Raw genomic sequence first — 113,115 nt, forward strand, 5'->3', positions numbered from 1 at the left:
TTGAGGCGTGTGAGCGCTGCCAGTTGGCGATGGACTCGCGTGCCTATGCCGAGGGCGGGGTGTTCGTGCCCAGCGAGCACCACATCGCTGTCTTCCACGAGTGGGTCAAACACCAACTCGGCGAGCACAATTCCTGACCCTCGATGAGCCGTTGGTGTCGCCGCCCCTCGGTGCTCCCGTGGGGCGGCGACGCACTCGAACGACGGGCTGCTGGTCTGCTGCGGTGTCCTTCGCCTGGCCCCGGCAGCCCGGCGTTCAGAGCCTCGGCATCACACCATCGTGGGCGGTGTCGTCGTCCAGGGCGCGGTCGAGTTGATCGGTGCGGAATCCACTATGGACAGACCACCGGTAGCTGACCATTGCGATCACGACGAGGGCGCACAGGTCGTAGGGATCTGGCAGCAGCGGTGCGGCCAGCGGGCCGAACTCGCCGTAGTAGGAGAGCGTCAGGACTGCGAGGAGTGTGGTGATCAGCCAGATCCCGGCGTCGAGGTGCTTGCGGCCCTCGACGGTGCTGAACGCTCTCAGCGCGATCAGGTAGAGCGCCAGGGTCACCGCGATGGCTGCGACGTACCAGGGGAAGTCCCAGCTTCCGGGGCGCTGGGTCTCGGTGATGTTCATGAACCAGCCGCCGCGGGCGTTGATGAAGATCCATGCGGCGAGGAAGGCCGCGGAGAGCGCCCAGCCGACGCTGCCGCGGATCCAGCCGGTGCGGACCGCGGTGTAGGCGCCGTAGATGACGAGGCCGGCGAAGGTGATGACGAGCAGCTGGACCAGCGAGCTGAATCCCGTGGCGTAGATGATGAAAAGCCCGGCGAGGTACCCGACGGGAGCCCAGAAGCCCACGGCCGGTAGGCGCCAGGTACGAGGTGCGTGCGGTGCTGTGCGGCGCAGGACGTGTGCGATGGGGCTGCCCATCAGGTAGCTCAGGACCAATGCCGCCGAGACCACGGAAACCAGCTGGTACCAGCTCGGGAACGGCAGCATGAACAGCGCGCTGACGACCAGGGCGAGCAGCAGGGACACCCAGGGCGTGCCGAACCTGTTCACCTTGGCCAGTGCGCTGGGGGCGTAGCCGTCGACGCCGAGGCCGAACGAGGATCGAGCGGCGCCGCCAAAGGTGACCCACCCGTTGCCTGCGGGGGAGACTGCGGCGTCGATGAGCAGGACGGTGGCAAAAGCCCCGAACCCTGCTGCGCCCAGCGCCTGGAACAACGGGGCCGATGCCCAGTTGCTGCTGGTCAGCGCGGACCAGTCACCAGGAGCCACGCCGGCGCTGTCCCAGTCGAGCGCGCCAAGAAAGCCGAACTGCAGACCCAGGTACACGACCATCGGGATGAGGCACGAGCCGATGATGGCCAGCGGGATGGTGCGCTCCGGGTTGCGCGCTTCGCCGGCGTAGTCGAGCACCTGGCGGGAGCCGACGTAGGCGAAAGCGATGCCGCCGATGACCAGAGCGTGCACGATGCCGCTCGACCCGGTCGGGAAGAATCCACTCCGGATGGTGAGGTTGCTGGCGCGGAAGCTGAAGAACAGCAGCACGAACGTGATCGTCGGCACGACGATCTTCCAGATTGTGACCCAGGTGTTGACCTTGGCGAGCAGCTTCACACCGAAGAGGTTCACCACGAAGAACACCGCGAGGATGGCGATGCCGGTGAGGATCCCGTTCGGCCAGGCCAGGACGGTCGTGCCGCTCTCCATGCGTACCAGACCGAGTTCGGGGAAGCTGCCGCCGAGGTAGGTCAGCGTGGCCTGGGCTTCGACCGCGGGCAGGCAGGCGGTGCCGATCCAGTACCCCCAACCCGTGATCCAGCCGGTGAGCACCCCGTGGGAGAGCGCTGGATAGCGGACGATGCCGCCGGAACGGGGAAACAGGGTGCCGAGCTCGATCCAGGGCAGCGAGACGATCAGGATCATGATCGCGCCGATGATCCACGACAGGATCGCGGCCGGGCCCGCCACGGCGGCCGAGGAGAGAACGGCGAACAGCCAGCCGGACCCGATCTGCGTGCTGACTCCGAGCAGGGTGAGTTGCCAGAGACCGAGGTTGCGCTTGAGCTTCGTATCGGGGTTCCCCGATGCGGAGGATGGTTCGGATATGGTGTTCACGAATCTTCCTGTGGGGATTCAGCGGTCCGGTCTCATGGGCGTGAGGACTTCTCCGGACCGTGGACCGAGGTGTCCAGGGGCGGTCTCCCGGCCAGGAGACCGCCCCACGCGTCAGTGGGTTCGTGCTGGCTGTTCAGCGACTGGTGAAGACCAGGTTGTGCCAGGACTTTCGCTGGTCGCCGGTGATGTCGGACATGACATGCTTGATGTTGGTGTACTCGTCGAAGGAGTACGTGGACATGTCCTTGCCGAAGCCCGATGCCTTGTAGCCCCCGTGGGGCATTTCGCTGATGATCGGGATGTGGTCGTTGATCCACACGCATCCCGCCTGGATCTCCCTGCTGGCGCGCTGGGCCCGGAAGACGTTGCTGGTCCAGGCCGAGGCGGCCAGCCCGTAGGGAGTGTCGTTGGCCAGCCGGATGGCTTCGTCGTCGGTGTCGAACGGAAGGCAGACCAGCACCGGGCCGAAGATCTCCTGCTGGACGATCTCCGAGTCCTGCGGTGCGTCGATGATCAGCGTCGGGGCGTAGTAGGCGCCCCGGGCCAGTGGACCGTCGGGGAGGTACCCGCCGCAGACGACCTTCGCACCACCGGCTCGCGCACGCTCGACCATGCCCGCGACGTGCTCTCGTTGCCGGAAGGAGATCAGCGAGCCCATATCGGTGTCCGGATCGTCGACCGGGCCGAGCCGCACATCGGTCATCAGCTCGGCGACTCGGTGGACGAATGCCTCGTAGTGCGGTCGCTGCACGTAGGCGCGGGTGGCGGCGGTGCAGTCCTGACCGCTGTTGATGAGGGCACCGGCGACGGCACCGCGGGCAGCCGCTTCCAGGTCGGCGTCGTCGAAGACCACGAAGGGGGCTTTGCCGCCGAGCTCGAGGTGTACGCGCTTGACCTGCCCGGCTGCCGTTTTCGCGACCTCGCGTCCTACGGCGGTCGAACCGGTGAAGGACACCATGGCGATGTTCGGGTGGCTGATCAGCGCATGACCGGCTCCCCGGCCGCTGCCGGTGACGATGTTGATGACGCCGTCGGGGATTCCGGCCTCCTGCGCGGCCTCGGCAAACATCACCGACGTCAGCGGTGTCAGCTCCGCCGGTTTGAGCACGATGGTGTTGCCCGCGGCCACCGCGGGCAGGATCTTCCACGCCGCCATCTGCAGCGGATAGTTCCAGGGGGCGATGGAGCCCACCACGCCGAGCGGTTCACGCCGGATGGTGGAGGTGTGCTCCGGTGAGTACTCGCCGGAGGATTTGCCTTCCAGGTTGCGTGCGGCTCCGGCGAAGAAGCGCACGTTGTCGATGACGCCGGGAACGTCGAAGCCCCGAGCCAGCTTGATGGGCTTGCCGCCGTTGCTGCTTTCGGTCGCGGCCAGTTCGTCGCTGCGCTGCTGGAGGAGATCGGCCCAGCGCAGCATCGCGTCGCAGCGTTCGGCTGGAGGTGTGCGTGACCACGTGGTGAATGCCTTGCGTGCGGCCTGTACCGCTTCGTCGACGTCGTCGGCGGAGGCACGCGTGTCGACTGCCAGAACCTCCCCGGTTGCGGGGTTGGTGACGGAGAAGCGCTCCTCGGAGCTGCCGCTGCGGCGCTTTCCGTTGATGAAGTGCTGTCCGGTGCTGGTCATCAGCGCTCCAGTGTGGTGGGTTCGAGCGGGGCATCGTCGTGCGGTTGTGGCCCCCACAGGTCGCCGAGCACGTAGCCCTGGGGGAACGGGTCGGTGTCGTGGAGGACGAACTGGGAGAACCCGGTGATCCAGCCACGCCCGCTGATCGAGGGCAGCACCGCTTCGTGGTCGCCGATCCTCGTGGTGTCCCGCAGCGTGCCGGTGAAGGTCGTGCCGAGAATGCCTTCGTGGACGAACGGTGTGTTCAGCGCCAGCTCGCCGCGGGCGTGTAGGGCGGCCATCCGGCCGGATGTTCCGGTCCCGCAGGGGGATCGGTCCAGTGAGCCGGTCCAGGTGGCCGGGTCGGCGAGGTCGACCTCGCCGTTGGGCAGCACGACCGCGTTGCGGCCCGACGTACCGGGTGTCGGTGAGGGGCCGTGGATCATTGTCAGTGCCACCTGGTTGATGTCGGGGTTGTCCGGATGGCTGACCGGGAACTGCTGCTGAGCAGCGGCGCGCAGCACCGCGCCGGCGCGGGTGAGCTGCTTGGCGGCCAACGCGTCGAGCTCGATGCCCAGGTCCGCCGCCCGCGCCTGGACGAAGAACTGCCCGCCGAAGACGATGTCGACCGGAACCCGGCCGTATTCGGGCAGCTCCAGCACGTGGTCGAGGGCCACCGCGAAGGCGGGCACGTTGTCGAACGTGACGCGGATGGCTTTGCCCCCGGACACCTCGACACGCACCGGGACCAGGCCGACCGCGGTGTCCACGACGAGCTCGGTGACCGGTTCGCGCACCGGCAGCGACTGGGTTTCCACCAGCGCCGTGACCGCGCAGATGAGGTTGCTGCCCGACATCGGCCGGAAACCGCCCTGTTCCAGCACGACCAGTCCGAAGTCGGCGCGCGGATCGGCCGGGGGCAGGACGAGAACGCCGCACAGCCCCGGATAGCCGCGCGGTTCCTGCAGCAGCAGGCGGCGCAGCGGGTCGAGGTGTTCGCGGCAGTACCGCAGCCGCTCCGCCATCGTCGCGCCCTTGACGTGCAGGTGACTGCCGATGAGCACCCGTCCGGGCTCACCCTCGGCGTGCACGTCGATGGTGTGGATCGTGCTGGTCATGCTGCCACGCCGTCCTCAGCCACGGAGACGCCCGCCGCGATGAGCAGGTTGCGGAGCTCCTCGCGGTACTGCGGTGCCAGCGGGAGGACCGGGAGCCGGGCCGGTCCGGCGCTGTTGCCGACCAGGTCGAGCCCGGTCTTGATGGCGCAGGCGTAGTTGTGCGATTCCAGGAACTGGCAGATCGGGAAGATCCTGCTCCACAGCTCCCGCCCGGCGGCGAGGTCGTTGCGGACCGCGAGCGCGTCGTAGAGTTCGGCGCACAGCTGCGGGATCAGGCTCGCGGTGCCCCACACACCCGCCTTGGCGCCGCCGGCGAGTGCGGCGAAGGTCAGGGTGTCCCAGCCGTTGAGCGCGGTGATGTCGGCGGCGTACTGCTGCTGGACAGCGGTGAATCGCGGGAAGTCCCCGCCGGTGTCCTTGTAGGACGCAATTCCGGCTTCCCGTGCGAGCTGGGCGAGTTGTTCCGCCCTGAGGTCGACACCGGTTGCTGTGGGGATGTTGTAGTACATCACGGGGATGCTGATCGCGTCCGACACCGCGCGGTAGTGGCCCACCAGTTCCTCGAAGGTCGGGGCTTCGTAGAACGGCGGCACCACCATGACAGCAGCGGCGCCCGCCTGTTCGGCGTGCACGCTCAACTCCACGGTCTCGGCGGTGCTCAATGCCCCGGTGCCGGCGACGACCGGGACACGTCCGGCGGCGGCCTCGACGTAGAGTTCGGTGACGCGCTTGCGCTCCTGCGTGGTCAAGGTCGTGAACTCGCCGGTGCTGCCGCCGGGGACCAGCCCGTGGATACCGCCGGAGATGATGTGCTCGGCCTGGCGTTTCACACCATCGGCGTCCACTTCGGACCCGTCGGCGGTCAGCGGCGTGACGACGGCGGCGAGGATGCCGGTGAACTGGGGGTCGCTCATCAGTTCTCTTCCTTGTTCTCGGTTTCGTGCATGAGCTCTTCGGCGTGACGCGACGCGGTCGACATCGGAGAGGACTCCATGCCGAGCACTCACCAGCGCGTGAAGCGGCGAGGACTGACGTCCTCGGTGATGGCCGGGAAGCGCTGGCGGAGGATCGCGTCGGTGACGAGTTCGGCGGTGGCGGGGGCGAGGGTGAGGCCCAGCATTCCGTGGCCGGAGGCGACGAACACGTTGGTCAGGGGGTGCAGGCGGCCGATGATGGGCAGCCCGTCCGGGGTCATGGGCCGCAGTCCGGCCCAGGGGCTGGCTTCCCCGGCGGGGTTGCCCCAGCCCGGGAAGGCTTCGGTGGCGGCGCGTTTGATCGCGGCGACCCGGCGCGGGCTGATCTTCTCGTCCAGGCCACCGAATTCCATGGTTCCGGCCAGGCGGAGCATGCCGTCCAGCGGGGTCACCGCGACGCGCGCGTCCTCCAGCGTCAGCGAGGTGCGCAGCTGGATCGGCGCGGGGGAGTAGTCGATGCTGTAGCCCTTGCCTGGCCGGATGGGCAACGGCACACCCAGTTGCCGTGAGAGGTTCCCGGTCCACACCCCGGCGGCCAGCACGAGCGTGTCGCCGCGGAACTCGCCGCGGTCGGTGACGACAGCGGTCACGGCGTCGCCGCGCCGGACGAAGCGGCGGACCGGGGTGTGCTCGTGGATCCGCACGCCCAGCTCCTGGCAGCGCTTGAGCAGACCGCGGGTGAGCGAGTCGGGCTCCACCTGCCGGTCATCCGGGAAGAACAGCCCGTGCCGGATCCGCTCCGACAGCGCGGGCTCGAACGCCTGCACCTCCGCCCCGTGCAGCCGCTGGGGGACCATGCCGAAGCGCTCGAAGATGTCGAGCGACCCGAGCTGCTCGTCGTAGCGCTCCCGCGTCTCGAAGGCCAGGAGCACACCCGCCTTGTGCATTTCGAAGGCGATGCCGTCGGCGGCCCACTCGTCGAGCAGGTCCATGGTGCCCTCGGCCAACCGCAGGTGGGTCTGCAGGCCGCGCCGGAAGTCGCGGGCGGTGCAGTGCCGGGCCATGCCGAGCATGAACCGGACGAAGCTCGGGTTGAGCGAGGGCCGGACGTAGAGCGGGCTGTCCGGCTTCAGCATCCACCGCAGGGACTGCAGGATGACGCCGGGCGCGGGGACCGGGCCGCTTTCGGCGAGGGCGATCTTGGCGGCGTTGCCGTGCGAGGCCGCCGCTCCGGCACTGCGCGCGTCCACGAGCTCGACCTCGCAGCCGCTCCTGGCCAGCCGGTACGCGCTGGCCAGGCCCACGACACCGGCTCCGACGACGATGATTCGCATGGCAGCGGTGAACCTCCTGACAGCGCTTCGCTGCGCCGGTGATGGGGGATCTTGAGTGCAGATTGTCTTACAATCTGCAGGTGTGCTGGAACACTACGGCCGGGTGTGTGAAGCCGTCAAGAAGCAGCCGTGAAGTCGCTGGAATCCGCTCCTGAACGCGCCAGGGGCCCGCCGTGACACGCGACGGGCCCCTGAACTGCGCGAAAACGATCAGCCGAGGGAGTAGATCTGGCCGGTCTGGGCGCCTTCGATCGAACGCACGTAGGCCAGGGCGACCTGGGCGACGTCGACCGGCTGGATGCCGGGGAAGAAGTCCCCGTACTTCGCGATGCTCTCGGTGAAGACCGTCGGGCTCACGGCGTTGATGCGCTGCGGGGCGATCTCGATCGCCGCCGCACGCACGAATGCCTCCACCGCCCCGTTGGCCATCGATGCCGCACTACCGGTGGGGATGGGATCGCGGCCCAGCACCCCGGTGATGACGGTGAACGAACCGCGCTCGGCGATGCGCGAGGTGCCCTGGCGTACCAACTCGATCTGGCTGAGCACCTTCCCGCGAAACGCGGCCTCGTAGTCCTCCGGCTTCAGCTCCGTGACGCGTCCGTAGGGCACGTCGCCGGCGGCGCTGGCCACCGCGTCCACCGCGCCGACCTCGTCGTACAGCGCGGTGACCTGAGCGGGATCGGCGACGTCGTACCTGAGATCGCCAGCGGAGCGCCCGACGGTGAGCACCTGGTGCCCCCGGCCGGTCAACGCCTCGTTGACCGCCGTGCCGAGCCTGCCCGTGGCACCGATCAAGAGAATCCTCATGCCTGCGACGCTATGGGCCGCTCCCGCGCAACGGAAATGCCCAGTGTGGTGCATCTATGATCGGCGGTCATGAATGTGGAGCTGCGGCACCTGCGTGCCCTGGCCGCGATCGGGCGCGAGGGCACCATCACCGGCGCGGCGGCGGCTCTGCACATCTCCCAGCCCGCGCTGTCGCGCACCCTCGACCAGCTCGAGGGCAGGCTCGGCACCCGGCTCGTCGAACGCACCACCCGCCGCCTGGAGCTTACGGAGGCCGGGCAGCGCCTGTGGGAGCACGCGTGTCGCCTGCTCAACCAACTCGACGACGCGCTCGCCGAAGTCAAGGCCGGGCCTCGCCCGCTGCGGGTCGGGTTCGCCTGGGCGACGTTGGGTGCCCTCACGGTGCCGCTGCTCCAGCAATGGCGCGAGGAGCACCCCGACTCTCCCGTGCGCATCTACCGCCGCGACGACCCCGAAGCCGCGTTGCGCCGAGCCGAGATCGACATCGCCTTCCTGCGCACGCAGCCCCCGCCGGGGTTCAACGCGGTCGCGCTGCTGCACGAGCGTCGCATGGCGGCCGTGGCCGACACCGATCCGCTGGCCCATGCGGACGCGGTACGGCTGGCCGACCTCGCCGACCGGCAGGTGGTCCTCTGCGCGACAGCTGCCACCACCACAGCCTCCCTGTGGCCGCCGGAGCGGCGGCCCCGCACGGTCGAGGTCGCCAACGTCGACGAATGGCTCACCGTGATCGCCACCGGTGACGCCGTCGGCGTCACCGCGGAAGGAACCCGGCACAGCCACCCCTACCCGGGGGTCCGGTACGTGCCGGTGCTTGATGTCGATCCCGTCACCGTGCACCTGGTCTGGCCACGCAATCCCGCGCATCCGGACACCGAAGCATTCCGCGAGCACGTGCGGCGCGCGGTTGGTGCCGTGCGGTCCGCGCGGGAGCGCGTGGGTCTTTCGTAACGGTTCACCGCGCGGCGAGGGCGGCACGCTGTTGTGCGGGTCCGTGCGGCCCAGGCGTGCCGGCGGCGCCGTGCAACGTCTCCTGAACGGTTCAGCCTTGACGTCTGTGAGGCAAGACACCACGCTATGTCGCACACAACTGAAGATTGTCAAACAATCTTCAGTTTTCTGGCGCACTGTGGCGTCTGCCGACCCGCGGAGGAGCGGATGAAAAAGTCAACCAAGCAGTCGTTGGGTGTGCTCGCCCTCGTCATCGTGGCGGTGCTGGGCGGGTGGGTCGGTTCCGGATTCCGGGGTGGTGGCGCAGCCGACGGGATCGAGGCCAACCAGTGGATGAACAAGATCAGGCAGCGCGGTGAGCTGCGCGTGGGAGTCGCCATCGCGCCGCCGATGACCGACGAGAGAAACGGGGTGCTCGGCGGTCCCAATCTGATTCCGCTGCAGGACCTGGCCGAACAGCTCGGCGTGCGGCTCACGCCCGTTCCGGCGGACTGGAGCAACATCGTGGCCGGGCTGCAGGCGGACCGCTACGACGTGGCGGCCAATCTTGACCAGACTCTGCAGCGCGCCGTGTCGATCCAGTTCACCGACCCGGTCTACGAGTACCAGGGGGTGTTCGTCGTTGCGTCCTCGTCCCCGCTGAACAGCTCGGCTGCGATCCTGGCCGCGGGACAACCGGTCGCGACGGCACAGGGCAGCGCGACCGGAGCAGCGGTGCGGGCGGCCGGTGCGCAGCTTGTGGAGTTGGCCGAGTACACCGACGCGCTGCAGGCGGTGCAGGCGGGCCGGGCAATCGCCGAGTTCACCGATCTGCCGACTGCCGTGTCGCAGGTGCAGGCCAACCCGGCCTTCAAGATCGTCGTCCCGGATCCTCCGATCTACTCCGCGTACTCCGCCTACGGGGTCCCGCGAGACATCGACCCGCAGTCGATGCGCACGCTCAACATCGCGATCAACAACGCCCGGGCGAACGGATCGCTGGACCGTGCCTACGCCGAGGTGAACTACCGCACGATCGACAAGCTCGGCGACCTCCAGAAGAAGTGAGCCACGAATGTCCTCCTACGATGTCGACTGGAACTTCGTCTTCTCCTCGATCCCAACGCTGCTCGGCGGACTCGTCACGACACTGCAGATCGCGGCGCTGACCATCGCACTGAGCATGGTCCTCGCGGTCCCCGTGGCGATGGCGCGGATGGCGGAGTTCGACCTTGTGCGGTGGATCGCGCAGGGCTACATCGAGATCTTCCGCTGCACCCCGATGCTCGTGCAGCTGTTCTGGATCTACTTCGCGCTGCCCGCGCTCACCGGTGTCACCATTCCCGGTTTCGCGTCCGCGGTCATCGCGCTGACGGCGAATCTGACCGCGTTCATGGCCGAGGCATACCGCAGCGGCTTCCAGGCGGTGCCCGTGGAGCAGATCGAGGCCGGGAAGATGCTGCGTCTGAACACGATCCAACGGCTGCGCTACATCATCCTGCCGCAGGCCGTGCGCCAGCAGCTCCCGGTGATCCTGTCGCTGAACATCTCGATGTTCAAGGACACCGCTCTGGTGTCGACGATCGCGGTGGCCGATCTGATGTTCAAGGCCAACACCCTGGCCACCCAGTCCTACAAGGCGCTGGAGGTGCTGAGCCTGGCGGCGGCCATGTACTTCGTGATCGCCTTCCCCGTCTCGCTGCTGACCAGCTACCTCGAACGGCGGTCGCAGACCGCGGCCGCCCGGCGCAGTGCACCGAAGAAGAAGTCCCGCACCGAATCCGACGCCGCGACCCCGATCGGAGCGACCAGGTGATGACGGAGCAACGCAACACCACAGGCACGGCCACGGCCAACAGCCCCGACGGCACCGCGGCCGAGCGCTCGCAGGGGGAGCTCGTCGCCGCCCGCGGGCTCCGCAGAACCTTTAACGATTCCCCGGTTCTCGACGGGGTCGACTTCAGCATGCAGGCCGGCCAGATCACCGTGATCATCGGGCGCAGCGGGTCGGGGAAATCCACGTTGCTGAGGGTCCTCGCCGGACTCACCGAGCCCGAGGACGGCGACCTCACCATCGCCGGGCACCTCGTCCGGAAGGGCGGCGTCCGGACGGACGACTACGCCAAGGGCGAAGCGCTGGTGGGCATGGTGTTCCAGAGCTACACCCTGTGGCCGCACATGAACGTGCTGGACAACCTCACCCTCGCGCCGCGCAAGGTGCTGGGGATGAGCCGCAGCGAGGCGGAGGACCGGGCCGCCACAGCATTGGGCGAGGTCGGCATGGCCCACCACATCCGGTCCAGGTCGACCGGCCTGTCCGGCGGGGAGCGGCAACGGGTGGCCATCGCGCGAGCGCTGATGATGCGCCCCCGGCTGCTGCTCTGCGACGAGATCACCTCCGCGCTCGACCCGCCGGTGGCCGCTGAGGTGCTCAGCGTGCTGGCCCGGCTGAAGAACGAGGAGGGGATCGCGGTGGCTCTGGTAACCCACGACATGGCCTTCGCCTCCAAAGCCGCCGACCGGCTCGTGTTCTTCTCGCAGGGCCGGATCGCCGTCGACGCGACACCGGAGCAGGTTTTCCGCGGGTGCGAGAACGCCGAACTCCGTTCGTTCGTCGAAGCGGTCACGCTGAGCTGAGGCTGCCGCCGGTCCGTGCGCGTCCGGTGGTGGACCTACCGGGACGCGTGCGGGCCGGCTCCCGCCTGCGGTTTTGTCTGTCAATCTGACAGGCTGCAGTTCTGGATGCAACAATAAGGGCCGGGTGTGCTGCGCAGGGGCCCAGCGGAGCGGGAGATTCGGATGAGCGTTGACGAAGCGGCGGTGACCATCAGTGGAGGTGCGGTGACGCTGCGCACCCGCCGGGAGGAGGTCGTCAAGCGCATTCGGCACGCCCTGCTGACGGGGGAGCTCAAACCCGGCCAGCGGATCAAGGAAGCCCGACTGGCGGAGTCGCTGGGGGTCAGTCGCCCGACGCTGCGCGAGTCGCTCCAGCAGCTGGTGCACGAGGGCTCCCTCGTGCAGATCCCGCACAAGGGCGTCCACGTGGCGGCGCCGACGCCGGAAGAGTTGCTCGACGTCGCTGAAGTGCGCGTGTCGTTGGAGACGATGGCAGCGCTGCGGCTGGCCAAGGATCCGCAGGGCGAGGCGATGGACGAGGTCCGTGCCGCACTGGACCGGCACCTCGCGGCGATCGACTCCGGCGACGAGGTCCAGACCGACGTCACCCACTTCGAGCTGCACCGCACGATCTGGGAGATGTCGGGAAGCGTCACCCTGCGCAAGATCTGGCCCCTGGTGGGCAGCCAGGTCCAACGTGCGCTGAGCGTCGACCAGGCGACGATGCGCAACCCCGAGCGCGATGCCGAACTGCATCGCAGGCTCATCCGGGTGATCGAGGAGGGCGATGAGGAGACGATCGTCGCCGAGGTGCGCGCCCACATCCAGGCCAGCGTCGCCGAGGTGGTCCGCCGGCTCGCGTAGGCCCGGCCGGCTGCTGGTGATCGGTCCGCGAACGACGAACCCGGCTTCGAGTCGTCGGTGACCGCGTTCTGGTCGACGACCGACGTGCGGCGGCGGCACCCCATCGCGTCGAGGACCGGCTGCTTCGCAAGCGCGCCCGTTTGGTTCCGGCCGTCTGCGACGCCGGCCGACCTCGCGGCTCGTTGGCGCGTGGCCGGTCTGGTGCGGTGCAGGCGGAGACCCCGTTGACAGTCGCTGGTGCCACTGCAACTCTGCAACAAGTGCAGATTGTCTTACAACTTCTGTGGTCATGGCGGTGTGTCGCCTGAGTCCCACAAGCAATCCTGTCGCACGAACAAAGAGGTAGAGGAGCTCTGCAGTGAGTACCCCCGTGTCAGGTCGGCGTTTCGCCGACCGGGTCGCCATCGTCACCGGCGCCGCAGGCGGAATCGGCAGTGCGACCGCGGAACGTCTCGCGCAGGAAGGCGCGACCGTCGTCCTGGTGGACCTGTCCGAGAACGTCAGGCACACCGCCGACGCCATCAGGCAGGCTGGCGGAAACGCCGAGCCCGCGGTCGTCGATCTCACCGACCCGGCCGCGTGTTCCGCGCTGGCCGAGGACGTCATCGCTCAACACCGCCAGATCGACGTGCTGGTGAACAACGCGGGCATCAACCGACGCGGTGCCCTGCTCGATCTCGACCTCGATGCCTGGAAGACCTCGTTCGAGGTCAACCTGGACGCGTTGTTCCATCTCTGCCGGGCCGTGCTGCCGGCGATGATCGAGCGCAGGCGCGGAGCCATCGTCAACACCGCCTCGCAGTGGGGGCTGCACCCGGCCCCGGGGCACATCGCCTACAACGTCACCAAGGCCGGCGTCGTCTCCTTCACCCACTCGCTGGCACGCGACTACGCACCCCATGGGATCAGGGTCAACGCGGTCTGTCCGGGGGAGGTCAGGACGCCGATGCTCGAAGCCGGGCTTGCCAGAAGCGGTCGCACCATTGACGACCTCAACGCCCTGGTGCCCTTCGGGCGAATCGGTGAGCCGAGCGAGGTCGCGGCCCTGATCGCGTTCCTCGCCTCGGACGAAGCCCCGTACCTGTGCGGGTCCGCAGTCGAGATCACCGGCGCGCAGGCGGTGTCGTGATGAGCCACGCGACCACCCCCGACTCGGATCGTCTGCTGCCGCTGCACGGCCGCACCGTCCTGGTGACCGGCGGCTCGCGGGGAATCGGCGCGGCCGCTGCCCGCACCCTGCACCGCGACGGCGCCACCGTTGTCATCAGCTACGGATCCCACAGGCAAGCCGCCCACGAGGTCGCCGAGTCGCTCGACGGCAGAGTGCACCTGGTGCACGGCGATCTCGCGGTCACCGGGGCAGCCGACCGCCTGTGGGACGACGTCATCGATGCGGTGGGCTCGATCGACGTGCTGGTCAACAACGCGGGCGCGTGGCTCGCCTCGCCACTCGACGACGCCGAGTCCTGGCGAACGGGATGGGAACGCAACCTGACGCTCAACCTCCAGGCGTGCGCGGATCTGTCCCGCCGGGCCATCCAGCATTTCCGGGAACGAGGCGGTGGCATCATCGTCAACGTGACCAGCCGCTCGGCGCATCGCGGTGACGACGCCGAGCACCTCGCCTACGGCGCGGCCAAAGGCGGACTTCTCGCCCTCACCAAGGGAATCGCCCGCGGATTCGGCCGTGACGGGGTGCTCGCCTACGCCGTCGCGCCCGGGTGGGTCGGAACCGATCTGGCCGCAGATCATCTAGCCACCGCGGACACTTCGATGCTCCCGCTGGGAGAACCGACCCCGCCGCAGGACGTGGCCGAAGTGATCGCATTCCTGGCCACCGGCCGCTCCCGGCACACCACCGGCGCCACCATCGACATCACGGGTGCCGACTACGTCCGTTGACGCGACAACGCTGCGTCGGCGCCTCTGTCAGATGGGGAGTGGACCCCCGACCCCTTCCCCCGAGGCTTGACGGTCGCCGACACCTGGATACGCCAGATCGACAACCTTCCACCGATCAGGACCGCGGCCGAACAGCACGCCGTTCATGTCCGTGGGGCGCTTCCGCCTTCCTGGCCTACGTGGCGGTGCTGTGTCGCGGGCTGGGGGTGGAGTGGACGTTGCGTGGGTCGCCCGGGCGTGGGTCGGGTTTGCCGGCGATGGTGACCCAGAGGTTGGGGTCGAAGTGGTCTCGGGGGAGTTGGGCGACCATGTAGCGGACACTGCGTTCCACCTTCACGCGCCAGCGGCGGGCCGCCTCGGTGCCGTCGCCGTTGCGGATCGCCTCGTAGATACCGATGTCCTCGCGGGCGATGAGGTCCACGGCTTCGGCCCAGTCCAGTCGCAGGATCGCGTTGAACATGCGCAGCCGGATGGTGAGGCGGTCGAAGATCCGGCCTGCTTCGGGCAGTTGCGCTGTTCGTGCGATGGCGTCCTGGAAGCGGAGGTCGGCTTCGCCGATGCGGGTGTGGTCGCCGTGCCCGGCGACCACGCGTACCTCGGCCAAGGCGGTGCTGACCGAGCGCAGGGCGGAGCGGGGGAGCATGGCGACGCGGCGCATCAGCAGGCCGCCCAAGCAGGCGCGCACGGCATACAGGTCAAGGATGTTGGTAGCGGTGACGTGCGGAACGGCGACTCCGCGGTTGGGTAGCAGTTCGAGCATCCCTTCTTCGGCGAGCACCCGCAGCGCCTCGCGCACGGGTCCGCGGGAGACGCCGAGCCGGGTCGCCAGCGGTGCTTCCTTGACGCGTTCGCCGGGCCCGAACTGGCCGTTGGCGAGCGCTTCGCGGACGAGCTGGGCCACCCGGTCGGCGATGCGGGGCGTGCCCGATGCGACGTCGTCGGGCGACGTGTGCTCATCGGCACCGGCCCGTTCGGCGTGGGAGTCACCAGCCGACTTCGAGTCGTTGACAAGCCCGTGATACTCGCGGTCTCCGCTCCAGAGAGCTCGCGGGCTCTTGGTCCACGAGAACGGCCGGGATGGCGCGGTCCAGGTGGTGCACCAGGCACGAACGTCGTCGCGGAGGCGTGCCAGCGAGGCCGCGAAGCCGAGCACGTCCTCGTGGCTGGGCAGCGGGTTGTGCGCCAGGAGGACGTCGACCTCGTCGATCCACGAACCGTCTGGCGCAACGGCGTGCTGGTGGAACCGCGGGTGCCCTGCCAACCAGGTGTCCAGCGTGTCGTGAGCATCGGGGCTCAGGCCGTCGACGAGCAGGTGGACGGCCATCCTTGCGGGCACGGCACGGTCGAGATGTTCCAGGAAGGCCCGCAGCGGCGTGCTGTCGGCAGGCCCGTCGTGGGTGTTCGCGCTGCCTCTGACCAGTGCGAACGCGTTCGCCACAGCGAACAGTTCCCGCGCCTGCGCGGACCGGGTGGTCGGCGTCGTGACCGCGTGGTCAGGCACCGCGTGGTCGTCGGCCGCGACGGCCAGTACCCGCGCGGGAGGGTCGAGGAAGAGTCCGACCACGTCGCGGATCTTGAGCGGGAGCAGAGTGCGCGCCGCGCCCGGGCACAGCGCCGAGTGCCCCGGCCTCGGCCGGATTCGGTAGGTGCGCCAGATACGGCTCACCGTCGACTGGCTGAGCCCGACCGCTTCGGCCATGGAGCGCGTCGACCAACGACGCCCGATGGGCGGTGGGGACAGGGTGCGCACGAGGACCTGCGCGATGGTGTCGTCGCTGATGGCCGAGGGGCGACCGGGACGCGGCCGTTCGGCGAGACCGTTCAGGCGTTCGGCGACGAACCGGGACCGCCAGGTGCGGACGGTGTCCACGGAGACGCCGAGCCGTTCGGCCACGGCCGTGTTGGTGACCTCCTGCTCGCACGCCAGCACGATCCGCGCCCGCAGCACCAGCGCTTGCGAGCAGCTGCGGCTGCGCGTCCAGCTCACCAGCGTGGAACGTTCGCTGTCGGTGAGGACCACCGCGTCGCGGGGGCGCCGAGCCATGCGGGAATCCTAGGAGGACTTCTGACTCAGAACAACCCTGGATGCTGGTGGAGCTGCACGGGCGTTGTCGACGAACGAACCAGTTCGCATACTTCGTCGCTATCCGGTGGCCACGCCGCCGTCGCCGACACGGCACCGCGAGCTCGTAACAACCCAGTGCAGCCCCCCTCGCCCGACAACTCAAGCGGCAGCGCACCCCTCGATCCGCAGGGCCCGGCGGGTCCCCACGGTGGCCTGATCGGTGTGACGGCTGAGTCCTGGTGAGACAGCGATCGCAGGAGCTCATCGTGGAGCATTCCATTATCGACAACCAGCCCTACGGGCGGTTCCACCGCAAACTGTTCTTCCTCTCCTCTGGTGGCCCGTTCCTCGACGGTTACATCCTCAGTGTCATCGGCGTGGCCATCACCGGGGCGACGCGCGAGCTGGAACTGACGTCCTTCCTGGAAGGTGTGGTCGGTGCCGCCGCGTTGGTCGGTGTGCTGGTGGGTGGCTTCGTCTTCGGCTGGGTCACCGACCGCGTCGGGCGCCAGGTCATGTACACGATCGATCTGATCGCGCTGGTGCTCGCCTCGGCGCTGTCGTTGTTCGTCACGGAGGCGTGGCAGCTGATCGTGCTGCGTTTCGTCGCCGGGATCGCGGTCGGGGCCGACTATCCGATCGCCACGTCGTTGCTGGCGGAATGGCTGCCGGCGAACCGGCGCGGTCGAACGATGGGTGCTCTGGTCGCAGCGTGGTTCGTCGGTGCGTCGGCCTCCTACGCCGTGGGTTACCTGGTGGCCGTCGTCGGCGGGGACGGGCTGTGGCGGTGGGTGCTGGCTAGTGCAACCGTGCCGGGAGTGATCATCCTGCTGGCGCGGATCGGCACACCCGAGTCGCCTCGCTGGCTGTTGCGGCACAACCGGCCCGATGCCGCACGTGAGGCGATCCGCACCGCGTTCGGTCGCTGTCCGACCGAACAGGAGCTCGCGCACTTGGCGGAGCACGAACCCCCGAAGAAGTCGCGGCTGTCGGAGGTGTTCCGCGGCGGCTACCTGGGACGCACCCTGTTCGTCGGGGGCTTCTGGATGTGCCAGGTCGCGCCTGCTTTCGCGATCTGGACCTTCTATCCGGTGATCCTCGGTGCTTACGGCTTCGAGGAGGGCAACACCGCACTGCTGTGGTCGATGGTGGTCAGCCTGGTGACGCTTGCCGGGTGCTTCCCCTGCATCTTCTGGGTCGAGAGCATCGGACGCAGGCCGGTCATCATCTGGACCTTCGTCGGCGTGACGGTCTCGATGGCGGCCCTGGGCCTGTTCCCCGGCATGGTCGCCACGCTGGCGATCCTGATGTTCGTCGTCAACGCACTCGCGCTGGGCGGGGGCAACATCCTGCAGTGGATCTACCCGACGGAGCTGTTCCCCACCGACATCCGTGCCTCGGCGGTGGGGGTGGCCAGTGCGATCAGCCGGATCGGCGCGGCCGCGGGGACCTACCTGCTTCCCGTCGGGCTCGACACCATCGGGCTCGGGCCGACGATGCTCGTCGGCGCCGGGATCGCCGCCGTCGGCACCGCGATGTGCCTGGCCTGGGCACCCGAGACGAAGGGGAAGGCCCTGCACGAATCCGCCACCGTCGTCCAGAGGTCAGCGGCGCCAGCCACGACCAGGTAGCCGGCCCTCGCACGCTGCGACAGACGCTGACCTGCCGCAGCGAACGGGTGTTCCTGGCCGGCGACCACCTGGGCATGTTCGACACCGAAACGGAAATCCACACAGGACTTTTCGCCGCGCAGGAGGTCCGGAGCCTGCTGGCCACCGAACGGCAGAGCCCGCGGATCACGTCCCAGGTCCGGTCTGATGTTCGATCGGCTGCGGTCGGGGATTGGTGACGTAATGCCCTGGGAGCCGGGTCGGCCCGTGTGGAGCGTGGAGTGGTGTTGAGACCGCCGGACGGGCGCGGGAAGAGCTGTGTTCGCGCTGGCAGCTCTTCCGCGTCGTCCCACACACGGTGAAGGAAGGTGTCGGATGGGCGTCATCACCACCTCCGACGGCACGGAGATCTACTACAAGGACTGGGGCTCGGGGCAGCCGATCGTATTCAGCCATGGCTGGCCGCTTTCGGCTGACGACTGGGACGCCCAGATGTTGTTCTTCCTGCAACACGGGTATCGGGTCATCGCCCATGACCGGCGTGGCCACGGGCGATCCAGCCAGCCAGGCCACGGCCACGACATGGACCACTATGCCGACGACCTCGCGGCCTTGACAGCGCATCTGGATCTGGCGGACGCCATTCACGTGGGCCATTCGACCGGCGGTGGCGAAGTGGTCCGCTACCTGGCCCGACATGGCGAAAGCCGAGTGGCCAAGGCCGCGATCATCAGCGCGGTACCACCACTGATGGTCAGGACCGAGACCAATCCCGGCGGGCTGCCCAAAGACGTTTTCGACGGGTTCCAGGAGCGACTCGCCGCCAACCGCTCGGAGTTCTATCGCGACCTGCCGGCCGGGCCCTTCTACGGTTTCAACCGCCCGGGCGTGGAATCCTCGGAGGCCATCATCCAGAACTGGTGGCGTCAGGGAATGATGGGCGGCGCGAAGGCGCACCACGACGGCGTCGTCGCCTTCTCGCAAACCGATTTCACCGAAGACCTGACGAAGATCACCGTGCCGGTCCTCGTGATGCACAGCGACGACGACCAGATCGTGCCCTACGCGAACTCCGCGCCCCTGTCGGCGAAGCTTCTCCAGAACGCGACGTTGAGAACCTACGAAGGGCTCCCGCACGGCATGCCCACCACCCATGCGGAGACGATCAACGCCGATCTACTGGCATTCCTCAGAGGATGACCGTTATGTCGGACATCGAGTCGACGACCGGTGGGCACAAGCCTCGATCGAACGCGTGGCAGTCGGCGATCACCGTGGTACAGGAGGCGGAGCCTCCCTTCATTCCATCGGGTGCGCATGCGATGACCATCGTCGTCGAGTTCCCCCCGGGTGATCCCGGCACTCCTCCGCACCGGCATCCCGGACCGGCCTTCGGCTATGTGCTGGACGGCGAGATGGTGTTCGAGCTCGAGGGTGAGCCGGTGCGTGTCCTGCAGGCCGGTGAGGCGTTCTGGGAGCCGGGTGGCGACGTCATCCACTACCAGGACGGCAACAACCGCGACGACATCCCGGTGCGTTTCACCGTCACCATGCTCTGCGAACCGGGCAAACCGATGCTCACCCTCGTGGACGAGGACGAGCTCGTCCGACGCAGGAACCGCCGGGCCCCGCGCACCGACTGACCGCGAGCTCAGCCGCACCGCTGCCGTGGCACGCCACAACTTCCAAGAAAAGGAAAGTCAACGAACATGAAGATCGCTGTCATCGGTGGGACCGGGCTCATCGGATCGCGGGTGGTCACGATTCTGAACGGGAGCGGGCACGAGGCGGTGCCGCACTCGCCGTCCACCGGTCTGGACCTGCTCAGCGGGCAAGGACTGCCCGGGGCACTGGACGGGGCCGACGTCGTCGTCAACCTGACGAACTCGCCGACCTTCGATGACGCCTCGCTGGAGTTCTTCCGCAGGACCATGGACAATCTGCTGACGGCCGCCAAGGCCGCCGGCGTGGGCCACGCGGTCATCCTCTCGATCGTGGGCGCCGACCAGGTTCCGGGCCTGGTCTACTTTCGCGCGAAGGTGCTGCAGGAGGATATGCTCAAGGCCGGCCCCGTACCGTACTCGATCGTTCGCGCCACGCAGTTCTTCGAGTTCATCGACGCGGTGCTGTCCTGGACCGCCGACGAGCACGCCGTCCGCCTGCCCACCACGCGCATCCAGCCGATCGCCGCGGCTGACGTCGCCCAGGCCGTGGCCGACGTCGCCGTGGGCACTCCGCTGCAGGGCACCCGCAACGTCGCCGGCCCGGAGGTCTTCGCGCTCGACGAGCTGGGCAGGACCACCCTCACCGTCCGCGGTGACCACCGCACCGTCATCACCGACAACAGCGCCGGCCTGTTCGCCGCCGCCTCGGGCGACGTCCTCATCGCCAAGGACGACGCCGTGATCGCCAGGACCGCCTACCGGGACTGGGTCGCACGCTGACTCGGCTCGGTGGCGGCACCGATGCCGCGCACGCTCGCCGGGACCGTCCAGGACGCGAACTGTCGCGCCGGCAGCCGAACGGTGGTGTCCACGTCGGCCGGTCAATCCCCGATCACCTGCACCCGTACCTGATCCGCAACAGCCCCACGCTCCCTGATCACGGACCTGATCCTCGTCACGCGGTCGGCGGATGGTTGCCGTCCACATCGAGGTGGTTGTATCGGGTGCCGTGGGGGACGTCCACAACGAGTTCGCGGGCAACGCGACCTATATGGTGCAGGCCGGAGACATCAGCGGGGACATCGTGTTCTCCGCGGTCACCGATGCACCTCTGGACAGGGCGGCGAGAGATCTGGCCGCGATGGTGCACGCGCAGTGGCGGGATGAGGCGGTGGCGCGAGGACTGGCGGGCGCGGGAAAGCTACCGGTGCAGTGGGTGGCGGACTGGTCGGTGGCCGACCACCGGGACAATGTGGGAGCGGCTCCGGCTGGCGGGCTGGGTGACCTGGTGGAGGCGTTGCGCGCGATGCCCGAGCAGCGGCTGGCGATCATCGGTGGCCCCGGCTCGGGCAAGACGTCGCTGGCGATCCTGCTGACTCTGGAGCTGCTGCGCGGCCACGCGAGGGCACAGCCGGTACCGGTGATCGTGCTGGCGTCGTCGTGGAATCCGGTCAAGGAGCACTTCGACGACTGGTTGGCGCGCCGAATCGGGGAGGAGTATCTGGGGCAGGGCAAGGATCTCACGCGCGACCGGATCCGTCAGCTGGTCCGCGACCGCCGAATCCTTCCTATTCTGGACGGTCTCGACGAGATGCCGGACCTGCTGCTCGAGGAAGCGCTGGCCAAGCTGAACAGGATGCTGGGCGACGGCTCACCGGTGATCCTCACCTGCCGGGCCGCCGAGTACACCGCCGCGATCACCAACAGGAGCGTGCTCGCCGGCGCGACCGTGGTCCGTGCCCAACCAGTGGGAACCCACACGGCAGCGGACTACCTGCGCCGGACCGCACAGCCGCTACGCCTGCCGCGGTGGGAGCCGGTGCTGTCCGAGCTCATCACCAATCCGGGCGGGCCGATCGCGACAGCGTTCCAGTCACCGCTGATGCTGTGGCTGGCGCGCACGGTCTACCACAGCGGCCCGCACGATCCGGCCGAACTGCTCGACGCGGCACGCTTTCCCGATGCGTTGGCGATCGACCGGCACCTTCTCGACGCCCTGGTGCCCGCCGTGTTTCCGGCCGGCCCGCGCTCGCCCGACCAGCCCAAGCCCATCAGGGATTGGGGACCGTCGCGGGCCCAGCGGTGGCTGGCGTTCCTCGCCGCGCACCTGACGCACTCGCACAGCAGGGAAATCGCATGGTGGCGGCTGAGCCGGGCGTACCCCGTCCCGCTGTTCGAGGTGCCCGCCCTGGTTGCCCTCTACTTCGTCCTGGTGGAGGTGATGAATCTCTTCGTCGACTGGTATCCCAGCCCCGACGCGTTCCAGTCGTTCGAGATCGCCCTCGGCTCGGACATCGCCTTCAAGCTCGCGCTGCTTGGCGGCGTGGTGGTGGGGTTGCTGCGCCTGTGGAAGAGCGACCTGCCGCGGCGGCCAAGGGTACGAGGGCGGCTGACCGGCATCATCATGGCCATCGCGGTCCTGACCGTGCTCGCCTCGTTCCTGGAAAGGGGCGCGTCCATCGTCGTGTACGCCGTCGGCGTCAGCACGGTTCTGGTCGTGGGGCTCGGCGTGCCGATGCCGTCTGCCCAGGTCCTGGGACCCCGTGCGTTGCTGCGTGGTGAACGGGCGAGCACCGCACTGACAGCATCGCTGGCCGGTCCGGTGGTCGGCGCGGCGGTGGCCTGGCTGCTGCCGACGTCGGGGTGGGCGGCGGTGTCCGGGATCTGGCTGATCGGCGGGCTGGCCGCCGCTGTCGTCGTGGTCGCGCTGAGCCCGTGGAGCCAGTGGCTGCTGGCGAAAGCGGTGTTGGCGGGGATGGGCCGGTTGCCCTGGTCCGTGCTGACCTTCCTCGAAGACGCTCGCCGCGCCGGGGTGTTGCGCCAGGTCGGCGGCGTGTACCAGTTCCGCCACGCCCACCTGCAGGCGCGGCTCGCCTCGGCGTGGACCGGGCGACAGGACGTCGTGCCGGCTCCTGACCGTGACGACGCCAATGAGCTGCGCATACACACCCGCAGCCGAAGCCCGCTCAGGCCACAGGTGATCGCGGTGCTGCTGCCGGTCCTGACGGTGGTCTTCATGGTCCAGTCCGAGAACAGCCTGACCGACGCCCAGGCGTGGCTGGGCACCGGCACGCTCGTGGCCGTGCCCGTGCTTGTCGGCTGGCTCCTGACACGCCTGGTGAGCCGGAAGGTCGAGCTGCACCTGACCAGTGAGCTTATCGAGGCGACCGTGGGACGCCGGACGCTCACGTTCGGGTGGGATGATGTCGCGGAAGTCGCCGTGCGGCCGTTCGGCAGGAGCGAGGACGTCATGCTGCACGTGCGTCCGGTGTCCGAGGTGGAGCTCGCCCCGTGGGTACGGGTCGACTCTGCCGGATGGATCGCGATGTACCCGTTGGGTACCGACGGGACCGTACCCCCTCAGCTCGAACAGGCGCTCGCCCGCTTCGCGGGAGAGCGTTGGAAGCCCCTCGACTGAGCCTGAGCAGCCGCGCGCGAACGGGCCGTGCGACCAGCACACGGCCCGTTCGGCGAAGCCCGTTTCGAGCGGTCAGCGGTTCCCCTGCGCGGGTTCGGCAGACTCGCCGCCGATGTCGAGCAGGGACCTAGTGATGCACGTTGCCTCCGCCGTTGCCGCCGATTCCGCCGCCGCCGCAGCCGTCACCGCCGAAGCCAGGACCACCGTGGCCGCCGTGACCACCGTGGCCGGCGAGGGTGCCGAGGCCGTTGGCGTCGCCACCACCTCCGCCGTCGCCGCCGTCACCACCACCCTGGCCACCGCCGGTGCCACCGCCGTCGCCGCCGTCGCCGCCGCCGATCACGAACGGCCCCCAGCCACCGTGGAACGGCCACGTCGTCAGGACAGTGCGCCCCGGTAGGACATCCACCCGTTGGTCGTCAAGCTCCGCGGAGCTCAACGGTCGAACTGCGTCGAACACTCGGTTTCCCCCTCGGCATCGCGGGCGCGGATCGCGAACGAAGATGGATGCCGCAACACGGTGCACGCCCCCAGATCCGCTTACCGACGCCCCAGTTCGTCGGACCTGATGGAGGATAGGGGCATCTGCGGTTCCGCGCAGTCCGCGAAACAGGTTCCGCCTACGCAGATGCCGGTACCTCCTCCGGTGTGACCGCTGCGTGCCGGGAGACCGTCGAGCTGCCGACCACCGGGAGGTCGAACTGGACTCGGTCCGCGCGCGTGTAGACGTTCATCGACGTGCCTCGCAGGAAGCCGACGAGCGTCAGCCCGCGGTCCTCGGCGAGCTCCACGGCAAGTGACGAGGGTGCGGAGACCGCAGCCAGCATCGGGATACCGGCCATCACGGCCTTCTGCACCAACTCGAAGGACGCCCTGCCGCTGACCAGGAGTATCGTGCCGCGCAGCGGCAGCCATCCGGAGCGCAGGCTGTGCCCGATGACCTTGTCCACGGCATTGTGCCGCCCCACGTCCTCCCGCAGGCACAGGAGCTCGCCGTCCGCGGTGAACAGTCCGGCCGCGTGCAGGCCGCCGGTGCGCGCGAACACCCGCTGGGCCGTCCGCAGTCGGTCTGGCAGGGCCGTCAGTGTCTCCGGCTCGACGTGCAGGGGATCCTCGGCGACCGTCCACGGCGCGGTCGTGCGCACCGCGTCGAGGCTCGCCTTCCCGCACAACCCACACGACGACGTGGTGTAGAAGTTCCGCTCAAGCGACTGGTCGGGAACGGCGACACCTGGGGCCAGCGCGACGTCCACGACGTTGTAGGTGTTGCCGCCGTCGCCCGTGGCGCCGGCGCAGTACCGGATCGCGGCGATGTCGGCGGACTGTCGCACCACTCCCTCGCTGAGGAGAAAGCCCGCGGCCAGGTCGAAATCGCTCCCCGGGGTGCGCATGGTGACAGTCAACGGGCGGCCATCCAGGCGGATCTCCATCGGCTCCTCTGCCGCGAGTGTGTCCGGCCGCTGCGATGCCGCGCCATCCCGAATGCGCAACACCCGTCGCCGTGCGGTTACTCGGCTCATTGGACGTGTTCCTGTTCGGTTGGGGTGGTGCTGGGTTCGAGGCGGATGATGACGCCCTTGGAGGTGGGGGTGTTACTGATGCGGGCGGTGCTGTCGAGGGGGACGAGGTTGTTGGTTTCGGGGTAGTAGGAGGCGGCTGAGCCCGGTGTGGTGGGGTAGGCGATGACACGGAAGTTGCGCGCGCGGCGTTCGATTCCGTCGCGCCACACCGTCACCAGGTCGACCTCGCTGCGGTCGGGGATGCCGAGTGCGTCCAGGTCGGATTGGTTGACGAGTACCACCCGGCGGCTGCCGTGGATGCCGCGGTAGCGGTCGTTGGTGGTGTAGGGAATGGTGTTCCACTGGTCGTGGGAGCGCAGGGTTTGCAGGACGAGGTGTCCTTCGGGGGGTTGGATCATTTCGAACGGGTTGTGGCTGAACAGGGCTTTGCCGGTGGCAGTGGGGAACCGCCGGTCGTTGACCGGGTTCGGTAGCCGGAACCCGCCGGGTTGGGTGACACGGGCGTTGAAGTCGTCGAAGTCGGGGATGACGCGGGCGATGCGGTCGCGGATGGTGTTGTAGTCGGCTTCGAATTCCTCCCAGGGGATGGCGGGTTCGTTGCCCAGTGTTCGTCGGGCCAGGCGGCAGAGGATGGCGACCTCGCTGAGGAGGTGGGGGGAAGCGGGTTCGAGTCGTCCGCGGGAGGCGTGCACCATGCTCATGGAGTCCTCGACCGTGACGAATTGTTCTCCGCTGGCCTGGATGTCACGGTCGCTGCGGCCCAGGGTGGGCAGGATCAGCGCGGTTTCGCCGCAGACGGTGTGTGAGCGGTTCAGTTTGGTCGAGATGTGCACGGTGAGTCGGCACTGGCGCAGGGCCTGCTCGGTGAGTTCGCTGTCAGGTGCGGCGCGGACGAAGTTGCCGGCCACGCCGACGAAGACTTTCGCGCGGTGTTCGAGCATGGCGCGGATGGCGTTGACCGAGTCGTAGCCGTGGTGGGTGGGTGGGGTGAAACCGAACTCGTGGCCCAGTGCGTCGAGGAACTCCTGCGGCATCTGTTCCCAGACACCCATGGTGCGGTCGCCCTGCACGTTGCTGTGGCCGCGGACCGGGCAAACGCCCGTGCCGGGGCGGCCGATGTTGCCGCGCAGCAGCAGGAAGTTGATGATTTCGCGGATGATGGGCACGCCGTGTTTCTGCTGGGTGATGCCCATCGCCCAGCAGACGATGATCCGTTTGCTGGCCAGGACCCGGTCGCGGACCTGCTCGATCTCGGCGCGGGTGAGACCGGTGGCGGTGCGTACCTGGTCCCAGTCGAGCTTGCGTGCCTGTTCGGCGAACTCGGCGAACCCGCTGGTGTGCGCGGCGATGAACTCGTGGTCCAGCACCGTGCCGGGGTTGGCGTCCTCGGCCTGCAGGAGCAGGAGGTTGAGTGCCTTGAACAGGGCGAGGTCGCCACCGGGGCGGATCTGCAGGAACTGGTCGGCGATGGGCGTGCCCCGGCCGAGCAGGCCGCGTACTGTCTGCGGGTGCTTGAAGCGCAGCAGCCCGGCCTCGGGCAGCGGGTTGACCGCGATGACCTGGCCGCCGTTGCGCTTGGTGCGTTCCAGCGCGGACAGCATGCGCGGGTGGTTGGTGCCGGGGTTCTGGCCCACCACGAACACCAGATCCGCCTGGTAGAGGTCCTCCAAACTCACGTTGCCCTTGCCGATACCCAGTGTTTCGCGCATCGCGGCGCCGCTGGACTCGTGGCACATGTTGCTGCAGTCGGGCAGGTTGTTGGTGCCGTAGGCACGGGCGAACAGCTGCAGCAGGAACGCGGCCTCGTTGCTGACCCGGCCCGAGGTGTAGAAGATCGCTTCGTCGGGGCTGTCGAGCCGGCGCAGCTCGCCGGCGATGAGATCCAGCGCCGCATCCCAGTCGATCGGTTCGTAGTGATCCGCACCCGGCCGCTTGACCATGGGCTCGGTGAGCCGCCCCTGCTGGTTCAGCCACAGATCCGACTGCCGGTCGAGCTCGGAAACAGGATGCTCGCGGAAGAACTCAGCGGTGACCCGCCGGGTGGTGGCCTCGTCATTGATGTGCTTGGCACCGTTCTCGCAGTACTCGTTCAGGTGCCGATCCTTCGGGCCCGGTTCCGGCCAGGCACACCCCGGACAGTCGATGCCCGCGGCCTGATTGATGTTCAACAGCGTCAACGCCGTGCGCCGCACCGAGGTCTGCTGCAACGAATACTGCAGGGCGTGCGCCACAGCGGGCAGTCCCGTCGCCCACTCCTTGGGCTTGGTAACGGACACACCATCACCCGGTTCCCGGTTCACGCTCGTCTCCTTCGATCCCCGTCGGGCGGCGGCACCGCCCGGACCCGCATCGCAGCATCCGCCACCGCGGTGCGAAAAAGCAAAGAGAAGTTCCGGATCGCGCGATAACCGCCGTCTATCGCGGATCGCGGGGAGGTGATCTGGTTCAGCAGATGTGCGCATGGTCACGTTGTCCACTGTGGTCGTCACGTTCTGGTGTGGCCGCCGGCGCCCGCGTCACCGGCCGTGGCGGCGACCACCGTTGAGCCGAACCGGATGGCAAACTTTATTGCCCATCTGGCAAAGGCGCCGGGCGGGTTGCCCGATTCCCGGGACCCGGGTCGGCAGTGCTGGATAGGGTGCCCGGTGATCGACGGCTGCGGCGGGGGCTCCGCCTGCGCACTGTTGCGGGAGGAAAATGTGCGGTTCAACGACAGCGGCGGGCCGCAGACCGCTGCTGAGCAGCGGCTCGACGACCTGCTCACGGGGCGCCTGGCGCAGACCGACGGACAGGTCGAGCGCGCCGCCGCCGGGGCGGCACAGGAGCGGGAGATCCGCGGGGAGTTCCTGGCCCGCCGGTTGATCGACTCGCTGGAGGAGGACGGCTGGCGGCCGTTCGCCCGGCGCAGTGTGCAGCCGCTGGTGATCCGCGTCGCGGACGCGCTGATCACCGGGGCGTTCGAGGTGCGCAACGCCGACCTGCCCTACCTGGTGGAGTTCGTGGACTGCCGGTTCGAGACCGCGCCGGACCTGCGCCAGGCGCGGTTGGCCGGGCTGGTGCTGTCGCGCTGCCGGTTCCCCGGGCTGCTGGCCCGCAACCTCACCGTCAGCACCGACGCGGTGCTGGTGGACTGCGCGAGCATCGGAGGTGTCGTCGACCTGGCGGATGCGGAGCTGGGCGGTTCGCTGCTGCTCACCGGCAGCGAGCTGCGCAACCCGGGCCAGCGGTGCGTCTACGCCGACCGGCTGTCGGTCACCGGCGCGCTGCTGGGCGTCCGGCTGCGCACCAGCGGCGAGATCCGCATCCCGGGTGCGCAGATCGGTGGGAACCTGACGCTGTCCGGTGCGGCCCTGCGCAACAGGAGCCGCACCGCACTCAACGCCACCGGCGTCCGCATCGGCGGTTCGCTGCGCCTCGACGTCGACCGGGCGACCGGTACCGCGTTCACCGCGGCGGGCCGATTGGTGCTGCCGAGCGCGCGCATCGCCGGTGACCTGCGGCTGCGGGGCGCTGTGCTGGAACCGGGCGTGCCGCCGCCGCGACGCAGCGACTCGCAGTACCACGACCCGGCCGCCACCGTCGTCGCCGACCGCTGCGAGGTTCGCGGCGACGTCCAGTTCGACGGGGACTTCCGCAGCGGCGGCACGATCCGGCTGGTCAGCGCCGTCATCGGCGGAAACCTGCGGATGCCCGGGGCGCGGATCGACGTCGGGTGGCTGCGCTCGCCGGCGGAGTCGGTGGAGCAGCCGCTGCGCGCGGTGCACCTGGACGGCACGCAGATCCGCGGGAACCTCGACGCCAGCGCGGCGCAGGTGCGCGGTCAGGTCCGGATCACCGACGTCCAGGTCAGCGGCAGCGTGCAGCTCACCAACGCGCGGCTGGTGGGCCCGCGCACCGATGTGCTGCGGGCGAGCCGGATCAGCGTGGGCAGCAACCTGGAGTGCCGGGATGCGGAGATCGTCGGATCGCTGCAGCTGCCCGGCGCGCGGGTCGGTGCGAACGTCGACCTGCGGTCCACGCAGCTCACCAAACCCGCCTGGCACGGGCACCGCAACACCTACAAGGCGTCGCTGGACCTGCGGGCCGCCCGCATCGAACGCGACCTGATCTGCGCCGAGGGCAGCAGGCCGTTCCGCGCCGAGGGGGCGGTGGAGCTGCGGTGGGCGCAGATCGGCCGCCACCTCAACTTCTCGGGCTGCGAACTGGGCGACGGCACGTCCAGAACGGCGCTCAACGCCTTCGGCGTGGTGGCCCAGGATCTGACGCTCCTGCCGAACGAGGCACCGCACGGGCGGATCGCGCTGGGTCAGGCGCAGTGCGAGCTGTTCGCCGACAACGCTGCGGTCTGGCGGGCCACCGGCGGTGTCGACTTCGACGACTTCAGCTACACGAACTTCGCCGACTCCTTCGAACACCACGACCGGGACCGGGTTCGGCAGCGCCTCGACTGGCTGCGCGCCACCTCCGGCGGCGCCTACCAGCCGGGCCCCTACGACCAGCTGGCCGAGGTGTTCCGGGCCAACGGCCTGGAGGAGCACGCGGTCGCGGTGCTGATCGAGAAGCAGCGCCACCGCTACGCCGCGATCGCGGCCACGGCCCGTCCGGGCCTGCGGTGGCCGGTGCGGATGTGGAGCCTCCTGCAGCGGCTCACCGTCGGCTACGGCTACCGGCCGCTGCGCGCGCTGGCCTGGCTGCTGCTGTTCGCTGCGGCGGGCACCGCGTGGTTTGACGCCCACCCGCTGGTCCCGATCAACGAGCAGGACCACCCGGTCTGGAGCCCGCTGCTGTACACAGTGGACCAGATGCTGCCGGTGGTCACCCTGGGCCACGACGACATGTGGCAGGCCCGGGGAGTCTCCCAGTGGGTCAGCGTGGTTCTCGTGGCGGTGGGCTGGATCCTGGCCACCACCATCGCAGCGGGCATCAGCCGAGGACTGAACCGCGACCGCTGACGCAGCCGGTCCAGGAACCCAAAAGCTACGGACAGCGGCCGTCCGGTGTTCGCGCGAGGGCGGAACCGCCAAGCGCTGCGGCCAGCAGCAGTGCGGCGCCGAAGAGGTAAACGGTCGCGATGCCGAGCCCATCGGCGAGGAGACCGCCCAGTAGGAGGCCGACCAGTCGGCCGGTCTGGAACAACGCGTCGAACCCGGCGAACACGCGGCCCCGCACGGCCTCCTCGGTGCGGACCTGGACGAGGCTGGTGAACGTGATGGTGCCGGTCGAGGCGCCCGCCCCGTGGAGCACCAGCGCTCCGGCGGCCACCGGCGCCCGCGTCGTCAACGCCAGCAGGAGGTCCACCAGACCACGCAGCCCGAAGGAACCGAAGACGACGCCCGGACGCGCTGCGTCGCGCACTAGGCGGTTCAGCAGCGCGGGACCGGCGAGGGCGCCGACCGCGGTGGCGGCCAGCAACCAACCGAACCCCTGCGGGCCCAGGCCGAGGCGCTGGCGGGCGAGCACCACGAGCAGCGCGCCGGTCGCCCCGGAGGCCAGGGCGGCGAGCAGGTGCGCGGCAGCCAGCGCGCGCAGCAGCCGGTCGGTGACGAGCAGGCGCGCGCCGTCAAGCGCATCGCGCAGCCAGCCGCGCGAGGACGCTACGACCCGGCCACCGGGTACCGCCAGGCCGGTGAGCAGCGCGGCGCTGATCGCGAAGGACGCGGCGTTGATCCAGAACGCGGCGGCGAACCCGGCCGCGGCGACGAGCACCCCCGCCAGCGGCGCCAGCGCGATCTGCGCGACCACCGCGGTGGTCCACACACCGGAGTTGGCGGCGACGAGCTCGCGTTCGCCGACCATCGCGGGCAGCAGGCTGTTGGCCGCGGGGCTGAAGAACACTGTGGCCGTGGACAGCGCGAACGCGATGGCGTAGATCGCGGACACGTGCGCATCGACCAGGGGCAGCGCCGCGGCGAGTGCGGCGCGGACCAGATCGGCCGTGATCATGACCTGGCGCCTGGGCAGGCGGTCGACCACGACACCGGCCAGGGGAGCGAACAGCAGGGGCAGGGCGTCGGCGACCACCACGCCCGCCACGCCCAGGCCCGAACCGGTGCGGTCCAGCACCAGCAGGAGCAGGGCCACCCCGGACAGGAGGTCCCCGGCGCGCGAGATCACCGAAGCCGCCCACCACCGCCGGTAGGTGGGGCGCGCGAGCAACGCGCGCACCGTGGTCCGGCCCGGTTCCGCCGTCACGGTTGCCCTCCCGCCCCGCGACGGGCCTCACCGGGCGTCGCGCGGATGCGGGCGCGGGGTGAGCACGTCGGAAACGGGCCTGGTGTCCGCGTTGGCGGCCCGCACCGCCTCGGCCACGATCTCGTGGTCCGGGGACAGGACGCAGACCGGGTCGGTGCGGGCGGCGTCACCGGTGAGCAGGAACGCCTGGCAGCGGCAGCCGCCGAAGTCGATGTCGCGCCGGAAGCAGGTGCGGCACGGTTCGGGCATCCAGTCGGTGCCGCGGAAGCGCTGGAACAGCGGCGACTCCGCCCAGATCCACGCCAGCGAATGCTCGCGCACGCTCGCGCGCGGCAGCGGCAGTACCTGCGCGGCCGGGCAGGGCAGCACGTCCCCGCTGGGCGTCACGGTGAGCTGGCGCCGTCCCCACCCGGCCATGCAGGGCTTGGGGTAGTCGTCGTAGTAGTCCGGCAGGACGTAGATGATCTCCATCCGACCCGCCAGGCGCCGCCGCGCGGCCCGCACCACCGCCTCCGCCCGCTCCACCTGTTGCCTGCTGGGCAGCAGCGCGGCGCGGTTGCGCAGGGCCCAGCCGTAGTACTGGGTGTTGGCCAGTTCGAGGCGGTCGGCGTCGAGCTGCTCGGCCAGGGCGAGCACGTCGGCGATGCGATCGAGGTTGAGCCGGTGCAGGACCACGTTCACCGTCAGCGGCCAGCCGAGCTTCTTCACCAGCCGGGCCGCGGCCACCTTGCGCTCGAAGGAGGGCAGGCCCGCGATGCGGTCGGACATGGCCGCTTCGTGCGCCTGGATGCTGATCTGCACGTGGTCGAGACCGGCGTCGCGCAGCTGCTCGGCGCGGCGCGCCGACAGCCCCAGCGCACTGGTGATGAGGTTGGTGTACAGGCCCAGCTCGCTGGCGGTGCGCGCGATGTCCACCACGTCCCGGCGCTGCAGCGGCTCGCCGCCCGACAGGTGCAGCTGCAGGACACCAAGATCGCGGGCTTCGGCCAGCACCCGCCGCCACTGCGCCGTGGTGAGCTCGTCGCGGTAGTCGCCCAGGTTGACCGGGTTGGAGCAGTACGGGCAGTGCAGCGGGCACTCGTAGGTGAGCTCGGCGAGCATCCCGAGCGGTCTAGTCATCACCGACCTCCACGTACCGCTTGACGACGAGCCGGGCGAGGAACGCTGTCACCTCGTCGTCGACCACCCGGTCGTAGCGGCCGCGCAGGTTCGCCACGATGTCGGCCACCGTTCGGCTTCCGTCGCACAGGTCGAGGATCGACGCGCCCGGCCGGTTCAGAACCGACACGGACTCCGGCCCCAGCAGAACGTGGCGCCCGCGCGACCGGTCGAAGGCCAGCCGCACGTGCGCCGCCAGCCTCGGGCGGCTGGACCGGGTCACGTCGGTGCTCATCGCCCTCCTCGCGGACGACCCCGCGCGGGCGCTACTCCTCCATCCGCGCCACATACATCGTGATCTCGGACGCGCACACGAGTTCCTCGAACTCCGGGGCCTCCCACTCGACGTCCTCGAACTCGGGGATCTCCCACCCGAGAACGGACCGCGGGGCATCGGATTCCATGACCGGCACCTCCCTCCTGTGCTCCGAGCGCGGAGGCCGAGAGAGCGTCCCGACGGCGGAAGTCGCCGGAGGCAACGGGCAATTCCGCCGGGGCGTCCTGGCAGCCGGGTGCCCGCGGTACCACGGTTGCGGGAGTGACCGCGAGCGTGCGTCGCGTGGGAAACAGCGGAGAACCAGCGGTCGTTCGGCAAATGTTCCCGGGCCATCCGACACCACCCCCGATGTGTGGATGGAACCCCTACCCCGGCAGGATAGCCCCGACCCGGCGCGGCCGTAAGGCGCATCGGCCCCCGCCGCACGTGCGGTTCAGCGCGCACGAACACGCGCTTCGGCGCGTGCCAGCCGGGCTCGGTGCAGCAGCGTGTCGAGCGCGAACGGCCCGGCCCCGAGGACGGCGATCAGCAGGAAGATCCAGGAGTACATCGCCGCCAGTTCCCCGGCGTTCTGGATCGGTAGGTGCGCGCGAGGCTGGTGCACGCTGAAGTAGGCGAACGCCATGGTGCCCGAGCTCACCACCGCGGCCGGTCTGGTGAACAGCCCGAGCAGCACCAGGCCACCGAACACGAACTGGATCAGCCCCGCCCACCAACTCGGCCACTGACCCACCGGAGTGGGCACTGGGGCGCCCAGCACGCCGAAGAGCGTCGCGGCCCCGTGCAGCACGAACATGAACGACACGACGATCCGAGTCAGGGACAACACGACACCGCCCAGTCGAAGTTCCACAGCCTGCGTCACGACGCACCCCCAACCGTTCCGCTCCCTCTCGGCTATCCGCGTCGTGGCACCGCCAACCCGGATGCCCGGTAATACCCGGACCGGCCGTTCATCAGCGGGCGCACCCCCAGTTCGGCGTCCACTGCTGAACGGCCGGTCACGTGCTGCGCAGCGCGACGCAGCACTCGGCGGGGCGCGGCTCGAGGACGGCTTCCACGGACCGTGCCTGCAAACCGGCGAGGAAGCCACGCAGGAAGGCGTGGTTGATGCCGCACACCAGCTCGGGCGACCGTGCGGTGAGCGGGTGGAACGGGCAGTTGCGCAGCCGCAGGCACGTCGGAGTCTCCCTTTCGGGTTCGAAGCCGTAGCTGACCAGCACCTGCCCGGTGCTGGTCAGCGCCCGTTCGGCACCGAGGCGTCCCGGGCGGCTGCGCGCGCGTTCCTCGGCGCCGAGCCGCTGCCCGCGCTCCTGTGCCACGCGCAGCGCCGCCTGCACGGCGTTCTCCTGCGCGCCCTCGGTGAGCACCGCGTCGAGCAGGATGTCGGCCAGCAGGTCGTGCCGACGTGGCGGGATGCTCACCCGGACGTCGACGCCGGTGGGTTCGTACACCTTGGGAACGCGGCCGACCTTGCGGATGCCGCCGACGGGCTCGAAGCGCGCGCACAGCAGACCGGCCTCGACGAGCTTGTCGAGGTGGAAGGCGGCGAGCTTACGGGAGATGCCGACCGCCGCGGCCGCCTCGTCGCGGGCGACCGGCCGTCGGGCGTGCCGGATGAACTCATACATCCCGCAGCGCAGTTCGTCGTCCAGGGCGGCCACCGCCGCGACAGCGGAAGCGGCCCGGGCCTTCCTGCGGGCCATGCCTCATCCTACCGCCGTTTTGCGCGAATCACGGTGTCCCGAAACCGGCAGCGGCAGCCTCGTGCCAGCCGGGACAGCGGGATAAGCCCACCGCGGTTGGTGAAAAACGGCCGCTGGGGAGGTTACCCAGCGGTAGGGCGCCGGCTCAGCCCGGGTCGATGTTGCGGAGCACGAAGCGGTCGAGGGGGTGTGCTCGGGCGTCCGAGGGGGCGACGACGAGGCCCGTCCGCGGTTCGGGCGCAGGTGGGGGACGATCGCTGAACCGGCGCATGCGGCGGCCGCACTCCCGGTAGTAGTGCAGTTGCCGCTGGCGGCCGAACAGCGCCCAGCCCAGCCGCAGGGCGGGGCCGAGGGTGGGGGCGCGCTGGGAGTAGGCGTCGATGACGAACTCCACCTCGCCGGTGTTCTCGTCCTTGACGACCTCGTAGCTGATCCTGCCGCGTTCCAGGTGCCCGTGCAGGGTTTCGTAGCTCCAGCCCCACACCCGCCGACCGGCGTCCTGGCGGTCGACGACCCCGGTCACCCGCACACCGACGTAGAACCGCATGCCGGAGAACCGGCCTTCCAGCAGCATGGTCCGGCCCAGCAAGGGTTCGTCGGCGTCGTACGCCGCGCGCACGATGTCCGGGGCCGAGAACTCGTAGTGCCGGACCAGCCGGCACGCGGTCTCCCACGCCCGCCCCGGTTCCGGGGGGCCCGGGGACTCCGCGGGGAGCCGGGTGCTCCACCGGTCGAAGCGCCACGCGGGTCCGCCGACCTCGTCGGCGGTGTAGTTCACCTCGCGGCCGCGCAGTTGCGCCAGCCTCCGCGCCACGTCCACCCCGGCGAAGCCGGTGGCCGGACCGCTCATTCGCACAGCCGCAGGGCATCGCCGATCAGCCACAGCATCGGCGGCCACAGACCGACGAACAGCGCCCGCCGTTCGGCGTTGCCGCGCTCGGTCTGGTCCACGGTCTTGGCCCGGATCCACAGGCCGATGCACAACCCCACCGCCCCCAACGACATCAGGTGCAGGTGGGAACTGCGCAGTCCCACCCGGTGCAACAGCCCCACGACCATATCCGCTCCCGCTGGTGTCGTCCTGTTTCCCGGCGGGTACCCGCTGCGCAGTTCCGTATTCGGACCGCGAGGAGAGCGATGACCAGCTGGCGACGGCGGGCCGCGACCATCGTGCTCCGCTGGTTCCTGGGTGTGGCGCTGGTGTCGTGGCGGTACATGTGGCAGACAACCCCGCTGTACCGCACCGAGCACGTGGGCGAACTGCCGGAGGAACCGCCACCGATCCCACCGGAACTGGTCGACGACGACCTGCAACTCGACCGCGACGGCGTCGGCTCGCTGTACCACCGCCAGTTCCGGGTGGATATCGCCGACGCCCGGGTCGATGCCGAACAGCTGGTGGGCGCGGTGATCCGCGACTTCGAGAGGTTCGTGCCGTCGGAGGTCGTGGGCATCCGCGGCAGCAGGTCCGACCTGCGCGTGGGCGACGAGTTCGTCGTGGAGATGCCCGGACCGTGGAACGGTCCGGTGCGGGTGGTGCACGCCGACGGCACGTGCCTGCGGCTGGCCACGCTGTGCGGCCACCTGGAGGCCGGGCAGATCCAGTTCCGCGCCCGACCCTGCGGTGAACTCCTCCAGTTCCGCATCGACGCGTGGGCCCGCCCGAGCACCCGGCTGGTGAACCTGCTCTACGCGCACCTGCGCCTGGCCAAGGAGATCCAGCTGAACATGTGGGTGCGGTTCTGCCGCGCGGCGGCCGACGCGGCCGGTGGCCGGCCCGCCGACGGCATCCACATCCGCACCCACGCCATCCCCGCGGCGACCGGACCGTGACTCAGCGAAGCAGCAGACCCGGCAGTTCGGCGATGGAGTCCAGCACGTGGTCCGGTTCGCCGGACGCGGCGTCGAGGGCCTGCGGGGTGAACTTGCCGGTGCGCACCAGGACTCCGGTGATGCCCAGACGTTGCGCGGCCAGCACGTCGGATTCGACGTCGTCGCCGACCATCGCGGTGCTGCCGGGTTCGGCGTCGATCTCGCGCAGCGCGGAGCGGAAGAACTCCGCCGAGGGCTTGCCGACCACGGTCGCCTCGCGGTGGGTGGCCCGCTCGATGCCCAGCAGGAAGGCGCCGGTGTCCAGCTGCAGCCCCTGGTCGGTGCGCCAGTACAGGCTGCGGTGCATCGCCACCAGCGGTGCGCCGCGCTGGACGTGGGCGAACACCCGGTTGAGCGTGCCGTAGTCGAACTCCGGTCCGGCACCGCCGAGGACGACCACGTCGGGGTCCTCGGCGACCAGCTCCACACCGGTCAGGTCCGCGCTGATGTCACCGCTGTTGACCAGCAGGCAGCGCGCCCCGGGGTGGTGGCGCCGGAGATAGGCGGCGGTGGCGGCGGGGGCGGTGCTGATCTCGTCGGCGGTGACGTCGAACCCGGCTTCGGTCAGGGTCGTCGCGATCGCCGCCCGCGTCCGGGTCGTGGTGTTGGTGACCAGCAGGACGTTGATGCCGCCCGCGCGCAGTTCGCACAGCGCGTCGGCCGCGCCGGGCAGCGGCCGCCAGGAGACGGTCAGCACCCCGTCGATGTCGATCAGCGCGGCCCGCGTGTTCGCCATCCCCGCAGGGTAGGGCGCGGGTCCGGAACCCCGAAACCGGTCAGGGCGTCGCGGCGGTGACGTCCGGCCACACCTGGTCGCGCAGCGACAGGAACAACGTCCGGGAACCACACCGGCGCCAGGTGGACCGTCAGCGCGGCACCGCGATCATGACCTCGACCTCCACCAGAATCTCCGGCCTGGCCAGCGCGGACACCACGATCAGTGACTGGGCGGGCCAGTCGCCGCCGGGGAACCAGCGGGTGAACGCCTCCCGCACGCCGGCGCGGAAGCCCGCCAGGTTCTCGGCGCCCGCGACCATGCTGAACACCTTCACCAGCTGGTCCGGTCCCGCTCCCGCGGCCCGGAACGCCCGCTCGATGTTGGCGAACACGGCCCGGGTCTGCGACTCCGCGTCCTCGCCCGCCAGGCTGCCGTCCGGCAGGACGCCGACCTGCCCGGAGACGACCACGAGCTCGTGGTCGGCGGGCACGTGGCTCAGATGGCTGTACAACCCGATCGGGGCCGCCAGGGTCTCCGGGTTCCAGCGCCGGATCATCGGTTCTCCTTGTTCATCCACAATGGATAATTGTGGGGTGGTCAGGGCGTTCCGTGGCACGCGGGTGGTCCGTGCTGGCAGATGATACTGGTGCTGGAGACGGTGGAAACGTTCAGGTGTCAGCGGCATTCCGGGAAACGCTTTCCAAGATGAGTACGAAGCGTGTCACTCAATCTACAAAGGACATTCGTCTGCGGCGGCAGCATGCGGGGAGCGGCCGGGGCTGCTCGACAGGATCCTCGGCGCCACCGGCCGCTCCCCGGCTTCGGCGCTGACCGCCCAGGCTCGTCAGGGCCTTGGTTCGGCCGGAACCGGTGTGGGAGCACCGGCGTCGGTATCCTCGGTGACGTCGCCGGGGGAGCCGTTCCGCGCCGGTCCGGCAATCCCGCCGGTTCGGTCCGTGGCGAAGGTGCTCAGCACCGGTTCGGCGGCCAGATCCTTCCAGAGCGACACCGCGACCCCGACGACGACGAGCAGGAACGGTGCCGAGCTGACGATCACCATCTGCTGCAGCGCATCCAGGCCACCGGCGGCCAGCAGGGCCATCGCCGCGGCGCCGGTCACCGCGCCCCACAGCGCCAGGATCCACCGGGGTGGCTGCTCGGTGCCGTGGCTGGTCAGCATCCCGAGCACGAAGGTGTTGGCGTCGGCACCCGAGACGAAGAACAGCACGACGAGCACGATCGTCACCACCGAGGTGATCGTCGGCAGCGGCAGCGACTGCAGCGTGGCGAAGAACGCCGCGTTCGCGTCGGCGGCGGCCGCCACCGCGATGCGGGTGGTGCCGGCCAGGTCGCTGTGGATCGCGGTGCCGCCGAAGACGGTGAACCAGACCGAGAAGACCACGCTCGGCACGAGCAGGACGCCCACGATGAACTCCCGCACCGTGCGCCCGCGTGAGATCCGCGCGAGGAACACGCCCACGAAGGCGGCCCAGGACAGCCACCAGGCGAGCATGAAGTAGGTCCAGGTCTGCATGAAGTCCAGGTCGCCGTCGGCCGGGGTGATCAGGCTCGTCGACACCAGCTCGCCGAGGTAGCGGCCGACCGACTGCACGTAGAGGTCGGCCAGGTAGGTGGTGGGGCCGACGACGAGGACGAAGACGAACAGCAGCGCACCCAGGCCCATGCTGGTCTCCGACAGGTAGCGGATGCCGCGAGCGACGCCGGTCAGCGCGGACGCGGTGAACAACAGGGTGATGACCCCGATGATCACGAACTGCACCGGTCGGGAGGTGGGGATGCCGAACAGCGCGGTGAACCCCCCGTTGATCTGCATCGCGCCGAGCCCGAGCGAGGTCGTGGTACCGAACAGCGTCGCGACGATCGCGAACACGTCGATGGCCCCGCCGACCGGCCCGCCGGTGCGCGCGCCGAGCAGGGGCCGGAACAGCGCGCTGACCAGGCCGGGGCGGCCGCGGCGGAACATCGACCAGGCCATCGCGAGCCCGACCACCGCGAAGATGCCCCAGGCGTGCAGACCCCAGTCGAAGAACGAGAACTGCATCGCGGTGATCGCCGCACCCGGAGTCATCGGTGCGGCCAGCCCGTGCGGCGGGTTGGCGAGGTGGGAGATCGGCTCGGCGACACCGTAGGAGATCAGCCCGATGCCCATCACGGCCGACAGGATCATCGCGTACCAGGTGAGCCGTGGGAACCTCGGTCGCTCGTCGGCGCGGCCCAGGCGCAGCCGGCCGTACCGGCTGCACGCCAGGAAGACGAGGAACACCAGGAATCCGAACGACACCAGCAGGTATGCCCAGCCGAACCCGCGGGTGATCGCGTCGAGGGCCGCGGAACCCGCCTGGGACAGCGAGTCCCCGGCGGCGGCACCCCACACCACGATCGCGAGGGTCAGGGCCAGTGAGGTGTACAGGGCGGGGCCGGGACGCCGGCGATCCGGCGGTGCGGTGGGGGAATCGGACATCGTTGTCTCCGTGAGCTGGTTCGACGAACGGTGCAGTGCGTCCTGCCCGCAGGGGCAGCCGGTGTGATTCAGGCACTGTTGCATGCAAGAAGTCGGCGGTCAATACCGAATTTCACCGCCCCCGTGGCGACCTCGTGGGCGGTGTTCAGCTAATTGATCAGGGCTTTATCGGTCCTGTTGTACGGGCGGGATGGATCTATTGACGTTCGCAGAAGCGGTCATCTAGCTTCTGTTGCATGCAAGAAGACGGGGTGCGGGTCGCCCGGCGTGGCGCCCAGGAACGGGTCGTCGCCGGGGTCCGGCGCGGCATCATCGAAGGTCGCCACCTGCCGGGCCAACCGCTGTCGGAACAGGCCCTGGCCGCCGAGTACGACGTGTCCCGGACTCCGGTCCGGGAAGCGCTCAAACAGCTGCAGATCGAGGGTCTGGTCGAAATCCGGCCGCGGGTCGGCACGTTCGTCCGATCCCCGAGCCGACGCGAGATCGTGGAGCTGTTCGAGCTCAAGGAGATGCTCGAGGGCATGGCCGCGCGGCTGCTCGCAGCCCGCGGCGCGGTCCCGGTCCTGGACGAACTCGAGGAGAATATCGAGCGTTCCGGCCACGCCGTGGCCCGCGGCGACGCCGAGGGCTACGCGACCCTGGTCCACGAGTTCCACGAACTGATCGTGCGCGGCGCGGACAACACCCAGCTGCAGTCGCACTACCGGACCCTGATGAACCAGCTCGCCTACCACCGGCTGGTCTCGGCGTCGCTGACCCGCCCGGGACGGCTCGGCGCCTCGCTCGCCGAGCACCGGCACGTGCTGGAACTGATCCGCGAGAAGGACGGTTTCGGCGCCGAGTTCGCCATGCGTGACCACGTCCGCTCCAGCGAGCGGGCGACCCTGACCGCCGACGACCCGCTCACCGGCGGTCGACCCCTTCGGAAGGAGCTCTGACATGCGGTTCTCGATCTTCCACAACGTCGGCGCACCAGGCCGGCTCGACGACGTCGCCAGCGTGCTCGACGAGATCCGCGAGATCGCGACCTTCGCCGACACCGCCGGCTTCCACTCCATCTGGTACACCGAGCACCACTTCGGCCACGAAGGCTACGAACTGGTGCCGAACCCGGTCCTCATGTGCGCCGACATCGCCGCCCGGACCTCGCGGATCCGGATCGGGCAGGCCGCGAACATCGTGACCTTCTGGAACCCGTTGCGCCTCGCCGAGGACATCGCACTGCTCGACCAGCTCTCCGGCGGCCGCGTCGAGGTCGGCATCGGCCGCGGGCTCTACGGTCGCGAGGCAATGAACCTCAACCCGGTCGCCGACCCCCGCGACCAGGAGCAGAACCGGGCCCTGTTCGAGGAGACCGTCGAGATCCTGCGCAAGGCGTGGAGCGGGGAGTTCTTCACCCACCACGGCCGCTTCTACCAGTACCCCGCCCCGGGCGTCACGTGGAACCACCCGCTGTCCCCGCCGTCGCCGGAGTTCGTCGGCGAGGACGGCACGATCTCGGCGCTGCAGGTCGTGCCGCGTCCCTTCCAGCGCCCACACCCCCCGCTGTCGCAGGTCATCGACACCCCGCGGTCGATCCAGGGCGCCGCCCGCGCCGGGAGGAAGGGCATCTTCTGGATGCCGCCGATCTCCGAGCTCAAGGGCAGGTTCGCGCTCTACCGCGACACCCTGGCCGAGGCCACCGGTGTCGAGCAGGAGCTGGGCACCGGCCTGTCGCTGGTCCGCGACGTCTACGTGGCCGACACCATGGAGCAGGCCCGGGCCGACTTCGAGGAGGCGCTGCTGACCTCCTACCGCTGGATCTGCCACTGGCGGGGGCTGAACAACCTGCGCGAGGTCGGCGAGGACATCACCGGTCGCGAGCTTGACTTCGACTTCCTCGCCGAGCGCAACCTCCTCGTCGGCACCCCGGATTACGTCGCCGAGAAGGTGCACGAACTGCAGCAGGAGCTGAACCTGCAGGACCTGATGCTGTGGACCACCCACCCGGGCCTGGAGCACCGCAAGGCCATGCGCAGCTTCGAGCTCTTCGCCGAGAAGGTCATGCCGCAGTTCTCCGGGGCGGCGTCGTGAGCGCCGGCATCCGCCGGATCGTCACCGTCGTCGAGGAGACGCTGCGCGAGGTCGGCGAACCGGTGCGGACCCCGGTGCGTCGCGCGGCCGCCGTCGCGGTGGTGGCCAACCCGTGGCTGGGCCGCGGAATCCAGGACGACCTGTCCGCCGAGGTCGCCGCGCTGGCCCCGGAGATCGCGCACGCGCTGTCGGACCGGCTGCTCGACGTGTTCGGCGGCGCCGAGCACGTCGAGGCATTCGGCAAGGCCGCCATCGTGGGCTTGGACGGCGAGATCGAGCACGCGGGCGCGCTGATCCACACCCCGTACTTCGGCGATGTGCTGCGCCACCGAACCGACGGCGAGTCGATCATCGTGTTCTCGGACCAGCGTGCCGCCGCGGGCACGACGTTGTCGGTGCCGATCTGGCACAAGACCCGCGCGTCGACCCGCTCGCACTACCAGACCGTGCCGGTCCGGGTGCCGGACGCTCCGCGTCCCGGTGAGATCGCGGTGATCGCGGCGGCCTCCGACGGACCCCGCCCGAACGCCCGCATCGGGGACCGGCGCACCGACACCGCGCTCGCCGACCACGTCCTGAACCGAACCCGATCCGAACAGGAGCTCGTTCCGTGAGCGTCACCATTCGCAGCATCCACACCACGATCGACGAGATCCACAGTGAAGGTGGGCGCCCCGTCCAGCCCGCGGCGCGCGTCGCCGTCGTGCTGGCCGTCATCGAAAACCCGTGGGCGGGACAAGGTTTCGTCCAGGACCTCGGACCGACGATCGACGCGGTCGCGCCGGAGCTGGGCAAGCTGCTCAGCGCCCGGGTGGTCAGCGCGCTGGGCGCGCCGGTCGAAGCCTACGGCAAGGCCGCGATCGTCGGTCTCGACGGCGAGATCGAGCACGGCTCCGGGCTCATCCACACGCTGAAGTTCGGCGACCACTTCCGTCACGCCGCCGCCGCGACCACGCTGCTGCCGGCCGTGGAGAAGCGGGCCCCGGCCGGCACCGTGTTCGACATCCCGCTCAAGCACGTCACCGATGCCACGATCCGGTCGCACCACCAAACCGTCGAGGCCCGGGTGCCGGACGCCCCGCGGGCGGACGAGATCATCATCGGTCTCGCCGCCGCCGCCCAAGGCCGTCCGCACGCCCGGCTGGCACCGCTGGCGAGCGAGCAGTGAACACCTCGGCGGCTGACGTGGTCCTGCTGCACGGTGTCGGCCTCGACCACACGATGTGGCACCGCGTCGCACCGGAGCTCGTGGCCGCGGGCCACCGCGTCCACGCACCGGACCTGCTCGGTCACGGGACGGCGCCCGACGCGGCGCCGGGCACGGCACTGGCCGACCTGGCCGCCCCGGTGGCGGGACTCATCGCGGAAGCGGACACCCCGGTACACCTGGTGGGCTTCTCGCTCGGTGCCCTGGTGGCGAGCCGGGTGGCCCTCGACCACCCCGCGCGGGTCGCGTCGCTGACACTGGTCAGCGGCGTGGCCAACCGGTCGGAAACCGAGCGACGAGCGGTCGCGGCCCGGCTCGAGGCAGCGCACCGCGACCTGGCGGGCGCGTTCGACGCGGCGGTGGACCGGTGGTTCTCGCCGCGCTGGAGGAACGCCGAACCCGACCTCGCCGCCGCGATCCACGACGTCCTGCGGGCCAATCGGCCTACGTCGTACCTCGCCTGCTACACCGTGTTCACGGCGGCCGATGCCGAGCTCTGGCCGGAACTGCCCCGCATGGTCCCGCCGGTGCTCGCCATCACCGGCGAGGACGATCCCGGATCCACCCCGCGGATGGCGGCGGCGGTCGCCGATCGCGTCCCACGCGGAAGGTGGGCCACCGTCCCGGGGGCCCGCCACCTGCTGCCGCTGGAGCGTCCGGACGCGGTCGTCGCCGCGGTCCTGGCCCAGATCCGCGGCCTCCCACTCGATCTTCCAGGAGCGATGGTTCCATGAGCACCGCAGCCCGAACCGGCCCTTCCACCACTGTGGACGCCGAACGCCTGCCCCGCTGGGAACACCACATCGGCGGCGAGCCGGTGCCCCCCGCGGAGGGCCGCTACTTCACCAGCGACAACCCGACCACCGGACGCCCGTGGTACGAGGCCGCCCGCGGCAGCGCGGCGGACGTCGAGCGAGCGGTGACCGCGGCGACCCGGGCGTTTCAGTCGCCGAGCTGGCGGCGGCTTTCGCAGACCCGCCGGGGCGCGTTGTTGCGCCGGGTCGGTGAGCTGATCGGCGAGCGCGCCGAGGAGCTGGCCCGCATCGAGACGACCGACAACGGCAAGCTGCTGCGGGAGATGACCGCGCAGCTGGCCGGGTTGCCGGAGTACTTCTTCTACTACGCCGGGCTGGCCGACAAGATCCACGGTGAGACGATCCCGGCCAGCAGCGTCGACGTCCTCAACTACACGCTGCGCGAGCCGGTCGGCGTGGTCGGGGCGATCACGCCGTGGAACTCGCCGCTGACCCTCACCGCCGCCAAGCTGGCTCCCTTGCTGGCCTGCGGCAACACCGCGGTCGTCAAGCCCTCGGAGTACACCAGCGCCTCGATGCTCGCCCTGGCGCCGCTGTTTGAGGAGGCGGGTTTCCCGCCCGGGGTGGTCAACGTCGTCACCGGGCTGGGCACCGAGGCCGGAGCCCCGCTGGTCGACCACCCCGGGGTGGCCAAGCTGTCGTTCACCGGCAGCACCGCGACCGGGGCGTGGATCGCCGAGCGGGCCGGTCGGCGACTGGTCCGGGCCGGGCTGGAGCTGGGCGGCAAGTCGCCGCAGCTGGTCTTCGCCGACGCCGATGTCGCCGCCGCGGCCAACGGCGTGGTCGCCGGGATCTTCGCGGCCGCCGGCCAGACCTGCATCGCGGGCAGCCGGGTGCTCGCCCACCGCTCGATCTACGACGAGCTGGTCGAGCGGGTGGTCGCCCGGGCCGCCACGATCCGGATCGGCGACCCGATGGCCGCCGACACCGAGCTCGGGCCGCTGGCCATGCCGGCCCAGCTGGCCAAGGTCGAGGAGTACGTGGCGGCCGGCCGGGCGGACGGCGGCACCGTCGCCTACGGCGGTGGCCGCCCGGATGTCGGGCTCGGCGGCTGGTTCCACGAGCCGACCGTGTTCACCGGCCTGACGAACGACGCCCGCATGTGCCGGGAGGAGATCTTCGGCCCGGTCGTGGCGATCATCCCGTTCGACGACGATGACGAGGCCCTGCGGATCGCCAACGACACCAACTACGGCCTGGCCGCCGGCGTCTGGACCAGGGACCTGGCGCGTGCGCACCGCGCGGCGGCCGCGCTCGACGCGGGCACGGTCTGGGTGAACATGTACCGCGCGATGTCGCCCATGTCGCCACGGTCGGGGTTCAAGAGCTCCGGGCTCGGCGTCGAGCACGGCACCGAGGTGGTCCGCGAGTACACCCGGCTCAAGAGCGTCTGGATCAACACCAGTGACGAGCCCACCGGCGACCCGTTCGTCCTGAGGTCCTGAGCGGAGGCACCATGACAACGCTGCATCCCACCACCGCCGCAGACGGCACCGTGGACACCGCGGGACTGCGGGAAGCGTTCGGTCGTTTCCCCAGCGGGGTGACCGCGGTGTGCGCGCTCGGGGAGAACGGCGAGCCGATCGGGATCGCCGCCAGCTCGTTCGTCGGTGTGTCGCTGGACCCGCCGCTGGTCGGGCTCTGCGTGCAGTACACCTCGACCACGTGGCCGCTGCTGCGCGAGCGCCCCCGGGTGGGACTCTCGGTCCTCGGCGCCGCCCAGGACCGGGCCTGCCGCCAACTCGCCTCCAAGACCGGCGACCGGTTCGCCGGTCTCGACTGGCACACCACTGCCGAGGGCGCCCTGCTGTTGCACGGCGCGACGGCGTGGCTGGACTGCTCGGTGGAGCGCACCGTTCCGGCCGGTGACCACGAATTCGTGCTGTTCCGGGTGCAGCGCCAGTGCACGCACCCGCACCTGGGGCCGCTGGTGTTCCACGCGAGCACCTTCCACACGCTGGCCGGGTTGGAACGGGCGTCGTGACCGCCCAGCTGGACCCGCAGCTCGCCCCAGCGGTTCCGCACGCCGATCCGACGGCCCGGGTCGGCCCGGCTCTGGCGGCGTTGCGTGCCGGACGGCCGGTGCTGGTGGTCGACGACGCCGGCCGGGAGGACGAGGGCGACGTCGTCCTCCCGGCGGCGCTCGCCGATCCCACGTGGGTGGCGTGGACGGTCCGGCACACTTCCGGCCTGCTCTGCGCGCCGCTGGAAGGTGATCGCGCCGACGAGCTGGACCTGCCGCCGATGGTGCGGCACAACGCCGACCCACACGGCACCGCCTACACCGTCTCGGTGGACGCGGCGGAGGGCATCGGGACCGGGATCAGCGCCGCCGACCGGGCGCGCACCGCCAGGGTGCTGGCCGACCCGCGGTCCGTGGCCGACGACCTGCGCCGCCCCGGGCACGTGCTGCCGTTGCGGGCCCGCCCCGGTGGTGTCGTCGAGCGCGCGGGGCACACCGAGGCCGCCGTCGACCTGTGCCGGCTGGCCGGCCTGCCCCCGGTCGGGGTGATCGCCGAGCTGGTCACCGGGCCGGACGAGCCCGGCGCGGGTGCCACGGCGTGCCGTGCCGAGGTCGCCGAGCTGGGCCGGCGTTACGACCTTCCGCTGCTGGACGTCGCCGACCTGATCCGGTACCGGCTGTTCTTCGGCGACGGGCTGCGCGGGCGGGTCACCCGTGGGGCCCGGGCGGCGTTGCCGACCGCGCACGGTGGGTTCGACGCCATCGGGTTCCGTGACGAGGTCACCGGTGCGGAGCACGTCGCGCTGCTGGGCCCGTCATCGACTGGGCGGCCGCTGGTCGCGGTGCACGTCGAGTGCACGGTCGGTGGCGTGTTCGGCAGCCGGGCGTGCGACTGCCGCCGGGAACTGGAGGCGTCGCTGGCCGCCGTGGCAGGCACCGGCGGGGCAGTGGTCTACCTGCGCCCGGGCTCGGTCGCGGCGCCGATTCCGCTCGGCTGCGTCGGAAACACCCGCTGCGAATCGCACGCGGCTGCGGCCGCGGCCATCCTCGTCGACCTCGGGCTCGTCGAGGTCCGGCTCCGGGCGAGCGGAAGCGTCGAGGCGTCCGCGCTCGCGACCGGCGGTATCCACGTCGTCGCCTGACCACCGACCGCACGACGCTCCCGAGACGCCCGCCGGGGCGGACGATGGCGGCCCACCGTGGCCGGCGTGGGCACGCGTGCGGGCGAGAACTGCGGGCACTGCCCGCGAAGTGGTGCGCCCCGCACCTGCGGTTGCGGGTGCGGGGCGCGGTGCGGCTGCGTCGTCACGCGGACTTCCAGGCCGGGGGCACCGGGCGGCCGTCGGCGCGCAGGAGCTCGGCCAGGGATGCGGTCAGGTCGGGCCAACGCTCGCGCAGCCACTCCAGGTGCGGGGTGGTGCCGCGCTTGACGACATCGGTGTTGTTCGTCGTGTGGATCAGGACATGCGAAGGCACCCTGACTACTCCTCCGGTGAGGGTCGTTGACGGGAATTCACCGAAGTGATCAACGGACCCGGGCTGTTCGTTACACCTCGTCGACGCCTGGTCGCAAGGCCCGTCGCACTGCCCGGACACGCTGGCCACCGCGCTCCGCTGGCGCGGCCGCGTAGCAGTGGGCGAGGTCTGCTCGAGGCGTCGAGACGCCGAACAACAAGCGCCTGCCTAGGCGGGACCGGGCGGCAGGTGGACCGTCATGATCAGGTGGCAGGTCCCGATACCCGAGCCGCGGTAGGTGTGCGGCGCGTCGGCGTCGAACGTGGCGGTCTGCCCGGCTTCGACGGTGTGCTCGGTACCGTCGACGACCAGGGTCATCCGGCCGGCGGTGACGCTGACGGTTTCCACGACTCCGGCCTGGTGGGGGTGGCTGGGGTATTCCTCGTCCGGTTCCAGCCGCCAGCGCCAGACCTCGACGGGGGCCGGGCCGGAGGTCGTCAGCATGAGCCGGGCCTCGCCACCCCGTTCGCCGGTCCACAGTGGTGCGACGGAGTCGGCGGCCACGACCCGGACACGGCCTTCGGATGGTCCCTGCATCAGGGCGGACACCGACATGCCCAGGGTGTCGGCCAGGCGGACCAGGGTGGCCAGGTTGGGGTTGCCCTGGGCCTTCTCCAGCCCCACCAGGGCACCCTTGCTGACCTGGGCGCGTCGGCTGAGTTCCTCCAGGGACAGACCCGCGCGGATGCGGGCCGCCCGGACGTTGTGCGCGACCGTCCACAGCGCTGCGGCTGTCTCGGCCATCTGATCACCATCCTCGCGGGTTGACCATTTGATTGTACCGCTCGGTCAATCCAGTTGACGAAACCCGGTCTTTCTGTTGTATGGTTCGGTCGATCCAGTGAGCGGCAAGGGAGGTGTTGTGCTCGCTCTGGTGCTGGCCATCGGCAGTTCGCTCGCGTACGGATGCGCCGATTTCCTCGGCGGTCTCGGCGCCCGCAGAGCACACGTGCTGCGCACCGTGACGATCGCCGCCCCGGCCAGTCTCGTTGTCGAGCTGCTGCTGTGGCCGGTGCTCGGCGCCTCGTTCAGCGCTGCGGCCCTCGGCTGGGGTGCCGCATCGGGGGCTGCCTCGGCCGCCGCGTTCGCCCTGCTCTACCGCACCCTGGCGCTCGGTCCGATGAACGTGCTGTCGCCCGTGACCGCCCTGGTGTCCGCCGCACTGCCGGTCGGTGTGGGCATGCTGCAGGGCGAGCGTCTGACCGCCGCCGGACTGGTGGGTCTGCCGCTCGCGTTGGTGGCGGTGGTGCTGGTCAGCGCCGGGCACGGCGCGGGCTCGGCGCGCCCCTCGCGTGCTGCGCTGCTGCTGGCGTTCGGCGCGGGCACCGCGATCGCCCTTCAGCTGGTGTTCCTGCACCAGGCGCCGTCGGACAGCGGGGTGGCTCCGCTGATCGTGGGCCGGGCGGTGTCCTCGACCGTCACCCTGGCCGCGGCGGGGGTGATGCGCCGCAAGCTGGGGCCCGAGCGGCCCGCGTACGCGATCTCGGCCGCCGCGGGGGCGCTGGACTCGGTGGCCAACCTGCTGTTCCTGCTCGCCGCCCGCAGCGGGGACCTCGCTGTCGTCGCCGTGATCGTCGCCCTCTACCCGGCCGGCACGGTCCTGCTCGCCCGCGGTGTGCTCGCCGAACGGATCCAGCAAGGCCAGCTCGTCGGCCTGGGCACCGCCGCCGTCGCCGTCAGCCTCCTCGCCCTGACCTGAGGGGCTTGCAATCCCGCACCGAACCGAAGGGAATACGCCAGCAGCGCCGCCGCCTGGACCGCATCGGTTGCTGGAAGTCCTGATTTTCCCCGCACGAACGGAGCCCTCCCATGACCGCCTTCCGCCTCGCCCCCGCCGTCGCGGACGCCTTTCCCGGCACCCGCATCGCCGTGGTCACCGCCACCGGTCTGCGCGGCCGCGAACCCTGGCCCCGCACCGCCGCCGCCCTGGCCGAACTGGAGCAGCAGCTCGCTGACGGCACCTGGCACCCCGCCGACGAGACCGACCCCCGCATCCAGGCGTGGCACACCGCCTACCGCTCCTTCGGCACCAACCCCCGCCGCGTCCGGCCCAGCGTCGACGCGCTCGGCCGCCGCCTCGCCAAGAGGGGAACCCTGCCGCGCATCAACCCGGCCGTCGACACCTACAACGCCGTCTCCGTCCGCCACGGCCTGCCCGCCGGCGCCTTCGATCTGGACCACGTCACCGGCGACGTCGTCATCCGCCACGCCGAGGGCACCGAGTCCTTCACCCCGCTCGGCGAACCCGACACCGTCGAGAACCCCAAACCCGGCGAGATCATCTACGCCGACACCGCAGGCGTGCTGACGCGTCACTGGAACCACCGCGACGCCCACCGCACCCGCGTCACCGAGGACTCCGCACGCGTCGCCTTCGTCCTCGAAACCCTCCACGCCGACCGCGACGGCCACCTGCTCGAGGACGCGGCGAACGAACTGCGGAGCCTGCTCGCCCCGCACACCGAACAGGTCGCCGTGCACTACCTCAGCCCGGCACAACCCCAGACCACGACCTGAGCACGGCGGCAGCTGAACCGCCCTCGTACGCCGAGTCCGGCCGAGGTCGGCGGTTCGCGTGGTGTCGGCGTTGTGCGCGCGACTCACATTGCCTGAGCCGCCAGCGGGTACGCCAGCAGGGCGGAGGTCCCGCCGGAAGCGGAGCGACGTCCCAGGAGGGCTGATCATGACAGCGACGAAAGCCTCGGTCTTCGACCACGCACTGCACACCGCCAACGCGTGGTTGCACGACGTGGCCAAGGAGTTCGGCACCGACGACCGGCAGTTCGTCCACCGGGTGCTGCGCGCCTGGTTGCACACCCTGCGCGACCGGCTCACGGTCGAGGCCACCGCGCATTTCGCCGCGCAGCTTCCCGAACTGCTGCGGGGCATCTACTACGAGGGGTGGGACCCCAGCGCGGTACCGCAGCGCTACGACGCCGCCGAGTATGCGTCCCGCTTCGCCCGGGACGCCAACATCTCCCTGCAGGACGTGCACCGGGTGGCGCCGACGGTGACAGCTGTCGTCCAGAGCCACGTGTCGCCCGGGCACCTTGGCAAGGTCCTCGACCAACTGCCGAAGGACATGCGGGCGCTGCTGCGAGCACAGGCGTAACCGGTCGCCGTCGCGCCGAGAAAGTCCCGCTGACGCCCCGAATCCGATGTGGCAGGATCGCGCGGGTGAGCAGCAACTCCGCCGCAGCGCAGCGCCTGCGCGACCTCGCGCGGCTGCGCCGCGTCCGCGACCGGATCGACCGCGAGTACGCCCAGCCGCTGGACGTCGAGGCGTTGGCCCGCGGCGTCAACATGTCGGCCGGGCACCTCAGCCGCCAGTTCCGGCTCGCCTACGGCGAGTCGCCGTACAGCTACCTAATGACGCGCCGCATCGAGCGCGCGATGGCGTTGCTGCGCCGTGGTGATCTCAGCGTCACCGAGGTCTGCTTCGCGGTCGGCTGCTCGTCGCTGGGCACCTTCAGCACCCGCTTCACCGAACTGGTCGGCATGCCGCCCAGCGCGTACCGGCGCCACGCGGCGCGCGCGACGGCGGGAATGCCGTCGTGCGTCGCGAAGCAGGTGACCAGACCGATCAGGAATCGAGAAGCACCGGTCGCGACCCGCGGCTAGCGTGACCGCCATGGACATCACCATCCACGAGACATTTCTCCCGCACGACGACCCCGACACCGCCCTGGCGTTCTACCGCGACGCCCTCGGTTTCGAGGTCCGCAACGACGTCGAGTACGCCGGGATGCACTGGATCACGGTCGGCCCGGCCGGCCAACCCGGCACGTCCATCGTGCTGTACCCACCGGCCGCCACCCCCGGCCTCACCGACGACGAGCGCCGCACCATCGCGGGGATGATGGCCAAAGGCACCTACGGCATGATCAACCTGGCCACCAGGGACCTCGACGGCACCTTCGAGCGGCTGCAGGCCCGCGACGCCGAGATCGTCCAGGAGCCGACCGAGCAGCCGTACGGGCGACGCGACTGCGCCGTCCGCGATCCCGCGGGCAACCTGATCCGCATCAACGAGCTGCGCTGACGATCCGGCCCCGGCCCGCGTACGAGGGAGACATGATGAGCATGGCCACGAGCACGGACGCGCAGTCACCCGCGCCACACGCCGCCGACAGCCACGACGTGATCCGCGTGCACGGCGCGCGCGAGAACAACCTGAAGGACCTCAGCGTCGAGATCCCGAAGCGGCGGCTGACGGTGTTCACCGGTGTGTCCGGCTCGGGCAAGACCTCGCTGGTGTTCGACACGATCGCCGCGGAGTCGCAGCGGTTGATCAACGAGACCTACAGCGCGTTCGTGCAGGGCTTCATGCCGGCGCTGGCGCGGCCCGAGGTCGACGTGCTCGAAGGCCTGACGACCGCGATCATCGTCGACCAGGAGCGGATGGGGGGCGACCCCCGCTCCACGGTCGGCACCGCCACCGACGCCAACGCGATGCTGCGCATCCTCTTCAGCCGGCTTGGCAGGCCGCACATCGGCTCGCCGCAGGCGTTCTCCTTCAACGTCGCCTCGATCAGCGGGGCGGGCGCGGTCACCATGGAGCGCGGCGGCCGGACCGTGAAGGAGCGCCGCAGCTTCCGCATCACCGGCGGCATGTGCCCGCGCTGCGAAGGCCGCGGCTCGGTCTCCGACTTCGACCTGACCCAGCTGTACGACGACAGCAAGTCGATCAACGAGGGTCCGTTCCGGATTCCCGGTTACAGCGCGGACGGCTGGTACGGCCGCATCTACGGCGGCTGCGGCTTCTTCGACCCGGACAAGCCGATTCGGGAGTTCACCGAGACCGAGCTGCACGACCTGCTCTACAAGGAGCCGACCAAGATCAAGGTCGACGGCATCAACCTGACGTACGAGGGCCTGATCCCGAAGCTGCAGAAGTCGATGCTGTCCAAGGACCGCGAGGCGATGCAGCCGCACGTCCGGGCGTTCGTGGACCGGGCGATCACCTTCACCTCCTGCCCCGAATGCGGCGGCACCCGGCTCAACGAGGCGGCCCGGTCGTCGAAGATCAAGGGGATCAGCATCGCCGACGCCTGCGCGATGCAGATCAGCGACCTGGCCGAGTGGGTGCGGGGGCTGGACGAACCGTCCGTCGCGCCGCTGCTGACCGCGTTGCGGCACACCCTCGACTCGTTCGTCGAGATCGGGCTGGGCTACCTCAGCCTCGACCGCCCGGCGGGCACGCTCTCCGGCGGTGAGGCGCAGCGCACCAAGATGATCCGCCACCTCGGGTCGTCGCTCACCGACGTCACCTACGTCTTCGACGAGCCGACGATCGGGCTGCACCCGCACGACGTCCAGCGAATGAACAACCTGCTGCGCAAGCTGCGGGACAAGGGCAACACCGTGCTGGTCGTGGAGCACAAGCCGGAGGCGATCGCGATCGCCGACCACGTCGTCGACCTCGGCCCGGGCGCCGGCACCGAGGGCGGCCAGGTGGTGTTCGAGGGCACCGTCGAGGGGCTGCGGGCCAGCGGCACACTCACCGGGCGGCACCTGGACGACCGCGCCTGCCTCAAGCCGTCGGTGCGCACGCCCTGGGGGACGCTGGCGGTGCGCGGCGCCAGCACCCACAACCTGCGGGACGTCGACGTCGACATCCCGCTCGGCGTGCTGGTGGTGGTCACGGGCGTGGCCGGGTCGGGGAAGAGCTCCCTGATTCACGGCTCGGTGTCGGGCCGGGACGGCGTGGTGACGGTCGACCAGACGGCGATCAGGGGCTCACGGCGGAGCAACCCGGCGACCTACACCGGGCTGCTCGACCCGATCCGCAAGGCGTTCGCGAAGGCCAACGGTGTGAAGCCGGCGCTGTTCAGCAGCAACTCCGAGGGCGCCTGCCCGGGCTGCAACGGCGCCGGCGTCATCTACACCGACCTGGCGATGATGGCCGGTGTCGCCACCACCTGCGAGGAGTGCGAGGGGAGACGGTTCCAGGACTCGGTGCTGCACCACCGACTCGGCGGAAAAGACATCAGCGAGGTGCTCGCGATGTCGGTGACCGAGGCCGAGGCGTTCTTCGGCGCGGGCGAGGCGCGGACGCCGGCGGCGCACAAGATCCTGCGGCGGATGGCCGACGTCGGGCTCGGCTACCTCACCCTCGGCCAGCCGCTCACCACGCTGTCCGGCGGCGAGCGGCAGCGGCTCAAGCTGGCCACCCGCATGGCCGAGGAGGGCGGCGTCTACATCCTCGACGAGCCGACCAGCGGCCTGCACCTCGCCGACGTCGAGCAGCTGCTCGGCCTGCTCGACCGGCTCGTGGACGCCGGCAAGTCGGTCATCGTCATCGAGCATCACCTGGCGGTCATGGCGCACGCCGACTGGATCATCGACCTCGGCCCCGGCGCCGGCCACGACGGCGGCCGCATCGTGTTCGAGGGCACCCCCGCCGACCTCGTCGCCACCCGCTCCACCCTCACCGGCGAGCACCTCGCGGCCTACGTCGACGCCTGACCGGCGCCCTCACGGACACCGGGGAGACCCGCTCCCGCTCTACTGCCCCCGTGCCTGCCGGGACGCGCGGGCGTACCGGGCTGGCCAGGAGGATCTTCCCTCCAAGGGAGGTTCTCCGGGCGCGTGCCGTGCCGGGCGGGAACGCCGACCTTACGGTGGTTTTCGCCGAGTCGACGGGGCGGTGTCCGCACCGCTGACCGCCCCGACACCGACATCGCCGAGCCCCGGTGGGGGCAGCGTCGGCGGTGAGGAAACCGGCCCCTGCGGGCCGCACGGGAGGTGCCATGTTCTTCCACGTCCAGCGACTGATCAACGAGATCGTGCCCGACGAGCCCGATCCCGCCGCAGCCAACGTCCTCCAGGAAGGGCTGGGGGGCCAGTTCGGTGAAATGCGCACGATGATGCAGTACCTGTTCCAGAGCTTCAACTTCCGCGGTGCGGACGCCCGGCCGTACCGGGACCTGCTCTACGGCATCGGTACGGAGGAGATCAGCCACGTGGAGCTGATCGCCACCACCATCGCCCGACTCACCGATGGCTCGCCCCGCTACAACGGTGCCAAGGACGACCCGCTGGACCAGCCCGGCGCGCGCGGCATGACTCCGCTGTCGAACGCGTTGTCGCAGGGCAACGTGCACCACTTCCTCGTCGGCGCGCAGGGCGCGCTGCCGGTGGACGCGGTGGGCAATCCGTGGTCGGGTTCGTACGTGTACAACAGCGGCAACCTCGTGCTGGACCTGCTGTACAACCTGATGCTGGAGTCGACCGGTCGGTTGCAGAAGTGCCGCATCTACGAGATGAGTGCGAACAAGACGCTGCGTTCGACGGTGGCCTACCTGATCGTGCGCGACCAGGCGCACGAGAACGCCTACGCCAAGGCGCTGGAGACCCTCGGGGTGAACTGGGGCAAGACCCTGCCGATTCCCAAGACCAACGCCGAGCGCTTCCCCGAGGTGGCCACGCTGCTGGAGAAGGGACTGCACACCAAGCAGTACACCTTCAGCCTCGACCACCTGTCCCAAGCCGGGAAGGTGTTCCGCGGCACGGCACCCGGGCAGGACGGTCAGGTGCTCCGTACCGCGCAGGCACCCGAAGGTTTCCCCATGGACATCGCCCCCGAGCGCCCCGAGGAGTTCAGCCCGGGCCTGGACCCGGCACTGCTCGAACTCATCCAGGCCACAGCGGAGATGGAGGCCGCCGAGGCCGACGAGCCCATCCGCTACAGCCGAGCCTAGAGTTCCCGGCAGCTCGTGCGCCGATCGCCCGCCGCCGTGGTGAGTCGTCAGGGAACGGACTCGCCACGAGCGGGCGAGGCGGTGAGCCGGTGCGCGTCGCGGACCGGCGTCCGGCGTTGCTCGGGGATCGGCGTTTCGTCGATCTCGTAGTGCAGCGATGCCGCGCAGCGCTGGAACTTGTCGATGAGTTCGGCTTCGTCGGCTGCGCCGATGTAGATGTTGGCGAGGTTGTAGCTGTAACTGTCCTGGTCGTAGAGCTCCGAGAGCCGGTCGTGCTCGTGCGCGATGAGATCGATGCTCGTGCCCGGAACAGCTCGTTGCACCGCCGCGGTCTCCTCGGGGGTCGGGTGGCGCACCACGACGCCGTCGGTGAAGTGGCGCAGGAACCACTTGGCCGCGACCTGGTAGCGGCCGCGGCGATGCGGCATCCGCGGGCGGCGTCCGAACGCGAGCTGCAGCATGCAGTGGTGGTTGGTGACGCCGTCGACGTGCTGGAACAGCGCCGCGTGCGACTGGGAGTGCCGGGGGTTGACCTCCAGCAGGCCGATCTCGTCGGTGTCGTGGTCCCAGAAGAACTCGACGTTGAAGGCGGAGTTCACCAGGCCGAGGTGGCGGACCACCCGCTCGGCTGCCGAAATCATGCGGTCGCCGACCGCGCCCGGCAGCGTCGAGGGGTACTGGTAGCGGAGGAAGCTCGGCGTGTCGCCGGAGGTTACGGAGTCCACGATCCCGTAGACGTCCGGTTGACCGCGGTAGCAGTAGCCCTCCACGGTCACCTGCCGGCCGCGCAGCGCTTCCTCGACGATGCACATCTGCCCGCCGATACCGGCGACTTCCGGGGGCAGGTCGACGTGGCTGAGCACCGCCTCGAACGCGTCGCCGACCCGGTGGATCCGGCGGCGAACGGCCTCCAGCGCCGCGCTGAACTCGGCCTGGTCACCGCAGCGGTAGGCGAGCATCCCGGAGAACGACTTCACCGGCTTGAGCCACAGCGGAAAGCGCACCCCGGCCGGGGGTGCGGTGTCGCGTTCCGGGTCGACCAGACCGAAGCGCGGCCACTCGTCGATGACCTTGCGCTGTTCGAGCCGGCACCAGTACTTGTGTTCGCACTTGACGACGGCCGCCAGCGGCGCGTGGTTCGTCAGCCCCATCCGCCGGCACAGGATGGGAACCATCGAGGTGACCGGGAAGTCCCAGTAGCCGACGATCGCATCGGCCGGCCAGCCGGAGGACTGGATGACGCGTTGCGCCTCGTCGAGCAGCCGCATCACCGGAATGTTCTCCCGTAGCTGGAGTTCGTGGATGCCCAGCACGGGGTGGAACCGGTACTGGTGTACGTCCGGTAGTCCCAGCAAAAGCCGCCGGTTGTGGTCGTCGAGCCCCAGCACGAACACGTTCTTCCGCATGTTCGACAATCCTTCCCAGCGCTGAGCTGCTGACCAGGCCGAACCGTTGGTCACCGAACGGTTACCCGGCCGCGGGCCCACCCGAACCGTCCCGGGCAAGGTGCCCGGCGTCTGGCGTGCGGCGCGATCACCACGGTGCGGTGGTCGTGGGCCGCCGCAGCCGGGTGGCCAGCGCGGTGTGACGGCGCCCGGATCCGACGGTGCGGACCGCCTGACCGAGAGCCTTCTTCGACCCCACGAGCACCACGAGCTTTCTGGCGCGGGTGATCGCGGTGTAGAGCAGGTTGCGTTGCAGCATCATCCAGGCGCTGGTGGTCAGCGGGATGACCACGCAGGGGTACTCGCTGCCCTGGGAGCGGTGGATCGTCAGGGCGTAGGAGTGCACCAGTTCGTCGAGTTCGGCGAAGTCGTACTCGACGTCTTCGTCCTCGTCGGTGCGGACCGTCAGAATCTGGCCTTCGACGTCAAGCGCTGTGACGACGCCCTGCGTGCCGTTGAACACGCCGTTGGCGCCCTTGGTGTAGTTGTTCCGGATCTGGGTGACCTTGTCCCCAACGCGGAACACCCGGCCGCCGAACCGGCGTTCCGGTGTGTTCTCGCGTGCCGGTGTCAGGTTCTGCTGCAGCAGCTGGTTGAGCGCGCCCGCCCCGGCCGGGCCGCGGTGCATCGGTGCCAGCACCTGCACGTCAGTGCGTGGGTCGAGGCCGAACTTGCGTGGGATGCGGCGGCACACCACATCCACCAGGAGCTCGGCGGTTTCGTCGGCGTCGTCGACGGAGAACAGGAAGAAGTCGGACAGACCGCGGGTCAGGGGATAGTGCCCGGCGTTGATGCGGTGGGCGTTGCTGACCACACCCGACTCGGCGGCCTGCCGGAACACCTGGTCCAGCCGCACGTGCGGGATGGGGGTGTCCTCGGCCAGCAGGTCGCGCAGCACCTCGCCGGCGCCGACCGACGGCAGCTGGTCGACATCGCCCACGAACAGCAGGTGCGCGCCCTCGGCCACCGCCTTGACGAGTTTGTTGGCCAGCAGCAGGTCCAGCATGGACGCCTCGTCGACGACCACCAGATCGGCGTCCAGCGGGTTGTCCCGGTCGAAGGCAGCGTCTCCGCCGGGTTGCAGCTGCAGCAGCCGGTGCACGGTTGCGGCCTCGTGACCGGTGAGTTCGGTCAGCCGCTTGGCCGCGCGCCCGGTCGGCGCGGCCAGCACGACCTTCGCCCGCTTCGCCCGGGCCAAGGTGACGATGGAGCGCACCGTGAAGCTCTTGCCGCACCCCGGGCCGCCGGTCAGCACCGCGACCTTCTCGGTCAGCGCCAGCCGGACTGCGGCGCGCTGCGCGGGGGCGAGTTCCGCGCCGGTGCTCTCCCGCAGCCATGCGAAGGCTTTGTCCCAGTCCACGGATGCGAACGCCGCCAACCGGTCGTTGCCGGCGTGCAACAACCGCAGCAGCTGGTTGGACAGGGCCACTTCGGCGCGGTGGAACGGCACCAGGTAGACCGCCGGAACCGGATCACCGCGGCCGTCCTCGAGCTCTTCCCGGACCACGCCGCCGTCGGCCAGCAGCTCCGCGAGGCAGTCGACGACAAGGCGCGAGTCCACTGTGAGCATCCGGGTGGCATCGGCGACGAGCTCCGCCTCGGGCAGGTAGCAGTGCCCGTCGCCGGTGGCTTCCGACAGCACGAACTGCAGTCCCGCCTTCACCCGCTGTGGCGAGTCATGCGGAATGCCCACCGCCTGCGCGATGGAGTCGGCGGTCTTGAACCCGATGCCCCACACGTCGGTGGCCAGCTGGTACGGCTCTTCGCGGACCACCCGGATCGCATCGTCGGTGTACTGCTTGTAGATCTTCACCGCGAGTGACGTGGAGACCCCGACGCTCTGCAGGAACAGCATCACCTCCTTGATCGCCTTCTGCTCCTCCCAGGCGTCGGCGATCAGCTTGGTGCGCTTCGGGCCGAGCTTGGGCACCTCGATCAGCCGCTCGGGAGTCCGCTCGATGACCTCCAGCGCGTCGGTCCCGAAGTGGTCGACGATCTTCTCCGCCAGCTTCGGGCCGATGCCCTTGATCAGCCCCGAACCCAGGTACCGCCGAATCCCCTGCACGGTCGCGGGCAGCACGGTGCGGTAGTCGTCGACGTGGAACTGGCGTCCGTACTGCGGGTGCGCACCCCAGCGCCCCCGCATGCGCAGCGTTTCACCGGGCTGCGCGCCGAGCAGCGCGCCGACCACGGTCACCAGGTCGCCGCGGCCGGCGTCGACCCTCGCCACCGTGTATCCGGTCTCCTCGTTGGCGAAGGTGATCCGTTCCAGTGTTCCTTCGAGGACAGCTCCGCCCCGCGACCGGTTTCCGCTCGTTCCCACCCCGCAATAGCTACCACGACCCCGGCGGCCCGCGGCACATGCCAAGGGCGCTGCAGCGCGGCGACGTGCCCGACAGCGTCCACTTCGGACACAGCGGTGCCGCGGTTACCGGTCCGACTCCGGTGCCCGCCGCGCCGCGTCGAGGTGGTCCCGCGCGGCCTGCTCCAGGTGGAGCAGGTCGGAGGAGACCGACGCGAAGGTGAACCCCTCGGCGAGGCGCGTCGCCGCCACCGCGCCAGCCGGGGTGTGGATGCCCACGGCCACTCCCGCCGCCGCGGCGGCCTGACGAATTCTCTCCAGCGCGGCGTCGAACTCGCCGGCCACCGCCGGGTCGTTCGGGAACCGCCCGCCCACCGCCAGGCACAAGTCCGACGGTCCGACGTAGACCCCGTCGAGGCCGGGCGTCGCGCAGATCTCCTCAACGTTGGCCAGCCCGTCGGGCGTCTCGATCATCACCAGCACCACGGTCGCCGCATCGGCCTCGGCGGGCTTGGGCCCGATCCGCAGACCGGAGCGCGTCGGACCGTAGGACCGCCTGCCGACCGGCGGGTACCGGACCGCGGCCACCGCTGCGGCGGCCTGCTCCGGGGTGTCGACCAGCGGCACGATGACCCCGTGCGCCCCGGCGTCCAGCGCCCGCCCGATCGCGGCGGGGTCGTTGGTCTCCACCCGTACCAGGCCCACGCTGGACCCGCCGGCGTCGATGGCGGTCAGCGAGGCCAGCAGCCCCGAGTAGCCCAGCAGGCCGTGCTGGCCGTCCAGGCACACGTAGTCGTAGCCGAGGCGGGCGATCCGCTCGGTCGCGGCCGGCGCGTCGAGCACGGACCAGTAGCCGATCATCGGTTCGCGGGCGCGCAGTCGCGCGGCAAAGGCGTCAGCGGCGCTCATGTTCTTGTCCTCCTGCGGGCATGGGTGGTGGTCGACCGTTCGGTGGGTGGTGGCAGTCACAGTGGCACGCGTCGCGCGTTTCGTGCAAGATGTTTTGCGCGATGTGCGCAACTCGGACGTCCAGAGGCGGGCTCTGTTTCCGGAGGCGGGTATCGTTTGCGCGAAATGCGCAGTACGGCGCGGGAGGCTCAGCCGCGTCGACATCCGGCCCGAGGAGGACGACCGATGCCCCCAGCAGCGTCGCGTGCCCGCCGGGACGAGATCGTCCGGCTCACGGAGCGCACCGGCCTCGCCAGCGTGCTCGAGCTGTCCCGCAGGTTCGGCGTCACGGTGTCGACGATCCGCCGCGACCTCGCCCGGCTGCACCGAGGGCAAGCTGACCCGCACCTATGGCGGCGCGATCGCCCGCGAACCGGCCCCGGAAGCCTCACTGCGCCACCGCATCGGTGAGGACCTCACCGTCAAGCGGCGCATCGCGCGGTGCGCGCGGGCGCAGGTCCGCACGGGCGAGACCGTCCTGCTCGACGCCGGATCCACGGTCGGCGCGCTCGCCCACGACCTCCGCGATGCCGAGCACCTGACGGTCGCTGGACGCTGGTGACCGACGCGACCGCGCCGCGGGGCTTCGTCGAGGCGCTGCGCGGCACCGGCGTCGACGTCGTGCTCACCTAGCCCGCGGCCCGCCGAACGTGGTCGTCGAGTCCGAGCCGGAGGTCCCGGTGGTGCCGGTCTGCGGCCCCGAGGTGCCGCTGCCACTGGTTCCCGATGTCCCCGAGGTGCCGTGGGTCGCGGTGGTGCCCGGCGCCGGAACCTGCGGTGGATGGGTCTTGGTCGGGGTCAGGTGCACGGCTGCTGGTGGCCGCGGGGCGGCAGGCGTCGGCGCGGACAGCGCCAAACCGGCGGCCAGCACCACGGCCAGCGCGGTCGCCGCGGCGAGCGCGAGGACGACGAGTCGTGCGGGCATCATGGGCACCCCCCATGCCGTCGAGGTTCACTCGCCCACCAGGATGAGCCCGCGCACCCGGGATCGGGGTGGGTCCAACGTCCCGGCCACGCGGGAACGCGGGTCGCTCGATAGGTTCGAATCCCGCGGCGAGCTCCCGTGACCGCCGGTGGCCCGCCGTAGCGTTTCGGCATGAACGGGATTGTCAAGAGGAGCGAGCCGCGCACCTCCGTCGCGCAGAACCTCCTCGAGGAGCAGGTGGGAAACGGGTTCACCGCGGCGCAGCAGTACGTGGCGATCGCCGTGTGGTTCGACCAGCGGGACCTGCCGAGGTTGGCCGCGCACTTCTACCGGCGCGCGGCGCGCAGGCGCGAGGACGCGATGCGCGTCGTCCAGTACATGATGGACAACAACATCGCGGTCGAGATCCCCGGGGTGCCGTCGGTGCGCAACGATTTCGCCGACCCCCGCGAACCGATCGCCCTGGCCCTGGAGCAGGAACACGCCGCGACGCGCGAGTTCACGGCGCTGTCCGAGCAGATGCGCCGGGAGGGCGACCACCGCGGCGAGCAGTTGCTGCGCTGTTCCTGACCGCGCAGGTGGACAACGTCTCGCAGCTGACCACGATGCTCAACGTCGTGGACCGCGCCCAGGGTGACATGTTCGACCTGGAGACCTACCTCGCCCGCGACCCGGTCCCCGCCAGCAGGCACGACTCGGCGGCCCCGCACCCCGCCGACCGGACGGGGGCGTGACCGCGCTCCGGCCGCCCGCGAGCTGGTGACCATCGGCTCTGGCCGCGGGTGCGGCGCGGGGCGATGGTCTGAGGTGGAGACCAGCTCGGCGGACAGGGCTGGCCGGAGGGGCGGACCATGATCCCGCAGCTGCGGAAACCGGTCGTCGTCGGGATCGACGGGGCCGCGTCGGCGCTGGACGCGGTGCGGTGGGCCGCGGTGGAGGCGCAGCGGCGCGGCACCGGGCTGCGCGTCGTCTGCTGCGACGTCTTCGCGCTGGTCTACCTGCCGGACGTGCCGACCGTGCGGCTGCCGGAATCGTTCCGCAACGCCGTCGCCGAGCAGGCCGCGCAGTGGTTGCAGCAAGCCAGGACCGCGGCCTGGCAGCAGGCCCCGCGCCTGCGGTACGTGCGCACGTTCATCCGCCCCGGGACACCGGTGCCCGCCCTGCTCGACGAGTCGAAACGCGCGCAACTGGTGGTGGTGGGTAGCCGGGGCCTGGGACCGGTCAGTGGGGCGTTCGCGGGATCGGTCGCCGTGGAGCTGTCCGCACACGCCGAATGCCCGGTCGCCATCATCCGCCGACCGGTCGCGACCGAACCCGACGCGCCGGTCGTCGTCGGGGTGGACGGCAACGCCGACCACGCGCTGGAGACCGCGTTCGAATGCGCGGCGCAGCGCCGGGCGCCGTTGGAGGCAGTGCACGCCTGGCACACCGTCGGCACCGCGCGGGCCTGGCGCAACTTCCACGACGAGGGCCGCGCCGCGGTGCTGCAACGGGAGGAAGAGCGGATTCTCGACGAGACGCTCGCCCCGTGGTGCGAGAAGTACCTCGACGTCGAGGTGCGGCGGATCGTGGCGCAGGACACGCCGGCGCGGGCGCTGCTCCGGCACGCGCAGCACGCCCAGCTGGTGGTCGTGGGATCCCGCGGACGCGGGGCGTTCGCCGGCTTGGTGCTCGGGGCCACGAGCCAGCAGTTGGTGCACCACGCGCCGTGCCCGCTCATCGTCGCGGGTTGAGAACCAGGGGAGGACTCGATGCACTGGGACGGTTACGGCTGGGGGGTGTGGGGACTGACGATGATGACGGTCAGCATGGTCCTGTTCTGGGCACTGGTCGTCCTGGCGATCGTCGCGCTGGTCCGCTACCTGCAGCGCAGCGGCCGGGTCGAGCGCGGCACGGGCACCGCGGAGGAGCTGCTGGCGGAGCGGTTGGCCCGCGGCGAGATCGACGAGGAGGAGTACCGGCGCAGGCGCGCGGCGCTCGGTGAACGCTGGAAACGGTGAGGGGGTGCAAGCCGTGACCGCTGGGGACTTCATCGTGGTGGGCGTCGACGGATCGGACGCCAGCGCCCGGGCGCTGCAGTGGGCCCTGGCCGAAGGGCGGCGGCGGGACGTGCCGGTGCACGCGGTCATGGCCTGGGAGTCACACGCGGTCCTCGGCGGACCGGCGCCGCTGCTCATGCGCCCCGAGCTGGCCCCGCACCACGCGCGCGAACAGCACTGGAAGGAGCTGAACCAGGTGGTGCGCCGCTGCACCGGTGGGGAACCGGTGCCGGAGGTGCACATCGAGCTGGTCGAGGGCCGCGCCGCCGAGGTGCTGGTCAACCGGTCGGCACACGCGGCCATGCTGGTCCTGGGCGACCGCGGGCGCGGACGCGTCACCGATGCGGTGCTGGGTGGCACGGCACTGCGCGCCATCCACCGGGCGCGGTGCCCCGTGGTCGTCATCCCCAAGGGAATGCCGGAGCAGGGCGGCCGGAGCGAACCGGACGGGCTGGAGGCCATCGACCCGGTGCTGGGTTGAGGCCGTCAGCACGTGGTGGTCCCGGCCGCACCGGGCTCCAGCGAGAAGCGGGCGGTTTCTCCCGGGCCGAGCTGGATCGTGCGGCTGCCGCAGGCGCAGGTCACCGGTTCGCGGGTGTGCCCGGCCGCGGTGCGCACCGTCGCGGTGCGGCCGGTGACCCGGATGGTGAGGGGCTGTCCGCGGAACCGGATGGACAGCTCCAGCGGGCCGAGCTCCGCGGGCCACAGCGGGTTGAGCCGCAGCACGCCGCCGCGGACCTCGATCCCCGCGAAGCAGCGCTGCAGCAGGTCGATGCTGCCTGCCATGGCAGCCAGGTGGATGCCCTCGGAGGTGGTGCCGTGCTGGGTGTCGTGCAGGTCGCTGGCCAGCACCTCGTCGAAGAACTTTAGCGCCCGGTGCCTGCGGCTGCGGGCGAGGACCCAGGCGTGCACCACGGCGCTGAGCGTCGAACCGTGGCTCGTGCGCTCGAGGTAGTAGTCGATGTTGTCGGGGATGCTGGGCATCGGGTAGCCGAGCCCGGTGAACAGCTCCGCCAGTTCCTCCGCCGACAGCAGGTGGAACAACATCAGCACGTCGGCCTGCTTGGACGCCTGGTAGCGGTTGGGGTCGTCGCCCTCGGCTTCCAGGATGCGGTCCAGGCGCTGGATGTCGCCGTAGCGCCGCCGGTAGGCGGCCCAGTCCAGTTCGGCCAGCTGCTCGTAGCCCTCGAACTGGCTGATGATCCCGTCGCCGTGGAACGGCACGAACATGCGTTGCGCGATGCGTTTCCAGCGGTCGATCTCGTGGTGGCGGATGTCCAGCGCGTCGACGAGCTCGCCGCGGCGGTCGGCGGGCAGCTCCCGCAGGACCTGCACGGCCGTGCGGCACAGCCAGGCCGTCATGACGTTGGTGTAGGCGTTGTTGTCGATGCCCGGCCGGTTTGAGCCAGGGTAGGCGGTGTGGTACTCGTCCGGCCCGACCACACCGCGGATGACGTAGCGGTCCCGGCTGTGGTCGTGGTCGGCCAGGGAGGCGAAGAACCGGGTGATCTCCAGGATCATCTCGGCCCCGTGGTCCTGGTGGAACTCGTCGTCCCCGGTGGCCTGGTGGTAGTGCCACGTGTTGTGGGCGATGGCGATGCCGATGTGGCGCTGCAGGTGCGTGTGGTCGACCAGCCAGCGGCCGGAGAGCGGGTTGAGGTGTACCAGCTGGCTTTCCTCCCGCCCGTTGCTGCCGCTCTGCCACGGGAACATCGCCCCGGCGAAGCCGTTGTCGCGGGCGGCTTTCCGGGCGCGCGGCAGGCGGCGGTAGCGGTAGCGCAGCAGCGCGCGGGTCAGCTGCGGCAGGTGCAGCGTGAGGCTGGGGAGCACGAACAGCTCGTCCCAGAAGATGTGCCCGCGGTATGCCTCGCCGTGCAGCCCGCGGGCGGGGATCCCCACGTCGAGGTCGGCGGTGTGCGGTGACACCGTCTGCAGCAGATGGCACAGGTGCAGGCGAACCGCCTGCTGCGCGGGCTCGCTGGTGGACAGTCCGAAGTGGAACGCGGTGTGCAGCCGTGCCCACGCCAGGCAGTGCGACCGCAACAGGTCGTCGAAGTCGGCGGCGTCCCGCACCTGTTCGATGGCCTCGGCGACGGGTTCGGTGCTGGCGAAGTCCCGCGACGTGTGTAGCGAGACGATCTTGTCGACCCGCACTTCGGCGTTCCGGTCGACGTCCGCGGTGATGTCGTGGGCGATCACCCCGTCGCGCCGCACGAGGACGGGGGTGGCGTCGGGAACCTCGCCGTCCACGAGCACCCGGACGCGCTGGGCTTCGGCGATGCGGATGCGCGACTGTGAGGTCCGCGCGTGCAGGACCACCACGTCCGGGCCGATCTCGGCGGTGCGGACGTCGGCGAGGTGCCGCCCGTCGAGTTCGCGGTAGCGCTCGACACCGCTGTTGGTCACGGTCCCGTCGATCCCGCACCGGATCGTCAGCGGGCCCGACCAGTCCTCGGCGACGAGCGTGGTCTCCAGCCCGGCGAGGTGGGGTTCGGCCATGTGCACGACGCGGCGCTGCACGACCCTGGTGGTGCGCCCGCGCCCGTCGCGGAACCGCAGACGGCGGACCAGGATGCCGCGATCGAGGTCCATCTCCTGCTCGTGGTCGAGCAGCTCCACCCGTGCCGGGTCGAACCACGGGCCGTCGCCGACCCGGAAGGTGAGCAGCAGCCAGTTGGGCGCGTTGACCAGCGACTCGTGCTCCACCTCGCGCCCGGCCACCGCCGAGGTGAGCCGGTTGTAGCAGCCCGCGATGTACGTGCCCGGGTAGTGCACGCCGTCGGCGCGTGACTCCGGTGCCGCTCCGCGTGTGGCGAAGTAGCCGTTGCCCAGCGTGCACAGGGCCTCCCGGCGGCCCTCGTCGCCCGGGTCGAAGCCGCGGTAGATGATCTGCCACGTGCTCATGACGGTCCCCTGACATCGTCCACCGGGAACGGTGCGCCAGCTGTGCCGCGGGGAGTTTCCCCGGGGCGTGCCCATCATCGGCCGCAAAGCGGCCCGGTGCAGCGCAAAAGTCTCGAACCGCTGTTCGGCGCAGGGCCGAGTTGTGCGGCGCCACCGCGGTCGTACGGTCGGGGCGGGGGAGGAGGCGCACATGCGCGAGGCCGACGTCGTGGGCGTTGATGGTTCCGACTCCGCGGTGGGCGCCGTTCGGTGGGCGGCGCGGGACGCGGCCCTGCACCGCGTCCCGCTGCGGCTGCTGGCCGTCCGGCCGGACCCCCTCCCGGCTTCCGTGCCCGAGGCGGACACCAACACCTGGGAGGACCGGCTGTCGGCAGCCGCGCGAGCCGCCGCCGACGCGGCCCCGGGAATCGAGGTGATCTCGGAGGTCCGCCGCGGTGCCCCGCACGGGGTCCTCGTCGACGAGTCCGAGCGGGCTCGACGGGTGGTCGTGGGCATTCGCGGCGCCGGCGAACGCACCGGGCTGCCGGTCGGTTCCACCGCCGAGGCGGTCGCCGTGCATGCGCGGTGCCCCGTCGTCGTGGTGCGCGGCCGGCCCGCTGATCCGGCGGCCCCGGTCCTCGTCGGTGTTGACGGGTCCCGCGTCGGCGAACCGGCGGTGACCGCGGCGTTCGAGGAGGCGTCGGTCCGCGGGGTTGCCCTGGTGGCCGTGCACGTCTGGATCGACGTCGGCCCGGAGCCCTGGCAGGCGGTCGACGAGGACGCCGAGCGGGCCGAGATCGACCAGGCGGCGCGTGCGGTGCTCGCCGAACGCCTGGCAGGGTGGCAGGAGCGGCACCCGGACGTCGAGGTCCACCGGGTGGTCGAACGGGACCGCCCGGTGCGCTCCCTGGTGCGGCACGCCGCGGACGCGCAACTGGTCGTGGTGGGCAGCCGCGGTCGCGGCGGTATGACCGGCCTGCTGCTCGGCTCGACCAGCCGGGCGCTGCTGCACATGGCCCCGTGCCCGGTCCTCATCGCCCGCACCCCGCAGAAGTGACCACAGTGGACTCATGGCGGTGGTGCCGCGTGGGCGGGTCTCACACGACGTCGAGCCGGGGCACGGCGGACGCCGCTCGTGCCGCGCAGGCCACGGCTTCGGCGTCGTCGACGCGGTCGATCCGCACCACCATGGCGGGAACCGCGCGCGTACCCGGTTCCCTGGTATAACCCGCGAAGGTCCGGGTCGTGTGGTTGTAGACGACAGCCCGGGCGGTGTTCCAGTCGACGTGGCGGAACTGCCGCTGCAGCAGGCCGGCGAACAGGAAGAGCAGTCGCCGGTTCGTGCAGGCCAGCACACCGAGGCCGTCGCCCTGCGCGGCGGCGAGAGCCAGCACGCGTTCCTCCGGTTGGAGGTAGTCCGGCAGCAGGGCGATCTTCGTCATCGTCCCGACGCGCGCACCGCGCATTCGCTCCAGCGCCGCGGCGACGTCGGGGCGGAACGTCCGGGGTGGGGGCGTCGCGGGCAAGGGACGAGCGGAGCGCGCTACGGTGTGGAAGGTCCACCGGTGGCCGTCCCAGTACCGCAGCAGCGACTCGTCGAGCGGATCGGGCAACCACGCCGGCGGTCGGGCCGGAACGGGCGGCGGCATCATGGTCGTGCACCGCCATGGGTGGCGAGATCCGCCGTTGCCGGGAACGCGGGCACCGCCGCACCTGCCGGGCCGGAGCGGAGGCGGGAGGAAACCCGCCATTCGACCGCCTGGGCCGTGTCGGTGTACTCCAGCACGTGGTCCTCGCCCAGCTCGACCAGGACGTCCCGCACCTCGGCCGGGGTGGCGCGGAAGAACTCGCAGCGCGGGTTGACGAGGTTGACTCGCTTGTGCGCCAACCGCTGGTGCAGGGCGGTTGTCAGGCTTACCGCGTCCGTGGCGAAGAACAGGGCGTGGGTGTCGAACCGGAAGGGCACGGAGTCCTCGCCGAGCTCCCGGATCCGGTCCATCGGATCGAGCCGCCGCGTCATGCCGATCTTGACCATGTCGGGCCCGAACGCCCCGATGTTGGAGACCACGTAGACGTACCCGGCGCGCGCGTTGGCGGCCCGTTGCTCCACCCCGGCGATGGCCTCCTTGACCGACGCGAGCTGCTTGCGCGCACGTGCGAGCGCCTCGGCGTCCCCGATCGCCGCGAGCTTCGCGACGACGCCGGCGTAGCGGGCGCGCTCCTTGGCCAGGCGCGCCCGCTCCCGCGCGATCTCCTGGGCCACCTTGGCGTCCTCGCGGAGCCGTTCGCGGTGGGCCCACGCCCGCTCCCGCGAGTCCGCCACCTTCGCCAGATGGTCGGCGGTGAGGTCGATCTCCCGCAGCCGCAGGCTGTGGTAGTTGGCGGAGATGGTGATGTGCAGCGAGGCGCCGAGCCTGGCGATGGTGTCCCGGCTTGTCGTCAGTCGCGTCTTCACCGCGTCGCGGGTGTGCGGTGTGACGGACCGCACCGCGTGGTCGGCCTCGATGTTGTAGGCGCGCAACATCAGCTTGGCCATGTCCCGCGCGAGCTCGCGGCCTTCACCCGTCGGCCCGGACCAGTCGACGTGGCAGGTCACGGCATCGGTGCGGGCCGCGTTCCTGATCCGCTGCCGCAGCGCGGCCAACATGTCCTGGTAGGCGAGCGCGTCGTCCAGGGGGTGCGCGTACTCGTAGCTGCCGACTTCCTGAAGCAGCGCGACTTCCCGCGTCTCGACCACCTGTGCGCGCAAGGCGTCGACCTCGGCTCTGAGCTGCTGCTCCGCCGAACTGAGCACGGAGTACTCGCTCCGCGACTGGTGCACGGCGGACCGCAGCTGCCGCAGTTCGGCCTCCAGCGCGGCGGTTTCCGTGCCACGGAGCTGCCCTGTCCACGCCCGCAGCTCGGCAATGATGCCGTGCGCCTCGGCCAACTGCTGCTGCAGCTCAGCGACCTCGTCGTTGTTGCCGGACAACGCCACCTCGATCCTCTCGTCGACCACCACCTGGACCTGCCGCCGACCACGGCAGCCCCAGATCACAGAGTGGATCCTGCCGACGACCGACCGCGTTACCACCGCTTGGCTGAACTCCGGCGACATTCACCGGAGTGGCCTAGCTCCGCGGCGGTGTTGCACCTGGTTCGGCAGCCGTCCGGTCCCGATGTCATCGTCCGAATGGGCGGGCGTGTGTCCTGCGTCACGCCCATTGTCCCCCGTGGACAGAACCCGCCCACCGGGATTCCCCGGTCGTCGAGCGCGTGCGGCCGTGATCACGCGCGAAGCGACCACACGTCCTCTTCGGACGGTCCTGGTGCCGAAAGGGTGGCTGACCGGGCACGTGTGATCGCCGAGGCCGGTGCGGTGGTCAGCCGTGCGTGCGGTCGTCCAGGTGCGCGTCGAGCCAGGCCACGACGTCGCCGAGCACCCGGTCCTGCTCGGGTTCGTTGTGCGGCTCGTGGTAGAGGCCCTCGTAGATCGTGACGGTGAGGTCCGCGGAGGCGGCGTGCGCGCGGACCAGTTCGCTGGCGGCCGGGGGCATCAGCCGGTCGGCGCCGCCATGCAGCACGAGCAGCGGGAGCCGCAGCGACGCGAGGCGTTGCGGCATCGCGTTGATGGCCCGCATCATCTCGGTGCCGGTCCGTGCCCGGATCCTGCCGTTGTGGTTGAGCGGGTCGGTGCGGTAGGCGCGCACCACCTCCGGGTCCCGGCTGATCGCGTCCGCGTCGAGGGACAGCACGCCCAGGTTGGGCAGCAGCCTCGACACGACCGGCGCCGCGAGCTTCTGCACGGTGCTGGCGGCCACGGTCTGCAGCGCGGGAGCGGAGATGACGGCGCCGCTGATGCGCTCCGCCGGCGCGCCGGTGAGGTACTGCAGGGAGATCAGCCCGCCCAGGCTGTGGCCGTAGACGAACAGCGGCAGCCCGTCGTGGCGTTGCCGGGCGAGCCGGGCCAGCAGGGCCACCCCGTCCACGGCGGCGGCCATGCTGCCGATGTTGCCGCGCGTGCCGGGGGACCGGCCGTGCCCGGGGTGGTCGACCGCGTAGACGGCGTATCCGGCCGCGACGAGCCGTTCGGCGACGTGGCGGTAGCGGCCGCTGTGCTCGTGCACGCCGTGCACGAGCACCACCGCCGCCACGGGGTTCTCGATCGTCCAGCCCTGCCAGTACTGCCCGGACGGCAGGACGCCTTCGGTGTGCGAGGCGGCGGGCCCCGCGGCGGATCGGCTCATCGAGGCACCTCCGTCGGCGGCGAACATGTGGGGCCCAGCGTAGCTGCGGAGCCCCGGCCGATTCTGCCGATGATGTTGCGGCCTGCGGATTGGCGGCACGCCGCCCGTCGCCGATTCGCTGGCGCCGTCCGCCCAGGAGGTCGCACCGCACCTGCGGCCGCTGTGCAGCGGTGTGGTCGACTGTGGAGGTGATCGACTGCGCGGTGATGCGAGGCGCGGCGTGAGTCCGCGGCTGGCGCTGTACCTCGGCGGGCTGCTCGGCCCTTTCGGTGGTGGCGTGGTTTCGGCGATGCTGCCGGAGCTGAGCACCAGCTTCGGCGTGTCGCAGGGCGCCGCGGCGTCCTCGCTGACGGCCTACCTGCTGCCGTTCGCTCTGGTGATGCTCGTGTCGGGCGGCCTCGGCGAGCGCTGGGGCCCGGCTCGCAGCATCCGCGTCGCCTACGCCGGTTACGCCGTCGCGGCGTTGCTCGCGGCCGTCGCGCCGTGGTTCTGGTTGTTCCAGACCAGCCGCGCGTTGCAGGGCGTCGCCAACGCCTTCACGACTCCGCTGCTGCTGGCCAAACTCGCCGCGGTCACGCCGAAGGAACGCCTTGGGCGGGCGATGGGGACCTACGGGGCGATGCAGGCCATCGGCCAGACCACGGCCCCGCTGGTCGGCGGGCTGGCGGCGGAAGGTGCCTGGCAGTGGGCGTTCGTGGGGCTGTCGGTGGTGGCGGCGGTGCTGGCGATCAGCCCGTTGCCCGCGGATTCACCGGCACCTGCGGCGCCGCCGCCGTCGCTGCGCTCGGCCTGGCGGGCGTCGACGCTGCTGACCGGTGGTGTCGCGTTCGTGGTGTGGGCCTGTTCGGCGGGCCTGCCGTTTCTGGTGTCGTTCCGCCTCGACGACGCTTTCGCGCTCAGCCCCGGCGCGCGCGGCCTGGTGCTGACCGCCTACGGGCTCGCCGGGGTCGCGGGTGCGCGGCTGACCGGTGCCGCGGTGGACCGGTTCGGCCGCCGCACCGCCGTGTGCGCGGGGCTGGCCCTGGCCGCGGTGGCGATCGGGTCGATCGGGCTGCTCACCTGGTTGCCGCTGGTCGTGGTGGCGTGGGCGGTCAGCGGGGTGTGCGGGCAGCTCGTGCTGGTCGGCGTGCACGCCACGGTGCTGTCCGGTGGCGGTCGTCGCGGCGGTGACATCTCGGTGGTGACGGCACTGCGGTTCCTGGGCATGTCGGCCGCGCCGGGCTTGTTCACCGGTCTCTACCGGCACGACGCGGCGCTGGGTTTCCTGGTGCCCGCGGCCCTGCTGGCGCTGACCATTCCCGTTGTTGCCGTGTGGTGGCCCCGCCCCGAACGGGCCTGACCCCGCGTTCTCCCCTCCGCTCCCGCCTTATCGGTCGTCGGCCAGCGCGGCCAGCACCTCGTCGCACCAGTCCACGTAAGCCTGCTCGGTGCGGATACCACCGCGCAGCACCAGGTGCTGGTGCAGCCGCTGGCCGGAAAGCCGTTTCGGGTCGGGGAAATCGCGTTGCTCGATCTGGCGGTAGACCGCCAGCCGCTGGGCGTGCAGCGTCCGGTGCCGGGCGATTTCGGCGGCCACCTGCTCGACGTCACCGTAGGAGGCGCCGCGGATCTTCACCGACAGCTCGTTGCGGACCGTCGGGGGAGTGGCGGGTTCGGCGAGCCACCGGGCCAGCTCCGCGGCGCCCGTCGCGCTGACCCGGTAGACCTTCTTGTCCGGCCTCTTGTCCTGCGGCACCTCGTCGCAGTCGACCCAGCCCAGCTCGACCATCCGCTTGAGGGTCCGGTAGATCTGCTGGTGGGTGGCGCCCCAGAAGTAGCCGATGGACCGGTCGAAGCGGCGCGCCAGCTCGTACCCGGACCCCGAGCGTTCCTGCAGGGACACCAGGATCGCGTACTCCAACGCCACCGAACCGCTCCTCGACTCGTCCGCCACTGCCCAGCGCCGAACTTACCGGCGGGCTAGGCCCGCCCCGCGTCGAGCAGCCCGGCCAGTCGCGACCGGATCAGCTCGTCGGCCTCGGTGACGATGCGGTGCACCAGCTCGCCGACGGTCGGGATGTCGTCGATCAGGCCCTGCACCATCCCGGCGCTCCAGATGCCGAGTTCAGGATCGCCCTGCTCGTAGACGGTGCGGCCGCGGGCACCGGCGACCAGCTCGCGCACGTCGTCGAAGCTCCCACCGTCCGCCAGCCGCCGCACCACCTCGCGGCTGACCGAGTTGCTGGCCACCCGCGCGGTGTTGCGCAGCGGCCGAAAGATCAGCTCGGTGTCCAGCTCGCTGGCGGTGGTGAGGTGCTTCTTGATCCGCTCGTGCACCGGTGCTTCGACGGTGCACAGAAACCGGGTGCCCATGTTCACCCCGTCCGCGCCCAGTGCCAGCGCCGCGACCAGGCCGCGGGCGTCGGCGATGCCGCCGGAGGCGATGATCGGGATGCTCAGCTCGTCGGCGGCGCGGGGGATGAGCACCAGTCCGGGGATGTCGTCCTCGCCGGGGTGCCCGGCGCATTCGAAGCCGTCGATGCTCACCGCGTCCACGCCGAGCTGCTGGGCCTTGCGGGCGTGCCGGACGCTGGTGCACTTGTGCAGCACCTTGATCCCGGCCGGTTTGAACGCGGCGACCTGCTCGGCGGGGTTGGATCCCGCGGTTTCCACGATCGTGATCCCGGACTCGATGATGGCCTGCCGGTACTCGGCGTAGGGCGGCGGGGTGATGGTGGGCAGGATGGTCAGGTTGACGCCGAAGGGCTTGTCGGTCATCTCGCGGCACCGCGCGATCTCCTTGACCAGGTCCTCCGGGGTGGGTTGGGTGAGCGCGGTGAGCATGCCGAGGGCGCCTGCCTCGGCGACGGCGGAGACGAGCTCGGCGCGGCCGACCCACTGCATGCCGCCCTGCACGATGGGGTGCTCGACGCCGAACTCCTCGGTGAACCTGGTCCGAAGCACGCTGCTCACTGCTGGCCTCCCGAACTGCCACGACAACGGCGTCGAAGCTACTATGCACCAAGTTGCAATGCAACGGAGTGCATATAAGGCGGCGCCGGTGAACTCGTGTGCACCGGAACACATTCGCCGACCGGCGGAGTGCCCCCGGAACCCGCGTCATGATCGAATCAAGTCGTCGTCGGATCCGGGAGGGGCGCATGGGCGGAGCCGCAGCGAAGAAATCGGCGTGGACGTCGGTCGTGGCGGCGGTGCTGCTCGGACTGATGTGGGTGGTGTTCGAATCCGGCCTGTTCGATGCCCAGGGCAGCGCACCCGCCGGGCCTGCCGCGGCGGCTCTGGAAGAACTCCGCGTCGCCCCGGCGGGTTCGATGGACGGCTACTCGCGGGAGCGCTTCGAGCACTGGACCGCGCAGCCGCGGGCGGGCAAGAACTGCAACACCCGGGAGGCCGTGCTGCTCCGCGACGGGGTCGACGTGCGAACCAACAACGCCTGCGAAGCCGTGTCCGGAACGTGGACCAGCGCCTACACCGGCCAGCGGATCACCGACGCCTCCAAGCTCGACATCGACCACGTGGTCCCGCTGGCCAACGCCTGGCGCAGCGGCGCGAACACATGGGACGACCAGCGCCGCGAGCAGTTCGCCAACGACATGCAGCTGCCCCAGCTGGTCGCGGTGGACGCCGGTTCCAACCGCAGCAAAGGCGATCAGGACCCGTCGCAGTGGCGACCGGACCGCACCCGCTGGTGCGACTACGCCACCGACTGGATCACCGTGAAGCGCGCCTACGACCTGACGGTCACCGAAGCGGAGAAGGCGGCGCTGCGGGACATGCTCGCCACCTGCGGCTGAGCCGCAGTACCCCGCGGAACCGCGGCGCGTCTGGGGAACGGATGCCGGGCACCCCTCGCCGCGCAACTCGGTGACGGGTGCCCGGCGCTCGACCGAAACACGCAGCCGATCAGCCCCGAGGGCTCCGGCTCAGCCCTGGAGCGCCTGCTGGGCGCCCGGGTGCAGCGGCACCGGGTCGGTCCGGGGCGCGTTCTCGCGGGTGATCTGACCGGCCGCGGGGTGGACCTTCTCCAGGTCGGCCTTCTTGTCGAAGAGCAGCTTCGTGATCGCGCAGGCGTTGCCCGCGGCGAAATCGTCCCGCACCACCAGCAGGTTGGGCACCGCGACGGTCGGGACGTCGGCGGGCAGGTGGTACGTCGCCGCCGGGATCGTGCTCGCCTCGTACACCGGGCTGATCTGGTGCAACCCGGCCAGTTGCGGGCTGATGTCGAGGAACTTCACCGCACCACCCATCGAGGTGGTCAGGTCGGTGATCTCCGGCGTCGGCAGACCGCCCGACCAGAACAATCCGTCCACCGTGCCCGACTTCATCCCGTCCACCGCCTTGCCCAGCGACAACCGCTGCGCCTGCACGTCGGTCTCCGGGTTCAGCCCGGCGGCGGTGAGCACCCGGTTGGCGATCACCTCGGTGCCGGACTTCGGGGAACCGGTGGAGATCCGTTTGCCCCGCATGTCCGCGACGCTGTTGATTCCGGCGTCCGCGCGCACCACGACCTGCGTGAAGTTCGGGTAGATCCGGGCCAGCGCCCGGATCGGCTGTGGTGTGCCCTCGAAGCTTGCCTTGCCCTGCACCGCGTCCGCGGCGGTGTCGGCGAGGGTGAAGGCGATGTCGTAGTCCCCGGCCACCAGCTGCTGGATGTTCTGCACCGAAGCCCCGGTTTCCGCGGCCGTGGCGCGGAGTTTCGTGTTGCCGCTGATCACCTGCGCGAGCCCGCCGCCGAGCACGTAGTACACGCCGCCGGTGTTGCCGGTGGCGATCGTCAGGCGGCCCTCGCTGGCCTCGCAGGAGCCCGCCCCGGCGGCGTTGTCCTGAACCTGCTTGCCACCGCAGCCGGCCGCGACCAGCGCGACCGCCGCAACCGTCGCGAGCAGTGCTGTGAACCGCATCACCGTTCCTCCTCGATCGTCCGGCGCAGGATCAGCTGTGCGACCACGCCCAGCACGCAGAACCCCAGCCCCACCGCCACCACCGGCGGTTCCAGGTACAGCAGACACAACGCCCCCGGCGCGAACAGCGCGCGCACCGTGGGGCGCACCGGTCCGGCCAGCCAGCCGCCGGTCACCACGCCCAGCGCGGCGACGGCCACCACGGACACCGCCAGCACCCACAGTGCGGTCACCGCGTCGGCCCGCAGCAGCAGGGCCGAGCCGTTGTCGGTCAGCACGAACGCGATCGGCACCAGGAAGGCGGGCAGCGTGTACTTCCAGGCCTGCATCATGGTGCCGGTGATCCGGCCGCCGGTGATCGCCGCGGCGGCCACCGCGGCCAGCGCGGTCGGCGGCGTCACCTCGGACAGCACCGCGTAGTAGAAGATGAACATCGCCCGCTCGGCGTCGGCCACGCCCAGCGCGGCCAGCGCCGGGCCGATCACCACCCAGGCGATGATGAACGACGCCGTTACCGGCACCGCCAACCCCAGCACGCCGACGGCCAGCGCGGAGAACACCACGGTGAGCACCAGGACCGCGGTGGGGTTGCTGGTGATCGCCTGCGCTGCCTCGACCAGCGCATCGGCCAGTACCTGGCCCAGACCGGTTTTGGTGATGGTGGACGTGATGATGCCCGCCGCCGCGCACACGGCCACCACCGGCAGCGCGCCACGCGTCCCCGACGACAGCGCGTCCACGATGTCCTTCAGCCACGCCAGCACCGCCGGGCCGGGGCCGGTTTCCGCGCGGACCAGCCGAGCCACCAGGGTGAACAGCGCCGCGACGCCGGTCGCGTGGACCACGGCGGCAAAGGGTGGGATGTCCAGCGCCAGGAACACCACGATGATCGCCAGCGACAGGAAGTGGTAGCCGCCGCGCAGCAGCAGCCGCCACGCGCTGCCGTGCTCGACGTCCACGGCCTTCGCCCCGAACCGCCGCGCGTCGGCCTCCACCGCGAACACGATGCCCAGGTAGTACAGGACCGTGGGAACGGTCGCCCAGACCAGCACCGACAGGTACGAGGTCTGCAGGTACTCGGCGATGATGAACGCCGCCGCGCCCAGCGTCGGTGGCGAGAGGATCGCCCCGATGCCCGACGCCGCCAGCAGACCACCGGCCTGCTCTTTCGGGTATCCGGCCCGGCGCAGGATCGGCCAGGTGATCGAGCCGAGACTCACCGCCGTGGCCGTGCCGGACCCGGACACCGTGCCCAGCAGGAACCCCGAGAGGACGGTGGTGCGCCCCGGCGCGGTGCGGGAGCGCCTGAACGCCGCGAAGGAGAAGTCGACGAAGAACTGCCCGGCCCCGGAGGCGTTGAGCACCGCGCCGTAGATGGTGAACAGCACGATGTAGCTGGCCGCGACGTCCAGCGGCGTGCCGTAGAAACCGCTGGCGTCGTTGTACAGCGCGTTGATGATCTGGCTGAAGTCCACGCCCGCGTGGGCGATTTCCCAGTTCTGCGGCAGGAAACCGCCGTAGTAGGCGTAGCCGATGAACGCCGCGCAGATGATCGGCAGGATCCAGCCCGTGGTGCGCCGGGTGGCTTCCAGCACCAGCAGGAGCAGCAGCGCCCCGGCAGTGATGTCCAGAGTGGACAGACTGCCCTGTCGGTCCAGGAACGCGTCGAAACCGCCGGAGGGCACCGGCAGCACCGGGTAGAACCCGACGAGCAGCGCGACCGCTGACAGCAGCCAGTCGTACCAGGCCGGGTCGTCGCGGTCGCCGTTAGGGCGGCGCCCGCCCGGCCGGTAGCACAGGAAGACCAGCGGCAGCGTGCACCCGAGGAAGATCACCAGGTAGTACTGGTTGCCCTTGGTGAGCGGGAAGAACACCTGCCTGAGCACCAGCGCCGCGACGGCGAGCGACACCAGGAACACCAGCAGCTCGGGGCGGCGGGACAGCTGTCGCGCCGGCCGTTCCTCGTCGTGCGCCGCGACGATCTCGCCCACATCGGGGAGGCGTTCGTCGTCGTGCTCAGGCCGCGTCGCCTGGCTCATGGGCGTGCCCCTCCGTCCCGGCGGAGCGCGGCCGGGCACGAACGCCGTGCTGCGGCCGATGCGCGCCGGCGGGCGGGGGTCGGTCCGGTTCCGGGCGCGACGACCATGAGTCCAAGCCAGTCAGCCATCCGCTCCCGCTCTCACAGCGCGCATGTCGGTTGTGCGGCGGGAATGTAACTGGCGTCACTCGTCCGGGTCAATAGTGCGGTGCAGGCTGGTCCACTGAGGAGCGACGCAGCACCCGGCGGACGTTCTCGCACCGAGACGGGCCCGGCATGGTGTCGGCGATCCACGGACCATCGGTGGACGGGTCCAGCACGCCGTCCTCCAACCAGGCGTAGCGGCCGTCGAGCACCCGGCGGGCCAGCATCCGGTCGGCGGCGTCGGTGTTGTCCCACAACCGCCGGAACAGCTCCTCCACCCGGAGGCGCGCCTGGCGGCAGTACGCGTCGGCCAGCTCCACCGCCGTGCTGTCCGACGAGCGGGCGTGCACGCAGCAGGCGCTCATCGCGTACAGCTCCGCGCCGATGTCGACGATGCGGCCGAGGAACAGCTGGCGGTGTTCGAGCGCGCCCTGCCAGCGCGCCATCGCGAGGAACGTCTGCCGCGCGATCCGCCGGCTGGCGCGTTCGACGAACCGCAGGTGCTCGGCCAGCCGGCCGTACTCGCCGTAGGCGCCGGGCAACTGCCCGCGGCCCACCGCCAGCGTCGGCAGCCAGCGGGCGTAGAAGCCGCCGGCGCGGGCCGCGGCGCGCGCCTTGCGTGACAGGTCGGCCTCCGGGTCGATGATGTCCCCGGCCACCGACAGGTGCGCGTCCACCGCCTCGCGCGCGATCAGCAGCCGCATGATCTCGCTGGAGCCCTCGAAGATGCGGTTGATGCGCAGGTCCCGCAGCAGCTGTTCGACGGGCACCCCGCGCTCGCCGCGGGCGGCCAGCGACTCCGCCGTCTCGTAGCCGCGGCCGCCGCGGATCTGCACCAGCTCGTCGGCGACCTGCCAGGCCAGTTCCGAGGAGTGCAGCTTGGCCAGCGCGGCTTCGATGCGGATGTCGTGCCGGTCGGCGTCAGCCAGCCGCCCGGACAGCTCCAGGACCGCATCCAGCGCGAACGCGCTCGCCGCGATGAAGGAGACCTTGCCCGCGATCGCCTCGTGCGCGCCGATCGGGCGGCCCCACTGGACCCGCTGCGCGGACCACTCGCGGGCGATCCGCAGGCACCACTTCGCGGCCCCGGCGCACATCGCGGGCAGTGCCAGGCGACCGGTGTTCAGGGTGGTCAGCGCGATCCGGAGGCCGTCGCCCTCGCGGCCGATGCGGTTGGCGGCGGGCACCACGACGTCGTGCAGCCGGGTCACGCCGTTCTCGATGCCGCGCAGCCCCATGAACGAGTTGCGGTGCTCCACGGTGACGCCGGGGGCGTCGGCTTCGACGACGAAGGCGGTCACGCCGCCGCGGTGCCCGTCTGAGCGCGGCACCCGGGCCATCACCACCAGCAGGTCGGCCAGCACGCCGTTGGTGGTCCACAGCTTCACACCGTTGAGCCGGTAGGTCCGCCCGTCCGCGCTGGGTTCGGCGATGGTGGCCAGCCGCGCCGGGTCGCTGCCCACGTCGGGTTCGGTGAGCAGGAAGGCGGAGATCTCGCGGGTGCAGCGGGGCAGGAACTCACGCTTCTGCGCCTCGGTGCCGAAGAGCTCGACAGGGCGAGGCACGCCGATGGACTGGTGGGCCGACAGCAGCGCGCCGATGGCCGGGCTGGTGGTGGCGACCAGCATCAGCGCCCGGTGGTAGTAGACCGAGGGCAGCCCGAGCCCGCCGTACTCCTCGGGGATCTTGATGGCCAGGGCGCCGAGGTCGCGCAGGCCGTCGATGACCTCGTCGGGAACGCGGTCCTCGCGTTCGATCCGGCGGCCGTCGACCTCGTTCTCGCAGAACTCCCGCAGGCGCCGCAGGAACGCCTCCCCGGCGGCGGAGGTGGGGCTTTCCGGCATCGGGTCGACCAGATCCAGCCGCAGCCGCCCGAGGAACAGCTCGCGGCCGAAACTGGGCCGGTCCCACCGCGTTTCGCGGGCTTCCTCGGCGACCTGCCTGGCCTGCGCGGCGTCGACCCGCGGCCGCTTCTCGTCCACTGTGGTCATCTCAGCCCCCGACGAGCCGAACGGTTGGTGACGTTGGTCACACCACGGTACTGCCGCCGACGCCACCCCGCAGACAGTGGGAGCGCACCTTCGTCTTCTCTCCCGGACGCGTCAGGTGAAGGGCGCCGTTCGTCTGAGTGACCTCTACCTCTCCCACGGCGGGACACCGGGCGGTCACCACCATCGCCCGGATGGCTACCGACCACAACCATCCCACCAGCATCGGCGGCCCACCCGCCGGCCGCCCGGAGGTGCACAACCAGCCGCCCGCCACGCCCACCGGACGGCCGATGGGACCGGTTCGGTGGCGGCCCTAAGCTCCCGGTATGGCGAAGTACTTCGACGTTCACCCGGAGAACCCGCAGCGGCGCGCGATCGGACAGGTGGTGGACATCATCCGCGACGACGGTCTGGTCGCCTACCCGACCGACTCGTGCTTCGCCCTCGGTTGCCAGCTGGGCAACAAGGACGGCATCGAGCGCATCCGCGCCATCCGGCACCTCGACGACCGGCATCACTTCACCCTGGTGTGCCAGAACTTCGCCCAGCTCGGCCAGTTCGTGATCGTCAACAACGCGGTCTTCCGCGCCATCAAGGCGTCCACGCCGGGCAGCTACACGTTCATCCTGCCCGCCACCAAGGAGGTCCCGCGCCGGTTGCTCCATCCGCGCAAGAAGACCGTCGGGGTGCGCATCCCCGACCACGTCGTGGTGCAGGCGCTGCTGGCCGAACTCGGCGAACCGATCCTGTCGAGCACGCTGCTGCTGCCCGGCGAGGCGGAGCCGCTGACGCAGGGCTGGCAGATCAAGGAGGAGCTCGACCACCTGCTGGACGCGGTGATCGACTCCGGCGACTGCGGCACCGAACCCACCACGGTGATCGACTTCTCCGGGCCGGAACCGGAGGTGGTTCGCCGGGGAGCGGGCGACCCGGCCCGCTTCGAATAGCTCGTGATCGGGTCCTGCTACGACAGCAGGACCGGCGCGGGTCATCTCCTCTTCCGGCTGGACCGGCGCGCGGGCACCGGCTCTGCGGGGTCGAACCGTACGGGTGAACGCGACTGCGGCGGACCGCCGAGCGTGTGACGCTGCTCGCGGCACGGTCGATCATGCGTCTGGCGGCGCGATCGGCCGTGAGCGTGTAGTGTGTGCGTCGGTCGTATTTTCTGGGGTCGTGTTTCGCGCACACTCGCAGGATGGTGATGCGGGCGTGCTGCTATCTGGTCCAGCTGGAGAAGTCGCCGTTCCGAGAGCCACGACCGAGGTGTCCGCGCAGTGTGGCCACCTGTAGTAGTTCCGGCTCCCAGAAGGAGTAGAGAAATGGCACAGGGAACCGTGAAGTGGTTCAACTCGGAGAAGGGCTTCGGCTTCATCGCTCCGGACGACGGCGGCCCGGACGTCTTCGTCCACTACTCGGCGATCGACGCGCGCGGCTTCCGCACCCTCGAGGAGGACCAGAAGGTGACCTACGAGGTCAGCCAGGGTCCGAAGGGCCCGCAGGCGGCCGGCGTCCGCGCCCTCTGATCCCACGTCGCGGCGGCTCCGCACCGACCGGGTGCGGAGCCGCTCTTCGGCGCGCGCGGACCGGTCCGCCAACCCCGGGCCCTGAGCCCGCCGCGGCGGGCTGCCGCGGTCCTCATGTCCGCGGCGGGCGGGTTCGCGTGCTCCTGCCTGGTTCGATGTGGCGTGCACTGGTGGTCTTCACCGCCGCCGGGCGCGCCACGCCCCCAGCAGCGACGCGGCGAGCAGGACGGCCGCGATCACCGTCACCGCCAGGCCCATCTGGTGCAGGCCGCTGTCGTCGGCGTGCGCACCGAGCACCAGCGCGAGCAGTGCGGCGGCGAGGTTCGCCCCGACGTACTGCGAGGTACGGTAGAGACCGGAGGCGGCACCCGTCCGGTCGGTCGGCGCGGCGGCGTACACGGCCTGCTGGTTGCCCATGTTGTTGAAACCGTTGGGCAGCCCGAGCACCGCCGAGACCACCAGCAGCCCCCAGACGGGCGAACTGCTGGTGGGCAACGTCAGCAGTAGCCCACCGACGCACAGCGCGCTGGTGCCGACGAGCAGCGCGAGCCGAGGCTCGTGCGTGCGCAGCAACCGGGTCGCCAGCAGCGTGGACAGCACCCCGAACGCCGAGATCGGCAGCACCACCAGGCCGGCGCCGACCGGCCCCAGCCCGCGGGTCTCCTCCAGCCACTGCGGCACCCCGTAGAACACGCAGTAGAAGGCCGTGTAGGTCACGATCGTGCGCACGTAGGTGAACGACAGCCCACGGCGGGCGAGCAGCCGAACGTCCAGGAACGGGTCGCGGGCGCGCAGCCCCCACCACGCGGTCAGGACCGAGGCCGGGAGGGCCACGGCCAGCCACCACCACGCGGGCGTCGTGGTCAGCGACAGCAGCCAGAACATCAGGGCGGTGCTCGCCGCCGTGAACAGCAGCATGCCGAGCGGATCAACGCGGGCGAGATCCCGCAGCCGCCGACCGGGCGCCGGGGGCGGGTCGGCTGGTCCCCGCGCCAGGATCACCGCCGCGCCGAGGGCGGCCAGCGGCACGTTGATCCAGAATACCCCTGTCCAGCCGAACCCGCCGACGAGCAGCCCGCCGAGGGTGGGGCCGAGGGCGGCGCTGACCTGCGAGCAGACCGCCAGCACGGCCAGCGCGTTGTTCGGCCGGGAGCGCAACCGGTCGGCGGCGCGGCGGATCATCGCCACGCCGCACGGGTACTGCGCGGCCGTGCCGATGCCGATGAGGATGCGGCACACCACCAGCGCCGGGATGCCCGGCGCGAACGGCGCCACCGCCGAGGCGAGGCCGACCAGGGCGATCCCGGCGAGGCTGGTCCGGCGCGGGCCCAGCACGTCGGCGATGCGGCCCATCGCCGGCGCGGCCACCGCGGTGGCCAGGTACAGCGCCGAGACCAGCCAGGTCACTGAGGTGCCCGCGTCGAACTCGGTGCGGATCGCCACCAGGGCGACCGCGATCATCGAGGAGTTCAGCGGTTGCAGGACGGTGCCGAAGGCGATCGGCGCGACGAACCTGCCGGGCAGCTCGGCGCCGGCCTCCCGCACATATTCAGCATGGCTGTCTTCTTGTGTGCGGGGTGATCGGGTCATCAGCTTTGTTCGGGGGCGAGCGGAGCGGTTCCGGGGCGACTGGTCGGCTCCGCGTCGGCCAGCCGGTCGAGCAGGCGGGCGGCCAGCACCAGCAGGTCGCGCTCAACGTCGGTGAGCCCGGCCATGGCCTGCGCCAGCCACGCCTCGCGCTGGCAGCGGTCGCGCAGCACCTGGCGGCGGCCCGCCTCGGTGATCCGCACGATGGCGGCCCGGCGGTCGCTCGGGTCGGTGTCGCGTTCGGCCAGGCCGGCGTCGATCAGGCGTTGCACGATGCGGGCCATGGACTGCGGTGTGACGCGCTCGGCGGCGGCCAGGGCGCTGGCGGTGGCCGGGCCGCCGCGCGCCAGCAGGCCCAACGTCGCCAGCTGGCTGGGCGTCAGTTCGCCCGGCCCGCGTTCAACGCGCAGCCGCCGGGCCAGCCGCATCACGCCCAGCCGTACCTCGGCGGCGGCCTGGGCGGTGTCGGGAGTGCTGCTCATATGTTCAGCATAGCTGTCTTTCTCGGCGGCGGAATGGTCTGAACCAGCGTGATCCGTGCCCCGTGGTCCGCTGGTGCTGTCCGCCCCGGGATGTTGATCTCGTCCGTCCGAGGTGCTGTGATCGGGGCTCACCGAGCGCCCGGGGAGGATGTGCGTGAACGGCGTCGACCCGTGTCTGGACCACCTCGTGTACGGGGTGCCCGACCTGGAAGCGGGCGTGCGGGCACTGGCGACGCTGCTGGGGGTCGACCCGGTGCCGGGCGGACGGCACCCCGACCACGGCACCCGCAACTACCTGGTGGGCCTCGGCGGGCGCAGCTACCTGGAGATCATCGGCCCGGACCCGGAGGCCACCACGCCGCCGACATCGTTCGGGCTGGCCACCCTCACCGCCCCGCGGCTGGTGACCTGGGCGGTCCGCGCCGATGACATCGAGGCCCGGGTGGCCGCGGCCCGCGCAGCCGGGCACGATCCCGGCGACGTGCTGCCGATGTCGCGCCGTACGGCGGACGGGACGCTGCTGGAGTGGCGGCTGGCCAAGGCCGAACCGCGCCCGCGGGACGGGCTGGTGCCGTTCCTCATCGACTGGGGCGGCACTCGGCACCCGACGGAGGCCGGGCTGCCCGAACTGCGGCTGCGGTCGCTGCGCGCCGAGCACCCGGACCCGGCGGCGGTCCGCGCCGACCTGCGCGCCGTCGGCGCGGAGCTGGACGTCGCGGCGGCGGCCGCACCCGCGCTGCGAGCCCGCGTCGAGGGTCCCAACGGAGTGGTCGAACTGCCCTGAAGATCCACAGTGGACGGATCGGCGATCGGGTGGTCTTCCTTGTCGCGGCAGCGTATGGCGTGGTTGAGTGCTGGTGTGTATCGCGTCTTCTGCTTTCGCAGGCTGGCCGTGGTCGTGGAGGGCATCGACTTCCTCGACCCCAGGCTCGCGGGTGAGCCCGGAGCGCGGGAGCGCGGGGTCCGCGTCGAGCTGCGCACGCTCGTGGAAGCAGCGGGAGAGGGGTCGATCTACGCCTCGCGCGAGGTGCGGCTGCAGCGCGGTATCTGCCGGTTCGACCTGCTGGAGTCGCGGCCGGGTGCGGCCGACCGGATGCACTGGCACCCGGCGATGAGCTCCGGCGAGCCGGGCGAGCGGGTCTTCGATCCGGACCTCAGTCGGGCCCCGGCGGGCTGGCTGTGCGACCGGCTGCACGACGTGACGCCGCTGCTGGTGCAGGCGGGGCTGGACCCGGCCGAGTACACCGCCGACATCGCCGCCCTGGCCGAGGCAGCGGGGGAGATCGTCGCGTGCGTTTCGCAGGTGCTGGGCGAGGCCCGCCGGGCACCGTGGCCCGCGGTCTGCCGCGACGCCCGCGGCCTGGCCCCGATCAGATGACCCACGGCGACGGTGCCGGTCACCCGGGATGCGCGGCCAGTCGAACGGGGTGCCGACGTCGTTCTCCGCCAGCAGCGTGCGCCCGGCCCGGGATCGGGTGACGACGTCCACCTCCGCCAACGCCCCCGATCCGATCTCACCCGAACGGCCCAGTGCGCCGCGTGCCGGAGCGGACGCGCATGGCGACGTCATCGCGCCGGTTGCTGCTGCCGCCGACCGGCTCTCTAAGCTCATCGGGATCGTTGTTGCCGGCGGAACAGAAGAGGGGCGGTCGCGTGCCAGAGCGGTTCGTGCCGAACACGCGACTCGATCCGGCACCGAGGTCCGCTCGCCGCTGGGCGGCGCTGCTCGGCCTGCTGTTCGCCGTGCTCGCCGTGGCCGTGCCGTTCCTGCCCGTGGAGCATGAGATCACCACGCTGCGCTGGCCGACGGCCGAGGGCACCCACTCGGTGTCGGCGCCGCTGGTCAGCCACGCGCCCCTGTGGTTGACCGCGGAGGTCCCGTGCCGGGCGGCGCGCGACCTCGACGCCCGCACCAGCGGTCCCGCGGTGCTGGTGTCCACCAACGCGCCGTCGTCGTTCTACGGCGGGATGACCGGGCTGAGCCTGCAGGTCGACGCCGGGAAGGTGGTGCTGTGGTCCAGGGGGCGCCAGGCCGGAGCGGTGCCGGTTCCGGACGGCGACTGTGTGATCTCGGTGCGCGCGGACGCCACCGGCACCTCGGCGGCGGTGGCGGGGGCGCCGTTCGCGGTGGTGTCCGGCGACCAGCGTCCGCAGCTGACCGGCATCTTCTCCCAGCTGGACTCCGCTGTGGACGACGTGCGCGGGCTGGCCTTCGAGGCGCGGGTGGACGACCGCTTCGCCAGCCGCCCCACGCCGCTGAAGATCGCCGCCATGGTGCTGGAGGTGTTGGCTTTCCTCGGCGCGGTGGTGGCGCTGCGGCGCATCGAGGTGCGGCGCGCGCCACGCGGGCTGCCACCGGGGTGGTGGCGGCCCGGGCCGCGCGACGTTGTGGTGTTCGCCGCGCTGGTGGTGTGGTGGCTGATCGGCGCGATGACCGCGGACGACGGCTACATCCTCACCATGCTGCGCGCCGCCGACAGCGCCGGGTACGTCACCAACTACTTCCGCTGGTTCGCCAACCCCGAGTCGCCGTTCGGCTGGTTCTACGAGCTCTACGCGCTGTGGGTGCAGGTTTCGGCCGCCACCCCGTGGGTCAGGTTGCCCGCGCTGTTCCTCGGGGCGCTGAGCTGGTTGCTGCTCAGCCGCGGGGTGCTGCCGCGGCTCGGGCGGCAGGTGCGCGGCAGCGGATCGGTGGGCTGGGCCGCGGCCGCGGTGTTCCTGGCGTTCTGGTTGCCCTACAACAACGGTCTGCGGCCCGAGCCGGTCGTCGTCACGTTCTTCCTGCTGTCGTTGTGCGCGGTGGAACGGGCCGTCGCCAGCCGGCGGCTCACCCCGGCCGCGCTGGGCCTGGTCGCGGCTGCTCTGGGGCTGGGAGCCAACCCGCACGGCATGATCGCGGTGCTGCCGTTCGTGGTGGCGGCGAAACCGCTCATCCGGTTGGGGTGGCAGCGGATCCGCGAGCGCGGTGCGCTGCCCGTGCTGGCCCCGGTCGCCGCGGCGGGGCTGGTCATCCTCGTCGCCGTGTTCTTCGACCAGACCCTGCAGTCCGTGGTGGACTCCGTGCAGCTCAAGACCCGGTTCGGCCCGAACAACCCGTGGTATGCGGAGCTCAGCCGCTACGACCGCCTCTTCGGGCCGTGGCCGGACGGTTCGCTGACTCGCCGGTTCCCGGTGCTGCTGCTGGTGTTGTGCGTCCTCACCAGTGGTGCCGTGCTGCTGCGGCGCGGCCGGATCAGCGGCGCCGCGGTGGGGCCGAGCCGCCGGGTGCTGGCGGTGGCGGCGCTGTGCTTCGTGGTGCTGGCCCTGACACCCACCAAGCACACCCACCACTTCGGCGTGCTGGCCGGGATCGGCAGCGCGGTCGCGCTGGTCGAACACCTCCGCCACGACGAACTCCCCGCCGTGCCCAGGCACCCGCGGCCGCGTCGGCCGGTGGCGCGGTGGGGGGCGGCGGCGCCGCTGACGATCACCTGCGCGGTGCTGCTCGTCGGCGAGGTGGCGTTGTTCGCGAAGGGCATCCACAAGCAGTGGGACGGCTACAGCCTGGGTGCGGACAACGTGCGGCAACTCATCGGGACCAGTTGCGGGCTGTCGGACTACGTCGAGGTGGAGACCGACCCGCGGCGCGGGATGCTGGCGGTGTCGCGTGAGCAGCCCCGCAGCGACGACCGGGTCGTGTCGTCCAGCCGCGGCGGCGCTGCGGACCCGCTGCAGTCCGTGGCGCGCGGTTTCCACCGCTTCGGGGTGCCCAGCGGGCAGTTCTGGAGCCCGCCGTACGGGTTCGGCGGCGACGACGCGCCGGTCTGGGGCAGTTTCACCGCGGACGGCTCAGCGACCGGCGAGCTGCGCACGTCCTGGTACGACGTGCCGCCGCAGGCCGCCTCCGGGCAGCTGCCCGTGGTGGTGTCGTTCGTCGGCAGCGCCACCGGGGGCAACTCGCTGGCCGTGGAGTGGGGTCGCGACACCCCGCATGGGTTCGAGATTCTCGGCCGACGCTCGGTCGGCCAGGACGCGGGGCGGTGGCGCGACGTCCGGTTCCTGGTGGACGGCGCGACGAAGCTGCGGGTGCTGGCGGTCGACCAGAAGGTCGACCCGCCGGGCTGGCTGGCCGTCAGCGCGCCTCGGGTGCCGGTGCTGAGCAGCATGACCGAGGTGATCGGCGGCGCTCCGGTGTTCGTGGAGTGGCCCGCAGCGCTGGTGCACCCGTGCCTGGACGTGGCGCGGCTGCACCACGGTATCGCCGAACTGCCCGCGTTCCGGGTGATCGGCGGCGGCATCATGCGCGACATGGGCTACGGCTGGTCGGCACCGGGCGGGGGCGGACCCTACGGCTGGTTCGCCGTCGCCGCCAGCGTGCGGGAACTGCCCACCTACCTGCGCAACGACCTGCACCGCGACTGGGGAGCGCTGTACGTGGTCGATCCCTACCAGCCGGACGCGCTTCCGGCCGCCGCGGCGCTCCAGGTGCACACCGAAACGCACTGGGGCACCTGGTCGCCCGGCCCGCTGACCAGGGCGGTCTGGCTGCCCGGGGCGCTGCTGCCGTCCGACGGGCGCACGGACGTCCGGCCGTTCGGGGCGATCCCGACCGGGGACGCCGCGTAGCGCTGTGAGCAACGCCATGATCCGGCTGATGAGCCGAGGATGATCGCTAGGATAACTAACGTGTGGGCAGTGCCCGTGCGCCGACGCTCGGCCTGACTGTTGTTGCGGCGGTGGGTGTTCCTCCGCCGCAACGCGTCGAGCGGCGGTCCCGGGCCCCGCGCACCGGCTGCAGAGACCGCTCGCACGGAAGAAAAACAGAATGCCTCGCGCCCGACGACGACCAGAGCGCCCGGTCGGCACCGCAAGCGTCCACATCGGACACCGCTGGCACCTCGGGACGGAGGTGCCGTGTCCGGCGTGATCCAGGGCTTCGGCGTCATCGCGACGATCGTGCTGGTCGGTTACCTGATCGGCCGCGCCGGAGTGCTCGGCGAATCCGGCCGCGAGGTGCTCACCCGGCTGTCGTTCTACGTCGGAACGCCCGCGCTGCTGCTGCAGATGCTGTCCGAGTCCGACGTGTTGGTGCTGTTCTCCGTCCCGCTGCTGGTGACGGCGTTGAGCACCTTCGCCGCCGCGGGGCTGTTCGTGCTGGTGGGCGTGCTGCGCCGGTGGAACATCCGGCGCACGACCATCGGCGCGCTGTGCTCCAGCTACGTCAACGCCGGAAACCTGGGCATCCCGATCGCCGTCTACGTGCTGGGCGACGCGTCGCTGGTGGCCCCGGTGATGCTGTTCCAACTGCTGGTGCTGACGCCGATCGGGTTGACAGTGATCGACTTCGCGCAGGGGGAGCGGCGCACCTCGGTGTGGCTGCGGATCCTCGCGCCGTTCCGCAACCCGATCGTCATCTGCTCGTTGCTGGGGGTGGCGATCTCGTTGAGCGGCTGGCGGATCCCGGCGCCGGTGCTGGAACCGCTCACGCTGCTCGGCCACCTCTCGGTGCCGACGGTGCTACTGGCGTTCGGCATCTCGTTGCGGGGCAGCACGATTCCCGCGGTCGGCGACGAGCGGTGGCCGGTGCTGCTGTCGGTGGGCCTCAAGTCGGTGGTGCACCCGGTGATCGCCTGGGCGATCGGCGCGGGCCTGTTCGGCCTGCAAGGCGCCCCACTGTTCGCGGCGGTGGTGATCTCCGCGCTGCCCGCGGCGCAGAACCTGTTCGTCTACGCGTCCCACTACAACGTGGGCGTCCGCCTGGCGCGGGACTCGATCCTGTTGTCGACGATCCTCTGCGTCCCGGTCCTGTTCACGGTCACCGCCCTCCTCGGCTGACCCCGCTCGGCCCGGGGTGAGGCACCCCATGGCCGCCGCGGATCTTCACCCCCGCAGGTGCTCGCCCAGACCGGGGCGACACTGTCGAAGTCGTCGCTGCGCGAGCAGGGCAAAGGCGTCCTGCCGTCGGATGTCGAGCCGTGGATGCTCGACACCACCACCTGGCCCGGCGACGTCGATAACCACGTCGATGTGCTGGTGGGCGAGCTGCTGACTGACCCGGAGCACTTTTCCCGCTCGTTCACCGTCAAGGAGCTTGGCCGCCTCATGTCCGCCCGACCCCACACCCCGCCTGTCCGCGCCCACGAGATGGGCATCTGACAAGCGCTATGTCTACCTGATCGCCCAGGGCAAGAAGACCACGGAGATCCGGGTCAACGACTCCAGTCGCAAGAAGATCCGCAAAGGGGCGCTGATCCGGTTCCGCTGCCAGGGCGACGAGGTCCTGGACCCGCGTCACCAAGGTCAACCGGTACGCCAGCTTCGAGGAGACATTCGACCACGAGTCCGTGGCCTCGGTCAACCCGCTGGTTACCCGCGCCGAGCAGCTCGCGAACATCCGCCAGATCTACCCGCCCGAGCGCCGAAGCGTCGAACGCCCCGCGTTCAGGTTGTCCGGAGCTCCCTACACCTCAGTCGCCACGCTGGTGTTCGTCGGAGCTGTGCTGGTGCTGATGGCTTTCGACTACCCCGTCGGGACCTTCGCGGTGGCGTCGATCGGTCTCATCGCGCCAGCGCTCGTGCTGGGCTGGTTTGTGGTGCGTAGGAAGGTGAACGACATCGCCGACATCCGTCGGTGATGTCCAAAGAGGATGTGCGGCCGCCGCGTTCCACTGCTGGCCGCCGACGGGCCGGCCCCACCCAGGCGGTCAGGGCTCGCGCAGCGGGGGAGGGGTGGTGCAGGTCAGCGGTGGCAGCGGTCCGGTGTGGCGCTCGACGTCCACGTAGCCGTGCTGGCCCGCACAGCCCTGCGACAGCCGCGACGACGGGACGTCGGCGGTGAGCACGTTCGGATTGCCGTGCACGCACAGCGCTCCGCCCGGCTGCTCCGGGTCCGTCAGCGGGTCGAACCAGGCGCCGGTGGCCAGCACCACGACACCGGGCCGCACGTTCTCGGTGACGCGGACACCGGCCAGGCAGGCCCCGAGGTCGTTGAACACTCGCACGATGTCGCCGTCGGCGATGCCCCGCACCGCGGCGTCGTCCGGGTGGATGCGGATCGGTTCCCGCTGCGCCACCTTGGAGCTCCGGCTGACCTCGCCCACATCGCCCTGCCCGTGCAACCGGGTCGCGGGCTGGTTGGCGATCAGGTGCAGCGGTCCGCGGCGCGGTTGCCGCGGCGGCAGCCACGCCGGGTGCCCGGGGCAGTCCGGGTAGCCGAACGAGTCGATCGTCGCCGAGAACAGCTCGATCCGGCCGCTGGGTGTGCCCAGCGGGTGCGCCTGCGGATCGGCCCGGAACTCCGCGAGCGGCGAGCGTTCCGGCACGGTCGGCAGCTCCACCTCCCCGGCTGCCCAGAACTCCTCGAACCCCGGGAGATCGTGGCCCTGCGACACCAGGTCCGCCCGCCACCGCTCGTACAGGTGCACCAGCCACTGTCGTGGCGTGCGGCCCTCGGTGAACGCCGCCTCGACGCCGAGCCGCCGGGCCAGACCGGTGAGGATGTCGTAGTCGTCGCGCGCCTCCCCGACCGGGTCCAGTACCCGGTGCATGGCGATCAGGTGGCTGTCGCGGCGACCGCCGCCGAGGTCCTCCCGCTCCAACGTCGTGGTCGCGGGCAGCACCATGTCGGCGTGCCGGGCCGTCGCCGTCCAGTGCGTTTCCTGCACCACCACGGTGTCTGGCCGCCCGAAGGCGCGGCGCAGCCGGTTGAGGTCCTGGTGGTGGTGGAACGGGTTACCGCCCGCCCAGTACACCAGCCGGATGTCGGGGTAGGTCAGTCGGCGTCCGTCGTAGTCGTAGGACCGGCCGGGGTGCAGCAGCATGTCCGCGACGCGTGCCACCGGGATGAACGTCGACACCGGGTTGCGGCCCTGCGGCAGGCTCGGGAGCTCAAGCAGTGGGCCGGTGTCGCCGACCTCGGCCATCGAACCGTAGCCGTGCCCGAACCCGCCGCCGGGCAGCCCGATCTGGCCGAGCATCGCCGCCAGCGCCAACCCGGCCCACACCGGCTGCTCGCCGTGCTCGGTGCGCTGCAACGACCACGACACCGAGACCAGCGTCCGCCCGCCTGCCATCCGGCGCGCCAGGTCGCGGATGTCGTCGGCCGGGACGCCGCAGCGCGGTTCGGCCCACTCCGGGGACTTCGCGGTGCCGTCGCGCTCGCCCAGCAGGTACTCGGCGAAGACGTCAGATCCCGTGCAGCACCGGTCCAGGAACTCCTGGTCGTGCCGCCCCTCGGTGAGCAGCACGTGCGCCAGCGCCAGCTGCAGCGCCACGTCGGTGCCGGGGACGATCGGGTACCACCGGGCCTTCGACCCGGCGGGGATGTCGTCGGCCAGCGGGCTGACGACCGCGATCTCGGTGCCGCCCAGGTCCCGCACCGCGGCGGCGCTGCCGTGGCGGGTCAGCCCGCCCGGCGTCACCGACAGGTTCTTGCTGGGCAGCCCGCCGAAGGCCACCACGAGATCGGTGTGCTCCCGTAGCGTCTGCCAGCTGTCGCCGTGGCGCAGCACGGCGTCGGCGTTCCCGATCAGGTGCGGCAGCAGCACGGTGCTCGTGCCCGTGCTGTAGGTGTTGCGCGACGCGGTGTAGCCGCCGATGAGGTTGAGGAACCGGTGCAGCTGGCTCTGCACGTGATGAAACCGGCCTGCGCTGCCCCACCCGTAGGAACCGCCGAAGATCGCCTCGTTGCCGTGCTCGCGCCGGACGCGGTCGAGTTCCGCGGCCACGAGGTCGAGCGCGGTGTCCCACGGAACTTCGACGAACTCCTCCCGCCCGCGCGCGTCGCTGGGCCCCGGGCCCCCTTCCAGCCAGCCGCGCCGGACCGCGGGGCTTGTGACCCGGGTGGGGTGGTGGACGCTTCCGGCGATGTTGCCCAGCAGCACCGACGGAGCGGGGTCGTCCGGATGCGGTGCGACGCGCACCGCACCGTCCGGCCCCGCGGCCGCCCGGTAGGCGCCCCAGTGCGAACTCGTCGGCAACCACGTCACCATGCGTCCTCCCGCGCATCCCGGCACCTGCGACCCCTAGCGTCCCGGACGCACCCGGTCAACGCCCGACCGCCCCCCCCGACCGTCCTGTTCGGACAACTCCGCGCAACGGGGTCGTCACTCGACCTGTCCGGTGCTCGCCCAGGTGAGCGGACCGGAAAGAGCGTCCGGCGAGCGGGAGCCCGGTGCGGTGACAGGTGTTTGGCCCTGCGCGGCGGTACGGGTGGCGGAATCCCGGACCCCGGGCGGGGGTGGGCACCCGGACGAATCCGGTGGTCGGCACCGAGCGGGTGTGGGGTGCGCTCCATCGATGTTGTCGGTGGGCGGCGGGAGGATTGGCGGTGTCAGAACGGGTCGGGTGACACCGGAGGGGGCGACCGCCATGAACACCCAGCACCACACCACCGACGTCCAGCGGGCGCTGGCCGCCGCCGGGGTTCTGACCGGCGCCGACCCGGCCGCCGACCTCGCCGAGCTGGCCACGTTGGCCGAACTCCTCGGGCGGTTCGCCGAGCAGTCCCGCAAGGACCTGGCGACCTGGGCGACGGTCAGCCCGCACCTGGCGCAGGCCCGCGACCAGGCCGCGGCGCTGGCGCGCAGCCTGCACCACGCCAGCGGCACGCTCGCCTACAACTCGTCGGTGCGCGTGGTGGCGTGATCGGGCCGTAGGGCCCGGTCGTCACCGCCCGCGGCAGGCGACACTGCCAGCAGGAGGCGAGCGGTGGGCGACGCGGAACGAGCGCAGCGGACCGGCGAGGCCGTGTTGGACGGCATCCTGGCCGGTTTCGCCGTGCTGGTCGCCGGCTGGCTGGGGATGGGCGCGCTGGCCGCGCTCGCGCACTACTCGACCGGGTTCGCCGATCTGCTCGCCGCCTCGGACAGCCCGTGGGCGTCCGGCCTGCTGGTGGGTGCCGAGCGCAGCGAACCGGCGGGCCAGGCCGTGCTCGACTACGCGCTGAGTCTGCTGAACCTCGTGGTGGCCGGGGCGCTGTGGTGGTCCGGGCCCCGCGGTGCGGTCACCCGGCTGCTCGCGATCGGGCTGGTGACCACCGCGGGTGCGGTGAACCTGCAGGCCCACGCGTCGGTGAAGGTCGTGGAGTCCGCGCTGGGCGTCAACACCAACTGGTGGCACGTGATGCTGCTGCACGGCGTCGGCGGCGTCGCCTACGTGCTGGCGCTCGTGCTGTTTCCGACCGGGCGGCTGGACCGCATCGGCCCGACCTCGTGGCTGGCGCGAAGCGCGGTGGGAGTCAGCGTCGTCGGCGTGCTCGCGCTGCTGGCGCTGTCCACCGCCGAGTACCCGCACACCATCAGCTTCGTCATCTTTTTCGGCGTGCTGGTACCGGTCGTGGGAGTGATCGTGCAACGCCACCACGCCCGCACGGCACCCACCCCGCAGATGCGGCGCGAGTCGCGGCTGCTGGGCGCGGCGCTGGCCGTGGCGCTGATCGTACTGGCCCTGCTCGGCGTGGCGACCGCCGTGCTCTGGTCGCTCGGCACGCCGGGGCTGCTGCTGTTCGACCCCACCGCGCACCAGCCCGGGCGGCCGTTCGACGAACCGCTGGCCGTGGTGTTCTGGCCCGCCCGGCTGATCTTCGCGGTGATCCCGTGCGCGCTGGTCGTGGTGACCCGGCGGACCCGGCCGTGGGCCACCGAGCACCTGTTCAGCCGCGCCTCCGCGCACGCCGTGGTCATCGCCGTGACCGGTAGCGCGGCGCTGGTTGTTCTGGCGGTGGTCCAGCAGGTGGCCGGTCAGGCGCTGGCGATCGCGGCCGCCGCCGTGGCGGCCGGGGCGCTGTTCCTGCCGGTGCGCGACCACACCGAGCGGCTGGTTGACCGGCTGTTCTTCGGCCGCCGACCACCGCCGTCGGTGGTGCTGGAGCAGGTCGCCGACGTCTCCGGCGGCCGCGAGCACCCCGACCTGGCCGGGCTCGCCGAGGTGGTCGCCCGCGGGCTCGGCGCATCGTACTGCGAACTGCGGCTGCACGGTGTGGAGGAGGGCTTCCGGTGGCCTCCCGACCTGGCCGAACTGCCCGAGCAGGTGGTGCTGCCGGTGCACTACGGCGGCGCCGAGGTGGGGGCCGTGGTGGTGGATCGCACCAGCGCCATCGACGTGCCCGGGCAGCGGGACCGGCTGCTGGCGGACCTGGTGGACATCCTCGGCCCCGTGCTGCACAACAGCCGACTGGGCCTCGAACTCGAGGAGCAGCTGCGCACCGCGCTGCTGCGTGCCGAGGAGATCGCCGCCTCCCGCCGCCAGGCGACCGCCGACATGGACGCCGAACGGCGCGCGCTGGAGCGTAACCTGCACGACGGCGCCCAGCACCACCTGGTGGCGCTGCGGATGAGCGTCGGGCTGGTCGAGCACGCGATCAGCCAGGGCCGCCCGGATTCCGCCCGCGAACGGCTGGACCACCTGCTGGCGCAGCTCGACGGCACGCGGCGGGTGCTCGCCGACACCGCGGCCGGGGTGTTCCCGGTGACGCTGGCCGACCACGGCCTGGCGGCGGCGCTGTCACGGGAGTTCGACGTCGCCGAGTCCACCGTGGTGCTGGACGTCGACGACGTGGTCACCTCCCGTCGCTACCCGCTGGAGGTGGAGACGGCGGTGTACTTCACCTGCCTGGAAGCGGCCAACAACGCCTTCAAGCACGCGCCCGGCGCGACGGTGACGGTCCGCATCCACGATGACTACCGCGGCCTGTCCTTTTCCGTCGCCGACGACGGCCCTGGCTTTGACACCGGAGGTGACGACTCCGGGCACGGCCTGCACAACCTCGCCGACCGGGCCAGCGGGGTCGGCGGGCGGCTCGCGGTGCGGTCGGCCCCGCAGCAGGGCACCGTCGTGGAGGGCTTCATCCCGCTGTGACGTGCAGGAGACCTTCGCAGGTGCGCACCACGCCGCGGCCGACCTCCCGCACCTGCCGCGGGGCCAGCGGGTTCTCCGCGCGATCGCGCCAGTGGTGTAGTTCCCGCGCGGCGGCGCTGCGGATCTCCTCCGGTGCGGAGCCGAACGGCAGCGCGAGCCTGGTGCACGGGTCGCGGCCGGTCGCGCCGAGCAACCGGGCCGCGCTGGCGCGCGCCGCCTCGGGCAGCGCAACGTTGCTGCCGCGCAGCAGTTCGATGAGCTCCAGCTCGGTGAGCTCGTGGTCGTCGGCGCGGATCCGGTCCAGTTCGAAGACCAGCTCCGCGCGCGCCGGGAGGTCCAGCGGCAGCGCCCGCACGGCCTCCTCCAGCTCCGCCAGTGCCTTCCGGGCCCCGCACGCGTCCCGCACCGGTGGGATCGGCTCGCGGCCGCTGACCTCGCCGCAGCGCCGTGCCAGGCGGTTGATCCGGCCTGGCACCGAGTCCTCGTCGACGACCGCGGCCGGTGGCGGCGCCTCCTCGACCAGCGGCGCGAGGTGGTCGGGCAGCCAGCCGACGACCGCGACGCGGTCGCCGTCCTGCTCGCAGCGCAGCTCCCCGCCCAGCGCGGCGATGCGGTCCTCGTCGTCGGACAGCGCCGCCCGCAGGTCCAGCGCCGGGCGGGGCGGCGGGCCCGCGACGCGCGCGGTGATGCGGCCGGAGTCGTGCAGCAGCCGCACCTCCACCGGCTCCCCGACCGCGCTGAGCAGCCGGATCGCCGAGGCGGCCAGGTAGTAGACCGCAGACTCGATCTCCCAGTCGACGCGGCCCGTGAGCGCTCCGGTGACCTGCACCGGTTTGCCGAGGTCGGCGCAGAACTCCCGCAGCGCGCCCAGCGGCCCCTCGTCGCGCAGCACACCGGGGTAGACTCCGTGCACCACGGCGCGGAACCGCTCGATCACGCCCTCCAGCGTCGCCCGCATCCGGGTCAGGGCCGCCCCGGCCGAGTCCGGATCACCACCCAGCGCCGCCTTGAGGTCCTCCAGCTGCGCGCTGATGGCGCCGAGCCCGTCCTCGGTGACGGTGGTGATCTCGCCGACCACACGGCGGCGTTCGGTGTCGCGGGCGTGCCTCATCCGCTGCTCCGAGGCGGTGAGCTCCGCGCTGAGCTCCTCGGCCCGCCGCACCCGGGCCCGCAGTTCGTTGGCGAGCGCGACGCTGCGTAGCAGCAGCGCCGTGCCGTTGGCGATGTCGCGCATGCGGCGTTCGTCGGCCTCGGTCACCGCGCTCTGCTTGGTGATGGCCAGTGCGCCGCGCTGGAGGTCGCCGTCCTCGATCGGCACCACGTGCCCGATACCCGGCACGGCTCGCAGCGCGTCGATGTCGGCGACGGTGTGCGCGGTGCCGGACAGCGGTGCCGGCCAGGCCGTCCCGGTGACCAGCCGCCCGCCCGCCGCCAGCCACACCGAGGCGTGCTCCGCGTCGGTCGCCTCGGCCAGCATGCGGGCCAGCACCGGCAGCGACTGCTCCCACGAGCCCACGGCGGGCAATTTCCCGGCCACCGCAGCGAAACCGGACTGCGGCTCCGGTAGCAGCCGCTCGATCCAGCGGTCGGCGGCCGCGGCCCCGGCGACGCAGACCGCTGCGGCAACGAACGCGGAGAGCACGACGGCCTGCCCAGAACGGAACACCAGCGCGACGGCGCCCGCGACGACCGCGAACACGACGGCCGCCAACCCGGCCAGCAACACCCGGCGCAGCGGCCCGATCGCCCAGTTCCCGTGCATGGACCGACCTCCGCCCCGACGCTAACCAGCGGGCGCGCCCCCTCCCCAGGGCACAACGCCCCAGCACGACCCGACCACGAGTCAGGCAGGCGGCGCGAGCCGCTTGTCACCAACGGCGACCGCGCCGCCGCGGGTCCACCTGCGCAGAACGCGCAGGGGAACAGCCACGGTCACGACTCGGTCCAGTGGGCGCGGAGGTAGGTCAGCACCGCCAGGACGCGGCGGTGGTGGTGGGTGTCCTCGGGAGGGATGCCCAGCTTGGACAGGATGCTGGCGACGTGCTTTTCCACCGCCTTCGGGCTGACGTAGAGGCGGTTGGCGATGCCGGGGTTGGAGCGGCCCTCGGCCATCAGCTTCAGCACCTCCGTCTCCCGCTCGGTCAGTGCCGCCAGCGCCTTCTCCTCCTTGCCACGCGGGCGTTCCACCAGCCGCTTGGCCAGCACCGGTTCGATGACGATCTCGCCGTCGTGGATGCGGGTCAGGGTGTCGGTGAGCACCTCGACGCTGGCGATCTTCTCCTTCAACCGATAGCCGATGCTCTCGGTGCCGATGTCCAGGATGCGCATCAGGTAGTGCGTCTCGGCGTAGTGCGACAGCAGCAGGAGCCCGATCTTGGGGTACTCCGCCCGCAGTCGCTCGGCCGTGGTGATGCCGCCATCGGGCTCCGGCGGCATCCGGATGTCCAGGATGGCCACGTCCGCACCCGACGTGGTCGGCGCGTCGAACAGCGCGTCTCCGTCGGCGACGCAGGTGACGACCTCATGGCCGGCCGCGTCCAGCAACATCACCAGGCCCTCGCGGAACAGGGCACCGTCCTCGGCGATCGCTACTCGCATGGAATCCTCACCACGCTCGGGTCGTGCTCGTCGGGATCGATGGCCACGAGCACGTCCGGCCCGCTGCGCCGGATCGACACCGTGACCGCAGCAGTTCCATCGGACAGCGCCGAGAGCCGCTCGGCAACCTCGAAGTAGGCCGCGGCCTCCACCGCCGTGTCCAGGCGCTCCGCGGGCACGTGCAACCGGACCGGAATCCCGTGCCGCTCGGACAGCGCCTCCAGCGCGGGTGCCAGGCCCGCGGCGGCCAGCATCGGCGGGTAGATCCGCCCGGCCAGCTCCCGCAGTTCCTGCAGCACCTCGTGCAGCTCGTCCTGCACCCCGGACAGGCAGTCGTACACCTTCGGGTCCTGCGCGGCCCGGTGCCGGCACACGCCCAGCCGCAGCGCCAGCGCGGACAGCCGCAGCGCGGGTCCGTCGTGCAGTTGCTGCTCCAGGACCTTGCGGCGGTCCCACCCGACCGGGTCCCGCTGGGGTTCGCACTCGCGCCGCTCGCTCATCGGGTCGCCTCCCCGCGGCTGCCACCACCCCCAGCGTGGACCGGGGCGGCCCGGCCGGGAAGGGGGTGGGCACCCGGCCGCACGGTAGGGAATACCCCCGCAATCCGGGTCCGGAGACCCTGGGGCCGGGAGGTGGCGGGACCTACGTTCGGTGGCGCGGGAGGCGCCCCGCAGGGGGTCCGATGTCGTACAACCTCGGTGTCGACCTGGGAACCACGTTCATCGCCGCCGCGGTGAAGCGCAGCGGGCAGGTCGAGATGTTCACCCTCGGCGATCGGGCGGTGATCGTGCCCGCCGTGGTGTTTGTGCGCCGCGACGGCGCGGTGCTCACCGGGGACGCGGCGGTGCGTCGGGCCGTCGCCGAACCGCAGCGGGTCGGCCGGGAGTTCAAGCGCCGCCTGGGCGACCCGACGCCGCTGGTGCTGGGCGGCACGCCGTTCTCGGCGGAGGCGCTGCTCGGGCAGGTGCTGCGGGATGTGCTGGACAAGGCCACCGAGACCGAGGGCGAGCCGCCCGAGCACGTGGTGCTGACCCGGCCCGCCAACTGGGGCCCGTACCGGCAGGAGCTGTTCGGCGAGGTGCCGAAGCTGGCCGGCCTGGACGAGGCGGCCACCATCACCGAGCCCGAGGCGGCCGCGGCCTACTACGCGAGCAAGCGGCGGGTGCCCGACGAGGTGGTCGCGGTCTATGACCTCGGTGGCGGCACATTCGACGCGACCGTGGTGCGCAAGACCACCGACAGCATCGAGATCCTGGGCGAGCCGGAGGGCATCGAGCGACTCGGCGGCGTCGATTTCGACGAGGCGATCCTGGCCCACGTCGACTCCACGCTGAACGGTGCCCTGACCGAGTTCGCCGCCCAGGGCCCGGAGGGCGCCGCCGTGCTGCGCCGCCTCCAGCAGGACTGCGCCGAGGCCAAGGAGGCGCTGTCGGTGGACACCGAGGCCACCATCCCGGTGTTCCTGCCGCAGCACCACCATGAGGTCACGATCACGCGGGAGCAGTTCGAGGAGATGATCCGCGCGCCGATCGAGGCGACCATTGACTCGTTACGCCGCGCCCTGCGGTCGGCGCAGGTGACGCCCGACGAGTTGTCCGCGGTGCTGCTGGTGGGCGGCTCCTCGCGGATCCCGCTGGTGGCGCGGATGGTGTCCGAGGCGCTGGGCAGGCCCACGGCCGTGGACGCGCACCCCAAGTACGCGGTGGCCCTCGGCGCGGCGGCGCTGGCCACCGAGCACGCCGACGCCGAGCCGCGGCCGGTGGTCGAAAAACCCGTGGAGGCTGAGCCGCCATCTCCGCCGGAGGAACCGCCGAAGCCGCCCGGGCCGCGCCGGCGACGTCGGCCGCGCCCCCGCCGGCCGCTGCTGATCGCGGGTGCGGTGCTGGCCGTGCTCGGCGCGCTCGCGCTGTTCAACGTGTTCGGCGGTGGTGGCGGCCCGCCACCGCAGCAGTCCGGCAGCATCCCGGAGACCGCGATCCCGGAGACCGCGCCGCCGCAGGCGCGCCCACCGATCGCCGAGAGCCTGCCCGCCCCAGGGGTGACCGGCTCCATCGGTGTCGCCGCACCGCGCGGCATCGCGGTGACCCCCGACGGCGCCCACGCATTCGTCGCCAGCCGAGACTCCGGCCGGGTCTCGGTGATCGAGACGTCGACCGGCCAGGTGCGGGCGTCACTGGTGATGCCCCTGGCGCCGCAGTTCGTCACCATCACGCCCGACGGCCGCCGCGCCTACGTCAGCTGCTACCCGCCGAGCGGGCCGGAGAACCAGGTCGCGGTGCTGGACACGTCGACCGGCGCGGTGCTCAACACCGTCCAGGTCGGCAAGCACCCCTACACGCTGATGGCCAGCCCGGACGGCCGGGAGGTGTGGGTGCCCGACCATGACTCGGCGGAGATCTCGATCATCGACACGGCCACCGACACCGTCTCGGCCACCATCAAGGTCAAGCCGAACCCCCACTCGGTCGCCTTCACCCCCGACGGCGCCACGGCGTTCATCGCCAACCACGAGTCGAACCTGGTGACGGCGGTGAACACCGCGACACGCCAGATCGAGGCGGAGACACCGGTGCCCAAGAGCCCGCACAGCGTGTCGGTGGCGCCCAACGGCCGCAGCGTCGCCGTCGGCAGCTACGATGCGGGCAGCGTGTCAGCCATCGACGTCGGGAGCCACCAGTTGCTCGGTACCGTCCGGGTCGGCGCGAAACCGGCCAGCGTGGCTTTCGCACCGGACAACCGCCACCTCTACGCGGTGAACGAGGGGTCCAACACCGTTTCGGTCGTCGACTCCAACTCTGGTGAGGTCACCGCCACGGTGCCGGTCGGCCAGGCACCGGTGTCGGTGGCGGTGACCCCGGACGGCAGGCAGGCATACGTCACCAACGTCGCCTCCAACGCGGTGTCGGTGCTCGGCACCGCGCGCTGACGGCTCGGTGTCGTCCCGCCTGGGCGGGCACCCGTGCGTTGGCTCGCCTTACCGGAAGCTCACCCGTGCCTCGGCCATCAGCTGGTCGGGCGCGGTCCACACGGTCAGCGCGCCGTCCGGGCCGCCGCAGACCAGCACCGGGTCGCCAGCGAAGACCGGCCGCCGCAGCCGGTACGCCACACTGGTGATCTGGCGGCCCGAGCGGTGGCGGGCGAGTTCGGTCATCAGCATCACCAGCAGCGGGCCGTGCACGACGAGCCCCGGGTACGCCTCGGCCTCCCAGGCGTAGGGCGCGTCGTAGTGGATGCGGTGGGCGTTGGCGGTCAGCGCGCTGAACCGGAACAGGCGTACCGGATCGCCGACGAACTCCTGCTGCCACGGCGCGTCCGACGCGGGCAGGCTGGTAGGTCGCGGCGCGTCGGGGTTCTTGGTCGTGCTCTCGCCGCTGCGGTAGACGTGGTCCTGTTCCTCGACGAGCCGGACCTCGCCGTCCTGGCGGAACTCGCTGCGCACGGTCACGAACGCCATCTCGCCGGACCGGCCCTGCTTCACCTCGACCCGGGCCAGCGTCGAGGTCCGCTCGACGACCCGCCCCAGCCGCAGCGGGGCGGTGACCGACAACCGGCCGCCGGCGAACATCCGTCGTCGGTCCGGGATCGGCGGCAGGAAGCGGCCGTGCGCCGGGTGCCCGTCGACGCCCAGCTCGCCGTGGCGGGGCCAGTGCGGGAAGTGGACCCAGTGCCACAGCGGCGGCAGCGCGTCGTCCGGGGTGAATTCCACCGGGGTCTCCAGCACCGCCGCGAGCGCCCGGGACGGCTCCGGTGACAGGGCGTCGCGCTCGACCAGGGGCTCGGGCCGCCAGTTCCGCAGGTGCGTGTCGAGTCCGGGCACGGGGTCTCCTTCCGGTCCGAGCTCATTGGGCCGTACAAACTGCGAGCAAGTCTGTTCCCGGGCTGCGCGAACGTCAACGCCGCGTGGTTACTTCGGCGATGATTGTCGGCAATGGTGGTCGATTCGGTGCTTCCGTGGGAGCCGGGATGGGGTCTTGACCCGGTGTCGAATTTGGCCGTACAAATGAGCGGGTGAATCTCCGGTCGATCGCCCAGGAGCGGGAGAGCTTCGGCAAGCCGATCTGGCAGCACCAGTCGGTGGGCAGCGCAACGTGATCGCCGCGCAACTCGTCTAGCGCGGGGGCCTCGACGCGTGAGCACCGGGGTCAGGGGCACCCCGCACCCAGTATCTTGGTCGCGGGTGCCCCGCACCCGAAGTTCCTACGAGGTGGTGACGTGACGCGGACCAGCGGGCGGGAGAGCGCTTACCTGCGCCTGGCGCGCGAACTGCGTTCGGCGATCCTGCAGCACGACTACCCCGAGGGCACCCGGCTGCCCACCGAGGCCGAGCTCGCCGAAACCTACCGCGTCAGCCGCCAGACCGTGCGCCGTGCCTTCCAGGACCTCGTCGCCGAGGGCATGGTGTACCGCATCCCGGGCCGCGGTACCTTCGCCGCCCCGCGCGAGGAGCAGTACCTGCGCCAGTTCGGTTCCATCGACGATCTCATGGGGCTGTCGATCGACACCACGCTGCAACTGGTCACCCCGCTGCGCCGGCAGGTTGACCTGGACGCGGCGGGCCGCCTGCGGCTGGCCTCGGACCGGGTGCACATGCTGGAGTTCCTGCGCCTGCACGACGATGTGCCGTTCTGTCTGACCACTGTGTACCTGCCGCCCGCGGTGGGCCGCCTGGTCGAGTCGGTGCCCGAGCTGACCGAGGTGGGCGCGCGCAGCCGGGTGACCATCATCGGGCTGCTCGACGACCGGCTCGGCGACCCGATCGCCGGGGCCGAGCAAAGCATCACCGTGGGCCTGGCCACGCCCCAGATCGCCGGGCACCTGGGCTGCGAACCGCAGCGCCCACTACTGCGCATCGACCGCATGTACCAGTCGACCACCGGTCAGCCGGTGGAGCTCGCGGTGAGCCACTTCCTGCCGGAGCACTACTCGTACCGGGTCCGCCTGCGCCGCAACGTCCGCTGACCGTCCGCGACGGCGGAAAGCGCGGCCTTCACCCACGGCTTCCAACGGCATCCCGCGATATGGCACGAGTGAAGGGCGCGCCCGACAAACCCGGCCCTGAACGGCCGGGCTTGCGCGCTACGTTCCTCGGGTCAACGGTGACCTTCACCCGTCGCCCGGTCAGCGGAGATAGACGCGGTCGGGGTCCACTTCGTCGCGCAACAGGCGCAGTTCCTCCGCAGTGGGGGGTTCCACCGTTGTCAGCTCGTCGGCCACGTCCAGGTCCCAGCCCGTCGCCTCGCGGACCTTCTCGACCGTCACGCCGGGGTGGGTCGCCACCAGGCGCAGCGGCTCGCCGATCCCGGCGCGGGCCAGGATGCCCAAATCCGTGATCACCCGCGTCACGCCCGCGCCGAGCGGGCGGATGCCGTCGCCCAGCGCCCGCTCCGGGCCCGGCGAGGTACAAAAGTCCAGTTCCGCCACGAACGAGCGCGGGTCGTGGCGGCGCATCACCACGAACACCTCGCGGGAGTTGGCCATCACCTCCATGGCTCCGCCCGAGCCCGGCAGCCGCACCTTCGGCGCGTGCCAGTCGCCGATCACCGACGAGTTCAGGTTGCCCCACCGGTCGATCTGCGCCGCGCCGAGGAGACCGACGTCGATCCGGCCGCCCTGCAGCACGTAGCCGAACAGTGCCGTCATCGGCAGCACCGCCTCCGAGTCGGTGATCAGCACCGCGTCGGCGATCGTCTCCGGCAGCCGCGACGGGTGCGCCCCGCACACCCCCGACTCGTAGACGATCTCGATGCCAGGCGCCGTGGTGCGCTGCGCCAGCGCCACCGCCAGCGTCGGCAGGCCGATCCCGGCGAACACGGTGCTGCGGTCCGCCAGTTCGCGCGCGGCGACCACGGCGAGTAGCTCCGAGGAAGTAGTGACCACAGTGGACTCCCGGTTCATCGCGACATCCCCTTTTCGGCCTGTCGCAGTCGGCGCCCGTAGTTGACCGGCCGGCTCCACGCCGCGCCGACGGCCAGCCCCGCCCAGTGCTGTTCACCGAGCTTGGCCAGGTACTCGGCGTGGTCCGCGGTGCCGCGTACCCACTCGTCCAGCCATCGCTGCAACCGCTCGGGGTCCTTGCTGATGTGCGACCAGCTGCGGTAGAAGTCGCCGTCGCGGTCGTAGTAGCCCTGCACGAACGCCGGATGCGCACCGCGCGGGCACTCCACCACGGCATCCACCGCGTGCGCGGGAATGGCGGTGCGGTTGGGGTCGGAGCGGATCACCTCGTCGTCCACCACCTCCTCGACCACCACGATCGCCCGCCGGGCGGCGTAGACGGCCTCGGCCTGGATGCCGGTGAGCCCCCAGATCTGGGTGTTGCCGGCGCGGTCGGCGCGCTGCGCGTGCACGATCGTGACGTCGGGGTTGACCGGCGGCACCACGTACACCTGCTCGGGCTCGCCGCCCGGTCCCGGGTACGGCGAGGTGACCTTGCGGATGGCGGGGTTCACCGACGGCACGTCGCTGCCGCCGTAGGAGCGCAGCGGGTGGAACGGCAGCCGCTGAGCCCCCGCCAGGTACCGGCAGATCATCCCGTAGTGGCTGTACTCCTCGAACTCCAGCGGTTCGGGCTGGCCGGTCTCGATCCGGCGCCGCAGCTCGCCCAGCGACCCGGCGGTGGAGTTGCCGACGAACGACGACACCAGCTTGCGGACGCAGCCGCCGGCGATGAGCTGGTCGGTGACGATGTCGGCGGTCATCCGCACCAGGGTGAGGTCGCGGCGGCCCTGCCGGATGATCTCGTGCCCGGCGGCGGTGGGGATCAGGTGGGTGAAGCCCTCCAGCGCGACCGTGGCCCCGTCGGTGACGAACTCGGCGATCGCGTCCCGCATCGTCATGGTGCGGTCCGGGTGCATCGGCGGACTCCTCGATCTTCGGTTCTGGTCGCGCCCACCCTGCCAGCCGGTATTGATAGCTGTCCAATACTGAATTAGTGTCGGATCAAGAGCCAATTCTTATGGATTCCGCAGGCGGAGGAACACCCGTGGAGCTGCGCTATCTCACCGCGTTCGTCGCCGTCGCCGAGGAACTGCACTTCGGCCGCGCCGCCAAGCGGCTGCAGATGGCGCAGCCGCCGCTGAGCCAGCAGATCCGCCAGCTGGAAAAGGAGCTCGGCGTCCAGCTCTTCGAGCGCAACACCCGGTCGGTGCGGCTGACCAGCGCGGGCGAGTCGTTCCTGGAACCGGCCCGCGCGGTGCTCGACGACGTCGACACCGCAGTGCGCGCGGCCAAGGCCGCCGGACGCGGCGAGTACGGGCGGGTCACGGTCGGCTTCGCCGGGGCCTCCAGTCACGAGACGCTGCCGCTGCTGACCCGCGCGGTGCGCGCCGCGCATCCCGGGCTGGAGCTCGTGCTGCGCGGCCAGACCTACGCGGGCGTGGCGCTGGCCCGGGTCGCCGACGGTTCGCTCGACCTCGGTTTCGTGCGGCTGCCGGTGAACCAGCCCGGCGTGCAGACCCGGGTGATCGAGGTGGAGGAGCTGATCTGCGCGCTGCCCTCCGACCACCGGCTGGCCCGGCGCAGGACCATCCCGATCGAGGAGCTGGCCGAGGAGCCGTTCGTCAGCTTCCCCTCCAACGCCGGGTCGACGCTACGCGACGCCATGGTCAAGGCTTGCGTCGCCGGCGGGTTCAACCCGCGCGTGGTGCAGGAGGCCCCGGATTCCTACACGATCCTGGCGCTGGTGGCTGCCGGGGTCGGTGTGACGCTGACGTTGACCTCCTGCCAGCACATCCAGCAGACCGGGCTGGTGTACCGGCCGCTGGCTGGGCCGCCGATCCGGTTGCAGGCCGCGCTGGCGTGGCGCACCGACAACACCTCCGCCGCACTGCGCACCGTGCTGGCCGTCGCCGAGGATGCCCTTCCCACCCCGAAACTGTGACCAGCGCGCACAGCCGGATTGATACGAATTCTGTCTTGCTGTTGCCGCGGTTCTGTATTGGACACGTCTAGGTGCGGGTGGCACCGTTACCGCCGTCACAACGGGCGCGGACCTCGTCCGCGGGGCACCAGGCTTCAGGGGAGACGCATGGGTGCGGTCAACGCGCGCGAGCAGAGCCGGACGGCCAACCGCGCCGGGATCGGAGCCTTCATCGGCTCGACCATCGAGTGGTTCGACTTCTACATCTACGGCACGGCGTCGGCGCTGGTCTTCGACGAGGTCTTCTTTCCGGAGCTGGACGGCGCCGTCGGGACCCTCGTGGCGTTCGCGACCTTCTGGGTCGGCTTCCTCGCCCGCCCGCTCGGCGGCATCATCTTCGGGCACATCGGCGACCGGTTGGGGCGCAAGAAGACCCTGGTGATCACGCTGCTGATGATGGGCGTGGCGACCACGCTCATCGGCCTGCTGCCCGGCTACGCCCAGATCGGCGTGTGGGCACCGGTCCTGCTGGTGCTGATCCGCATGGTGCAGGGCATCGGGCTCGGCGGCGAGTGGGGCGGCTCGGTGCTGATCGCCTCCGAACACGCCCCCAAGGGCAGGTCGGTGCTCTACGGCGCGTTCGCCCAGCAGGGCTCACCGGTCGGCAACACGCTGAGCACGGTCAGCTTCCTGGCCATCAGCCAGCTGCCTGACGAGGCGTTTTTGGGTTGGGGCTGGCGAATCCCGTTCCTGGCCTCGGCCGCCTTGGTGCTGGTCGGATTGTTCATCCGGATGCGGGTCGCCGAATCGCCGGCGATGGCCGCCCTCATCGAGCGCAGGACTGTCGCCAAGCTACCGGTGTGGGAGGTCGTGCGGTCGCACCCCGCGCTGCTGGCGCTGGGCATCGGGGCCTGCACGATCGGCCTGTCGGCCACCTACTTCAAGTCGACGTTCGCGCTGTCGTGGGCCACCAGCCAGCTCGACTTCGACCGCAGCTCGTTCCTGACGATCATCCTGGTTGCCAACATCGCCCAGATCGTCGTGCAGCCCTTCGGGGCAGTCATCGCGACGACGATGCGCAGCTGGTCGCGCGCGGTGACCGTCATGCTGCTGCCCGAGGTGGTGCTGCTGCCGCTGATGTTCGTGCTGATCAGCACCCAGCACTACGGGCTGGCGATGTTCGGGGTGGCCATCGCCACCGTGCCGCACTGCCTGTACTACGCGGCGCTGGCGGGCATGCTGGCCAGTCGCTTCCCGGCGCACGTGCGCTACACCGGCATCTCGCTGTGCTACCAGCTGTGCGGGACGCTGCTGGGCGGCACGACGCCGATCGTGGGCCAGTTCCTGCTGAACCTGTCCGGCTCGATCACCGCGGTCATCGCCTACGCGGTGTTCCAGGTGCTGCTGACGCTGGGCTGCATGCTGTTGCTGCTGCGCCGGCCGAATCACGACGACCGCGCCCACGTCGGCCAGCCCTCGGCTCCACACGGCGAGGCCGTGTCCGCCTGATCTCGTCCGGCGCGGCTGCGGGGCCGTTGTGTCCTAAGTGGACGGTACACCGGGTCCAGGGCCGAGCTGTGCACGGGGTGGACGACGGCTACCCGCGCGGCGCGGAGTGACCGGTGGTCCACGCCGCGAGGGTACGGCGGGACGCGAAGCGGCGGCGGCGACCGCTGATCGGATCGGTGAACTCCAGCGCCCGCGCCAGAAGCTGCAGCGGGTCGGAGAAGTTGTCGGCCGCCCGCTCGCGCACGGTGGGGTAGAGGTCGTCGCCGAGGATCGGGATGCCGAGGCCGTTGAGGTGCACGCGCAGCTGGTGGGTGCGTCCGGTGCGCGGCAGGAGCCGATAGCGGCCGAGCCCGCCGCGGTGCTCCAGCAGCTCGACGCGGGTCTCGCTGTTGGGTTCGCCCGGCACCTCCTCGGCGGTGAGCACGCCGCGCCGCTTGACGATGCGGCTGCGTACCGTGCGCGGCAGTGTCAGCCCCGGGTCGTGGCGGGCGATCGCCTCGTACTCCTTGTGCACCAGACGATCGTGGAACAGCCGCTGGTAGGCGCCGCGGCGCTCCGGCCGGATCACGAACATCACCACCCCGGCGGTCAACCGGTCCAACCGGTGCGCGGGACTGAGGTCCGGGAGGTCAAGCTCGCGCCGCAGCCGCACCAGCGCGGTCTCGGCGACGTGCCGGCCGCGCGGCGTGGTGGCCAGGAAGTGCGGCTTGTCGACCACCAGCAGGTCGTCGTCGCGGTACAGCACCTCCACGTCGAAGGGCACCGGCACCTCGGCGGGCAGGTCGCGGTGGAACCAGAGGAACGCGCCCGGCGTGAAGGGCGCGTCGACGCCGAGCGGGCCGTCCGTCCCGACGATGCGGCCCTCGCGCAGCATGGCGTCGATGCGCTCCGGTGCGAGCTTCGGCAGCCGGTCCACCAGGTGGTCCCGCACGGTCGCCCAGGTGCCGTCGAGCGGCAGCCGCAGCCGGACCGCATCCAGGCCGTGCCGCTGCGGCAGGGGTGACTTCAGCTTCCGTCGCATCGCCGGACCAGCGTAACCAGCGGTCGCCGGGCCGCGATCGGGTCCGCCCCGGCTTCGCCGCGCGGCCGGTCCTTGGCATGATCGGGCCAGCACGAGCGGAGAGGACCCGGATGCCCGAGATCACCGCTGATCGCCGCCCGGTGGCCGCGCGACTGGCCGTCGCCGCGTTGTTCCTTGTTAACGGGGCCAGTTTCGCCAGCGTGGTGCCCCGCTACCCGGAGCTGAAGGACTCCCTCGGGCTGTCCAACGCCGCGCTGGGCGCGGCGATCGCCGGGTTTCCGTTGGGAGGGCTGGTCGCCGGGCTGCTGGCCGGGGCGCTGGTGGCGCGGTGGGGATCGGCGCGGGTGGCGGTGTGGGGTTCGGTCCTGCTGGCCGCCGACCTGGTCGCGATCGGTTCCGCGGCGCGCTGGTGGCAGCTGGCCGGAGCGCTGTTCCTCGCCGGTGCGCTCGACTCGATCGTCGACGTGGCGATGAACGCGCACGGCCTGCGGGTGCAGCGCCGCTACGGGCGGTCGATCGTGAACTCCTTCCACGGCCTGTGGAGCGTGGGCGCGATCCTCGGCGGTCTGGGCGGCTCGCTGGCCGCCGGGATCTCCGCGCCGCTGCCGGTGCACCTGGCCGGGGCGGCCGTGGTGCTGGCGGCGGTGGCGATCACCTGCAGGTGGTTCCTGCTGCCGGGGACCGACGACGCCGACCGGGCCGAGCACGCCCTGCGCACCCGGCCGCGCGCGGCGGTGCTGGTCGCGCTGCTGGCGCTGGGCGCGCTGTGCTCCGCGAGCGCGCTTGTCGAGGACACCGCCGCGTCGTGGGGCGCGATCTACCTGCGCGAGTCCCTGGGCGCGGCGCCGGCTGCCGCCGGGCTGGTGTTCGTCGCCCTGCAGGCCGCGCAGACGGTCGGCCGTCTCACCGGGGACCGGCTGGTGGACCGGTTCGGCAGGCGGACCGTGGCCCGCCTCGGCGGCCTGCTGGTGGTCGTCGCGGTCGGCGGGGCGCTGTGGTGGCCGTCCCTGCCCACCACTGTCATCGGCTTCGCGATCGCCGGGTGGGGCATTGCCACGGTCATCCCCGCGGGCTTCCACGCTGCCGACACCGTGCCCGGCCTGCCGCCCGGCGTCGGTATCGCGGTCGTCGGCTGGCTCTACCGGGTGGGCGTGCTGGCCGGTCCGCCGATCACCGGTCTGCTGGCCGACGCGGTCAGCCTGCGGGTCGGCCTGCTGGTGGTCCCGGCGGCGGGTCTGCTGATCATTCTGCTGGCGGCCCGCCTCCCGCAGCCTGCCAGATCTGCCTGAAGTTGGGAGCCCGCCTGGCGGAAGGCTGGGAGCCCGCCCGGCGGGCCCCCGACGCGGTGGTGCGCCTGGCCAAGGCGCGGCGGCACAGATCAGCGGCCAGCTGTGATGCCACACCCGCGGGTCAGCCGAGCAGCTTCGCCAGGAACCAGCCGACCCGGCTGACCTTGCGGACCCGCGGGTTCCCGGCCACGCCGTGGATCTCCCACTGCTGACCGCACACCTCGCACCGCCACAGGCCGATGCGGGTGGTGTCGGGTTCGCACGGATGGCCTCTGCGCCCTCGTCTCATGCACCGATGACACCACACCCGGTGATCGCATGGGACCGCGCGGCGACCGGTTTCACCGGAACGCCACCGGGTCCAGCCCGCTGACCTGGGATTTTCGGCCTTGGTTGTGGGGGCGGGCACACCCTACCGTGCTCAGTGGTGATTGCCACCGCGGGGAGAGGGGATCACGGTGACGCTGCGGGAACTGGTCGAGCAGATGGAGCAGCGCTGGGAGGAGCTGATGGCCCTCCGGGCGAGCCCGGACATGTACGGCAGCGAAAGCCTCGACGGCCAGCTCTCCGAGCTGGAGATGTGGTTGCTGCGGATGCACCGGCTGGTGGCGGGGAGGCAGGCAGCATGACGGGGAGAGCAGCGGGGGTCCGCATCAGTTGACAGCGGCGCGCCGGAAGTATCGGCGCGCCGCTGGCTGCTGCCGGGGGACTTCCCGCTGCAAGGGTGAGCGCAGCAACGCCGGGCCCGCGCGGGCATGGGCGATTCGAGTCGAGTCACGGTCCATCCTCAGTGGACGGTTGAGTGCCGGTGACGTGCGTCGGCGGACAGGCCGGGACCGCCGCGGGGTCGCCAGGTCAGGCGGGCAGGCCGGTGCGCGTCTGCTCGACCAGCAGCGCCGTCACGTCGGCGATCTCGTTACGGCGCGCATGAGCGCGGCGTTGGCGGTGTGCACCGCTGCCGTGGCGCAGCAGCCGGTCCAGCACGTCGGTGACGATCGGGGCGTCTCCGCTGCTGTCCAGTACGGGTAACGCGGTCTTCACGGTTCGCTCCAGCAGCACCCGGGCCGGGACCAGCTGGCCCGTGACGTCCAGCCCGTCACCCTCCAGGCCGTCGTGGGCCGCCCGCCACAGCGCCAGGCGCAGCAGTTCGTCCGGGATCTTCGGCGCGGGCCGGTCCTCGGCGATCTCCTGGAGCGCGACCGCGGCCAGCGCGCGCACCAGCAGGGCCAGCGCCAGCGCCTCCTGCGCGGTGCCCGCGGCGTCCGCCACCCTCACCTCCAAAGTGGACAGATGCGGTGCCGGGCGGACGAGCCAGTAGACCATGGCGCGGTCCAGCGCCGCGTGGCTGGTCAGCAGCAGGTCCACCGCGCGCTGGTAGGACTCCGGGCCGCGGTGCGGCGGGGGCGGGCCCGCCGACGGCAGCCGCGACCAGAGCACCGCGCGCCAGCTGGCGTGGCCGGTGTCCTGGCCCCGGCAGAACGGCGAGTTGCCCATCAGCGCGAGCAGCGCTGGCAGGTGTGGGCGCAGGTGGTTGGACACCGCCAGGCTGGTCGCCAGGTCCGGCATGCCCACATGCACGTGGCAGCCGGCGGTGGCGTGCGAGTCCGCCAGCAGCCCGAACTCCTCGCTGATCGAGCGGTAGCGGCGCTTGTCGGTCACGGGAATCGGATCCGGCAGCGGCAGCGGTGAGAAGCCGGTGGACACCACCTGCAGGCCGTGCCGCTCCGCGGTGTGGGCCAGCGCGTGGCGGGCGGTGGCCAGCTGGGTGCCGGCCTCGGCGGCGGTGCGACAGACCGAGGTCGCCGCCTCCAACTGGATGCGGGTGAACTCGGCGCTGAAGTAGCCCTCGATCGGCGGCAGGTCCGCCAGCACCTCGGGCGCGCGGGCCGCGGGGCGGCCCGTGCCGGGGTCGAGGAGCAGGAACTCCTCCTCGATCCCGAAGGTCGGCAGTCGGCTGTCCATGCGACGCCAGTCCCCTTCCGGCTCGGGGTGAGCTTCGGGTCACGAACCAGTTTCGCGGCCCATCGCCACATCTGTCACTCGCCCGGTCGCCTGGTACGGGGCGGGCCTGCGTCGGGTGGTCACGCCGACGGATTCCCGGAGGCTGCCGCGGGCAACCGCGGTGATCGGAGGATGGCCGACCGGACGAATTGTCCGCTGTGGACGGTGGTGGTCCGGCCCGGTGCTCGTCGGGGATCAACACCGGGCCGGACGTCAGTGGGCGGCGGCCTGCCGCTGCTTGAGGACTTCGTTGCACCCCATGCAGGTCGGCGCCGTCCGCCAGTCCATCTCGCTGGGCTCGGCCATCGCCACCGCGACGCCGCACACCGAGGTGTCGGCCGACTGGCCCTCCCAGCGGCGGCCGCAGAAGGCGTGCCGCACGAAGACGCCGGTCTCCGGGTTCGGCGTGGGCAGCCAGTAGTGCGGCGCGTCGGTCACGAGCAAACCCCCAGGGGTGCTGCGGTGCGAGCGGAGGCGGCTGCGCCTCGTCGGAACTGGCTGATCCTCACGCGTCGGTCCGCCTCTCGATCTCCTCATCCTGGCCCCCAGGCTGAAGTATGGGAGCGGATCCCCATGCATTTCAAGCAATTCCCGCAATGTCGATCGAGTAGAACCCGAACGGCGCAGTCCAAGATCGTGGGTGGATCACCCGGTACGGCTGTTCGAGTTGCGCGCGATGCCGACTCTTGACCGAATGCATGTATTGCACGGACGATGCATGTGCACTCCCAACAAGGAGGAACAGGTGAAGTTGACCTTCCACGGAACGACGTCCCACGCCGGCACCTGCCCGACGCTGTACAGCACGGACAAGGGAACCTACGTCGTTCAGGGTTACAAGGTCACCGACCCCGAAGCTCTCGCCGCGCTCCACGAGCGCGGGCTGCCCGACCACGAGACCGCGGTCGAGATCCCAGCTGCCCTGCTGGACTTCGTGCCGAAGGCGGCGCCGTGAGTTCGTGGGCGTTACCGGGCGCGGAGTTGGACGAACTCCTGCGTTCCTTCCGGCACCGGGCCTGGCGGTGGGAGTGTCAGGGCACCTACCGCCAGCCCGCCGAAGCCGAACCCTGGCGCCGTTGGCGCGCCGGGGAACCCGACGACCTGGCCTGGCTGCGGCCGTGGCTGGACCAGGTCGCCGCCGCGACCCGGGCCGGACGGCGGTTCGCCCGGGTCCGCGTGTTCCGCGAGCCGCCCACCGAATACCAGCGGTGGCAGCTCGACGTCAGCCCGGCCAACATCGCCGCCGGTGAGGACGTGCGGGTGCTCACCGCCGGCCGGGCACGCGCCCTGGGCCTGCCGAACCGGGACTTCTGGTTGTTCGACGAGGACCGCGTGGCCCTCATGCACTTCGAGAACCAGCAGTTCGCCGGTACCGAGATCATCGCCGCACCGGAGGAGGTGAACCGCTACCGGACCTGGCGCGATGTCGCATCCGATCATGCGATTCCGTTCATGGCTTACCTGCACGACCTGACCCAGAGGAGCCGGTGACCGATTTCGACACTCGCCGCCTGGCGTTCGGTGACTCGTTGCGTCGCTTGCGCCTCGCGGCCGGGCTGTCCGGGAAGCAGCTCGCACAACGAGCCGGGTGGACGCCGTCCAAGGTCTCGCGGGTAGAGACGGCCAAGCAGTCGGTTTCCGACGCGGACGTGGTGGCCTACTGCCGGCTGACCGGTGCTGCCCGCGAAACCGAGGAGGAGCTGCGGCAGGAGCTGCGCGAGATCCGGCTGGAGGCGGCGAGCTGGAAGCGGCAGCTGCGCACGGGCAACCGCGCCCGGCAGGAGTACAGCCTGCACGTCGAGCAGGGCGCCGAGCGGATCCGCCTGTTCGAGATCGCGCTGGTGCCCGGCCTGGTGCAGACCGCCGAGTACGCCCGGTACGTGTTCGAGGCGGTCGCCGAGCTGCACCGCAGCCCGCTGGACGTGGCCGCCTCGGTCGAAGCCCGGCTGGCCCGCCAGGCGGTGCTCTTCCGGCCGCAGACCGCCGTCGAGATCCTGTGCTCCGAAGCGGCGCTGCGGCACCCGATCGCGCCGCCTCGGGTCATGATGGCGCAGCTGGACCGGCTGCTGGCGCTGGGCGGCATGTCCACGATGCGGTTGGCGATCCTGCCGCTGGACGCGCAGCTGGCGGTGGTGCCGCTGCACGGCTTCGTCATCATCGACGACCTCGCCCTGGTGGAGACGGTCAACACCGAGATGACGATCACCGAGCCCGAGGACCTGGCCCGCTACCACCGCCTGTTCGACGCGCTGCTGGCCGCGGCATTGGAGGACGCCCCGGCCCGCGCCCTGCTGCGCGATCTCATCGCTCGCTACGCCCGCGCCGACGAGTCCGGCGAGTAGCGCCGCGCCGGGTGACGTCCGTGCGCGATCCGCAGCGGGAACCGCGATGGGTTTCCCGGGCAGTCGCCCGCGATCAGGACGGCTTGCGCGCGGTGGCCCACAGCAACGGCCCCGCCCGGTGGGTGTGGACCGCGCGCATCCCGACCGCGTGCAGGGTCCCGGCCAGTTCATCGGCGCTGAAGAAGGTCATCCCGGTGCGCAACCCGAACATCCTGGTGCCCCGGTGCAGCAGGCCGTCGCGCGGTGTGGGGACCATGACCGCCAGCCAGGCACCGCGGGCCAGCACCCGCGCCATCGCCGCCAGCACCGACTCCGGGGCGGGGACCAGCTGCAGCGAGGCGAGGCTGGTGACCAGGTCGAACGTGCCGTCCGGGAAGGGCAGCGAGCGCGCGTCGGCGCGGACGAACGCGACGTTGGCCGCCCGCTGCGCGCGCGCCGCCTGCGCCAGCATGGGGCGCGAGATGTCCACGCCGATCGCCAGCCCGGCCGGGCCGACGGCGCGGCCCAGCTGCGCCGTGACGTTGCCAGGGCCGCATCCCACGTCCAGCACCCGGCCGCCGGCGGGTGGCCGAGCCCGCGTGGGTAGCCGGTACCAGCTCGGCAGCACCCTGCGGGCCAGCGCCTGCGCCGGGTCGTAGAGGTGGGAACCGAGAGGCGACTCCCAGAACGACTGCACGGGCCCCGCGGGCTGTTCTGGCCGATCCCCGAGCAGGTCCAGATAACCGTGCCGGACGTCGGGCTTCGCGGGCCGGGCGGTCAGCAGCGGCAGCACCCGCTCCACGGCCGGGGACGGTGGCTGGTCGCTCATGGCACCTCCCGCTGATCGACACCACCAGCTTAGGGACTGGTGGGACGCCCGGAGCCGGGGAACACCCGGCTGCTGCAGCGAGTTGCGCCATCCGGGGAAACCCCGCGCACCACGGCCAGCATGTACACACTGGACGGAGGGATGTCGCGAACCGGACGGGGAAACAACCTGGGCACGGCATCTTCACGGCGTCGCGGCGGTGGGAGAGGATCACCGGTGCTCCGGGTTCTCGAAGTGCGGGCGGCACCCGGCGTCCCAG

110 protein-coding genes (1 of these 110 only partly in view) are annotated in these 113,115 nt (G+C 71.1%); 60 read left to right on the plus strand and 50 right to left on the minus strand.

The window, feature by feature from the left end; all coding sequences use genetic code 11:
* A partial coding sequence (locus IEY17_RS19725; RefSeq protein WP_308424011.1) for an SRPBCC family protein occupies positions 1-137 on the plus strand: 137 nt, incomplete at its 5' end.
* Positions 138-255: 118 nt separating this feature from the next.
* On the opposite strand, the gene IEY17_RS19730 is transcribed toward IEY17_RS19725, so the two are convergent.
* The 6 genes from IEY17_RS19730 to IEY17_RS19755 all read right to left on the minus strand — a co-directional run bounded on the left by IEY17_RS19730 (position 256) and on the right by IEY17_RS19755 (position 7,891).
* Positions 256-2,112, minus strand: coding sequence for an APC family permease (locus IEY17_RS19730; RefSeq protein WP_188989941.1), 1,857 nt, complete (start codon positions 2,110-2,112; stop codon positions 256-258).
* Positions 2,113-2,245: 133 nt separating this feature from the next.
* Positions 2,246-3,736, minus strand: coding sequence for a gamma-aminobutyraldehyde dehydrogenase (locus tag IEY17_RS19735; RefSeq protein WP_188989943.1), 1,491 nt, complete (start codon positions 3,734-3,736; stop codon positions 2,246-2,248).
* The gene (locus IEY17_RS19740; RefSeq protein WP_188989945.1) at positions 3,736-4,833 is read right to left on the minus strand and encodes a proline racemase family protein; all 1,098 of its coding nucleotides are present in this window, start codon (positions 4,831-4,833) and stop codon (positions 3,736-3,738) included. The genes IEY17_RS19735 and IEY17_RS19740 overlap by 1 nt, the downstream gene beginning before the upstream one ends.
* Positions 4,830-5,747, minus strand: coding sequence for a dihydrodipicolinate synthase family protein (locus IEY17_RS19745; RefSeq protein WP_188989947.1), 918 nt, complete (start codon positions 5,745-5,747; stop codon positions 4,830-4,832). The genes IEY17_RS19740 and IEY17_RS19745 overlap by 4 nt, the downstream gene beginning before the upstream one ends.
* Before the next feature lie 89 nt (positions 5,748-5,836).
* Positions 5,837-7,081 (minus strand): FAD-dependent oxidoreductase, encoded by a 1,245-nt coding sequence (locus IEY17_RS19750; RefSeq protein WP_188989949.1) that lies wholly within the window; start codon positions 7,079-7,081, stop codon positions 5,837-5,839.
* Positions 7,082-7,291: 210 nt separating this feature from the next.
* Positions 7,292-7,891, minus strand: a complete 600-nt coding sequence (locus tag IEY17_RS19755) for a short chain dehydrogenase (protein ID WP_188989951.1) — start codon at positions 7,889-7,891, stop codon at positions 7,292-7,294.
* 69 nt (positions 7,892-7,960) lie between these two features.
* On the opposite strand from IEY17_RS19755, the gene IEY17_RS19760 reads away from it, so the two are divergent.
* From IEY17_RS19760 to IEY17_RS19790, 7 genes are all read left to right on the plus strand, one after another.
* Positions 7,961-8,842 carry a LysR family transcriptional regulator gene (locus tag IEY17_RS19760; RefSeq protein ID WP_188989953.1) on the plus strand — a complete coding sequence of 294 codons (882 nt, stop codon included), beginning with the start codon at positions 7,961-7,963 and terminating at the stop codon, positions 8,840-8,842.
* A gap of 207 nt (positions 8,843-9,049) precedes the next feature.
* Positions 9,050-9,889: a substrate-binding periplasmic protein gene (locus tag IEY17_RS19765; RefSeq protein ID WP_188989955.1), complete on the plus strand. Its 840-nt coding sequence runs from the start codon at positions 9,050-9,052 to the stop codon at positions 9,887-9,889.
* Positions 9,890-9,896: 7 nt separating this feature from the next.
* Positions 9,897-10,637 (plus strand): amino acid ABC transporter permease, encoded by a 741-nt coding sequence (locus IEY17_RS19770; RefSeq protein WP_188989957.1) that lies wholly within the window; start codon positions 9,897-9,899, stop codon positions 10,635-10,637.
* Positions 10,637-11,458, plus strand: coding sequence for an amino acid ABC transporter ATP-binding protein (locus IEY17_RS19775; protein ID WP_188989959.1), 822 nt, complete (start codon positions 10,637-10,639; stop codon positions 11,456-11,458). The genes IEY17_RS19770 and IEY17_RS19775 overlap by 1 nt, the downstream gene beginning before the upstream one ends.
* 162 nt (positions 11,459-11,620) lie before the next feature.
* The gene (locus tag IEY17_RS19780; protein WP_188989961.1) at positions 11,621-12,301 is read left to right on the plus strand and encodes a GntR family transcriptional regulator; all 681 of its coding nucleotides are present in this window, start codon (positions 11,621-11,623) and stop codon (positions 12,299-12,301) included.
* A gap of 358 nt (positions 12,302-12,659) precedes the next feature.
* Complete coding sequence (locus tag IEY17_RS19785) at positions 12,660-13,430, plus strand: SDR family NAD(P)-dependent oxidoreductase (RefSeq protein WP_229680335.1); 771 nt, start codon at positions 12,660-12,662, stop codon at positions 13,428-13,430.
* Complete coding sequence (locus IEY17_RS19790) at positions 13,430-14,203, plus strand: SDR family NAD(P)-dependent oxidoreductase (protein WP_188989963.1); 774 nt, start codon at positions 13,430-13,432, stop codon at positions 14,201-14,203. Before IEY17_RS19785 ends, IEY17_RS19790 begins: the two co-directional genes overlap by 1 nt.
* Before the next feature lie 175 nt (positions 14,204-14,378).
* On the opposite strand, the gene IEY17_RS19795 is transcribed toward IEY17_RS19790, so the two are convergent.
* The gene (locus IEY17_RS19795) at positions 14,379-16,247 is read right to left on the minus strand and encodes a helix-turn-helix domain-containing protein (RefSeq protein WP_188989965.1); all 1,869 of its coding nucleotides are present in this window, start codon (positions 16,245-16,247) and stop codon (positions 14,379-14,381) included.
* A gap of 287 nt (positions 16,248-16,534) precedes the next feature.
* On the opposite strand from IEY17_RS19795, the gene IEY17_RS19800 reads away from it, so the two are divergent.
* From IEY17_RS19800 to IEY17_RS19825, 6 genes are all read left to right on the plus strand, one after another.
* Positions 16,535-17,899: an MFS transporter gene (locus IEY17_RS19800; RefSeq protein ID WP_188989967.1), complete on the plus strand. Its 1,365-nt coding sequence runs from the start codon at positions 16,535-16,537 to the stop codon at positions 17,897-17,899.
* Between the two features lie 354 nt (positions 17,900-18,253).
* Complete coding sequence (locus IEY17_RS19805; protein ID WP_188989969.1) at positions 18,254-19,078, plus strand: alpha/beta fold hydrolase; 825 nt, start codon at positions 18,254-18,256, stop codon at positions 19,076-19,078.
* A gap of 122 nt (positions 19,079-19,200) precedes the next feature.
* The gene (locus tag IEY17_RS19810; protein ID WP_229680336.1) at positions 19,201-19,521 is read left to right on the plus strand and encodes a cupin domain-containing protein; all 321 of its coding nucleotides are present in this window, start codon (positions 19,201-19,203) and stop codon (positions 19,519-19,521) included.
* A 66-nt stretch (positions 19,522-19,587) separates the two neighbouring features.
* The gene (locus IEY17_RS19815) at positions 19,588-20,322 is read left to right on the plus strand and encodes an SDR family oxidoreductase (protein ID WP_188989973.1); all 735 of its coding nucleotides are present in this window, start codon (positions 19,588-19,590) and stop codon (positions 20,320-20,322) included.
* A gap of 526 nt (positions 20,323-20,848) precedes the next feature.
* Positions 20,849-22,960 (plus strand): NACHT domain-containing protein, encoded by a 2,112-nt coding sequence (locus IEY17_RS19820; RefSeq protein WP_229680355.1) that lies wholly within the window; start codon positions 20,849-20,851, stop codon positions 22,958-22,960.
* Positions 22,961-23,093: 133 nt separating this feature from the next.
* Positions 23,094-23,360, plus strand: coding sequence for a hypothetical protein (locus IEY17_RS19825; RefSeq protein ID WP_188989977.1), 267 nt, complete (start codon positions 23,094-23,096; stop codon positions 23,358-23,360).
* Positions 23,361-23,580: 220 nt separating this feature from the next.
* Here IEY17_RS19825 and fdhD read toward each other — a convergent pair whose 3' ends face one another.
* Both fdhD and IEY17_RS19835 read right to left on the minus strand, forming a co-directional pair.
* The gene (gene fdhD, locus IEY17_RS19830) at positions 23,581-24,480 is read right to left on the minus strand and encodes a formate dehydrogenase accessory sulfurtransferase FdhD (RefSeq protein WP_188989979.1); all 900 of its coding nucleotides are present in this window, start codon (positions 24,478-24,480) and stop codon (positions 23,581-23,583) included.
* Entirely contained in the window at positions 24,477-26,780 is a 2,304-nt protein-coding gene (locus IEY17_RS19835; protein ID WP_229680337.1) for an FdhF/YdeP family oxidoreductase, read from the minus strand. Before IEY17_RS19835 ends, fdhD begins: the two co-directional genes overlap by 4 nt.
* Before the next feature lie 399 nt (positions 26,781-27,179).
* Here IEY17_RS19835 and IEY17_RS19840 point away from each other — a divergent pair, with 399 nt between their 5' ends.
* Positions 27,180-29,432, plus strand: a complete 2,253-nt coding sequence (locus IEY17_RS19840) for an oxidoreductase (RefSeq protein ID WP_188989984.1) — start codon at positions 27,180-27,182, stop codon at positions 29,430-29,432.
* Positions 29,433-29,457: 25 nt separating this feature from the next.
* On the opposite strand, the gene IEY17_RS19845 is transcribed toward IEY17_RS19840, so the two are convergent.
* From IEY17_RS19845 to IEY17_RS19880, 8 genes are all read right to left on the minus strand, one after another.
* Positions 29,458-30,672 carry an MFS transporter gene (locus IEY17_RS19845; RefSeq protein WP_229680338.1) on the minus strand — a complete coding sequence of 405 codons (1,215 nt, stop codon included), beginning with the start codon at positions 30,670-30,672 and terminating at the stop codon, positions 29,458-29,460.
* Positions 30,673-30,699: 27 nt separating this feature from the next.
* Entirely contained in the window at positions 30,700-31,791 is a 1,092-nt protein-coding gene (gene pqqE / locus IEY17_RS19850; RefSeq protein ID WP_188989985.1) for a pyrroloquinoline quinone biosynthesis protein PqqE, read from the minus strand.
* Positions 31,784-32,065 carry a pyrroloquinoline quinone biosynthesis peptide chaperone PqqD gene (gene pqqD, locus IEY17_RS19855; RefSeq protein ID WP_188989987.1) on the minus strand — a complete coding sequence of 94 codons (282 nt, stop codon included), beginning with the start codon at positions 32,063-32,065 and terminating at the stop codon, positions 31,784-31,786. Before pqqD ends, pqqE begins: the two co-directional genes overlap by 8 nt.
* Before the next feature lie 31 nt (positions 32,066-32,096).
* A complete protein-coding gene (gene pqqA, locus IEY17_RS19860) occupies positions 32,097-32,234 on the minus strand; it encodes a pyrroloquinoline quinone precursor peptide PqqA (RefSeq protein WP_188989989.1) in 138 nt (45 codons plus the stop codon).
* A 306-nt stretch (positions 32,235-32,540) separates the two neighbouring features.
* A complete protein-coding gene (locus IEY17_RS19865) occupies positions 32,541-32,972 on the minus strand; it encodes a DoxX family protein (protein WP_268240376.1) in 432 nt (143 codons plus the stop codon).
* Between the two features lie 136 nt (positions 32,973-33,108).
* The gene (locus tag IEY17_RS19870; protein WP_188989991.1) at positions 33,109-33,813 is read right to left on the minus strand and encodes a helix-turn-helix transcriptional regulator; all 705 of its coding nucleotides are present in this window, start codon (positions 33,811-33,813) and stop codon (positions 33,109-33,111) included.
* A 145-nt stretch (positions 33,814-33,958) separates the two neighbouring features.
* On the minus strand, positions 33,959-34,663 hold the full coding sequence (locus IEY17_RS19875) for a DUF1990 family protein (protein ID WP_188989994.1): 705 nt from the start codon (positions 34,661-34,663) through the stop codon (positions 33,959-33,961).
* Positions 34,660-34,872 carry a hypothetical protein gene (locus IEY17_RS19880; protein WP_188989996.1) on the minus strand — a complete coding sequence of 71 codons (213 nt, stop codon included), beginning with the start codon at positions 34,870-34,872 and terminating at the stop codon, positions 34,660-34,662. The genes IEY17_RS19875 and IEY17_RS19880 overlap by 4 nt, the downstream gene beginning before the upstream one ends.
* A 78-nt stretch (positions 34,873-34,950) precedes the next feature.
* Here IEY17_RS19880 and IEY17_RS19885 point away from each other — a divergent pair, with 78 nt between their 5' ends.
* Positions 34,951-35,646 (plus strand): DUF1990 family protein, encoded by a 696-nt coding sequence (locus tag IEY17_RS19885; RefSeq protein WP_188989998.1) that lies wholly within the window; start codon positions 34,951-34,953, stop codon positions 35,644-35,646.
* A 1-nt stretch (position 35,647) separates the two neighbouring features.
* Here IEY17_RS19885 and IEY17_RS19890 read toward each other — a convergent pair whose 3' ends face one another.
* The 3 genes from IEY17_RS19890 to IEY17_RS19900 all read right to left on the minus strand — a co-directional run bounded on the left by IEY17_RS19890 (position 35,648) and on the right by IEY17_RS19900 (position 38,885).
* Complete coding sequence (locus IEY17_RS19890; RefSeq protein ID WP_188990000.1) at positions 35,648-36,421, minus strand: HAD-IIA family hydrolase; 774 nt, start codon at positions 36,419-36,421, stop codon at positions 35,648-35,650.
* 130 nt (positions 36,422-36,551) lie between these two features.
* Positions 36,552-36,959 (minus strand): RidA family protein, encoded by a 408-nt coding sequence (locus IEY17_RS19895; RefSeq protein ID WP_188990001.1) that lies wholly within the window; start codon positions 36,957-36,959, stop codon positions 36,552-36,554.
* A gap of 288 nt (positions 36,960-37,247) precedes the next feature.
* A complete protein-coding gene (locus tag IEY17_RS19900) occupies positions 37,248-38,885 on the minus strand; it encodes a BCCT family transporter (RefSeq protein WP_188990003.1) in 1,638 nt (545 codons plus the stop codon).
* A gap of 236 nt (positions 38,886-39,121) precedes the next feature.
* Between IEY17_RS19900 and IEY17_RS19905 the strand changes: the two genes are divergently transcribed.
* From IEY17_RS19905 to ribB, 8 genes are read left to right on the plus strand one after another with little or no spacing between them, the layout of a single operon-like run.
* The gene (locus IEY17_RS19905; RefSeq protein WP_188990005.1) at positions 39,122-39,823 is read left to right on the plus strand and encodes a GntR family transcriptional regulator; all 702 of its coding nucleotides are present in this window, start codon (positions 39,122-39,124) and stop codon (positions 39,821-39,823) included.
* Between the two features lies 1 nt (position 39,824).
* Positions 39,825-40,958, plus strand: a complete 1,134-nt coding sequence (locus tag IEY17_RS19910) for an LLM class flavin-dependent oxidoreductase (protein WP_188990007.1) — start codon at positions 39,825-39,827, stop codon at positions 40,956-40,958.
* Positions 40,955-41,572, plus strand: a complete 618-nt coding sequence (locus IEY17_RS19915; protein WP_188990009.1) for an amino acid synthesis family protein — start codon at positions 40,955-40,957, stop codon at positions 41,570-41,572. The genes IEY17_RS19910 and IEY17_RS19915 overlap by 4 nt, the downstream gene beginning before the upstream one ends.
* Complete coding sequence (locus IEY17_RS19920) at positions 41,569-42,126, plus strand: amino acid synthesis family protein (protein ID WP_188990011.1); 558 nt, start codon at positions 41,569-41,571, stop codon at positions 42,124-42,126. The genes IEY17_RS19915 and IEY17_RS19920 overlap by 4 nt, the downstream gene beginning before the upstream one ends.
* A complete protein-coding gene (locus IEY17_RS19925) occupies positions 42,123-42,899 on the plus strand; it encodes an alpha/beta fold hydrolase (protein ID WP_229680339.1) in 777 nt (258 codons plus the stop codon). The genes IEY17_RS19920 and IEY17_RS19925 overlap by 4 nt, the downstream gene beginning before the upstream one ends.
* Complete coding sequence (locus IEY17_RS19930) at positions 42,896-44,425, plus strand: aldehyde dehydrogenase (protein ID WP_188990014.1); 1,530 nt, start codon at positions 42,896-42,898, stop codon at positions 44,423-44,425. Before IEY17_RS19925 ends, IEY17_RS19930 begins: the two co-directional genes overlap by 4 nt.
* Positions 44,426-44,436: 11 nt before the next feature.
* Positions 44,437-44,964: a flavin reductase family protein gene (locus IEY17_RS19935; protein WP_188990016.1), complete on the plus strand. Its 528-nt coding sequence runs from the start codon at positions 44,437-44,439 to the stop codon at positions 44,962-44,964.
* Positions 44,961-46,085 carry a 3,4-dihydroxy-2-butanone-4-phosphate synthase gene (gene ribB / locus IEY17_RS19940; protein WP_188990018.1) on the plus strand — a complete coding sequence of 375 codons (1,125 nt, stop codon included), beginning with the start codon at positions 44,961-44,963 and terminating at the stop codon, positions 46,083-46,085. Before IEY17_RS19935 ends, ribB begins: the two co-directional genes overlap by 4 nt.
* Positions 46,086-46,248: 163 nt before the next feature.
* Here the strand turns inward: ribB and IEY17_RS19945 are convergent, their stop codons facing one another.
* Both IEY17_RS19945 and IEY17_RS19950 read right to left on the minus strand, forming a co-directional pair.
* Positions 46,249-46,419: a hypothetical protein gene (locus IEY17_RS19945; protein ID WP_188990020.1), complete on the minus strand. Its 171-nt coding sequence runs from the start codon at positions 46,417-46,419 to the stop codon at positions 46,249-46,251.
* A gap of 207 nt (positions 46,420-46,626) precedes the next feature.
* Positions 46,627-47,202 carry a helix-turn-helix domain-containing protein gene (locus IEY17_RS19950; protein WP_188990022.1) on the minus strand — a complete coding sequence of 192 codons (576 nt, stop codon included), beginning with the start codon at positions 47,200-47,202 and terminating at the stop codon, positions 46,627-46,629.
* A gap of 118 nt (positions 47,203-47,320) precedes the next feature.
* Here IEY17_RS19950 and IEY17_RS19955 point away from each other — a divergent pair, with 118 nt between their 5' ends.
* The 7 genes from IEY17_RS19955 (at position 47,321) to IEY17_RS19985 (ending at position 54,161) form a co-directional block, all read left to right on the plus strand.
* A complete protein-coding gene (locus IEY17_RS19955; RefSeq protein ID WP_188990159.1) occupies positions 47,321-48,157 on the plus strand; it encodes an EamA family transporter in 837 nt (278 codons plus the stop codon).
* A 110-nt stretch (positions 48,158-48,267) separates the two neighbouring features.
* On the plus strand, positions 48,268-48,975 hold the full coding sequence (locus tag IEY17_RS19960) for a B3/B4 domain-containing protein (RefSeq protein ID WP_188990024.1): 708 nt from the start codon (positions 48,268-48,270) through the stop codon (positions 48,973-48,975).
* A gap of 166 nt (positions 48,976-49,141) precedes the next feature.
* A complete protein-coding gene (locus tag IEY17_RS19965; RefSeq protein WP_188990026.1) occupies positions 49,142-49,570 on the plus strand; it encodes a DUF2267 domain-containing protein in 429 nt (142 codons plus the stop codon).
* A 65-nt stretch (positions 49,571-49,635) separates the two neighbouring features.
* Entirely contained in the window at positions 49,636-50,079 is a 444-nt protein-coding gene (locus tag IEY17_RS19970) for a helix-turn-helix transcriptional regulator (RefSeq protein WP_188990028.1), read from the plus strand.
* A 10-nt stretch (positions 50,080-50,089) separates the two neighbouring features.
* Positions 50,090-50,500 (plus strand): VOC family protein, encoded by a 411-nt coding sequence (locus IEY17_RS19975; RefSeq protein WP_188990030.1) that lies wholly within the window; start codon positions 50,090-50,092, stop codon positions 50,498-50,500.
* A gap of 35 nt (positions 50,501-50,535) precedes the next feature.
* Entirely contained in the window at positions 50,536-52,926 is a 2,391-nt protein-coding gene (locus IEY17_RS19980) for an ATP-binding cassette domain-containing protein (protein WP_188990033.1), read from the plus strand.
* A 284-nt stretch (positions 52,927-53,210) separates the two neighbouring features.
* Positions 53,211-54,161: a manganese catalase family protein gene (locus IEY17_RS19985; protein WP_188990035.1), complete on the plus strand. Its 951-nt coding sequence runs from the start codon at positions 53,211-53,213 to the stop codon at positions 54,159-54,161.
* Between the two features lie 47 nt (positions 54,162-54,208).
* On the opposite strand, the gene IEY17_RS19990 is transcribed toward IEY17_RS19985, so the two are convergent.
* The 3 genes from IEY17_RS19990 to IEY17_RS20000 form a co-directional block, all read right to left on the minus strand.
* Positions 54,209-55,567 (minus strand): ATP-grasp domain-containing protein, encoded by a 1,359-nt coding sequence (locus IEY17_RS19990; RefSeq protein ID WP_188990037.1) that lies wholly within the window; start codon positions 55,565-55,567, stop codon positions 54,209-54,211.
* A gap of 127 nt (positions 55,568-55,694) precedes the next feature.
* A complete protein-coding gene (gene recD2, locus IEY17_RS19995; protein WP_188990039.1) occupies positions 55,695-57,929 on the minus strand; it encodes an SF1B family DNA helicase RecD2 in 2,235 nt (744 codons plus the stop codon).
* A 105-nt stretch (positions 57,930-58,034) separates the two neighbouring features.
* The gene (locus IEY17_RS20000; protein ID WP_188990041.1) at positions 58,035-58,817 is read right to left on the minus strand and encodes an HpcH/HpaI aldolase family protein; all 783 of its coding nucleotides are present in this window, start codon (positions 58,815-58,817) and stop codon (positions 58,035-58,037) included.
* Between the two features lie 225 nt (positions 58,818-59,042).
* Here IEY17_RS20000 and IEY17_RS25550 point away from each other — a divergent pair, with 225 nt between their 5' ends.
* Both IEY17_RS25550 and IEY17_RS25555 read left to right on the plus strand, forming a co-directional pair.
* A complete protein-coding gene (locus IEY17_RS25550; RefSeq protein ID WP_229680341.1) occupies positions 59,043-59,267 on the plus strand; it encodes a DeoR family transcriptional regulator in 225 nt (74 codons plus the stop codon).
* Between the two features lie 67 nt (positions 59,268-59,334).
* On the plus strand, positions 59,335-59,418 hold the full coding sequence (locus IEY17_RS25555; RefSeq protein WP_229680357.1) for a hypothetical protein: 84 nt from the start codon (positions 59,335-59,337) through the stop codon (positions 59,416-59,418).
* 63 nt (positions 59,419-59,481) lie between these two features.
* Here IEY17_RS25555 and IEY17_RS20010 read toward each other — a convergent pair whose 3' ends face one another.
* Positions 59,482-59,781, minus strand: coding sequence for a hypothetical protein (locus IEY17_RS20010; protein WP_188990043.1), 300 nt, complete (start codon positions 59,779-59,781; stop codon positions 59,482-59,484).
* A 171-nt stretch (positions 59,782-59,952) separates the two neighbouring features.
* Between IEY17_RS20010 and IEY17_RS20015 the strand changes: the two genes are divergently transcribed.
* From IEY17_RS20015 to IEY17_RS20030, 5 genes are all read left to right on the plus strand, one after another.
* On the plus strand, positions 59,953-60,351 hold the full coding sequence (locus IEY17_RS20015; RefSeq protein ID WP_308424009.1) for a ferritin-like domain-containing protein: 399 nt from the start codon (positions 59,953-59,955) through the stop codon (positions 60,349-60,351).
* Positions 60,352-60,359: 8 nt separating this feature from the next.
* A complete protein-coding gene (locus IEY17_RS25970) occupies positions 60,360-60,515 on the plus strand; it encodes a hypothetical protein (protein WP_308424010.1) in 156 nt (51 codons plus the stop codon).
* A 117-nt stretch (positions 60,516-60,632) separates the two neighbouring features.
* On the plus strand, positions 60,633-61,514 hold the full coding sequence (locus tag IEY17_RS20020) for a universal stress protein (protein WP_188990045.1): 882 nt from the start codon (positions 60,633-60,635) through the stop codon (positions 61,512-61,514).
* Positions 61,515-61,532: 18 nt separating this feature from the next.
* Positions 61,533-61,781, plus strand: coding sequence for an SHOCT domain-containing protein (locus IEY17_RS20025; protein ID WP_188990047.1), 249 nt, complete (start codon positions 61,533-61,535; stop codon positions 61,779-61,781).
* A 13-nt stretch (positions 61,782-61,794) separates the two neighbouring features.
* Positions 61,795-62,301 carry a universal stress protein gene (locus IEY17_RS20030; protein WP_188990049.1) on the plus strand — a complete coding sequence of 169 codons (507 nt, stop codon included), beginning with the start codon at positions 61,795-61,797 and terminating at the stop codon, positions 62,299-62,301.
* Positions 62,302-62,306: 5 nt separating this feature from the next.
* Here the strand turns inward: IEY17_RS20030 and IEY17_RS20035 are convergent, their stop codons facing one another.
* Positions 62,307-64,724, minus strand: coding sequence for a glycoside hydrolase family 65 protein (locus IEY17_RS20035; protein ID WP_188990051.1), 2,418 nt, complete (start codon positions 64,722-64,724; stop codon positions 62,307-62,309).
* Between the two features lie 190 nt (positions 64,725-64,914).
* Here IEY17_RS20035 and IEY17_RS20040 point away from each other — a divergent pair, with 190 nt between their 5' ends.
* Entirely contained in the window at positions 64,915-65,760 is an 846-nt protein-coding gene (locus IEY17_RS20040; RefSeq protein WP_188990053.1) for a universal stress protein, read from the plus strand.
* 40 nt (positions 65,761-65,800) lie between these two features.
* Here the strand turns inward: IEY17_RS20040 and IEY17_RS20045 are convergent, their stop codons facing one another.
* The 3 genes from IEY17_RS20045 to IEY17_RS20055 all read right to left on the minus strand — a co-directional run bounded on the left by IEY17_RS20045 (position 65,801) and on the right by IEY17_RS20055 (position 68,929).
* Positions 65,801-66,355, minus strand: a complete 555-nt coding sequence (locus IEY17_RS20045; RefSeq protein WP_229680342.1) for a DUF2510 domain-containing protein — start codon at positions 66,353-66,355, stop codon at positions 65,801-65,803.
* Positions 66,352-67,740, minus strand: coding sequence for an SNIPE associated domain-containing protein (locus IEY17_RS20050; protein WP_229680343.1), 1,389 nt, complete (start codon positions 67,738-67,740; stop codon positions 66,352-66,354). Before IEY17_RS20050 ends, IEY17_RS20045 begins: the two co-directional genes overlap by 4 nt.
* 325 nt (positions 67,741-68,065) lie before the next feature.
* The gene (locus IEY17_RS20055) at positions 68,066-68,929 is read right to left on the minus strand and encodes an alpha/beta hydrolase (RefSeq protein WP_188990055.1); all 864 of its coding nucleotides are present in this window, start codon (positions 68,927-68,929) and stop codon (positions 68,066-68,068) included.
* 220 nt (positions 68,930-69,149) lie between these two features.
* Between IEY17_RS20055 and IEY17_RS20060 the strand changes: the two genes are divergently transcribed.
* Positions 69,150-70,268: an MFS transporter gene (locus IEY17_RS20060; protein ID WP_188990057.1), complete on the plus strand. Its 1,119-nt coding sequence runs from the start codon at positions 69,150-69,152 to the stop codon at positions 70,266-70,268.
* A gap of 27 nt (positions 70,269-70,295) precedes the next feature.
* Here IEY17_RS20060 and IEY17_RS20065 read toward each other — a convergent pair whose 3' ends face one another.
* Positions 70,296-70,835, minus strand: coding sequence for a PadR family transcriptional regulator (locus IEY17_RS20065; RefSeq protein WP_188990059.1), 540 nt, complete (start codon positions 70,833-70,835; stop codon positions 70,296-70,298).
* 53 nt (positions 70,836-70,888) lie between these two features.
* Positions 70,889-71,872, minus strand: coding sequence for an NAD(P)H-dependent flavin oxidoreductase (locus tag IEY17_RS20070; RefSeq protein ID WP_188990166.1), 984 nt, complete (start codon positions 71,870-71,872; stop codon positions 70,889-70,891).
* Positions 71,873-72,069: 197 nt separating this feature from the next.
* Here IEY17_RS20070 and IEY17_RS20075 point away from each other — a divergent pair, with 197 nt between their 5' ends.
* Complete coding sequence (locus tag IEY17_RS20075) at positions 72,070-72,723, plus strand: HNH endonuclease family protein (protein WP_188990062.1); 654 nt, start codon at positions 72,070-72,072, stop codon at positions 72,721-72,723.
* 129 nt (positions 72,724-72,852) lie between these two features.
* Here IEY17_RS20075 and IEY17_RS20080 read toward each other — a convergent pair whose 3' ends face one another.
* The 3 genes from IEY17_RS20080 to IEY17_RS20090 all read right to left on the minus strand — a co-directional run bounded on the left by IEY17_RS20080 (position 72,853) and on the right by IEY17_RS20090 (position 78,003).
* Positions 72,853-73,830: a TAXI family TRAP transporter solute-binding subunit gene (locus IEY17_RS20080; RefSeq protein ID WP_188990064.1), complete on the minus strand. Its 978-nt coding sequence runs from the start codon at positions 73,828-73,830 to the stop codon at positions 72,853-72,855.
* Positions 73,830-75,869: a TRAP transporter permease gene (locus tag IEY17_RS20085; protein WP_188990066.1), complete on the minus strand. Its 2,040-nt coding sequence runs from the start codon at positions 75,867-75,869 to the stop codon at positions 73,830-73,832. The genes IEY17_RS20080 and IEY17_RS20085 overlap by 1 nt, the downstream gene beginning before the upstream one ends.
* A gap of 196 nt (positions 75,870-76,065) precedes the next feature.
* The gene (locus IEY17_RS20090; RefSeq protein ID WP_188990068.1) at positions 76,066-78,003 is read right to left on the minus strand and encodes an acyl-CoA dehydrogenase family protein; all 1,938 of its coding nucleotides are present in this window, start codon (positions 78,001-78,003) and stop codon (positions 76,066-76,068) included.
* A gap of 326 nt (positions 78,004-78,329) precedes the next feature.
* Here IEY17_RS20090 and IEY17_RS20095 point away from each other — a divergent pair, with 326 nt between their 5' ends.
* Entirely contained in the window at positions 78,330-78,950 is a 621-nt protein-coding gene (locus tag IEY17_RS20095; RefSeq protein WP_188990070.1) for an L-threonylcarbamoyladenylate synthase, read from the plus strand.
* A gap of 372 nt (positions 78,951-79,322) precedes the next feature.
* Positions 79,323-79,526: a cold-shock protein gene (locus tag IEY17_RS20100; RefSeq protein ID WP_188990072.1), complete on the plus strand. Its 204-nt coding sequence runs from the start codon at positions 79,323-79,325 to the stop codon at positions 79,524-79,526.
* 177 nt (positions 79,527-79,703) lie between these two features.
* Here the strand turns inward: IEY17_RS20100 and IEY17_RS20105 are convergent, their stop codons facing one another.
* Together IEY17_RS20105 and IEY17_RS20110 are read right to left on the minus strand one after the other, a co-directional pair.
* Positions 79,704-81,071 carry an MFS transporter gene (locus IEY17_RS20105; RefSeq protein WP_229680344.1) on the minus strand — a complete coding sequence of 456 codons (1,368 nt, stop codon included), beginning with the start codon at positions 81,069-81,071 and terminating at the stop codon, positions 79,704-79,706.
* A 44-nt stretch (positions 81,072-81,115) separates the two neighbouring features.
* Complete coding sequence (locus tag IEY17_RS20110; protein ID WP_188990076.1) at positions 81,116-81,595, minus strand: MarR family winged helix-turn-helix transcriptional regulator; 480 nt, start codon at positions 81,593-81,595, stop codon at positions 81,116-81,118.
* A gap of 154 nt (positions 81,596-81,749) precedes the next feature.
* On the opposite strand from IEY17_RS20110, the gene IEY17_RS20115 reads away from it, so the two are divergent.
* From IEY17_RS20115 to IEY17_RS25565, 6 genes are all read left to right on the plus strand, one after another.
* A complete protein-coding gene (locus IEY17_RS20115) occupies positions 81,750-82,379 on the plus strand; it encodes a VOC family protein (protein ID WP_229680345.1) in 630 nt (209 codons plus the stop codon).
* Positions 82,380-82,454: 75 nt separating this feature from the next.
* Positions 82,455-82,973, plus strand: a complete 519-nt coding sequence (locus IEY17_RS20120; RefSeq protein WP_188990079.1) for a hypothetical protein — start codon at positions 82,455-82,457, stop codon at positions 82,971-82,973.
* A 275-nt stretch (positions 82,974-83,248) separates the two neighbouring features.
* Positions 83,249-86,200 (plus strand): arabinosyltransferase domain-containing protein, encoded by a 2,952-nt coding sequence (locus IEY17_RS20125; RefSeq protein WP_229680346.1) that lies wholly within the window; start codon positions 83,249-83,251, stop codon positions 86,198-86,200.
* Positions 86,201-86,488: 288 nt separating this feature from the next.
* On the plus strand, positions 86,489-87,409 hold the full coding sequence (locus tag IEY17_RS20130) for an AEC family transporter (RefSeq protein WP_188990083.1): 921 nt from the start codon (positions 86,489-86,491) through the stop codon (positions 87,407-87,409).
* A gap of 57 nt (positions 87,410-87,466) precedes the next feature.
* Entirely contained in the window at positions 87,467-87,730 is a 264-nt protein-coding gene (locus IEY17_RS25560; RefSeq protein WP_229680347.1) for a hypothetical protein, read from the plus strand.
* A gap of 188 nt (positions 87,731-87,918) precedes the next feature.
* Complete coding sequence (locus IEY17_RS25565) at positions 87,919-88,209, plus strand: hypothetical protein (RefSeq protein ID WP_229680348.1); 291 nt, start codon at positions 87,919-87,921, stop codon at positions 88,207-88,209.
* Positions 88,210-88,278: 69 nt separating this feature from the next.
* Here the strand turns inward: IEY17_RS25565 and IEY17_RS20140 are convergent, their stop codons facing one another.
* Positions 88,279-90,564, minus strand: a complete 2,286-nt coding sequence (locus IEY17_RS20140; RefSeq protein WP_188990085.1) for a molybdopterin guanine dinucleotide-containing S/N-oxide reductase — start codon at positions 90,562-90,564, stop codon at positions 88,279-88,281.
* A 379-nt stretch (positions 90,565-90,943) separates the two neighbouring features.
* On the opposite strand from IEY17_RS20140, the gene IEY17_RS20145 reads away from it, so the two are divergent.
* A complete protein-coding gene (locus IEY17_RS20145; RefSeq protein ID WP_188990087.1) occupies positions 90,944-91,219 on the plus strand; it encodes a hypothetical protein in 276 nt (91 codons plus the stop codon).
* 63 nt (positions 91,220-91,282) lie between these two features.
* Positions 91,283-93,430, plus strand: coding sequence for a sensor histidine kinase (locus IEY17_RS20150; protein ID WP_229680349.1), 2,148 nt, complete (start codon positions 91,283-91,285; stop codon positions 93,428-93,430).
* On the opposite strand, the gene IEY17_RS20155 is transcribed toward IEY17_RS20150, so the two are convergent.
* From IEY17_RS20155 to IEY17_RS20165, 3 genes are all read right to left on the minus strand, one after another.
* The gene (locus IEY17_RS20155) at positions 93,417-95,192 is read right to left on the minus strand and encodes a hypothetical protein (RefSeq protein WP_188990088.1); all 1,776 of its coding nucleotides are present in this window, start codon (positions 95,190-95,192) and stop codon (positions 93,417-93,419) included. The two genes, IEY17_RS20150 and IEY17_RS20155, sit on opposite strands and share 14 nt — an antisense overlap.
* A gap of 170 nt (positions 95,193-95,362) precedes the next feature.
* Entirely contained in the window at positions 95,363-96,028 is a 666-nt protein-coding gene (locus IEY17_RS20160) for a response regulator transcription factor (RefSeq protein WP_188990090.1), read from the minus strand.
* Complete coding sequence (locus IEY17_RS20165; protein ID WP_188990092.1) at positions 96,019-96,528, minus strand: histidine kinase; 510 nt, start codon at positions 96,526-96,528, stop codon at positions 96,019-96,021. The genes IEY17_RS20160 and IEY17_RS20165 overlap by 10 nt, the downstream gene beginning before the upstream one ends.
* A 182-nt stretch (positions 96,529-96,710) precedes the next feature.
* Between IEY17_RS20165 and IEY17_RS20170 the strand changes: the two genes are divergently transcribed.
* Positions 96,711-98,954, plus strand: coding sequence for an Hsp70 family protein (locus IEY17_RS20170; RefSeq protein WP_188990094.1), 2,244 nt, complete (start codon positions 96,711-96,713; stop codon positions 98,952-98,954).
* Between the two features lie 48 nt (positions 98,955-99,002).
* On the opposite strand, the gene IEY17_RS20175 is transcribed toward IEY17_RS20170, so the two are convergent.
* Positions 99,003-99,845, minus strand: a complete 843-nt coding sequence (locus IEY17_RS20175; protein ID WP_188990096.1) for an HTD2 family dehydratase — start codon at positions 99,843-99,845, stop codon at positions 99,003-99,005.
* Between the two features lie 395 nt (positions 99,846-100,240).
* Between IEY17_RS20175 and IEY17_RS20180 the strand changes: the two genes are divergently transcribed.
* Positions 100,241-100,987 carry a GntR family transcriptional regulator gene (locus IEY17_RS20180; protein ID WP_188990098.1) on the plus strand — a complete coding sequence of 249 codons (747 nt, stop codon included), beginning with the start codon at positions 100,241-100,243 and terminating at the stop codon, positions 100,985-100,987.
* Between the two features lie 159 nt (positions 100,988-101,146).
* Here IEY17_RS20180 and IEY17_RS20185 read toward each other — a convergent pair whose 3' ends face one another.
* Both IEY17_RS20185 and IEY17_RS20190 read right to left on the minus strand, forming a co-directional pair.
* Positions 101,147-101,923 (minus strand): CoA-transferase subunit beta, encoded by a 777-nt coding sequence (locus IEY17_RS20185; protein WP_188990100.1) that lies wholly within the window; start codon positions 101,921-101,923, stop codon positions 101,147-101,149.
* Positions 101,920-102,882, minus strand: coding sequence for a CoA transferase subunit A (locus tag IEY17_RS20190; protein WP_229680350.1), 963 nt, complete (start codon positions 102,880-102,882; stop codon positions 101,920-101,922). Before IEY17_RS20190 ends, IEY17_RS20185 begins: the two co-directional genes overlap by 4 nt.
* A gap of 128 nt (positions 102,883-103,010) precedes the next feature.
* On the opposite strand from IEY17_RS20190, the gene IEY17_RS20195 reads away from it, so the two are divergent.
* Both IEY17_RS20195 and IEY17_RS20200 read left to right on the plus strand, forming a co-directional pair.
* Positions 103,011-103,907, plus strand: a complete 897-nt coding sequence (locus tag IEY17_RS20195; protein WP_188990102.1) for a LysR family transcriptional regulator — start codon at positions 103,011-103,013, stop codon at positions 103,905-103,907.
* Positions 103,908-104,054: 147 nt separating this feature from the next.
* Entirely contained in the window at positions 104,055-105,395 is a 1,341-nt protein-coding gene (locus IEY17_RS20200; protein ID WP_188990104.1) for an MFS transporter, read from the plus strand.
* 88 nt (positions 105,396-105,483) lie between these two features.
* Here the strand turns inward: IEY17_RS20200 and IEY17_RS20205 are convergent, their stop codons facing one another.
* Positions 105,484-106,416, minus strand: coding sequence for a pseudouridine synthase (locus tag IEY17_RS20205; protein WP_188990106.1), 933 nt, complete (start codon positions 106,414-106,416; stop codon positions 105,484-105,486).
* 110 nt (positions 106,417-106,526) lie between these two features.
* Between IEY17_RS20205 and IEY17_RS20210 the strand changes: the two genes are divergently transcribed.
* Positions 106,527-107,705: an MFS transporter gene (locus IEY17_RS20210; RefSeq protein WP_188990108.1), complete on the plus strand. Its 1,179-nt coding sequence runs from the start codon at positions 106,527-106,529 to the stop codon at positions 107,703-107,705.
* A gap of 121 nt (positions 107,706-107,826) precedes the next feature.
* Here the strand turns inward: IEY17_RS20210 and IEY17_RS20215 are convergent, their stop codons facing one another.
* On the minus strand, positions 107,827-107,994 hold the full coding sequence (locus IEY17_RS20215; protein ID WP_188990109.1) for a hypothetical protein: 168 nt from the start codon (positions 107,992-107,994) through the stop codon (positions 107,827-107,829).
* Positions 107,995-108,163: 169 nt separating this feature from the next.
* Between IEY17_RS20215 and IEY17_RS20220 the strand changes: the two genes are divergently transcribed.
* Positions 108,164-108,334 carry a hypothetical protein gene (locus IEY17_RS20220; protein WP_188990111.1) on the plus strand — a complete coding sequence of 57 codons (171 nt, stop codon included), beginning with the start codon at positions 108,164-108,166 and terminating at the stop codon, positions 108,332-108,334.
* Between the two features lie 226 nt (positions 108,335-108,560).
* On the opposite strand, the gene IEY17_RS20225 is transcribed toward IEY17_RS20220, so the two are convergent.
* Positions 108,561-109,667: a carboxylate-amine ligase gene (locus IEY17_RS20225; protein WP_188990113.1), complete on the minus strand. Its 1,107-nt coding sequence runs from the start codon at positions 109,665-109,667 to the stop codon at positions 108,561-108,563.
* 252 nt (positions 109,668-109,919) lie between these two features.
* Positions 109,920-110,144: a hypothetical protein gene (locus IEY17_RS20230; RefSeq protein ID WP_229680351.1), complete on the minus strand. Its 225-nt coding sequence runs from the start codon at positions 110,142-110,144 to the stop codon at positions 109,920-109,922.
* 307 nt (positions 110,145-110,451) lie between these two features.
* Between IEY17_RS20230 and IEY17_RS20235 the strand changes: the two genes are divergently transcribed.
* The 3 genes from IEY17_RS20235 to IEY17_RS20245 are packed head-to-tail and all read left to right on the plus strand — an operon-like array spanning position 110,452 to position 112,048.
* Complete coding sequence (locus tag IEY17_RS20235; protein WP_229680352.1) at positions 110,452-110,661, plus strand: hypothetical protein; 210 nt, start codon at positions 110,452-110,454, stop codon at positions 110,659-110,661.
* Positions 110,658-111,197: a DUF6879 family protein gene (locus IEY17_RS20240; protein ID WP_188990117.1), complete on the plus strand. Its 540-nt coding sequence runs from the start codon at positions 110,658-110,660 to the stop codon at positions 111,195-111,197. Before IEY17_RS20235 ends, IEY17_RS20240 begins: the two co-directional genes overlap by 4 nt.
* Positions 111,194-112,048: a helix-turn-helix domain-containing protein gene (locus IEY17_RS20245; RefSeq protein ID WP_188990119.1), complete on the plus strand. Its 855-nt coding sequence runs from the start codon at positions 111,194-111,196 to the stop codon at positions 112,046-112,048. Before IEY17_RS20240 ends, IEY17_RS20245 begins: the two co-directional genes overlap by 4 nt.
* Before the next feature lie 73 nt (positions 112,049-112,121).
* On the opposite strand, the gene IEY17_RS20250 is transcribed toward IEY17_RS20245, so the two are convergent.
* Entirely contained in the window at positions 112,122-112,856 is a 735-nt protein-coding gene (locus IEY17_RS20250) for a methyltransferase domain-containing protein (RefSeq protein ID WP_188990121.1), read from the minus strand.
* Positions 112,857-113,066: 210 nt separating this feature from the next.
* Positions 113,067-113,115, minus strand: partial view of a flavodoxin family protein gene (locus IEY17_RS20255; protein ID WP_188990123.1) — the 3' end only. Its footprint extends 671 nt past the window's final position; the window shows 49 of its 720 coding nt (coding positions 672-720); the start codon falls outside the window, past its right edge; the stop codon is at positions 113,067-113,069.

Source organism: Saccharopolyspora thermophila (assembly GCF_014646075.1).
In the GTDB taxonomy this organism is placed as follows: domain Bacteria; phylum Actinomycetota; class Actinomycetes; order Mycobacteriales; family Pseudonocardiaceae; genus Saccharopolyspora; species Saccharopolyspora thermophila.

Coding starts and splice junctions, on each gene's coding strand:
- IEY17_RS19735 (WP_188989943.1), bottom strand. CDS start 3,736: ATGACCAGCACCGGACAGCACTTCATCAACGGAAAGCGCCGCAGCGGC.
- IEY17_RS19740 (WP_188989945.1), bottom strand. CDS start 4,833: ATGACCAGCACGATCCACACCATCGACGTGCACGCCGAGGGTGAGCCC.
- IEY17_RS19745 (WP_188989947.1), bottom strand. CDS start 5,747: ATGAGCGACCCCCAGTTCACCGGCATCCTCGCCGCCGTCGTCACGCCG.
- IEY17_RS19750 (WP_188989949.1), bottom strand. CDS start 7,081: ATGCGAATCATCGTCGTCGGAGCCGGTGTCGTGGGCCTGGCCAGCGCG.
- IEY17_RS19755 (WP_188989951.1), bottom strand. CDS start 7,891: ATGAGGATTCTCTTGATCGGTGCCACGGGCAGGCTCGGCACGGCGGTC.
- IEY17_RS19760 (WP_188989953.1), top strand. CDS start 7,961: ATGAATGTGGAGCTGCGGCACCTGCGTGCCCTGGCCGCGATCGGGCGC.
- IEY17_RS19765 (WP_188989955.1), top strand. CDS start 9,050: ATGAAAAAGTCAACCAAGCAGTCGTTGGGTGTGCTCGCCCTCGTCATC.
- IEY17_RS19770 (WP_188989957.1), top strand. CDS start 9,897: ATGTCCTCCTACGATGTCGACTGGAACTTCGTCTTCTCCTCGATCCCA.
- IEY17_RS19775 (WP_188989959.1), top strand. CDS start 10,637: ATGACGGAGCAACGCAACACCACAGGCACGGCCACGGCCAACAGCCCC.
- IEY17_RS19780 (WP_188989961.1), top strand. CDS start 11,621: ATGAGCGTTGACGAAGCGGCGGTGACCATCAGTGGAGGTGCGGTGACG.
- IEY17_RS19790 (WP_188989963.1), top strand. CDS start 13,430: ATGAGCCACGCGACCACCCCCGACTCGGATCGTCTGCTGCCGCTGCAC.
- IEY17_RS19795 (WP_188989965.1), bottom strand. CDS start 16,247: ATGGCTCGGCGCCCCCGCGACGCGGTGGTCCTCACCGACAGCGAACGT.
- IEY17_RS19805 (WP_188989969.1), top strand. CDS start 18,254: ATGGGCGTCATCACCACCTCCGACGGCACGGAGATCTACTACAAGGAC.
- IEY17_RS19810 (WP_229680336.1), top strand. CDS start 19,201: ATGACCATCGTCGTCGAGTTCCCCCCGGGTGATCCCGGCACTCCTCCG.
- IEY17_RS19815 (WP_188989973.1), top strand. CDS start 19,588: ATGAAGATCGCTGTCATCGGTGGGACCGGGCTCATCGGATCGCGGGTG.
- IEY17_RS19820 (WP_229680355.1), top strand. CDS start 20,849: ATGCCCGAGCAGCGGCTGGCGATCATCGGTGGCCCCGGCTCGGGCAAG.
- IEY17_RS19825 (WP_188989977.1), top strand. CDS start 23,094: ATGCACGTTGCCTCCGCCGTTGCCGCCGATTCCGCCGCCGCCGCAGCC.
- fdhD (WP_188989979.1), bottom strand. CDS start 24,480: ATGAGCCGAGTAACCGCACGGCGACGGGTGTTGCGCATTCGGGATGGC.
- pqqE (WP_188989985.1), bottom strand. CDS start 31,791: ATGACTAGACCGCTCGGGATGCTCGCCGAGCTCACCTACGAGTGCCCG.
- pqqD (WP_188989987.1), bottom strand. CDS start 32,065: ATGAGCACCGACGTGACCCGGTCCAGCCGCCCGAGGCTGGCGGCGCAC.
- pqqA (WP_188989989.1), bottom strand. CDS start 32,234: ATGGAATCCGATGCCCCGCGGTCCGTTCTCGGGTGGGAGATCCCCGAG.
- IEY17_RS19870 (WP_188989991.1), bottom strand. CDS start 33,813: ATGGCCCGCAGGAAGGCCCGGGCCGCTTCCGCTGTCGCGGCGGTGGCC.
- IEY17_RS19875 (WP_188989994.1), bottom strand. CDS start 34,663: ATGAGCGGTCCGGCCACCGGCTTCGCCGGGGTGGACGTGGCGCGGAGG.
- IEY17_RS19880 (WP_188989996.1), bottom strand. CDS start 34,872: ATGGTCGTGGGGCTGTTGCACCGGGTGGGACTGCGCAGTTCCCACCTG.
- IEY17_RS19885 (WP_188989998.1), top strand. CDS start 34,951: ATGACCAGCTGGCGACGGCGGGCCGCGACCATCGTGCTCCGCTGGTTC.
- IEY17_RS19890 (WP_188990000.1), bottom strand. CDS start 36,421: ATGGCGAACACGCGGGCCGCGCTGATCGACATCGACGGGGTGCTGACC.
- IEY17_RS19895 (WP_188990001.1), bottom strand. CDS start 36,959: ATGATCCGGCGCTGGAACCCGGAGACCCTGGCGGCCCCGATCGGGTTG.
- IEY17_RS19900 (WP_188990003.1), bottom strand. CDS start 38,885: ATGTCCGATTCCCCCACCGCACCGCCGGATCGCCGGCGTCCCGGCCCC.
- IEY17_RS19905 (WP_188990005.1), top strand. CDS start 39,122: ATGCAAGAAGACGGGGTGCGGGTCGCCCGGCGTGGCGCCCAGGAACGG.
- IEY17_RS19910 (WP_188990007.1), top strand. CDS start 39,825: ATGCGGTTCTCGATCTTCCACAACGTCGGCGCACCAGGCCGGCTCGAC.
- IEY17_RS19930 (WP_188990014.1), top strand. CDS start 42,896: ATGAGCACCGCAGCCCGAACCGGCCCTTCCACCACTGTGGACGCCGAA.
- IEY17_RS19935 (WP_188990016.1), top strand. CDS start 44,437: ATGACAACGCTGCATCCCACCACCGCCGCAGACGGCACCGTGGACACC.
- IEY17_RS19950 (WP_188990022.1), bottom strand. CDS start 47,202: ATGGCCGAGACAGCCGCAGCGCTGTGGACGGTCGCGCACAACGTCCGG.
- IEY17_RS19960 (WP_188990024.1), top strand. CDS start 48,268: ATGACCGCCTTCCGCCTCGCCCCCGCCGTCGCGGACGCCTTTCCCGGC.
- IEY17_RS19965 (WP_188990026.1), top strand. CDS start 49,142: ATGACAGCGACGAAAGCCTCGGTCTTCGACCACGCACTGCACACCGCC.
- IEY17_RS19975 (WP_188990030.1), top strand. CDS start 50,090: ATGGACATCACCATCCACGAGACATTTCTCCCGCACGACGACCCCGAC.
- IEY17_RS19980 (WP_188990033.1), top strand. CDS start 50,536: ATGAGCATGGCCACGAGCACGGACGCGCAGTCACCCGCGCCACACGCC.
- IEY17_RS19985 (WP_188990035.1), top strand. CDS start 53,211: ATGTTCTTCCACGTCCAGCGACTGATCAACGAGATCGTGCCCGACGAG.
- IEY17_RS19990 (WP_188990037.1), bottom strand. CDS start 55,567: ATGCGGAAGAACGTGTTCGTGCTGGGGCTCGACGACCACAACCGGCGG.
- IEY17_RS20000 (WP_188990041.1), bottom strand. CDS start 58,817: ATGAGCGCCGCTGACGCCTTTGCCGCGCGACTGCGCGCCCGCGAACCG.
- IEY17_RS25550 (WP_229680341.1), top strand. CDS start 59,043: ATGCCCCCAGCAGCGTCGCGTGCCCGCCGGGACGAGATCGTCCGGCTC.
- IEY17_RS20010 (WP_188990043.1), bottom strand. CDS start 59,781: ATGCCCGCACGACTCGTCGTCCTCGCGCTCGCCGCGGCGACCGCGCTG.
- IEY17_RS20015 (WP_308424009.1), top strand. CDS start 59,953: ATGAACGGGATTGTCAAGAGGAGCGAGCCGCGCACCTCCGTCGCGCAG.
- IEY17_RS20020 (WP_188990045.1), top strand. CDS start 60,633: ATGATCCCGCAGCTGCGGAAACCGGTCGTCGTCGGGATCGACGGGGCC.
- IEY17_RS20025 (WP_188990047.1), top strand. CDS start 61,533: ATGCACTGGGACGGTTACGGCTGGGGGGTGTGGGGACTGACGATGATG.
- IEY17_RS20035 (WP_188990051.1), bottom strand. CDS start 64,724: ATGAGCACGTGGCAGATCATCTACCGCGGCTTCGACCCGGGCGACGAG.
- IEY17_RS20040 (WP_188990053.1), top strand. CDS start 64,915: ATGCGCGAGGCCGACGTCGTGGGCGTTGATGGTTCCGACTCCGCGGTG.
- IEY17_RS20045 (WP_229680342.1), bottom strand. CDS start 66,355: ATGATGCCGCCGCCCGTTCCGGCCCGACCGCCGGCGTGGTTGCCCGAT.
- IEY17_RS20055 (WP_188990055.1), bottom strand. CDS start 68,929: ATGAGCCGATCCGCCGCGGGGCCCGCCGCCTCGCACACCGAAGGCGTC.
- IEY17_RS20075 (WP_188990062.1), top strand. CDS start 72,070: ATGGGCGGAGCCGCAGCGAAGAAATCGGCGTGGACGTCGGTCGTGGCG.
- IEY17_RS20080 (WP_188990064.1), bottom strand. CDS start 73,830: ATGCGGTTCACAGCACTGCTCGCGACGGTTGCGGCGGTCGCGCTGGTC.
- IEY17_RS20085 (WP_188990066.1), bottom strand. CDS start 75,869: ATGAGCCAGGCGACGCGGCCTGAGCACGACGACGAACGCCTCCCCGAT.
- IEY17_RS20090 (WP_188990068.1), bottom strand. CDS start 78,003: ATGACCACAGTGGACGAGAAGCGGCCGCGGGTCGACGCCGCGCAGGCC.
- IEY17_RS20095 (WP_188990070.1), top strand. CDS start 78,330: ATGGCGAAGTACTTCGACGTTCACCCGGAGAACCCGCAGCGGCGCGCG.
- IEY17_RS20100 (WP_188990072.1), top strand. CDS start 79,323: ATGGCACAGGGAACCGTGAAGTGGTTCAACTCGGAGAAGGGCTTCGGC.
- IEY17_RS20110 (WP_188990076.1), bottom strand. CDS start 81,595: ATGAGCAGCACTCCCGACACCGCCCAGGCCGCCGCCGAGGTACGGCTG.
- IEY17_RS20140 (WP_188990085.1), bottom strand. CDS start 90,564: ATGGTGACGTGGTTGCCGACGAGTTCGCACTGGGGCGCCTACCGGGCG.
- IEY17_RS20145 (WP_188990087.1), top strand. CDS start 90,944: ATGAACACCCAGCACCACACCACCGACGTCCAGCGGGCGCTGGCCGCC.
- IEY17_RS20155 (WP_188990088.1), bottom strand. CDS start 95,192: ATGCACGGGAACTGGGCGATCGGGCCGCTGCGCCGGGTGTTGCTGGCC.
- IEY17_RS20160 (WP_188990090.1), bottom strand. CDS start 96,028: ATGCGAGTAGCGATCGCCGAGGACGGTGCCCTGTTCCGCGAGGGCCTG.
- IEY17_RS20165 (WP_188990092.1), bottom strand. CDS start 96,528: ATGAGCGAGCGGCGCGAGTGCGAACCCCAGCGGGACCCGGTCGGGTGG.
- IEY17_RS20170 (WP_188990094.1), top strand. CDS start 96,711: ATGTCGTACAACCTCGGTGTCGACCTGGGAACCACGTTCATCGCCGCC.
- IEY17_RS20185 (WP_188990100.1), bottom strand. CDS start 101,923: ATGAACCGGGAGTCCACTGTGGTCACTACTTCCTCGGAGCTACTCGCC.
- IEY17_RS20190 (WP_229680350.1), bottom strand. CDS start 102,882: ATGCACCCGGACCGCACCATGACGATGCGGGACGCGATCGCCGAGTTC.
- IEY17_RS20200 (WP_188990104.1), top strand. CDS start 104,055: ATGGGTGCGGTCAACGCGCGCGAGCAGAGCCGGACGGCCAACCGCGCC.
- IEY17_RS20205 (WP_188990106.1), bottom strand. CDS start 106,416: ATGCGACGGAAGCTGAAGTCACCCCTGCCGCAGCGGCACGGCCTGGAT.
- IEY17_RS20210 (WP_188990108.1), top strand. CDS start 106,527: ATGCCCGAGATCACCGCTGATCGCCGCCCGGTGGCCGCGCGACTGGCC.
- IEY17_RS20215 (WP_188990109.1), bottom strand. CDS start 107,994: ATGAGACGAGGGCGCAGAGGCCATCCGTGCGAACCCGACACCACCCGC.
- IEY17_RS20225 (WP_188990113.1), bottom strand. CDS start 109,667: ATGGACAGCCGACTGCCGACCTTCGGGATCGAGGAGGAGTTCCTGCTC.
- IEY17_RS20250 (WP_188990121.1), bottom strand. CDS start 112,856: ATGAGCGACCAGCCACCGTCCCCGGCCGTGGAGCGGGTGCTGCCGCTG.